This window comes from Mesorhizobium sp. M0676 (assembly GCF_040320535.1).
In the GTDB taxonomy this organism is placed as follows: Bacteria; Pseudomonadota; Alphaproteobacteria; order Rhizobiales; family Rhizobiaceae; genus Mesorhizobium.
The window spans coordinates 51,272-164,575 of sequence record NZ_JAMYPU010000010.1 but is presented as its reverse complement, the minus strand read 5'-3'; the positions used below and the strand labels follow the sequence as shown (position 1 = coordinate 164,575).

At 63.9% G+C, this 113,304-nt stretch carries 109 protein-coding genes and 2 pseudogenes (2 of these 111 only partly in view); 59 read left to right on the top strand and 52 right to left on the bottom strand.

Features of this window, described 5'->3' with window-relative positions; all coding sequences use genetic code 11:
- From NKI35_RS13785 to NKI35_RS13770, 4 genes are all read right to left on the bottom strand, one after another.
- On the bottom strand, positions 1-511 hold the start of the coding sequence (locus NKI35_RS13785; RefSeq protein WP_023672500.1) for a sugar ABC transporter permease. It extends 749 nt beyond the left edge of the window; only the first 511 of its 1,260 coding nucleotides appear in the window; the start codon lies at positions 509-511; its stop codon lies beyond the left edge, outside the window.
- Positions 508-1,332, bottom strand: coding sequence for an ATP-binding cassette domain-containing protein (locus tag NKI35_RS13780; protein WP_023688990.1), 825 nt, complete (start codon positions 1,330-1,332; stop codon positions 508-510). The genes NKI35_RS13785 and NKI35_RS13780 overlap by 4 nt, the downstream gene beginning before the upstream one ends.
- A 152-nt stretch (positions 1,333-1,484) precedes the next feature.
- Positions 1,485-2,549 carry an ABC transporter substrate-binding protein gene (locus tag NKI35_RS13775; protein ID WP_023672498.1) on the bottom strand — a complete coding sequence of 355 codons (1,065 nt, stop codon included), beginning with the start codon at positions 2,547-2,549 and terminating at the stop codon, positions 1,485-1,487.
- Between the two features lie 229 nt (positions 2,550-2,778).
- Positions 2,779-3,663 (bottom strand): AraC family transcriptional regulator, encoded by an 885-nt coding sequence (locus tag NKI35_RS13770; protein WP_023693836.1) that lies wholly within the window; start codon positions 3,661-3,663, stop codon positions 2,779-2,781.
- Between the two features lie 309 nt (positions 3,664-3,972).
- On the opposite strand from NKI35_RS13770, the gene NKI35_RS13765 reads away from it, so the two are divergent.
- From NKI35_RS13765 to NKI35_RS13745, 5 genes are all read left to right on the top strand, one after another.
- Positions 3,973-5,034, top strand: a complete 1,062-nt coding sequence (locus NKI35_RS13765) for a maleylacetate reductase (protein WP_352740398.1) — start codon at positions 3,973-3,975, stop codon at positions 5,032-5,034.
- A 300-nt stretch (positions 5,035-5,334) separates the two neighbouring features.
- Entirely contained in the window at positions 5,335-6,216 is an 882-nt protein-coding gene (locus NKI35_RS13760) for a metal ABC transporter solute-binding protein, Zn/Mn family (protein WP_023712495.1), read from the top strand.
- Positions 6,217-6,242: 26 nt separating this feature from the next.
- The gene (locus tag NKI35_RS13755) at positions 6,243-7,037 is read left to right on the top strand and encodes a metal ABC transporter ATP-binding protein (protein ID WP_023685455.1); all 795 of its coding nucleotides are present in this window, start codon (positions 6,243-6,245) and stop codon (positions 7,035-7,037) included.
- On the top strand, positions 7,021-7,848 hold the full coding sequence (locus tag NKI35_RS13750) for a metal ABC transporter permease (RefSeq protein WP_023685454.1): 828 nt from the start codon (positions 7,021-7,023) through the stop codon (positions 7,846-7,848). Before NKI35_RS13755 ends, NKI35_RS13750 begins: the two co-directional genes overlap by 17 nt.
- A gap of 452 nt (positions 7,849-8,300) precedes the next feature.
- Positions 8,301-8,726, top strand: coding sequence for a zinc-binding dehydrogenase (locus NKI35_RS13745; RefSeq protein ID WP_352740396.1), 426 nt, complete (start codon positions 8,301-8,303; stop codon positions 8,724-8,726).
- Positions 8,727-8,910: 184 nt separating this feature from the next.
- Here NKI35_RS13745 and NKI35_RS13740 read toward each other — a convergent pair whose 3' ends face one another.
- Genes NKI35_RS13740 through NKI35_RS13730 form a run of 3 tightly spaced genes read right to left on the bottom strand, consistent with a single transcriptional unit; the run spans position 8,911 to position 12,682 of the window.
- Positions 8,911-11,211: a xanthine dehydrogenase family protein molybdopterin-binding subunit gene (locus tag NKI35_RS13740; protein WP_352740394.1), complete on the bottom strand. Its 2,301-nt coding sequence runs from the start codon at positions 11,209-11,211 to the stop codon at positions 8,911-8,913.
- Positions 11,208-12,191 (bottom strand): FAD binding domain-containing protein, encoded by a 984-nt coding sequence (locus NKI35_RS13735; protein ID WP_023747836.1) that lies wholly within the window; start codon positions 12,189-12,191, stop codon positions 11,208-11,210. Before NKI35_RS13735 ends, NKI35_RS13740 begins: the two co-directional genes overlap by 4 nt.
- On the bottom strand, positions 12,188-12,682 hold the full coding sequence (locus tag NKI35_RS13730) for a (2Fe-2S)-binding protein (RefSeq protein ID WP_023672519.1): 495 nt from the start codon (positions 12,680-12,682) through the stop codon (positions 12,188-12,190). Before NKI35_RS13730 ends, NKI35_RS13735 begins: the two co-directional genes overlap by 4 nt.
- Before the next feature lie 460 nt (positions 12,683-13,142).
- Here NKI35_RS13730 and NKI35_RS13725 point away from each other — a divergent pair, with 460 nt between their 5' ends.
- Positions 13,143-13,760, top strand: coding sequence for a TetR/AcrR family transcriptional regulator (locus NKI35_RS13725; RefSeq protein ID WP_023709407.1), 618 nt, complete (start codon positions 13,143-13,145; stop codon positions 13,758-13,760).
- 9 nt (positions 13,761-13,769) lie between these two features.
- Here the strand turns inward: NKI35_RS13725 and NKI35_RS13720 are convergent, their stop codons facing one another.
- The 4 genes from NKI35_RS13720 to NKI35_RS13705 form a co-directional block, all read right to left on the bottom strand.
- Positions 13,770-15,866 (bottom strand): alpha/beta fold hydrolase, encoded by a 2,097-nt coding sequence (locus NKI35_RS13720; RefSeq protein ID WP_031195131.1) that lies wholly within the window; start codon positions 15,864-15,866, stop codon positions 13,770-13,772.
- 521 nt (positions 15,867-16,387) lie between these two features.
- Entirely contained in the window at positions 16,388-16,693 is a 306-nt protein-coding gene (locus tag NKI35_RS13715; protein ID WP_023705136.1) for a hypothetical protein, read from the bottom strand.
- A gap of 14 nt (positions 16,694-16,707) precedes the next feature.
- Complete coding sequence (locus tag NKI35_RS13710; RefSeq protein WP_023705135.1) at positions 16,708-19,257, bottom strand: caspase family protein; 2,550 nt, start codon at positions 19,255-19,257, stop codon at positions 16,708-16,710.
- A 242-nt stretch (positions 19,258-19,499) separates the two neighbouring features.
- On the bottom strand, positions 19,500-20,735 hold the full coding sequence (locus NKI35_RS13705; protein WP_023705134.1) for an ROK family protein: 1,236 nt from the start codon (positions 20,733-20,735) through the stop codon (positions 19,500-19,502).
- 142 nt (positions 20,736-20,877) lie between these two features.
- Between NKI35_RS13705 and NKI35_RS13700 the strand changes: the two genes are divergently transcribed.
- From NKI35_RS13700 to NKI35_RS13690, 3 genes are all read left to right on the top strand, one after another.
- Positions 20,878-21,558 (top strand): SGNH/GDSL hydrolase family protein, encoded by a 681-nt coding sequence (locus NKI35_RS13700; RefSeq protein ID WP_023708696.1) that lies wholly within the window; start codon positions 20,878-20,880, stop codon positions 21,556-21,558.
- A 158-nt stretch (positions 21,559-21,716) separates the two neighbouring features.
- Positions 21,717-22,862, top strand: a complete 1,146-nt coding sequence (locus tag NKI35_RS13695; RefSeq protein ID WP_032886623.1) for a sugar ABC transporter substrate-binding protein — start codon at positions 21,717-21,719, stop codon at positions 22,860-22,862.
- Positions 22,863-22,933: 71 nt separating this feature from the next.
- A complete protein-coding gene (locus tag NKI35_RS13690) occupies positions 22,934-24,796 on the top strand; it encodes an ATP-binding cassette domain-containing protein (RefSeq protein WP_352740391.1) in 1,863 nt (620 codons plus the stop codon).
- Between the two features lie 18 nt (positions 24,797-24,814).
- On the opposite strand, the gene NKI35_RS13685 is transcribed toward NKI35_RS13690, so the two are convergent.
- The 3 genes from NKI35_RS13685 to NKI35_RS13675 all read right to left on the bottom strand — a co-directional run bounded on the left by NKI35_RS13685 (position 24,815) and on the right by NKI35_RS13675 (position 26,979).
- Positions 24,815-25,819: a zinc-dependent alcohol dehydrogenase family protein gene (locus NKI35_RS13685; RefSeq protein ID WP_352625847.1), complete on the bottom strand. Its 1,005-nt coding sequence runs from the start codon at positions 25,817-25,819 to the stop codon at positions 24,815-24,817.
- A 48-nt stretch (positions 25,820-25,867) separates the two neighbouring features.
- A complete protein-coding gene (locus NKI35_RS13680; protein WP_023742415.1) occupies positions 25,868-26,140 on the bottom strand; it encodes a hypothetical protein in 273 nt (90 codons plus the stop codon).
- An 86-nt stretch (positions 26,141-26,226) separates the two neighbouring features.
- On the bottom strand, positions 26,227-26,979 hold the full coding sequence (locus tag NKI35_RS13675) for a DUF899 domain-containing protein (protein ID WP_023695474.1): 753 nt from the start codon (positions 26,977-26,979) through the stop codon (positions 26,227-26,229).
- Positions 26,980-27,368: 389 nt separating this feature from the next.
- Here NKI35_RS13675 and NKI35_RS13670 point away from each other — a divergent pair, with 389 nt between their 5' ends.
- Together NKI35_RS13670 and NKI35_RS13665 are read left to right on the top strand one after the other, a co-directional pair.
- Positions 27,369-28,589: a helix-turn-helix domain-containing protein gene (locus NKI35_RS13670; protein ID WP_352740388.1), complete on the top strand. Its 1,221-nt coding sequence runs from the start codon at positions 27,369-27,371 to the stop codon at positions 28,587-28,589.
- 29 nt (positions 28,590-28,618) lie between these two features.
- Complete coding sequence (locus NKI35_RS13665; protein ID WP_023730380.1) at positions 28,619-29,251, top strand: Vgb family protein; 633 nt, start codon at positions 28,619-28,621, stop codon at positions 29,249-29,251.
- Between the two features lie 52 nt (positions 29,252-29,303).
- Here the strand turns inward: NKI35_RS13665 and NKI35_RS13660 are convergent, their stop codons facing one another.
- On the bottom strand, positions 29,304-29,609 hold the full coding sequence (locus NKI35_RS13660) for a hypothetical protein (RefSeq protein ID WP_023689804.1): 306 nt from the start codon (positions 29,607-29,609) through the stop codon (positions 29,304-29,306).
- 284 nt (positions 29,610-29,893) lie between these two features.
- Between NKI35_RS13660 and NKI35_RS13655 the strand changes: the two genes are divergently transcribed.
- Complete coding sequence (locus tag NKI35_RS13655) at positions 29,894-30,238, top strand: PQ-loop domain-containing transporter (RefSeq protein WP_023827255.1); 345 nt, start codon at positions 29,894-29,896, stop codon at positions 30,236-30,238.
- Positions 30,239-30,275: 37 nt separating this feature from the next.
- Here NKI35_RS13655 and NKI35_RS13650 read toward each other — a convergent pair whose 3' ends face one another.
- Positions 30,276-31,007, bottom strand: a complete 732-nt coding sequence (locus NKI35_RS13650; RefSeq protein ID WP_023703102.1) for a DUF2270 domain-containing protein — start codon at positions 31,005-31,007, stop codon at positions 30,276-30,278.
- 239 nt (positions 31,008-31,246) lie between these two features.
- On the opposite strand from NKI35_RS13650, the gene NKI35_RS13645 reads away from it, so the two are divergent.
- Positions 31,247-33,541, top strand: a complete 2,295-nt coding sequence (locus NKI35_RS13645; protein ID WP_352740385.1) for a cation:proton antiporter domain-containing protein — start codon at positions 31,247-31,249, stop codon at positions 33,539-33,541.
- A 29-nt stretch (positions 33,542-33,570) separates the two neighbouring features.
- Here the strand turns inward: NKI35_RS13645 and NKI35_RS13640 are convergent, their stop codons facing one another.
- A complete protein-coding gene (locus NKI35_RS13640; RefSeq protein WP_352740383.1) occupies positions 33,571-34,779 on the bottom strand; it encodes an MFS transporter in 1,209 nt (402 codons plus the stop codon).
- 255 nt (positions 34,780-35,034) lie between these two features.
- Here NKI35_RS13640 and NKI35_RS13635 point away from each other — a divergent pair, with 255 nt between their 5' ends.
- Positions 35,035-35,454, top strand: a complete 420-nt coding sequence (locus NKI35_RS13635) for a VOC family protein (RefSeq protein WP_023819080.1) — start codon at positions 35,035-35,037, stop codon at positions 35,452-35,454.
- A 95-nt stretch (positions 35,455-35,549) separates the two neighbouring features.
- Here NKI35_RS13635 and NKI35_RS13630 read toward each other — a convergent pair whose 3' ends face one another.
- On the bottom strand, positions 35,550-36,137 hold the full coding sequence (locus NKI35_RS13630; protein WP_023740061.1) for a dihydrofolate reductase family protein: 588 nt from the start codon (positions 36,135-36,137) through the stop codon (positions 35,550-35,552).
- Between the two features lie 136 nt (positions 36,138-36,273).
- Between NKI35_RS13630 and NKI35_RS13625 the strand changes: the two genes are divergently transcribed.
- Positions 36,274-36,690 (top strand): winged helix-turn-helix transcriptional regulator, encoded by a 417-nt coding sequence (locus tag NKI35_RS13625; protein ID WP_023819079.1) that lies wholly within the window; start codon positions 36,274-36,276, stop codon positions 36,688-36,690.
- 37 nt (positions 36,691-36,727) lie between these two features.
- On the opposite strand, the gene NKI35_RS13620 is transcribed toward NKI35_RS13625, so the two are convergent.
- On the bottom strand, positions 36,728-36,976 hold the full coding sequence (locus NKI35_RS13620; protein WP_245274447.1) for an FAD-dependent oxidoreductase: 249 nt from the start codon (positions 36,974-36,976) through the stop codon (positions 36,728-36,730).
- 170 nt (positions 36,977-37,146) lie between these two features.
- Here NKI35_RS13620 and NKI35_RS13615 point away from each other — a divergent pair, with 170 nt between their 5' ends.
- On the top strand, positions 37,147-38,247 hold the full coding sequence (locus NKI35_RS13615; RefSeq protein ID WP_352740379.1) for a flavin-containing monooxygenase: 1,101 nt from the start codon (positions 37,147-37,149) through the stop codon (positions 38,245-38,247).
- A 20-nt stretch (positions 38,248-38,267) separates the two neighbouring features.
- On the opposite strand, the pseudogene gcvA reads toward NKI35_RS13615, so the two are convergent.
- Positions 38,268-39,165 (bottom strand): annotated as a pseudogene (gene gcvA, locus NKI35_RS13610) (transcriptional regulator GcvA).
- Between the two features lie 117 nt (positions 39,166-39,282).
- Between gcvA and NKI35_RS13605 the strand changes: the two are divergent.
- Positions 39,283-39,987, top strand: coding sequence for an SDR family oxidoreductase (locus NKI35_RS13605; RefSeq protein ID WP_023712526.1), 705 nt, complete (start codon positions 39,283-39,285; stop codon positions 39,985-39,987).
- 31 nt (positions 39,988-40,018) lie between these two features.
- Here the strand turns inward: NKI35_RS13605 and NKI35_RS13600 are convergent, their stop codons facing one another.
- From NKI35_RS13600 to NKI35_RS13570, 7 genes are all read right to left on the bottom strand, one after another.
- Positions 40,019-40,921 carry a carbohydrate ABC transporter permease gene (locus tag NKI35_RS13600; RefSeq protein ID WP_023673469.1) on the bottom strand — a complete coding sequence of 301 codons (903 nt, stop codon included), beginning with the start codon at positions 40,919-40,921 and terminating at the stop codon, positions 40,019-40,021.
- 1 nt (position 40,922) lies between these two features.
- Positions 40,923-41,822, bottom strand: a complete 900-nt coding sequence (locus tag NKI35_RS13595; RefSeq protein WP_373432851.1) for a carbohydrate ABC transporter permease — start codon at positions 41,820-41,822, stop codon at positions 40,923-40,925.
- Between the two features lie 159 nt (positions 41,823-41,981).
- Positions 41,982-43,307 (bottom strand): ABC transporter substrate-binding protein, encoded by a 1,326-nt coding sequence (locus tag NKI35_RS13590; RefSeq protein ID WP_023693796.1) that lies wholly within the window; start codon positions 43,305-43,307, stop codon positions 41,982-41,984.
- 39 nt (positions 43,308-43,346) lie between these two features.
- Positions 43,347-44,432, bottom strand: coding sequence for an ABC transporter ATP-binding protein (locus tag NKI35_RS13585; protein WP_352740377.1), 1,086 nt, complete (start codon positions 44,430-44,432; stop codon positions 43,347-43,349).
- 194 nt (positions 44,433-44,626) lie between these two features.
- Positions 44,627-45,217: a DUF922 domain-containing Zn-dependent protease gene (locus tag NKI35_RS13580; RefSeq protein ID WP_023673473.1), complete on the bottom strand. Its 591-nt coding sequence runs from the start codon at positions 45,215-45,217 to the stop codon at positions 44,627-44,629.
- Between the two features lie 52 nt (positions 45,218-45,269).
- A complete protein-coding gene (locus NKI35_RS13575) occupies positions 45,270-46,547 on the bottom strand; it encodes a D-tagatose-bisphosphate aldolase, class II, non-catalytic subunit (RefSeq protein ID WP_023831054.1) in 1,278 nt (425 codons plus the stop codon).
- Positions 46,544-47,530, bottom strand: coding sequence for a tagatose kinase (locus NKI35_RS13570; protein ID WP_023699147.1), 987 nt, complete (start codon positions 47,528-47,530; stop codon positions 46,544-46,546). Before NKI35_RS13570 ends, NKI35_RS13575 begins: the two co-directional genes overlap by 4 nt.
- 208 nt (positions 47,531-47,738) lie before the next feature.
- Here NKI35_RS13570 and NKI35_RS13565 point away from each other — a divergent pair.
- Positions 47,739-48,369 (top strand): annotated as a pseudogene (locus tag NKI35_RS13565) (glutathione S-transferase family protein).
- Between the two features lie 145 nt (positions 48,370-48,514).
- Positions 48,515-48,748 (top strand): hypothetical protein, encoded by a 234-nt coding sequence (locus NKI35_RS13560; protein WP_031193476.1) that lies wholly within the window; start codon positions 48,515-48,517, stop codon positions 48,746-48,748.
- Positions 48,749-48,814: 66 nt separating this feature from the next.
- On the opposite strand, the gene NKI35_RS13555 is transcribed toward NKI35_RS13560, so the two are convergent.
- From NKI35_RS13555 to NKI35_RS13535, 5 genes are all read right to left on the bottom strand, one after another.
- Entirely contained in the window at positions 48,815-49,312 is a 498-nt protein-coding gene (locus NKI35_RS13555; RefSeq protein WP_023831053.1) for a GNAT family N-acetyltransferase, read from the bottom strand.
- A 10-nt stretch (positions 49,313-49,322) separates the two neighbouring features.
- Positions 49,323-50,339, bottom strand: coding sequence for an ABC transporter permease (locus NKI35_RS13550; RefSeq protein WP_023673479.1), 1,017 nt, complete (start codon positions 50,337-50,339; stop codon positions 49,323-49,325).
- Positions 50,336-51,967, bottom strand: a complete 1,632-nt coding sequence (locus tag NKI35_RS13545) for a sugar ABC transporter ATP-binding protein (RefSeq protein WP_488494635.1) — start codon at positions 51,965-51,967, stop codon at positions 50,336-50,338. The genes NKI35_RS13550 and NKI35_RS13545 overlap by 4 nt, the downstream gene beginning before the upstream one ends.
- 171 nt (positions 51,968-52,138) lie before the next feature.
- Positions 52,139-53,086 (bottom strand): substrate-binding domain-containing protein, encoded by a 948-nt coding sequence (locus NKI35_RS13540; protein ID WP_023673481.1) that lies wholly within the window; start codon positions 53,084-53,086, stop codon positions 52,139-52,141.
- Positions 53,087-53,493: 407 nt separating this feature from the next.
- Complete coding sequence (locus NKI35_RS13535; protein ID WP_352740374.1) at positions 53,494-54,501, bottom strand: aldo/keto reductase; 1,008 nt, start codon at positions 54,499-54,501, stop codon at positions 53,494-53,496.
- 399 nt (positions 54,502-54,900) lie between these two features.
- Here NKI35_RS13535 and NKI35_RS13530 point away from each other — a divergent pair, with 399 nt between their 5' ends.
- The 20 genes from NKI35_RS13530 to NKI35_RS13435 all read left to right on the top strand — a co-directional run bounded on the left by NKI35_RS13530 (position 54,901) and on the right by NKI35_RS13435 (position 80,481).
- Positions 54,901-55,125, top strand: coding sequence for a hypothetical protein (locus NKI35_RS13530; protein ID WP_023699154.1), 225 nt, complete (start codon positions 54,901-54,903; stop codon positions 55,123-55,125).
- Positions 55,126-55,241: 116 nt separating this feature from the next.
- Positions 55,242-57,728 carry a DNA ligase D gene (gene ligD, locus NKI35_RS13525; protein ID WP_352740372.1) on the top strand — a complete coding sequence of 829 codons (2,487 nt, stop codon included), beginning with the start codon at positions 55,242-55,244 and terminating at the stop codon, positions 57,726-57,728.
- A 218-nt stretch (positions 57,729-57,946) separates the two neighbouring features.
- Positions 57,947-58,852: a non-homologous end joining protein Ku gene (gene ku, locus NKI35_RS13520; protein ID WP_023685883.1), complete on the top strand. Its 906-nt coding sequence runs from the start codon at positions 57,947-57,949 to the stop codon at positions 58,850-58,852.
- Entirely contained in the window at positions 58,849-59,970 is a 1,122-nt protein-coding gene (locus NKI35_RS13515; RefSeq protein ID WP_352740370.1) for a tetratricopeptide repeat protein, read from the top strand. The genes ku and NKI35_RS13515 overlap by 4 nt, the downstream gene beginning before the upstream one ends.
- 207 nt (positions 59,971-60,177) lie before the next feature.
- A complete protein-coding gene (locus NKI35_RS13510; protein ID WP_352740368.1) occupies positions 60,178-60,831 on the top strand; it encodes an alpha/beta hydrolase family protein in 654 nt (217 codons plus the stop codon).
- A 63-nt stretch (positions 60,832-60,894) separates the two neighbouring features.
- Complete coding sequence (locus NKI35_RS13505) at positions 60,895-61,665, top strand: exodeoxyribonuclease III (protein ID WP_352740366.1); 771 nt, start codon at positions 60,895-60,897, stop codon at positions 61,663-61,665.
- 106 nt (positions 61,666-61,771) lie between these two features.
- A complete protein-coding gene (locus tag NKI35_RS13500; RefSeq protein WP_352740364.1) occupies positions 61,772-63,382 on the top strand; it encodes a WD40 repeat domain-containing protein in 1,611 nt (536 codons plus the stop codon).
- Positions 63,383-63,395: 13 nt separating this feature from the next.
- The gene (locus tag NKI35_RS13495) at positions 63,396-64,844 is read left to right on the top strand and encodes an SEL1-like repeat protein (RefSeq protein ID WP_352740362.1); all 1,449 of its coding nucleotides are present in this window, start codon (positions 63,396-63,398) and stop codon (positions 64,842-64,844) included.
- Positions 64,845-65,076: 232 nt separating this feature from the next.
- Complete coding sequence (locus tag NKI35_RS13490; protein WP_352740360.1) at positions 65,077-67,083, top strand: amidase; 2,007 nt, start codon at positions 65,077-65,079, stop codon at positions 67,081-67,083.
- A gap of 79 nt (positions 67,084-67,162) precedes the next feature.
- A complete protein-coding gene (locus NKI35_RS13485; protein WP_352740358.1) occupies positions 67,163-67,699 on the top strand; it encodes an isochorismatase family protein in 537 nt (178 codons plus the stop codon).
- 31 nt (positions 67,700-67,730) lie between these two features.
- The gene (locus tag NKI35_RS13480) at positions 67,731-68,195 is read left to right on the top strand and encodes a GFA family protein (RefSeq protein ID WP_023715154.1); all 465 of its coding nucleotides are present in this window, start codon (positions 67,731-67,733) and stop codon (positions 68,193-68,195) included.
- A gap of 264 nt (positions 68,196-68,459) precedes the next feature.
- Positions 68,460-69,458, top strand: coding sequence for a LacI family DNA-binding transcriptional regulator (locus tag NKI35_RS13475; protein ID WP_023735418.1), 999 nt, complete (start codon positions 68,460-68,462; stop codon positions 69,456-69,458).
- On the top strand, positions 69,455-70,972 hold the full coding sequence (locus tag NKI35_RS13470; protein ID WP_352740355.1) for a sugar ABC transporter ATP-binding protein: 1,518 nt from the start codon (positions 69,455-69,457) through the stop codon (positions 70,970-70,972). The genes NKI35_RS13475 and NKI35_RS13470 overlap by 4 nt, the downstream gene beginning before the upstream one ends.
- A complete protein-coding gene (locus tag NKI35_RS13465; RefSeq protein WP_023705098.1) occupies positions 70,972-72,024 on the top strand; it encodes an ABC transporter permease in 1,053 nt (350 codons plus the stop codon). Before NKI35_RS13470 ends, NKI35_RS13465 begins: the two co-directional genes overlap by 1 nt.
- A gap of 120 nt (positions 72,025-72,144) precedes the next feature.
- Positions 72,145-73,128, top strand: a complete 984-nt coding sequence (locus tag NKI35_RS13460) for a substrate-binding domain-containing protein (protein WP_023689831.1) — start codon at positions 72,145-72,147, stop codon at positions 73,126-73,128.
- 302 nt (positions 73,129-73,430) lie between these two features.
- Positions 73,431-76,592 (top strand): AAA family ATPase, encoded by a 3,162-nt coding sequence (locus NKI35_RS13455; protein ID WP_352740353.1) that lies wholly within the window; start codon positions 73,431-73,433, stop codon positions 76,590-76,592.
- Between the two features lie 23 nt (positions 76,593-76,615).
- Positions 76,616-77,770: a YcaO-like family protein gene (locus NKI35_RS13450; protein ID WP_023689834.1), complete on the top strand. Its 1,155-nt coding sequence runs from the start codon at positions 76,616-76,618 to the stop codon at positions 77,768-77,770.
- Positions 77,771-77,775: 5 nt separating this feature from the next.
- Positions 77,776-78,498, top strand: a complete 723-nt coding sequence (locus NKI35_RS13445; RefSeq protein WP_031244619.1) for a TfuA-like protein — start codon at positions 77,776-77,778, stop codon at positions 78,496-78,498.
- Positions 78,499-78,577: 79 nt separating this feature from the next.
- On the top strand, positions 78,578-79,756 hold the full coding sequence (locus NKI35_RS13440; protein WP_023689836.1) for a gluzincin family metallopeptidase: 1,179 nt from the start codon (positions 78,578-78,580) through the stop codon (positions 79,754-79,756).
- 32 nt (positions 79,757-79,788) lie between these two features.
- Complete coding sequence (locus NKI35_RS13435; RefSeq protein WP_155923581.1) at positions 79,789-80,481, top strand: hypothetical protein; 693 nt, start codon at positions 79,789-79,791, stop codon at positions 80,479-80,481.
- 643 nt (positions 80,482-81,124) lie between these two features.
- Here the strand turns inward: NKI35_RS13435 and NKI35_RS13430 are convergent.
- Entirely contained in the window at positions 81,125-81,961 is an 837-nt protein-coding gene (locus tag NKI35_RS13430; RefSeq protein WP_352740351.1) for an SLC5/6 family protein, read from the bottom strand.
- A gap of 241 nt (positions 81,962-82,202) precedes the next feature.
- Positions 82,203-82,367, bottom strand: coding sequence for a hypothetical protein (locus tag NKI35_RS13425; protein WP_352740349.1), 165 nt, complete (start codon positions 82,365-82,367; stop codon positions 82,203-82,205).
- A gap of 230 nt (positions 82,368-82,597) precedes the next feature.
- On the opposite strand from NKI35_RS13425, the gene NKI35_RS13420 reads away from it, so the two are divergent.
- The 4 genes from NKI35_RS13420 to NKI35_RS13405 all read left to right on the top strand — a co-directional run bounded on the left by NKI35_RS13420 (position 82,598) and on the right by NKI35_RS13405 (position 84,416).
- Positions 82,598-82,753 carry a DUF1127 domain-containing protein gene (locus NKI35_RS13420; protein ID WP_023671409.1) on the top strand — a complete coding sequence of 52 codons (156 nt, stop codon included), beginning with the start codon at positions 82,598-82,600 and terminating at the stop codon, positions 82,751-82,753.
- A gap of 140 nt (positions 82,754-82,893) precedes the next feature.
- A complete protein-coding gene (locus tag NKI35_RS13415; protein ID WP_023689840.1) occupies positions 82,894-83,067 on the top strand; it encodes a hypothetical protein in 174 nt (57 codons plus the stop codon).
- Positions 83,068-83,238: 171 nt separating this feature from the next.
- Positions 83,239-83,943, top strand: coding sequence for a Crp/Fnr family transcriptional regulator (locus NKI35_RS13410; RefSeq protein ID WP_352740347.1), 705 nt, complete (start codon positions 83,239-83,241; stop codon positions 83,941-83,943).
- 284 nt (positions 83,944-84,227) lie between these two features.
- Complete coding sequence (locus NKI35_RS13405) at positions 84,228-84,416, top strand: hypothetical protein (RefSeq protein WP_023671412.1); 189 nt, start codon at positions 84,228-84,230, stop codon at positions 84,414-84,416.
- A 22-nt stretch (positions 84,417-84,438) separates the two neighbouring features.
- Here NKI35_RS13405 and NKI35_RS13400 read toward each other — a convergent pair whose 3' ends face one another.
- Positions 84,439-85,179, bottom strand: coding sequence for a sulfotransferase family protein (locus tag NKI35_RS13400; RefSeq protein ID WP_023734005.1), 741 nt, complete (start codon positions 85,177-85,179; stop codon positions 84,439-84,441).
- A 268-nt stretch (positions 85,180-85,447) separates the two neighbouring features.
- On the opposite strand from NKI35_RS13400, the gene NKI35_RS13395 reads away from it, so the two are divergent.
- Positions 85,448-86,647: an aminotransferase-like domain-containing protein gene (locus NKI35_RS13395; protein WP_352740456.1), complete on the top strand. Its 1,200-nt coding sequence runs from the start codon at positions 85,448-85,450 to the stop codon at positions 86,645-86,647.
- Between the two features lie 120 nt (positions 86,648-86,767).
- Here NKI35_RS13395 and yghU read toward each other — a convergent pair whose 3' ends face one another.
- The gene (gene yghU / locus NKI35_RS13390) at positions 86,768-87,637 is read right to left on the bottom strand and encodes a glutathione-dependent disulfide-bond oxidoreductase (RefSeq protein WP_352740345.1); all 870 of its coding nucleotides are present in this window, start codon (positions 87,635-87,637) and stop codon (positions 86,768-86,770) included.
- A gap of 420 nt (positions 87,638-88,057) precedes the next feature.
- Here yghU and NKI35_RS13385 point away from each other — a divergent pair, with 420 nt between their 5' ends.
- Positions 88,058-88,969: a S1C family serine protease gene (locus NKI35_RS13385; protein WP_023832787.1), complete on the top strand. Its 912-nt coding sequence runs from the start codon at positions 88,058-88,060 to the stop codon at positions 88,967-88,969.
- Between the two features lie 189 nt (positions 88,970-89,158).
- Here NKI35_RS13385 and NKI35_RS13380 read toward each other — a convergent pair whose 3' ends face one another.
- Positions 89,159-89,773 carry a hypothetical protein gene (locus tag NKI35_RS13380; protein WP_023715162.1) on the bottom strand — a complete coding sequence of 205 codons (615 nt, stop codon included), beginning with the start codon at positions 89,771-89,773 and terminating at the stop codon, positions 89,159-89,161.
- Between the two features lie 171 nt (positions 89,774-89,944).
- On the opposite strand from NKI35_RS13380, the gene NKI35_RS13375 reads away from it, so the two are divergent.
- The 7 genes from NKI35_RS13375 to NKI35_RS13345 all read left to right on the top strand — a co-directional run bounded on the left by NKI35_RS13375 (position 89,945) and on the right by NKI35_RS13345 (position 96,786).
- Positions 89,945-90,541, top strand: coding sequence for a YdeI/OmpD-associated family protein (locus NKI35_RS13375; protein WP_352740343.1), 597 nt, complete (start codon positions 89,945-89,947; stop codon positions 90,539-90,541).
- Between the two features lie 184 nt (positions 90,542-90,725).
- The gene (locus tag NKI35_RS13370; RefSeq protein WP_352740341.1) at positions 90,726-91,811 is read left to right on the top strand and encodes a GSU2403 family nucleotidyltransferase fold protein; all 1,086 of its coding nucleotides are present in this window, start codon (positions 90,726-90,728) and stop codon (positions 91,809-91,811) included.
- A 208-nt stretch (positions 91,812-92,019) separates the two neighbouring features.
- Entirely contained in the window at positions 92,020-93,228 is a 1,209-nt protein-coding gene (locus NKI35_RS13365; protein ID WP_023689847.1) for an ABC transporter substrate-binding protein, read from the top strand.
- Positions 93,229-93,242: 14 nt separating this feature from the next.
- Positions 93,243-94,034 (top strand): ABC transporter ATP-binding protein, encoded by a 792-nt coding sequence (locus NKI35_RS13360; RefSeq protein WP_352460554.1) that lies wholly within the window; start codon positions 93,243-93,245, stop codon positions 94,032-94,034.
- Positions 94,031-94,735, top strand: a complete 705-nt coding sequence (locus tag NKI35_RS13355; RefSeq protein WP_023671422.1) for an ABC transporter ATP-binding protein — start codon at positions 94,031-94,033, stop codon at positions 94,733-94,735. The genes NKI35_RS13360 and NKI35_RS13355 overlap by 4 nt, the downstream gene beginning before the upstream one ends.
- Positions 94,736-94,910: 175 nt before the next feature.
- Positions 94,911-95,798: a branched-chain amino acid ABC transporter permease gene (locus NKI35_RS13350; protein ID WP_023671423.1), complete on the top strand. Its 888-nt coding sequence runs from the start codon at positions 94,911-94,913 to the stop codon at positions 95,796-95,798.
- Position 95,799: 1 nt separating this feature from the next.
- On the top strand, positions 95,800-96,786 hold the full coding sequence (locus tag NKI35_RS13345) for a branched-chain amino acid ABC transporter permease (protein ID WP_352740339.1): 987 nt from the start codon (positions 95,800-95,802) through the stop codon (positions 96,784-96,786).
- On the opposite strand, the gene NKI35_RS13340 is transcribed toward NKI35_RS13345, so the two are convergent.
- The 4 genes from NKI35_RS13340 to NKI35_RS13325 are packed head-to-tail and all read right to left on the bottom strand — an operon-like array spanning position 96,780 to position 101,377.
- Positions 96,780-97,736, bottom strand: a complete 957-nt coding sequence (locus NKI35_RS13340; RefSeq protein ID WP_352740337.1) for a Csu type fimbrial protein — start codon at positions 97,734-97,736, stop codon at positions 96,780-96,782. The two genes, NKI35_RS13345 and NKI35_RS13340, sit on opposite strands and share 7 nt — an antisense overlap.
- Before the next feature lie 14 nt (positions 97,737-97,750).
- Positions 97,751-100,165 (bottom strand): fimbria/pilus outer membrane usher protein, encoded by a 2,415-nt coding sequence (locus NKI35_RS13335; protein WP_352740336.1) that lies wholly within the window; start codon positions 100,163-100,165, stop codon positions 97,751-97,753.
- The gene (locus NKI35_RS13330; RefSeq protein ID WP_352625861.1) at positions 100,137-100,859 is read right to left on the bottom strand and encodes a fimbrial biogenesis chaperone; all 723 of its coding nucleotides are present in this window, start codon (positions 100,857-100,859) and stop codon (positions 100,137-100,139) included. Before NKI35_RS13330 ends, NKI35_RS13335 begins: the two co-directional genes overlap by 29 nt.
- Before the next feature lie 26 nt (positions 100,860-100,885).
- The gene (locus NKI35_RS13325) at positions 100,886-101,377 is read right to left on the bottom strand and encodes a Csu type fimbrial protein (RefSeq protein WP_023819044.1); all 492 of its coding nucleotides are present in this window, start codon (positions 101,375-101,377) and stop codon (positions 100,886-100,888) included.
- Between the two features lie 819 nt (positions 101,378-102,196).
- Here NKI35_RS13325 and NKI35_RS13320 point away from each other — a divergent pair.
- The 3 genes from NKI35_RS13320 (at position 102,197) to NKI35_RS13310 (ending at position 105,535) form a co-directional block, all read left to right on the top strand.
- A complete protein-coding gene (locus NKI35_RS13320) occupies positions 102,197-102,586 on the top strand; it encodes a DUF427 domain-containing protein (RefSeq protein ID WP_023697761.1) in 390 nt (129 codons plus the stop codon).
- A 134-nt stretch (positions 102,587-102,720) separates the two neighbouring features.
- Positions 102,721-103,278, top strand: coding sequence for a sigma-70 family RNA polymerase sigma factor (locus NKI35_RS13315; RefSeq protein WP_352740333.1), 558 nt, complete (start codon positions 102,721-102,723; stop codon positions 103,276-103,278).
- A 142-nt stretch (positions 103,279-103,420) separates the two neighbouring features.
- Positions 103,421-105,535 (top strand): EAL domain-containing protein, encoded by a 2,115-nt coding sequence (locus NKI35_RS13310; RefSeq protein WP_352740331.1) that lies wholly within the window; start codon positions 103,421-103,423, stop codon positions 105,533-105,535.
- 38 nt (positions 105,536-105,573) lie between these two features.
- Here the strand turns inward: NKI35_RS13310 and NKI35_RS13305 are convergent, their stop codons facing one another.
- Together NKI35_RS13305 and NKI35_RS13300 are read right to left on the bottom strand one after the other, a co-directional pair.
- Positions 105,574-106,074 (bottom strand): hypothetical protein, encoded by a 501-nt coding sequence (locus tag NKI35_RS13305; protein WP_023689858.1) that lies wholly within the window; start codon positions 106,072-106,074, stop codon positions 105,574-105,576.
- Positions 106,075-106,180: 106 nt separating this feature from the next.
- Positions 106,181-106,411, bottom strand: coding sequence for a DUF6894 family protein (locus tag NKI35_RS13300; RefSeq protein ID WP_023671435.1), 231 nt, complete (start codon positions 106,409-106,411; stop codon positions 106,181-106,183).
- 284 nt (positions 106,412-106,695) lie between these two features.
- Here NKI35_RS13300 and NKI35_RS13295 point away from each other — a divergent pair, with 284 nt between their 5' ends.
- The gene (locus NKI35_RS13295) at positions 106,696-107,415 is read left to right on the top strand and encodes a Crp/Fnr family transcriptional regulator (protein WP_023671436.1); all 720 of its coding nucleotides are present in this window, start codon (positions 106,696-106,698) and stop codon (positions 107,413-107,415) included.
- Between the two features lie 45 nt (positions 107,416-107,460).
- Here NKI35_RS13295 and NKI35_RS13290 read toward each other — a convergent pair whose 3' ends face one another.
- Both NKI35_RS13290 and NKI35_RS13285 read right to left on the bottom strand, forming a co-directional pair.
- A complete protein-coding gene (locus NKI35_RS13290; protein ID WP_023671437.1) occupies positions 107,461-107,754 on the bottom strand; it encodes a DUF982 domain-containing protein in 294 nt (97 codons plus the stop codon).
- Positions 107,755-107,867: 113 nt separating this feature from the next.
- Positions 107,868-108,044, bottom strand: a complete 177-nt coding sequence (locus NKI35_RS13285) for a hypothetical protein (protein ID WP_023671438.1) — start codon at positions 108,042-108,044, stop codon at positions 107,868-107,870.
- 386 nt (positions 108,045-108,430) lie between these two features.
- On the opposite strand from NKI35_RS13285, the gene NKI35_RS13275 reads away from it, so the two are divergent.
- Positions 108,431-108,595 (top strand): hypothetical protein, encoded by a 165-nt coding sequence (locus NKI35_RS13275; protein ID WP_023685945.1) that lies wholly within the window; start codon positions 108,431-108,433, stop codon positions 108,593-108,595.
- Here NKI35_RS13275 and NKI35_RS13270 read toward each other — a convergent pair.
- A complete protein-coding gene (locus NKI35_RS13270; RefSeq protein WP_023753167.1) occupies positions 108,592-108,957 on the bottom strand; it encodes a VOC family protein in 366 nt (121 codons plus the stop codon). The genes NKI35_RS13275 and NKI35_RS13270 overlap by 4 nt on opposite strands.
- A 241-nt stretch (positions 108,958-109,198) precedes the next feature.
- Between NKI35_RS13270 and NKI35_RS13265 the strand changes: the two genes are divergently transcribed.
- On the top strand, positions 109,199-109,612 hold the full coding sequence (locus NKI35_RS13265) for a DoxX family protein (protein WP_023685949.1): 414 nt from the start codon (positions 109,199-109,201) through the stop codon (positions 109,610-109,612).
- 21 nt (positions 109,613-109,633) lie between these two features.
- Here NKI35_RS13265 and NKI35_RS13260 read toward each other — a convergent pair whose 3' ends face one another.
- From NKI35_RS13260 to NKI35_RS13235, 6 genes are all read right to left on the bottom strand, one after another.
- Positions 109,634-109,939, bottom strand: coding sequence for a hypothetical protein (locus NKI35_RS13260; RefSeq protein WP_023671444.1), 306 nt, complete (start codon positions 109,937-109,939; stop codon positions 109,634-109,636).
- A 94-nt stretch (positions 109,940-110,033) separates the two neighbouring features.
- On the bottom strand, positions 110,034-110,303 hold the full coding sequence (locus NKI35_RS13255; protein WP_023697755.1) for a hypothetical protein: 270 nt from the start codon (positions 110,301-110,303) through the stop codon (positions 110,034-110,036).
- Between the two features lie 114 nt (positions 110,304-110,417).
- Positions 110,418-110,612: a hypothetical protein gene (locus tag NKI35_RS13250; protein ID WP_023689866.1), complete on the bottom strand. Its 195-nt coding sequence runs from the start codon at positions 110,610-110,612 to the stop codon at positions 110,418-110,420.
- Between the two features lie 42 nt (positions 110,613-110,654).
- A complete protein-coding gene (locus NKI35_RS13245; RefSeq protein ID WP_023671447.1) occupies positions 110,655-111,098 on the bottom strand; it encodes a Ros/MucR family transcriptional regulator in 444 nt (147 codons plus the stop codon).
- Between the two features lie 247 nt (positions 111,099-111,345).
- On the bottom strand, positions 111,346-112,161 hold the full coding sequence (locus NKI35_RS13240; protein ID WP_352652113.1) for a class I SAM-dependent methyltransferase: 816 nt from the start codon (positions 112,159-112,161) through the stop codon (positions 111,346-111,348).
- Positions 112,162-112,428: 267 nt separating this feature from the next.
- Positions 112,429-113,196 (bottom strand): hypothetical protein, encoded by a 768-nt coding sequence (locus tag NKI35_RS13235; RefSeq protein WP_031244292.1) that lies wholly within the window; start codon positions 113,194-113,196, stop codon positions 112,429-112,431.
- Between the two features lie 63 nt (positions 113,197-113,259).
- On the opposite strand from NKI35_RS13235, the gene NKI35_RS13230 reads away from it, so the two are divergent.
- Positions 113,260-113,304: the 5' portion of a hypothetical protein gene (locus NKI35_RS13230; protein ID WP_023753164.1), read on the top strand. 327 nt of this gene lie beyond the right edge of the window; the window shows 45 of its 372 coding nt (coding positions 1-45); its start codon is at positions 113,260-113,262; its stop codon lies off the right edge, out of view.

The following is a 113,304-nucleotide window of genomic DNA, read 5'->3' as shown; positions in this document are numbered from 1 at the left end:
ACAGTTGCAGGCCGAGCACGGCGAGCAGGCCGGCGAGCGTCGAGACGAAGCTTGGCATGCCGAGCCGGTTGAACAGCAAGGCATAGAGCGCGCCGATGAAACCGCCGACGGCAATCGCGGCGAGGATGGCGAGCGCCACCGGCCAGCCCTGGTTGACCCACAGCGTGCCCACCATGGCCGAGGCAAAGCCGCTGATCGAGCCGACCGACAGGTCGATCTCGCCGACCATCAGCACGCAGACTATGCCGAGCGCGATGACGCCGACGGTCGAGCAGTCGAACAACAGATTAACGAGGTTGCTCGACGAGACGAACACCGGATTGAGGGCGGTGAACACGCTCCAGATGATGACCAGGCCGACGATGACCGGCAACGAGCCGAGGTCGCCGGAGCGGACGCGGTCGAAGAAGGCGCTGATGGCGCCACCGACGCCGGCCTGGTGCTTGACGCGGACGTCGCTGCGGTCGAGCGCCGTCGACGAAGAGGTGTCCTGCTTGGGCTCCGCGCTCATGGCCGCTGCTCCTGGTTGTGCGCTTGTTCGGCGGCCTTGCGCCGTTCGGCGCGGCGCGACACTGCATTGTTGGCGGCGCCGGTGATGGCGCTGACCAGTTCCTGGTTCGAGGCGTCGGGTTCGAAGACGCCGTTGTTGCGGCCGAGCCTGAGCACGACGATGCGGTCGGCGACGGCGCGCACGTCCTCCATATTGTGACTGATCATCAGCACGCCGAGCCCACGCTCGCGCACCCGGTCGATGAGGTTCAGCACTTCCGCCGTCTGGGCGACGCCAAGAGCGGCGGTCGGCTCGTCGAGCAGGATGACCTTGGGGTCGAGCAGCAGCGAGCGGGCGATCGCCACGGTCTGGCGCTGGCCGCCGGACAGCGAGGCGACCGCCTCGCGGACGCTTGGAATACGCGCCGACAATTCGTTGAGCAGCGTCCAGGCGCGAATTTCCATCGCCACCTCGTCCAGCCGCAGCGGGTTGATCTCCTTGCCTAGAAAGATGTTGGCGACGACGTCGAGGTTTTCGCACAGTGCGAGATCCTGGAAGACGGTGGCGATGCCGAGCGTCAGCGCGGCGCTCGGGTCGGGCATCGTCACTTGCCTGCCGCGGAAATTGATGGTGCCCGAGCTCGGCTGGTGGACGCCGGCCAGAATCTTGACCAGCGTCGACTTGCCGGCGCCATTGTCGCCGACCAGCGCCACCACCTCGCCGGCATGGACATCGAGATCGATATCGGTGAGCGCCGAAACGGCGCCGAAATTCTTCGAGATGCCGCGCAGGCTGAGCACCAGCTCTCCTGCCGAAACCGGTCCGTCAGAGATGTCAGACATGGTGGCAAACCTTTCCGGATGGGCGGTCAAGAGTGACTGCGAACTTCCGGCCACCGCAAGGGCGGCCGGAAAGCAGGATCAGGATTCTAGGTCATCCTTTTATGCATGTCGTTATCCCAAAACCGCTGCGCACTTTTGGGCGACCTGCATTGTCACTTTGTAATGCCGAGCTTCTTGCAACCTTCGGCGTAGCGGTCGACGCAAAGCTCTTCGGCGGTGTTGATCTTCTTGTCGATGATCTCGGCCTTTAGGTTTTCCTGCGTCACCACCGCCGGCGTGAACAGCTGCGAAGGAGTGTCGTAGAGGGTCATTTCGGCCTTCGGCGTCTCGCCCGACAGAAGCTGGACGGCGACGTTGGCGGCAGCCGCCGCAACGATCTCGCTCGGCTTGGAGATGGTGTTGTACTGGTCGCCGGCGATGATCAGCTGCAGGGCGGCGATGGTCGCGTCATTGCCGGTCACCGGCGGCACCGGATCGACTCCGGCGGCCTTGAAAGCGGCGATGGCGCCACCACCGGTGCCGTCATTGGCCGCAACGACGCCGACGATCTGCGTGGAGAAGCGGGTGATCTGGCCGCTTGCCCATTGCTGCGCCTTCGGCGGCGCCCATTCCGGCGTGTCGTATTCGGCAAGGATCTTGTAGCCGCTGTTGTCGAGGCTGGAATGGATGCCCTTCTTGATCAGCCCGGCGGCCGCGTCGGTCGGCGATCCGTTGATCTGCAGCAGGCCGCCGCTGGCGGGGTCGACCTTCAGGGCCTTGAGGTGTTCAACGAGCGAGTCGGCAATGGCCTTGCCGATGCCTTCATTGTTGAACGAGACGTAGAAGTCGGCAGGTGCAGTCGGGATCGGGCGATCATAGGCGATGACCTTGACGCCCTGGCTCTGCGCCAGCTTGACCAGCGAGGCGGCGGCGGTCGAGTCGACAGGGTCGAGCACGATCGCCTTGGCGCCTTGCGAGATCACCGAGTTGAACTGCTGTTGCTGGCGCGAGGCGTCGGCATCGGCGTTCTGGTAGATCACCTTGCAGCCGGGGCAGAGTTTTTTCATCTCGGCGACGAAGCCGGGATAGTCGTGCTGCTCGTAGCGCGTCGAGGCTTGGTCGGGCATCAAGAAGGCGACCGTGGCGTCGGTAACCGGGGCAGCAAAGGCAGCGGTGCCGCCAAGAAGAGAAAGAGTGAGCGCGATGGCTCCCGTCGATTTCCAGGCAAATCTGGTCATTTCGATAGCTCCGTTTCAAGTAATGGTTTCATGAAGCCCTGGACACCATATGGCGCCGGGCCTTGACTGCAGTCGGGCTGTTGCGAGGAACAACGGAGCACTTGATCCGTGCTGCGCATCCTCTAGATATCTCTGGATTTCGGGACAAGCGATCTCCAGCACGGAGCGCCTCCAACGCACCCCGCGTTCTTACCTCAGTAAATGTCTAGGCTCCTCCCGGTCCTCCCTGTTAGGCGGCAATCTCCGCGCTGATGTTTTCCGCCAGCAGGGCCCTGAAGCGCGAAGGCGACATGCCTTTCTGGGTCAGGAACTGGCGGTTGAAATTCGAGATGTTGTTGTAGCCGGCGGCATAGCAGATCTCGGTGATCGGCATGTCGGCCTCGCTCATCAGCAGCTGGCAGGCAAGGTTGATGCGCAGCCGGTTGACATACTGCACCAGGGCCATGCCGGTATGGCGGCGGAAGCTGCGCGAAAACGCGCTCGGGCTGCGGCCGGCAATCGCCGCCAGATCGCTTTCGCTGAACGGCTCGGTCAGGTTGGCGTTGATATAGGCAAGCGCCTTGTTGACGCCGGCCGACATGAAGCCTGAGGGATCCGGCAGATAGCTGGCGCTGGTGAGCGTCCGCACATCGGCGGCGCGGCTCAGAATATCGACCAGCTCCATGAACAAAGCGATGCGGCGAACGCCTTGCGCTTCGACCAGTTCGGCCAGCACAGGTGCGGCGAGCTTGGCGGTAGCGGTGGAGAATAGCGCGCCGCGGCGGCTGAGCTCGAGAATGTTTTCACAACCGGCAAGTTCCGGCAACGCGGCGGTGGCGTCGGCGATGAACTCTTGCGAGAACTGCACGACGCGGCCGCGCAGCGGCACGCTGGCGCCTGCCGGCACGTCGCTAACCCAATTGTGCGGCAGGTTCGGGCCAGTGAGCACGAGATTGCCGGGCTCGAACTCGCCGATGAAGTCACCGACGAAATAATGGCCCGTGGTGGCGACGACGTGATGGATTTCGTATTCGGGGTGGAAGTGCCAGCGCACCGTGTGGAAGGGGTAGCCGTGGGCCCAGGCCTTGAACGACTCGCCGCGTCTGATCTGGACGACTTCCAAGTCCGGATTCATGTCAGTTCCTCCCGGCGCCGGTCCGGTCATGCGACCAGTTGCAGTGCCATCTCCCGCAGGCCGCGTTTGCCGCTCTCTGCAGTGATCGAAGCTTAGGCGGCAATTCATGCAGCCGCCACCACGGTGTGTCCACCTCACTGATACTTTTTTGACGTTTTTGTGGTCAAGGCGATACGTTTGCGAGTACGCGGGAGAGATCAGGCCCCGCTTGCGAGACGGTGACGACGCAAACGATGTCGCCGGCGGCGAGAGCTGGTCGCTCGATTTCGGCTCCGTCACAGTGATAATATGCAAAGGGAGCGGATCGGCATGACAAGGACGTTCACCTATTCCGGCAGCCCTGCGCATATTGTCTTCGGCAATGGCGCGTCGTCCGAGGTGGGCACCTGGATCGAAAAACTCGGCTGCAATCGCGCGCTGGTGCTGTCGACGCCGCATCGGGCTGCCGACGGCGAGGCGCTTGCCAAATCCCTCGGCGCGCTGGCGGCCGGCACCTTTTCGGGCGCCGCCATGCACACGCCGGTCGAGGTAACCCAAACGGCAATGGCCAAGGCGACCGAGGTCAACGCTGACTGCGTTGTCGCGCTTGGCGGCGGCTCGACCACCGGTCTCGGCAAGGCGATCGCCTGGCGCACCGACCTGCCGCAGATCGTCATCCCGACCACCTATGCCGGCTCGGAGGTGACGCCGATCCTCGGTAAGACCGAGAACGGCGAAAAAACCACAATGCGTGACGCAAGGATCCTGCCGGAAGTGGTGATCTACGATCCAGAGCTGACCGTCGGCCTGCCGATAGCGATGAGCGTCGCGTCAGGACTCAACGCCATGGCGCACGCGGCCGAAGCGCTTTACGCGCAGGATCGCCATCCGATTTCCACCCTGATGGCGAAAGAAGGATTGCGCGCCATGACGGCGGCGCTGCCGGTGTTGACCAAGGAGCCTGGAAATATCGATGCACGCGGCGATGCGCTTTACGGCGCCTGGCTGTGCGGTACGGTGCTCGGCGCCGTCGGCATGGCGCTGCATCACAAGATCTGTCATACGCTCGGCGGCTCTTTCGACATGCCGCATGCCGAGACGCATGCGGTGATGTTGCCGCACACGATCGGCTTCAACGCCGTCGCTGTGCCCGACTTGTTGAAGCCGGTCGCCGACTTGTTTGGCGGCAGCGCCGGTAGCGGTCTCCACGATTTCGCCAAGGCGGTCGGCGCGCCCCTTACATTGAAAGAACTCGGCCTCATGCAGGCCGATCTCGACCGCGCCGCTGAGATCGCGACCAGGAACCCATACTGGAATCCGCGGCCTTTCGACCGCGCCGCAATCCGCGCCCTGTTGCAGGACGCGTGGGAGGGAAGGCGTCCGCAAAACTGACGGCAACAAGCAAGGAACTTACCCGCCGCGAATTCATCAGGATACCGCCACGACGGTGTGCTCGCGGCGGCCTCGCGGTGCCGGCGATCGCCTGCCCTTTCGCATATAGCCGACACGCATGAGTGGCTCCGCCTGATCGGCGCAGGCCGCTCACGGTTTGTGCGCGTGAAAAACTGCGCGGCTCGAAAAGCCCATTGACATCAGCCGTATTTTCGACGCAAACGTTATATTGTTACTGTTATACAGTTACACAGCCCGCCTCTCCGGCGACATACATTTCAGACTGCAAGGAGACCACGGATGCGTCGCATTCCCTTTCTCGCCGCGCTGCTCGTCGCGGTGCCGCTTTTGACCGGCACGGCTGCCCGCGCCGAAGACAAGCTGACCATCGTGGCGGCCGAGAATTTCTATGGCGACCTTGCCCGCCAGATCGGCGGCAGCAACGTCACCGTCACCAGCATCCTGGCCAATCCCGATGACGATCCGCATCTGTTCGAGACCAGCCCGTCGACGGCGCGCACCATCGCCGACGCCAAGATCGTCATCTATAACGGCGCCGACTACGATCCGTGGATGGACAAGCTGCTGTCGGCCTCGACAGCCAAGGATCGCACGACCATCGTCGCCGCCGACCTGATCGGCAAGAAGTCGGGCGACAACCCGCATCTGTGGTACGACCCGGCGACGCTGCCGGCCATCGCCAAGGCGCTGAGCGCCGACCTTGCCAAGCGCGATCCGGCCAATGCCGTGTATTATGAGACGAACCTGAAGGCATTCCAGACCTCGCTCGAGGCCATTGACAAGGAAATCACCGACGTCAAGAACACCTATGCCGGCACCGAGGTGACGGCTACCGAGCCGGTCTTCGGCTACATGGCGGAAGCGCTCGGTCTCAAGATGCTGAACTACGATTTCCAGGTGGCCTTGATGAACGATGCGGAGCCGAGCGCCACGCAGGTGGCGGCGTTCGAAAACAGCCTGAAGGACGGCTCGGCCAAGATCCTGTTCTACAATTCGCAGGTGACCGACGAGGCAACGACAAGGCTGCTCGACATCGCCAAGCAGAACAAGGTCACGGTCATCGGCGTCACCGAGACGGAACCGGCGGGCCAGACGATCCAGACCTGGTTCGGCGGCCAGATCGACGCGGTCCAGAAGGCGCTCGCCGCCCGCACACAATGAATGTGACTGCGAATGAATGTGACTAAATGAACGCAATCGAATTCGACAAGGTCACGCTGACCTATGGGGGACGCCGGGTTTTATCCGACGTCTCCTTTTCTCTACCGCAAGGCGCCTTTGTCGGCCTGCTCGGCGCCAATGGCGCCGGCAAGACGACGATGCTGCGCGCCATTCTCGGCCTGATCAAACCGGCCGGCGGCGCCATTTCGGTGCTTGGCAAATCGCCGACGCGCGGCAACGCCGACATCGGCTATATGCCGCAGGCGCGGCGCGCGCTTGGCGATGTCGGCGTCAGCGGCCTCGACTTCGTGCTGAGTGCCGCCGGCGGGCATCGCTGGGGCTGGCCCGTCGCATCGGCTGCCGAGAAGGAGGCGGCGTGGAAGGCTCTTGAAGAGGTGGGCGCCGGCGACCTTGCGCGGCGGCCGCTGGGCGAGCTTTCCGGAGGCGAGCGCCAGCGCATCCTGATCGCGCAATCCTTGATCGGCAATCCGCAACTGCTTTTGCTCGACGAGCCGCTGATCAGTCTTGACGCGGGCCATCAGCGCGCGATCATCGACCTGGTGCATCAGATCGGCGAACGGCTCGGCATTGCCGTGCTGTTCTGCTCGCACGAGATCAACCCGCTGCTGCGCGCCGTCGACCGCGTGCTCTATCTCGGCAACCGCAAGGCGGCGATCGGTTCCGTCGACGAGGTCATCAGCGGTCCGGTGCTGTCGAAACTCTATGGCACGCATATCAATGTGGTGCGGGTTGCCGGCCGCATCTTCGTCATGGCCGACGATGTCGAACTGGAGAGCGGGGCGCATGTCCACGATCTTTGACTATGAATTCATGCGCAACGCCTTCTATGCCTGCACCATCGTCGGCATCGTTTCGGGCGCGGTCGGCTATTTCCTCGTGCTCCGGGGCCAGACCTTCGCCGGTCATGCGCTCTCCCATGTCGGCTTTCCCGGCGCCACCGGCGCCGGCCTGATCGGGCTGTCGCCGTTTCTCGGCCTCACCGTGTTTACCGTCGCCGCCGGCATCGGCATCGGCCTGCTCGGCGAACGCGCGCATCGCGACGTCGCCATCGGCATCGTTTTGACGCTGTCGCTCGGCTTGGGCTTGCTGTTTCTGCATTTCTACACCGCCTTCGCCTCGCAGGCGACCAACGTGCTGTTCGGCAATGTGCTGGGCATCAGCCTGCGCACCGTTATCGTGCTTGCGGTGCTGGCGGTGGCGATCCTTGTCGCGCTTTTGCTGATCGCGCGGCCGCTGCTGTTCGCCAGCCTGCAGCCGGAACTCGCCGAAGCGCGCGGCGTGCCGCTCACTCTTGTCTCGACCCTGTTCATGGTGCTGGTCGCCGTCGCCACGTCCGAGGCGGTGCAGATCGTCGGCGTGCTGCTCGTCTTCGCGCTGATGGTGGCGCCTGCAGCCACCGCGCTCAGGCTTACTAGCGGCGTCGGAGCCGGCGTGCTGACGTCCATCGCGCTTGCCGTGATCATCGCCTGGATCAGCCTGACGCTCGCCTTCCTGACCGACTGGCCGACGAGCTTCTGGATCACGGCGCTGGGCGCGGCGGCCTATGTCGTCAGCGGCATGGTCCGGCGCCCGTCGGTCCGAGAGACTCAGAGCGCCGACGCCGGCCCCTGAGGCTTGCCCCCCGGCGGGTCGATCGGGCCGGCTGGAGTGCAAAACTGACGTGAGGGAAATACACCCAAAAAAAGTCAGGTTTACAAATCGGCTCCTGAAACGTTTCAGCCGCGAAAGACAAATTCATCCAATCGCCTAGATCGCGACCTCTGTCGCGCCAAAGGGCCGCTCCGGAGCGGCCGGAACACCCGGAAAACCGCCATTTCAAGCGCATTTTGTAGCGGCGAATGGCGTCCGCGCGGCCGGTTGGAAGCTGGCCGGGAGGTGCAAAGGCGACCCCCCGCGGCCATCGCGGGCGGCGTTGACAGACCGCGGTGCTGCATGCGTATAGCAAGCCATGGGTCACGCCATGGCCGTGGCGGTTGAGACGGGGCTGGGGGGTTTCGTAACAACAGCATTGACGGCCCGGCGCCGGACGGGCGGCATGCACTCTCGAAGTGCGCCGCTCGCTCTTGGCTGACGCGCCGGCGACCCGGCAGCAGTCCTGGCCTGCGTTCTCTCGACCAGGCTCCGCAGAACGCCTCGTCTCAGCTTTTCGATCCGCATCGGTTCGAAGCGAACGAGGTGACGCCCTCTTAACCGATATTCGCTTCGCTACGTCCCCCTCCCCCTGCTGGGCGCTGTTCACCATCGGTTTCGTCACCGGCGCCGAGGCCACGGTCGACCTGCTGCCGATCATCATCAAGGCGCTGAAGGTGGTCGGCAATAACACCGGGTCGGTATCTGACCTTCGCGCCGCCGTCCGCGCCATCGCCGCCGCCCGCATCGGCCCGGTCGTCGACAAGGTGTTCAGCCAGGAGCAGGCGGCCGAGGCCTACGCGCACATGTCGGCAGGCGGGCAGCATTTCGGCAAGCTTGCGTTCAAGCTCGACTGGTAGCCGAGGCGCGCGAGCTGCCAATCTCCCCCCTTGAGGGGGAGATGCCCGGCAGGGCAGAGGGGGTCGGTCCGACGGGGCTCGACCTACTGCGGCGGAAGGAGGTTGGCGCTCTACGAGAGGCGACCCCCTCTGTCGCCTTCGGCGACATCTCCCCCTCGAGAGGGGAGATTACGCATGCCGCTTCCTAGATCAACTTCTCAAGCGTGATCGGGAGGTCGCGTATCCTTTTTCCAGTTGCGTGGAACACCGCGTTGGCGATCGCCGGCGCTACGCCGACGATGGCGAGTTCGCCCACACCCTTGCCGCCGAGCACAGAGGAGTGCAGGTCGGGAATGCCGACCGAGATGACCTCGATATCGGGGATGTCGGCATTGGTCGGCACCAGATAGTCGCCGAGATTGTTGTTGACGATGCGGCCATGCCTGCGGTCGACAATGCCTTCTTCAAGCAGCGCCTGGCCGATGCCCATGATGATGCCGCCCTTCCACTGGCTTTCGGCCAGCTTGGGGTTGTAGAGCCGGCCCGAATCCAGCGCCGATACCACGCGCGACACGCGCACCGTGCCGAAATCCTCGTCGACGCGCACCTCGATGAAATGCGCGCACCAGGAGTGGCGCGAATAGTCGCCCTCGGTGTGCGGCAATGCCGCCGCGATGGTGGTGTAGTTCTTGTAGCGATCGGCGGCCGTCGAGTTCGCCGGCATGGTGTCGCCTGTGGCCTCGATGCGGTCGCGGCCGACGCTGGCCAGCAGGTCGGCGATCGAGACATCGGGACCATCGCCGCGCGGCGACCTGATGCGGCCGTTGGCGACGACCAGCGTGTTGGCCTGCAGCGCGTGGAAGGGCGAGCGCGGATCGCTGATCGCCAGCCCGACCAGCTGGTCGAGCGCCGATGTCGCTGCCTTGTAGACCGCCCCCGTCATCACGCCGGCCAGCCGCGACCCGCCGGCCACGCCGGCGCGGGGATACCGGGAATCACCGAGCTTCACCACGACATGGTCGGCCGCCACGCCTACCGTTTCGGCCGCCGTCTGCGCCAGGATCGTGTAGGTGCCCTGGCCCATGTCGGTCGAGGAGCTTTCGACCTCGACCGAGCCGTTGGCAAGGATACGCACGATGGCCTCGCCGTAAGCGCGCCGCACGGGATAGGTACCGGCGGCGACGCCCCAGCCGATCAGCTGGTTGCCGTCGCGCATCGAACGCGGTTTGGGCGTGCGCTGGGCCCAGCCGAAGCGTTCGGCGCCAGCCGCGAAAGCCTCGCGCAACTGCCGCGTCGACCAAGCCTTTTTTGCGTGCGGATCCTGCTCGGCGTAATTCCTCAGCCGGATCTCCAGCGGATCGATGCCGACCTCGTAGGCGAGCTCGTCAATGGCGCTTTCGATGCCGAAGGCGCTGGGGTTTTCGCCCGGCGCGCGCATGGCGCCGGGCACCACCGAATTCACCCGCACGACATTCTGCTTCGAGGAGAAGTTGGGCGTCGCATACATGATCGAGGTGACGACGCCCAACGGCTCGACCCACATTCCGTCTATGGATGTTTCGTTGACGCCGCGATGCACGATCGACTGGATCTTTCCGTCACGGTCGGCGCCGATCGTCACCGTCTGGCGGGTCGCGGCGCGGCCGCCATAGCCGGTAAAAGTCTGCGGCCGCGTCATCACCACCCTCGCGGGCCGTCCCAGCATCTTGGCCGCGGCAGCCGCCACCGCGCCATGGCCGAGCGCCAATGCCTTGGAGCCGAAGCCGCCACCGATATAAGGCGAGACCAGCCGTACATTTTCGAACGGCACGCCGAACCATTCGGCATAGGTGCGGGCCATGCCGTCAAGCCACTGGCTCGGTTCCCACACGGTCAGCCGGTCGCCCTCCCAGCGCGCGATGAGGCCATGCGGCTCCATCGGCGCCTGGTATTCGCGCGGCGTGTTATAGGCGCCGCAGACGCGCACCGGGGCAGCGGCGAAAGCGGCCTGCGCATCGCCCCATTCCTTGGTCATGGCGGCGATCGGAATGCCGTCGCCGGCCTTGGCGTCGCTGAGGTCGACGATGGCCGGCGTCTCGTCATAGCTGACCTTGACCATCGCCGCTGCCGCGACGGCCTGCTCGAAAGTCTCCGCGATGACCGCGGCGACATGCTGGCCCGAAAAGGTGATGTCGCGCGCCAGCGGGCAGTAGGGTTTGTCCGGCGGCGGCGTGCCGAACCAGTCGGATGCAGTCTTCAGCGGCATGATGGTGTCCGGCGTCAGCACCTTGAGCACACCAGGTGCCGCCTCCGCGGCTGACGTGTCGATCGAACGTACCTTGCCGGCGGCGACAGTGCTTTCCACCAGCACGCCATAGGCAAGCCCGTCGAGCTGCTGTTCGACGGCGTATTTTGCCGCGCCGGTGATCTTGGCCGGGCCGTCGACGCGCGACAGCCGCCCGCCGACCTGATCGGCAGTGCCGTCCGAAGCGTCGCCGTGCCGTGTTCTTGGGTCGTGAATGGTCATGCCATGGCTCCCGTCTTGAGGATGGCGCGGGCGACGACGCGCGGCGCCAGTTCGATCTTGTAGTGGTTGGCGCCATGGTCGACGGCGCCTTCCACGGCGAGCAAGCTGGCGGCCCGCACCCTGTCTTCGCTGAGCACCTTGCCCTTCAGCGCCGCTTCCACGGCATGCGCCCGCCACGGCTTCGTCGCGACGCCGCCCAGCGCGACGCGCAGGTCGCGAATGGTGCGGCCATCGGCTTCGAAGTCGATGCCGACCGCGGCGCTTGCAGCGGCGAACTCATAGGACTGCCGGTCGCGAACCTTGAGATAGGTCGACCGCCGGGCGGCGGCTGAAGCCGGGATGCTGATGGCCGTGATCATCTCGCCCGCTTCGATGGCGTGTTCCCTCTCAGGCGTGGCGCCGGGCAGGAGAAAGAAGTCGTCGACGGCAACCTGGCGTTCGCCAAGATGAACCACGGCGTCGAAGGCGACCAGCGCGGTGGCGAGATCGCCGGGATACATGGCGATGCAGGCGTCGCTGGTGCCGAGCACGGCATGGCCGCGGGTGACGCCACCGATTGCCGAGCAGCCGCTGCCGGGCGAGCGCTTGTTGCAGGCGGAAAAATTCGCGGGATCGCGGAAATAGGGGCAGCGCGTGCGCTGCATCAGATTGCCGCCGATGGTCGCCATGTTGCGCAGTTGCGCGGAAGCCGCCTGCCACAGCGCTTCGGAGACCGCGGGAAAGCGGCTCTTGATCTCGGCATGGTCGGCGACGTGGCTCATCTTGGCCAGCGCGCCGATCATGGCACTGTCGGGTTCGACCTTGATGGCGTCGAGCCCTTTGAGATGGGTGATGTCGACAAGGCTGTCGGGTTCGGCAACGCCGCATTTGGCGAGATCGACCAGCGTCGTGCCGCCGGCAAGCAGCATGGCCCCGGGCAGGGCGGCAGCTTGGCGTGCGGCATCGATGCTATCGGCGCGAACGTAGGAAAAATCCCTCATGACGCCACCTCCAGTGCCGCCTGGCGCACGGCGGCAACGATGTGCGGATAGGCGCCGCAGCGGCAGAGGTTGCCGGCCATGTATTCGCGGATTTCGTCATCCGAGCCGGCATGGCCCTCGCGGATGCAGGCCACCGCCGACATGATCTGTCCGGGCGTGCAGTAACCGCACTGGAAAGCATCCTGGTCGAGGAAAGCAGCCTGAACCGCGTTAAGCGTGCCGTCGTCGCCGGCCAATCCTTCGATGGTGGTGATCTCGCGGCCTTCGACCTGTGCTGCAAGCGTCAGGCAGGACAGCACGCGCTGTCCCTCGACATGCACCGTGCAGGCGCCGCACTGGCCCTGGTCGCAACCCTTCTTGGTGCCGGTCAGGTCGAGGCGATCACGCAATGCATCGAGCAGCGTGACGCGCGGCTCGACCTGCAGTTCGTGACTGTGTCCGTTGATGGTGAGACGGATTGGGATAGTGGTGGATTTGGTTTGGTCGGTCATGAGGCGTCTGGCTCCAGTTGCTTGACGCTAGGGGATTGAAATGGGCTCGAGTGGGAGAGGACACGGGAAGAGGCGACGGTGCGCCTAATCTCCCCCCTTGTGGGGGAGATGCCCGGCAGGGCAGAGGGGGGCGCGAAGGAATGCGACGTTCCCGATTTACATGCGTCGACACGAATCTTGTCCGAGGAGGCGCTAGTCAGGCCTTGATAGGCTGGCGGGACAGCGCCCCCCTCTGTCCTGCCGGACATCTCCCCCACGAGGGGGAAGATTGGCAGCTCTGCCGCCCCGACTCTCCAGCCGGCAGGGGATGCTTCAGTCTTCACAATCTCAACACGTGACATATCGGCTCCCCTGATTATATGATAAGACTGCTCCACTAAAACGGAGGCGCCTCCGTTTATCTAGTTGGGGGCTTACCCCTTTGGGTTCAAGCCCCCATATATCGACAGTGGAGAAAAAATTGACCGAGCAGTCGCAAGCAATTGCCGACGAGAAGCGCGAAGCCGCAGCGCCAAGGCCGCTGCGCGCCGATGCGCAGCGCAACCGCGACCGGCTGGTCGAGGTTGCGGCAGCGGCCTTTGCCGAGCACGGTGTCGATGCCTCGCTGGAGGAGATCGCGCGCCAGGCCGGCGTCGGCATCGGCACGCTCTACCGGCATTTCCCAACCCGCGAGCATCTGGTCGAAGTGGTCTACCGGCGTGAAGTCGAGGCGCTCTGTGCGGCGGCCGATGACCTCGCCAGCCACCATTCGGCCGACATGGCGCTGGAACAGTGGATGCAGCGCTTCGTCGACTACATCGCCACCAAGCGCGGCCTGGCGGCCAGCCTGCGCATCCTGTTCAACACGAATTCCGCCGTGTTCTCCGACATGTCGGGCCGGGTGTCGCTGGCCTTGCGGCAACTGGTCGAGGCGGCAGTGGCGGAAGGCTCGATCCGCAGCGACGTCGACGCCTCCGATGTGCTGCACGCACTCGGCGGCATCTACTCGGCCCCCGACACCAAGGACTGGCGCGACCGCTCGCGCCGGCTGGTCAAGCTGCTGATGGACGGGCTGCGGTTCGGGGCAGGGAAGAGGTGACCTAGCGGCTCAAGCCGAACCATCGACCGCATAGAACCGAAACGCGCCGGGCAGCCCGCTTGCCGCCATTTCGCCACGCTCCTCGAACCGCAGGCCGGAGCCGACCACGAGATCGCGCACCGTCCTTGATGCGATGATTTCGCCCGGCCGCGCATGGTCAAGCAGACGCGATGACAGTTCGATCGCCGCGCCTGAAAATTGATGGCCCCGCTGCTCGCACTCGCCGATATGCACCGCCGAGCGGACCTCGACACCGGATTGCCGCAAGCGATCGCGGATGGCGATCGCGCACTGGATCGACCGCGTTGGCCGCTGGAACACCGCGAGCACCTTGCCGTCCGATCGGCTGATCTCTCTGCCTTCGGCCGCGAGGAGTTCGCCACGGAGCGCTTCGGCGTGCCGCTCGGCCGGGTCGATGCCGAAAGGCGAGCCCGTCATATCGAGGGACAGCACCGACACAAGCAGCCGTTCGCCTGGGGCCGCCGGCAAGGCGCCGGTGACGAAAGCCTGGATCTCGTCGACGATCCGATCGGAATTCTCGCCCCAGATGACGTGGTCGCGGCCGGCGAACTCAATGTATCGGGCGCCCTCGATGTGCGTCGCCAGGTAACGTCCTTCTTCCCGCTTCACCCAGCCGTCGCCAGTCGTCTGCATGATCAGTGTCGGAACATGGACAGCAGGCAGAATGTCGCGAACATCGATTTCGGCTCCCCAGCGCCACAGGGCGATCGCGTCGGCGGGCGAGGCAGAATTCCTGAGATAGGCGGCGAACCATTCTGTCTCGAACGTGTCGCTCATCAGACTGGGCGCCGCGTTGCTCATATCCGCCGCCGCTCCCCATTCTTTCTCGACGATCGCCAGATCCTCTTCCACCTGCTCGCTTGTCTTCGCCCACGGATAGTCTTGTGACCACCTGCCGCGGGCGTAGGCCCCATTGAGCACGAGTGCCGCTGTGCGCTCGGGATAGGTCGCCGCGAACAGCATGCACATCGGGCCGCCCTCGGAGCTGCCGAAAAGCACCGTGCGCTTCGAGCCAACCGCATCCAGCACTGCCCGCACATCTTCCATCCGCTCTTCCAGGGTCGGCAGACCGACATTGCGGTCCGAGAGCCCGGTGCCGCGCTTGTCCATGCGGATTAGGCGCGAGAAAGTGCCGAGCCGCCGGTGCACATGCGAAAGCCGCGGCGAGCCCCAGGCGTGGTCGAGGTTGGAGACCCATCCCGGCACATGGATCAGGTCGACCGGACCGTCGCCGGTCACCTGATACGCGATGTTGATCCCGGCCGATTTGACATAGTGGGTCGGGGGGGCTGCGAGTTCGTGGCTGAAGCCGGTAGCGTCATCCGCATCAGTCGTGGGTGGCCGTGCCGGCGCCATTGTGCGGCGTGTGCGCAGCGTCTCGAACAATTGCCGCGTCTCCGGCTCCGGCTGCAGCTTGAGATCGCGTAGAAGCGCGGTGCGGCAGTGCTCATATTGCTTCAGCGCGAGATTGGTCCTGCCTTGCGCCGCATAGGCGCGCATCAGGGCACGGTGGACATCCTCCCTCAACGGGTCCATGGCCAGCAGGCGCGCCGCCGCGCGCACGCATGCGGCAGGATCGTTCGTCGCGGCATAATGCGCGACGAGCCTGTCGAGCGCCGCGACGGCCAGTGCCCGCAGCCGCTCGCGTTCGATCCTCAGCCAGTCCTCGAATGGCTCCTCCTTCAGGCCGAAGCCGTCGAGCAGGTCGCCGCGGTAGACATTGAGCGCCAGTTCGAGGTCTTCGGGTGCCGGGCTGGCGACCAGCGCCTCGAACCGCGCGACGTCGAAATCAAGGCCGTCGAGATGCAGAGCGACGCTGTTGCCATCGGTGAGGAAGCGGCCGCCGCCGCACGTCTGCATGGCCTTCCTGACAGACGATACCGCTTGCCGCAGGCTCATTCGCGCCTGCGCCTCGCTGTTGATGCCCCAGAGCAGGGTCGCCAGCTTCTCGCGCGACTGCGAATGCCCCGACTGCAGCGCGAGATAGGCGACCATCGCACGCGCCTTGCGGCTGATGGCTGGAACCGTGGCCCCGACGCCAGCAAAGTCGAAACCACCCAGCAGGTGAAGATAAGGTCCGGTCATCGGATCCGCCACGGTCACAGCGCGACGACGATCCGCTCAAGCTCGGTCCATTTCAACACTTATTCCGCCGCCGAGGCGCTTTTCACGATTCCATCACGCAGGTTCCCACGCGTTGCTCACGGCGCTTGAGGAGATTGTTCGCACTGGATCTCTTTTCGCAGGAGGATACCGTGCATCACCCTGGCCCGACCGAGTGGCCCATCTGGCATGACGACCCCAGGCGCGACCGGCAGGAGCTTGGCGCACCATCGCGTCACGATATTGCGCTGGCCCGCTATCTCGAAACACAACAGGCCCATCGGGCATTGGCGGCTCGCAGACTCGATCCGGCGGCGGTCGTGGCCTCTGCACTGGCAGCGTTCGTCCGCTGCCTTTTCCGTGCAGCGCTGCGCCGAATTGTCCGCTGGCCAACCGATGCCGCGACAGGGATGGACGATTTCGGCTTGACGTTGTCCAAGGCTCATGCGGAATTTAGCAAGACCCTTTGGGGCCGCTGGGTGCAGCGCCCTTGGTCGACGATCTCATCCCCAACCGCCGCCGCCGCCGCCAGCCCCACCGCCGCCTCCGCTGCCGCCGAGAGAAGGAATCACGGGCGGCTTTTGCGGGATCTCCTCGGCCGGCTTGACCACTTTGCCGGTGGCCGCCTTCTTGTATCTGACCACCTTTGGCTGAGGTGCTACGCGAACCACTTTGCGATGGTTCACCGGCGGCGCCGGCTCAAACATCGGCGACACCGAGGTGCAGCCCATGAGCCCGGCCAGAACGCCGGATAGAATTATCCCGATGAATGCCTGCCCGAATGTCTGCTTGAATGCCTTGCCCACCATGGCCTCCTTATTGTTCAGAACAAATCCCGACGCGGATTGGCTTCTTCCCAGACCCCCCGGGCCGCATTGACCAGTTGCGTGTCCAGCGAACCGGACGCGGGAATCTTCGACTTGAGCTCTCGACGCAGGGCGTCCAAAGCTGCCGTTTTCGGCTTGGTGCCGAACTGCGCCAGGCCCTTTTTGGCGTCCGGCAGCTCCTTGCGCAGATCGAGCGCGACGGCGAATGCCAGGAAGCGCACCGCGACAGCCTGATCGGCCTTGTCGCCTTTCGCCATTTCAAGCGCCGCGCGATCATAGGCGCTCGACGGATCGCCGCGCGTGGTCGCCAGTTCGAACAGCCTTTGCGCTTCCGCCGGGTCCTGGCGCACACCGGCGCCATCCCTGTACATGCGGGCGAGGCTGCCGGGCGCGTAGGGCTGGCCAAGATCGGTGGCCTGCTGGAACAGGGCCTGCGCCGTCTTCGGATCCTTGTCGATGCCCTGGCCGGCGAGGTAATTGCGGCCGAGCAGGTTCATCGAATACATGTCTTGGCGCTGCACCCCCGCTTGCAGGAAGGCGACGGCGCGGGCCGGATCGGCAGGCACGCCATTGCGGCCCTCGGTGAAGATGGCGGCAAGATCGTTCATGGCATAGGTGTGCCCCATGGCCGCCGCCTTGAGCAGCAGGTCGAGGCCCTTGGCCGTATCGCGGTTGACGCCATAGCCATTGAACAGCGCGCGTCCCCACGAGGTCATACCGTAAGGATCACCCTTGTCGGCGGCAGCCTTGTAGAGAGCGTTGGCCTGGGTGCGGTCTATGGTCGTTCCGGTTCCGGTTGCGTTGAGATAGCCGAGTTCGAAGACGGCGCGCACATGGCCTTTCTTGGCGGCGTCCTCGATGGCTGACCTGGCCTCGCCGACCCTGCCTGCCGCAAGCAGGGCGCGGCCGAGCTCGTAGTGGAAGCGGGCGACGTCTGGATAGGTTTTCACGGCCGCCTCGCAGGCTGCCACCGCACCGGCGCCGATCTCGTTCGGCAGCAGGCCGGGCACCACCCCTTGCAGGTCGAGAGGCTCGCCGGCGGCGGTATCGCAGGCATCGACCGTCGGCGACAGCTTCATTGTCGCGGGCTTAGCCGAGCTGCTGTCGGCCCGGATTTCGAAGCCGACCTCGACCGGCGCGCCGGCGCCGATCTGCGGCTCGTAACGGAGATGGTCGACTTCACCGGCCAGAAGGCTGGATTGCGGCGACAAGGTTCGATCAGGCAATGACAGCGTTCCCGTTGCCGGATACCCCGTGACCTTCAGGCTGACCGCCGGATCGTCGGTGGGGAAATCCAGATTGAGCGCGACCGGGCCGACGCCGACGGGAATATCAAGCTTGCGGTTCTCGATCGCTTCGGCAGCGCCGGTGATGTGGATGCCGCGATCCAGCACCTGCTGCTTCTGCTCGGCCTCGAGCGAAGCCATGATCTGCTGACCCGCCGCACCTTCGCCGCTCTTGACGCGGAACACGAGTATGCCCTGGCTCCCGCCGCCCCAATTGTCATGCGTGGCATAGGCCAGCATATCCACCTCGTCCTGCGTGGCGGCGCCTTTGGGGACATCCATTTGCAGGCGCGGCAGGTCCTTGCCGGCGATCGGTTCGCCCACCGCGACGTCTTTGCCGTCCAGCACCAGACGGCCCATTGCCGGCGGACGTTCGATGCTGACGCTGATAGCGCCGCCATCGACATCGACCGGCTCCGGCAGGCCGAGAGCGACAGGACCGACCCCCGAGAGCACTACCTTCTCCAGCACTGGCGGCAGCGAAGGCCGGTTGTTGCGGCGCACCAGCACCACGTCATCGATCAGCGAGGAATTTTCCCAGGGCACCTGCATGCCGTTGGTGGCCTGCACGACATCGCGGCGCACCGCCGACATGACCGTGCGGATCTCCTGGTTCGGCGCCAGCGCGCGCCGCGAAAAGGCCGATGAAAACGGGCTGAGGTCGCCGCTGCCGTCATAGGCGACCGCGCCTGGTTCGGTGGCGAAGGCAATCAGCGTGTTGAGCGAGCTTCGCACCTGCGCCAGCCCGGTATTGCCGGCGGTGACAAGCTGGTCGCGCAGCCAGTAATTGTTGCGCGGGAAGGGGTTGTTGCGGCAGGCATCGAGGATGATCACCTGGATCTTCGACTTCGAGCGCAGCTGCTCCAGCACGTCGTTGAGCTTGATGGCCTGGACCTCGATGTCGGCCGCCTTCTTCAACGAGGCGTCGACGGGTATCAGGAAATTCTCGCCGCCGATCTGAAAGCCGTGCCCGGAATAGTAGACGACGGCGAGATCGGCGCCGTCGGCGGCGGCCAGATAGTCCCGGAACTGGCCTTCGAACTGCTGCTTGGTGAGGTTCTCGGCGACGAAAACCTCGAAGCCGGCCAGCCGGAACGTGGCCGATACGTCCTGGGCATCCTTGGCCGGGTTCTTCAGCGCCGGGATGTCGCGATAATCGGAATTGCCGATGACGAGCGCGACCCTTCGATCGGCGCAGGCCTCGAAGCTTGTGAAGCCGGCAAGGATGAAGGCCGCGATGAATCCGCAAAGTCGGAGCATGACAAAACTCCTGGTCGCGGCCTGACGCCGACGAGAACACCGCTTGCGGCATCAAGGTCCGTTGAGAGTATGCAACCTGCCACAGCATAAAGTGAAAGGCCCGTCACCGCCAGACCATGGCAGGCGATTTCTTTCGGCGTCGACCGACCGCAGGGTGCAAGTAGCACGCGCTTCACGAGCAGGTATGTGACAAGTCTCACAGTTCGCTGTTTGGGGAATGCCTGGTGCCGGCGGCTGCGCGCCTATTCCTTGAAGAGCAGTTCCTTGTCGTTCGAATATTTCACCAGCAACGGAATGCTGGCGCCGCCGATAACGGGGCCGAGATGGCCAAACGTCCCCTCGATGACGGAGAACGGCTCGGGGCGATCGACAAGGATCCGTGCCAGCTTTCTGCGCATGGCCTTGGCGATCTCCTTGCGCACGCCATTCGGTATGGCGCCGTCGATCACCACATTGTCGATGTCGAGCAAGGCAACGGCACTGCGGGCGGCATAGGCAAGCCCGTCCGAAACCTCATCGATCCACGCGGTGAGCGGCTCTCCAAGGTCGCCCCAGTCGTCGGGCGACGACCAGATGCGGCCGGCGCCCTCGTCCCCATTGTCCTGGTCGTTGAGCTTGCCGGCCAGCGAATGCAGCGAAGCGACGCGCAGCAACGGGGTCATCCGGTCGCCCTTGCGCCCCGGCGCGGGCACCGGCATGTCGCCCAGCGCCCCGGCCAGCTTGTTGCGGCCGGGGAACAAGTGATGATCGAGCACCAGGCCGCCGCCGATGAAGTGCCCGACATAGGCATAGAGAAAGTCGGCGCGCGATCCGCCGGCGCCAAACATCAGTTCGGCCGCGGCCGACACCGTGGCGTCGTTGTAGAGGAACACCGGCCAGTCGAACGCCCGGTCCAGTTCGGCGCGAATGTCGATTTCCCTCCAGGCATCCAGCCTGCTCGCCGGCACCGCGCCCTCTTCGCTCAGGTTCCACTGATGGAATGGCGAGGCGATGCCAAGACCCGCGATGCGGTCTTGCTCTATCGATCTGTGCTTGCGGCACATGCGCGCGATGGCGCCCTTGGCGAATTTCATCACCTCGACGGGCGTCGGATAGTGGAACAGCGTGCGTTCGAACGCCATCACGTCGCCGACGAAATTGACCAGGGCGACATCGGCGCTGCGATGGTCGACCTTGAGGCCGAAGGCGTACGCGGCTTTCGGGTTCAACGCATAGGGAACCGAGGGTTGCCCCAGCCGTCCGCGCAAAGGCTCCAGGCGCAGCAGCAGCTTGTTGTCGGCGGCGCGGTTGACGATGGTGGTGATGGTTTGCGCGGCCAGCCCGGTCAGCCGCGTCAAATCGGTCTTGGCCAGCTGGCCGTGCCGGCGGATCAGCGAGACGATCAGGCGTTCGTTGTAGACGCGGCTCTCGGCCTGCGTGGTTCCGCCGCTGCGGCCCTCGGCGATCTTTTCGAGACTGAAGAAGCTGGTGCCGGTCACGCTTTCCCCTGCGCAAGGAGGTTGGCCGCAAGGCGAGCCGATCAAAGCGCTGACGTAGCAATGCGGGAACGGCAAGGCAACACTTAAATCCACCCGATGGAAAAATGTAGTTGACGCCGGCCGGCCTGCTGTCGTTCAAAGTATGCAAGCCTGGAGGAGCAATGCCGTGACGCAGACCCGGACAATCATGTGCTTTGGCGATTCCAATACCTATGGCGCCATTCCCACCCTGGCCCGCGTCGGACGGCGCCGCTTCACGCCCGACCGGCGCTGGCCGGGCATCATGCGCCGCCAGCTCGGCAGCGGATGGGATGTGATCGAAGAAGGGCAGGGCGGGCGCACCACCGTGCACGACGATCCGATCGAAGGTCTCCACAAGAACGGGCTCAAATCGCTCCCGGTGTGCCTGGAAACGCATATGCCGCTCGACCTCGTCATCCTTATGCTCGGCACCAACGATCTCAAGCATAGGTTCTCGGTAACGCCGAATGATGTCGCTGATTCTATTGAGATCTTGGCCAGAATTGTGCTGCGCAGCGAAGCTGGCCCCGCAGGCGTGGCGCCCGCGGTCCTGATTGTTGCGCCGCCGCCGATGCTGGAGGTCGACTGGTTCGGCCAGATGTTCCTGGGCGGCGCTTCAAAGTCGATGCACTTTGCCGGCTTGTTCCGTGATGCCGCCCGGCGCGCCGGCGCCGCGTTCTTCAACGCCGGCGATGTCGTCGAGTCGAGCGCGGTAGACGGCATTCACCTCGACAGCGACGCGCATCGCGTGCTCGGCACGGAATTGGCCAAAGTCGTCCAGTCGCTGATCGGCAAGGCGTGATCGCGTGGGCGAGTCACCCGACTATCTCTGATTAATTAATTCCACTGGAAAAAGTTTTGACTTGCGAGCGGGAAGGTGGGTATCTGGGGAGACTGGGAAGAGTAGCGACCGCGAGGCTTGCGATGCGCGGCAACAATCAACGACAGGGAGGAAGTGAAATGCGATCTGACAGGAACATGATGCTGGCGACGCTGCTCGGCGTTGCCGGTGTGCTCGCGGGCGGTACCATTCTGGCAGGCGCGCAGGACGGCCCGGCCGGGCTCACCAAGCCGGCGGTATTTGCGCCGTTCGATCCGAAGGCGCCGGCCTGCAGCCCACCGCCCGGCCTGAACAAGGTGCTGGCCTTCGCGCAGGATAACGAGCGTGAATTCATGCAGGGCGTCGACCGCGGCCTGGCCGCCGCCGCCAAGGATCGCGGGCTGGGATATCGCCGCGCGCTTGCCAACAATGACGCCGCCAAGGGGGTCGAGCAGGTGCAATTGTTTCTCGCCTCCAAGATCGGCGGTCTGGTGGCGGCGCCTGTGGACCCGGCCTCCATGAGCCGCAGCCTGCAGGAGCTTATCTGGTCGGGCGCCTATGTCGGCACCATCGTGCCGCCGCCAGCCACGTCGCTGCTCAATGCGCCGCAATACGAGACCGGCAAGGTGCTGGCCGAAGCGGCCGCAGCCTACATAAAGGACAAGCTCGGCGGCAAGGCCAATGTCGTCATCCTGTCCCATGACAGCATGGAATTCCTGGCGCCGCGCTTTGCCGCCATGCGCGACATCTTCAAGGCCATGCCTGATGTCACCATCGTCGCCGACATCTCACCCAATCCCGTCAACAAGGAAGGCGGCTTTGCCACGATGAGCACCATTCTCCAGGCCCATCCCGACGTCGATGTCGTGCTCGGCGCCGACACGGTCGTGCTCGGCGCGCTGGCTGCCCTGGAAGCGGCGGGCAAGGCGCGGCCGGACCAGTTCCTTGGCGGCATCGACGGCGAACCGGAGGCAGTCGCCGCGATCAAGAAAGGCGGCGGTCCCTACAAGGCAAGCATCAGCCTGGCGTCGCCGGTCTTCGCTTATGCCATGGGCCAGCACGCGGCCGACTGGCTGGAGGGCAAGAGCATCCCGCAGGCGATGGATATCCTGCCCGTGGCGCTGACCAGCGACTACATGGCCCAGTACGAGGCCGATGTCGCCGACCCGGCCGCGGTCTACAAGGACCCGAAGCGCCGCGATATCTATCTCAGGATGTACGGCAACATCTGCTACGATACGCGCGACCAGTATGTGAATTTCCCCTGGTCATCCGAGGCAAAGTAGCGCCTGTTTTTCCCGCGCGATACGGGCGGTTCAGCCTGACCTGAAACCGCCCGCTTCAGTGAGAGGCAAGCATGAGCACAGACAGCCTTCGAACGGGGACGACACCGCTGCAAACGGGCCGGTTTTCATCCTTGCTGCCGGGCGTCAAGGCGCCGGGCGAAGCGTCTGGCCGCATCGGGCTGGCGCTGGTCGCGCTGGGCTTGATCATCGCCTTCTCGCTGTTGAACAAATCGTTCTTCAGCCTCGACAATTTCGTCGTCATCGGCGTCAACTCGACCTCGATCCTGATCGCCGTGCTCGGCACCTCCGCGCTGCTGATCGCCGGCTATGTCGACCTCTCCATCGGCAGCATGGTCGCCTTGATCGGCATCATCACTGCCAAGGTTGCGGTGGCGACGCAGAGCGCGCCGCTGGCAATCTGCGTCGGCCTGGGTCTCGGCCTTTTGCTCGGTCTGCTCAACGGTCTGCTGGTGCGCAGGCTGAGCATCTCGCCGTTGATCGTCACGCTGGCGATGCTGGCGCTCTATGGCGGCCTTGCCTTCGTCGTCTCCAGCACCGCGGTCTATGGTTTTCCCGAGGCTCTGCTCGAATTGGGGCGGGGCAAGATCTTCGGCATCCAGTACACCGTGATCATCGCCGCATCTGTCTTTGTCATCGGAGCCTTTATCTTGACCAGCACGGTCACCGGCTTGAGGCTCTACGCCATAGGCGGCGACCCGCGCGCAGCCGAACTCTGCGGCATTCCGGTGGGGCGCACGGTGGTTGGCCTCTACGCCGCCAATGGCTTGCTGATCGGCCTGGTCTCGGTTCTGATCGCCGGTCGTCTCGGCAGCATCACGCCGACCATCGGCGTTCGCTTCGAGCTCGACGTGCTCACCGCCGCGATCCTTGGCGGCGTCGCTTTTTCCGGCGGCTCCGGCCGGCCGCTCGGCATCGCCATCGGCGTTGCCACCATCGGCATCCTCAATGCAGGACTGATCTTCGTCGGCCTGCAATCATGGTGGCAATCCATTTCGGTGGGAAGCATGCTGTTGCTGGCGTTGGTGGCCGACCAGGCTGCGATCGGTTTTCGCGGCCGGCGCGCTCGGGCCGCCGCGACCAACTTCACGGTGGCGGACAATGGTGCCGTCGCCTCGGCCGGCCCTGCCGTGACGGAGGGCAATGGAGAGGCCCCGCAAGGTCCGGCATTCTCGATTGCCGGCGCCCGCAAATCCTACGGCGCGCTGACGGCATTGGAAGAGGCGAGTTTCACGGTCGGCAAAGGCGAGATCGTCTGTCTGCTCGGCGACAATGGCGCCGGCAAGTCGACGCTGGTGAAGATTATTTCGGGCGCCATCCAGCCCGATGCCGGCGCGATGACCCTCGAGGGCCAGCCGATTTCCTTCAGGAGCCCGCAGGATGCACGCGGCGCCGGCCTGGAGACCGTCTATCAGGATTTGGCGCTCTGCCCGAACCTCAGCGTCGCCCACAATATGATCCTCGGGCGTGAGGAAACGCGGCGTTGGCTCGGTGTCTTCCCGGTTCGCGACGACCGAAAGGCCGCCGAGCAGTGTCGTGCCCGGCTTGCCGCGCTGGGCGTCACGCTTCGCGACGAAAACGTTCTGGTGCGCTCGCTGTCGGGCGGCCAGCGGCAGTCCATCGCCATTGCCCGCGCGCTTGCCGATCACGTCAAGCTGATCTGCCTCGACGAGCCTACCGCCGCGCTCGGCGTCAAGCAGACCGCGCAGGTCGTCAAGCTGATCCGTTCGATCGCCGCCAGCGGCACCGGCGTCATCCTGGTCACGCACGACCTGTCCACAGTGCGGGCGCTGGCCGACAGGATCGTGGTGCTCAGCCTCGGCCGGGTGGCCTACGACGGCTCGGCCAGACAGCTGACGGCCGATCAGCTGTGGGGCCTGATGGCAAGCGGGACGCTGGCGCCGGCCGCTGGGTAGGAATGCCGATCGCAGGGTCTAAAGCTCGAGGCAGATCTTGCCGAAATGCTTTTGCGCTTCGTAATGCCTGAAGGCGGCGGCGATGTCCTGCAGTGGAAAGCTGCTGTCGATGACGGGCTTCAGGCGGTTGACCTCTATGGCACGGATCATGTCCTGCTGGTCGGCTTTGCTGCCGATGGAAATTCCGGTGATGCGGATCTGGTTCGAAAACAGCGCCGGGATCGAAACTTCTGCTGCAAAGCCGGTCAGGACGCCGATGAGTGCGATATGCCCGCCTGTCCGGCAGGCCGTTATCGACTGCGCCAGCGTCGCCGGTCCGCCGACCTCGATCACATGATCGACGCCGCGTCCGTCCGTCAGTTCCCTGGCCCTGCCGCCCCACTCCGGCACCGCCTTGTAGTTGATGACGCTGTCGGCCCCCAGTCGTCTGAGCTTCTCCAGCTTCTCTTCATCGGACGACGTGGCGATGACCCTTGCGCCGGCGGCCTTGGCAAATTGCAGCGCAAACAATGACACGCTGCCGGTGCCAAGGATCAGCACCGTGTCGCCGGGCTTTACCTTGCCGCATGTCACCAGGCCGCGCCAGGCGGTGACGCCCGTGCAGGTCAGCGTTGCCGCCTCGAGATGCGTATAGCCCGCCGGCGCCTTGGTGAAGGCTTGCGCCGGCATGCACACATACTCGCTGGCGAAGCCGTCGAAACTGTCTCCGGGAATGTCGCGGCTTGTATCGGATCTCATGTCGCCGGCCAGCCACCAGGGGTAGAAAACACTGACGACGCTGTCGCCCGGCTTGAACGTGTCGACGCCGTCACCGATCGCGATCACCTCGCCGGCTCCATCCGACAGCGGCACGCGGCCGTCGGCGAGCGGCACCTTGCCTTGTACGGCGAAATCGTCGCGCATGTTCAGCGCAACGGCGCGAATCCTGACCAGCATTTCTCCCGGCCCAGGCCGGGGCTGATCCTCCTCGACCAGGTCGAGCTTGTCCAACCCGCCCGGCGCTCTCAGCCTGACCAGCTTCATAGTCTCTCTCCGACGTAAAGAGCGTTAGCATGGCGGCGACGGTCCAGCCTATCGCCGGACCGGCCGGCCGGAAATCACGCGCAGCCAAGGCGCCAGATGGACGGCGCTCATCAAGAGATACATCACCGGCATGCCGGTGAGCGGGGAGGCATCGGCCCCCAGGCACGACATGACGCCGTCGCCAGCGTGAATGCAGGTAAGCAGCGCCATCACGGCGAAAACAGGGGCCGCGGCGAGGCACAGCCAGTCGGCGGTGCGGAGAGAAACTGCATCGGAGCGTTGAGGGACCTCACTGCCGGTGCCTGTGCCGATATCGCTCATGGTCGTAATCCCTTGATGATCAATGCCCGGGTTTCCTGTCCCGTGAGGGACAGGAAACCAAGCTGGATGGGCGCCGCTCCAGGTCCTTACTTGCCGTCCTTGTTGCGGAACGCGGCTTCGCCGGCCGCCGACACTTCCTCCCACGTCTTGTCGGGTGCGGCGTCGTAATTGTCGTGCCAGTTCCACCAGCTGTAGAGCTCGGTCTGCGGATAGCCTTCGGGCGAATCCTCCCAGATTTCCTGACGGCCGAGCGGCGTTGCGTCGAGGTAGCTCCAGACCGTGCCCATCTGCTCGTCGCCGCGGTTGTTGATGAAGTAGGTGCGATACACTTTCTTGCCGTCCTGGATGAACACGTTGTGGCCGTGCCATTCGTCGACGCCGAAATCCTTGTCGAAACTGTCGGTGATTGTGTACCAGGGCATCTCCCAACCCATCCGCTGCTTCAAGCTGGCAATGTCGGCCTGCGGCGCGCGGGAGGCATAGGCAAGCGTGGTGTTGCGGGCGTTGAGATGGGCGAGATGGCCGACCTGGTCGGCGCCGAGCGAACAGCCGCGGCAGGCATGTTCGGGCCAGCCGTGGACGCCGGGTTCGTAGAAGGCGCGGTAGACGATCAACTGCCGCCGGCCCTCGAACAAATCGAGCAGGCTCGCTTTGCCGTTGGGACCTTCAAACACATAGGCCTTGTCTACTTCCATCCATGGCATGCGCCGGCGCTCGGCCGACAGCGCGTCCCTGGCGCGCATCGTTGCCTTTTCCTTCACCAGCATCTTTTCGCGCTCGGCTTCCCATTCCTGCCTTGAAACGACCGGTGGGGTCTTCATTGCCACGTGCTTGGTCATTGCTTGTTTCCTTTGCCAGTTGTTGAGCCGTTGTGGCTTGTCGTTGACTGTTGATCGTGAGGCAGGCTAGGGCCGCGAGGCGGCGAGGGCGGAGTTACAAATGTGACGGCATTTGCAGGCGGGCCACCGCAGCAGGGGTGGCGAGGCCGCACGGTGGGCTCGAAGTCCTCGGAAGCTGGCATGGTCGGTTTTTCCTTGTTGAGAAGCTTAACACGACTGTCTGAGATGCTCAGGCTAGCGAATGCGAATATTGCCGTCAACGCAGGCCCGGGCGTCTTCAACCAGTCCAGATGGCTAGGTCGCCGTCCGCGGCTTGCTGCTTGGCGGTGGTGACTTAAGTTAGGGCCGATAAGGGGAGCGGTGGGAGTTACAAATGTGACGGGATTTGCATGGACTCGCTGATCACCGCGGCAGGGCTGGCGCTGGCGGCGGGCAATCCGCTGGCGGCACTCGACCGCGTCGCCTTGCGCGAGGATGCCCCGGCGCTGGCGTTGCGCGGCATTGCCATGGCGCAGCTCGGCGATTTCGATCGCGCCAAAGTACTGTTGCGTAGGGCCGGCCGTGCCTTCGGTCCAAAGGAGGCGGTGGCGCGCGCCAGATGCGTTGTCGCCGAAGCCGAGATCGCGCTTGTTTCGCGTGATCTCGGCTGGCCATCCAAGGCGCTCGACGCGGCGCGGTCGACATTGGAAAAGGATGGCGACCGGCTGAACGCGGCGCATGCCGGGCATCTCAAAGTGCGCCGCCTGCTTCTGATCGGCCGCCTCGACGAGGCTGAAGACGTGCTGGCTGGGCTCGATCCGTCGCCGCTTCCGCCGGCCTCACGCGCCGCGCATGAACTCGCGGTTGCCGGCATCGCCATGCGGCGCCTGAAGACGAAGGCCGCGCGCGCAGCCCTTGAGTGGGCGCGCCATGCCGCCCGCCGGGCCGGCATTCCGGGTCTTATGGCGGAGGTCGACAGCGCCTTCCTGGCGCTGGAGACGCCGGCGGCGCGGCGGATCGCAGGCGGCGAGGAGCATCCGCTGTTGCTCGAAGAGGTCGAGGCGCTGCAGGCGTCGCGCGCGCTGGTCGTCGATACGTTCCGCTATATCGTGCACAAGCAGGAAACAACGATCTCGCTGGCAACGCGGCCGGTGCTGTTTGCGCTGGCGCGCGCGCTTGCCGAAGCCTGGCCGGCGGATGTGCCGAGGGCGACGCTGATTGCCCGCGCCTTTGGCGGCCGGCATGCCGATGAATCGCATCGCGCCAGGCTGCGGGTCGAGATCGGCCGGCTGCGCGCCGAATTGCGGCCGCTGGCGGGCATCGGCGCGACCAGCCAGGGCTTTGCGCTAAAGCCGCGCGAAGCAGGCTCCGTGGCGGTGCTGGCGCGGCCGATCGAGGAGCGGCACGCCGCGGTGCTGGCCTTCCTGGCCGATGGTGAATCCTGGGCCAGCTCGGCGTTGGCGCTGGCGCTGGGCGCCGGACAGCGCAGCGTACAGCGGGCGCTCGAGCAGTTGGCCGAGACCGGCAAAGTGCAGTCCTTCGGCCACGGCCGGGCGCGGCGCTGGATGACGCCACCGGTCGCTGGTTTCACGACCACCTTGTTACTCCCGTCGCCGCTGCCGAACGGCTAGGAAAGGTGACCATGATCGAGGACCAGGACATGAAACATTCAGCAGCGGAAATCCTGCGCGAATACGGGCCCTTTCCTGATGTCGACACCGTGCACGGCGTGAGCTTCGACGGACAGAATGTCTGGTTTGCGACGGGCGAGCGGCTGACCGCCTTCGATCCGGCAAGCGGTGAGACGCTGCGCTCGATCGATGTCGCCGCCCATGCCGGCACCGCCTATGACGGCCGACATCTGTTTCAGCTCGCCGGGGACCGCATCCAGAAGATCGACCCGGATACCGGCAAGGTGCTCTCCACCATCCCGGCGCCCGGCGGCGGCCGCGATTCCGGCATGACCTGGGCCGAGGGCACGCTCTGGGTGGGGCAAAACCGGGAGCGCAAGATCCACCAGATCGATCCCGAGACCGGGAAAATCCTGCGCACCATCGACTCAAACCGCTTCGTCACCGGAGTGACCTGGGTCGATGGCGAGCTCTGGCACGGCACCTGGGAAGGCGACCAGAGCGATGTCCGGCGCGTCGATCCGCAAACTGGCAAGGTGCTGGAACGGCTCGACATGCCGGCGGGGGTGGGCGTTTCCGGGCTCGAATCCGACGGCGGCGACCGCTTCTTTTGCGGCAGCGGCCCCGGCGGCATGGTGCGATCGGTGCGTCGGCCGAAGTAAGGCCGTCAAGTATTGGGCCGGCAGCGTATTTCCTACGGTCATCCCGCCGAGATCATATCCCGGAGCCGTCGAGCAGCGGGACGTCTTCGCCTTGCCACGGACTTGGCATTGAAGCCCGGCTCAGATTGGCCGTCGGCAGCGGCATCCAGCATTTCAACTCCGGTTCGGGGTATTCGATCACCCGTCCTGGCGACGAATCGGAAGAGCGCCAGCCCTCCGTGCCGAACTGGTCGGCGCGCGACCAGTAAGCGAGGTCGACCTCGGCCGGCCCCTGTTCCGATGGCCTGACCGTGACCAGGATGCGGCTGCCGTCCTTGGGGGCGCTCGCCATGTGCCGCCAGCGATCGGGTTCGTCCATTCTCATGTCCTCCTGCACGTTGCAGGGATAGTCGCCGCGCGCTTGGCAGCGGTCAACCCGAACTTTGCCCAAGCACGAGATCTGTTTAGTACTCCCGCGCCGTCGGCCGAAACAAGATCTGGTTCATGTCGACCTCGTCGGGCTGGCTCACGGCGAACGCCCCCATGGCGAAAGAGTCCGGATGCCGGGCCGCAACAGGAAAATCGAAACCGGCATGTGAACGGGCTCACATGCCGCCACTGCAAGGAACGCTATGGGACGTCCGGCCATGACAGGGGTTTCGGATGACACTTGCTGATCTGTCTTTTTATCTTTTCACTATTTTCAATGGCTTGCGGGTGGTGTCCTACCTGCCGCAGATCATGCGGGTGGCCCGGGACAGGCACGGGGCGTCGGCGATTTCCTACGCGACCTGGCTGTTGTGGACAGGCGCCAACGCCACGACGGGACTCTACGCCCACATCAATCTGAACGATCCCGCTCTGGCGGCGATCAACTGGCTGAACGCCGTATGCTGCGTGCTGGTCATCGCGCTCACCGCCTACAAGCGCCATCGCGCACGGCTTCCGGTTGAGGAAGCCGCAAGCCGGTCGGAAGCGACCGCTCTGATGGTCGACAATGTCTGCTGAAGATCACCGCGGCAGATTGCGCTTTTCGAGGCCGCTCTCAGACATGCACGGTGCCATGCGAAAGCTCGCCCTCATCGCGTGAGATGAGGAAAGCGGCTGCGAGTAGGCCGACATAGAACAGCCCGACCATGCACACGACATAGATGCCTGGAACCGGGCCGAGCTGCGCCACGCGCGCGGCGTCGAGAAATGACGCGCCCAAGCCTATCGGCGACCCTTCGCGCTGCAGACTGGGCGTCGTGATCTTCAGCACCCACGCCAGCATCAGGATCGTGTACATGAAAATGTAGTTGCGGCGCAGCCGGCGCACCAACGCCGCGCGTTGCGAGATCAGGAAGCGCGGCGAACGCAGGCCTTCGCCGACGATGGCCAGCCAGTTGGAGGCGTAGTCGGGCTGCGGCGAGAAGATCTGCGCGAAATAATAGCGCTCGAACTGGCGCACCCTGGCCCGGTAGACGTCGAAGAAACGATAGCGCCGCGCCTCGATCCATAGCAGCAGCGTGGTCAGCAGCATGGCAAAGAGCAGCACCCCGTGATGGGCGCTGGGCGTCGAGAGTGAGACTGAGAGCATGGCGGCGACCACAGTAATCGCCCAGTTGCTGGTACGGTCCAGCCGGTCGCGCCAGCCGGCCATGCGGGCTATTTCGGCGCGGTGGAAATGCGACATGGTGGCCACGAATTCCGATGAGGTGAGCTTCAGCGCGAACGCATCAGAGGCCCGCGGCGCTGCAGCCGCTTCGTCGGTTTTCACGGTCTTGACCTGGGACATCCCTTGCCACGCGCCTCCCAACGCCATGGCCGGCCGAAACGACGCCGGTCATCCCCATCCGCGCAACGCGCAATCGGTTGAAAATGTTCCGTCGCCGGCCCGGGTCTCGGCGGTTTATCCGCAATCAGATAGGCCCGTTATGCGATTCAGGTAAGGAGGAACCTGCGGCGCGCCAAGGGAGCGTGGCGTGCAACCGATCTCGCCCTCAAAACGTTATACCGGGCACAATGAGGGGGTGCATGTCCTTCGTGGTCAACCGGCGCCGGTCGGTCGCGCTTGCCGCGGCAGCTTTCGCATTCATGCCGGCCGCATCGTTGGCAGCCGAAAAGACCGGCATGTCCAGCGAGGGCATTTTCGTTCTCGAAATCCTCCTTCTGCTTCTCGTCGGCCGCGGCATCGGCGAGTTGCTGGAGCGTCTCGGCCAGCCGGCGGTGATGGGTCAGCTCATCGGCGGCATCCTGCTCGGGCCATCGCTGCTCGGCTGGCTATTGCCGGAAGCAGAACGCGTGATCTTTTCAGGCGACGCCACCCAAAAGAGCATGATCAGCGCCATCGCCCAGCTCGGCGTGTTGATGCTTCTGTTGCTCACCGGGATGGAGACGGATCTGCGGCTGGTGCGCAGGGTCGGCCGCGCGTGCTTTTCCATCTCCGCCGCGGGCGTCGCCGTGCCTTTCGCGCTCGGCTTCACCGCCGCGCAGTTGATGCCGGCCTCGCTGCTGGCCGACGGAACCGAGCGCATTGTCGCCGGTCTCTTCCTCGGCACGGCGCTGTCGATCTCCTCGGTCAAGATCGTCGCCATGGTGGTGCGCGAGATGAACTTCATGCGCCGCGATCTCGGTCAGATCATCGTCTCGTCGGCCATCATCGAGGACACGATCGGCTGGGTGATCATCGCCATCACCATCGGCATCGCCACCAAGGGGCGCATCGAGCTCGGCAGCCTTGCCTTCACCATTGTCGGCGTCGCCGCCTTCATGGGGTTTTCCTTCACGATTGGCCGCCGCATCGTGTTCGACGCCATCCGCTGGACCAACGATACGTTCCGCAGCGAATACGCCGTCGTCACCGTCATTCTCGCCATCATGGGCGCAATGGCGCTGATCACCGATCTGATCGGCGTCCACACCGTGCTCGGCGCCTTCGTCGCCGGCATACTGGTTGGGGAATCGCCGATCCTGTCGCGTCATATCGAAGGGCAATTGCGCGGCGTCATCATGGCGCTGTTCATGCCGGTTTTCTTCGGCGTCGCCGGCCTTTCGGCGGATCTCACCGTGCTTGTCGACCACGAGCTTGCGCTACTCACGGCCGCTTTGGTGCTGATCGCCAGCTTCGGCAAATTCGCCGGCGCCTTCATCGGCGCCGAGCTTGCCGGCATGAGCCGCAAGGAAGGCATCGCCGTCGGTTGCGGCATGAACGCGCGCGGCTCGACCGAAGTCATCGTCGCCTCTATTGGCCTGTCGATCGGCGTTCTGTCGCACAATCTTTTCACCATGATCGTGACCATGGCCGTCATCACCACGCTCGCCATGCCGCCGACCTTGCGTTGGGCACTCGGCCGCTTGGCGATGGGCGAGAACGAGAAGAAGCGTCTGGAGCGCGAGGAGATCGACCAACGCGGCTTCATCGCCAATCTGGAACGACTGCTGGTGGTGACCGATGAGGGCGTTGTCGGCCGCTTTGCCGCTTACCTCGCAGGAGTCGTGGGCGCCGGCAGGCCGACGACGGTGCTGCATGCCCGAGGCGAGGGGGAGGAGGCCGAGCCCGGCACGGATGCGAAGCTCGAGCCGATCGAAAAGGGTGCCGAGGACAGCCGCGAGGCCGCCAGGAGTTCGGACGAGGAGCTGGCCCGCGCGGCGCCTGTCACGCGGCGCCACGAGGCCGAGCTTTCGGCCGAAACGGTTGCCAAGGAGGCGCGCAAAGGCTATGGGCTGCTGCTGATCGGGCTCGGCCGCGCGGTCACGTCGAAAGGTGGGTTTGCCCGCCGCATCAACGAGATCGCCGGCGCCTTCGAGGGCCCGCTATGCCTGGTGCTGAAGGCGACCGGCGCCGGCCGCCAGATGCCAAGGCTAGGACCTGAAGGCGGGAAGATTCTGGTTCCGGTCAACGGCACCGCGATCGCCCGCCGGGGTGCCGAAATGGCGCTGGCGATTGCAGCGGTCACGGGTGCGCGGGTCAAGATACTTTATGTCGCGCGCGTCGGCCGCGACGAACCGCGCGACACTGTCTCGCATCGCCGCAGGGAGGCGGTGCTGAAGGATACCGTCGCACTAGCCGACCGCTATGGCGTCGAGATCGAGACGGCCATCCGCAGCCGGGCCGCCGCCGCCGATGCCATTGCCCGCCAGGCCGGCAGGGGGGCGGCGCTGATCGTCATGGGCGTGGCGCGGCGCCCTGGCGAGGAACTCTTCTTCGGCGAGACGACCACCGGCGTGCTGCAGCGCTGCCAATGCCCGGTGGTGCTGATCTCGGACGCCAGGCTCAGCCGCGACGACGAGGGCAGGGAAGAGCTGCGCTCGGGAACGGGGACAGGGTGATGAGTATTTCCCTCGAGGGGAAATTTCGCTCATGCCGCCTGCAGCCTCTCTCGGCCGGGCTGCGGCGGGAAGGCGATGGCGATGCCGGCAGCACCGAGGCCGATCAGCGCCGAGCCGATGAACAGCCAGGAATAGCTGGCATAGGCGTCGAAGATCATGCCGCCGGCGAGCGGGCCGAACGACATGCCGAGGCTGGACAACAGGGTCGCGGCGCCAAGTATCGTGCCGATGATGCGTGGCCCGAAATAGTCGCGCGCCAGAACCGCATAGAGCGGCATGACGCCGCCATATGTGGCGCCGAAGATGATCGCCAGGAGATAGAACTGCTCGAGATTGCCGACGGCGAGATAGGCGGCGATCACCACCGCCTGGATGGCGAGGCCCACGATCAGCACCGGCTTGGCGCCCAACCTGTCGCCGAGCACGCCGTAGAGCACGCGCCCGCCAAGGCCGGCAAGGCCCTCGACGCTGTAGATCGACACGGCTGCCATCGGCGCCACGCCGCACGACATGGCATAGCTCACCATGTGGAAGATCGGCCCCGAATGCGCCGCGCAACAGGCGAAGAAGGTCATGCCCAGCACCAGGAATTGCGGCGAGCGCAGCGCCTGGCCGACTGACATGCCGGGGGCCGCGGCAGGCGCGGGCGCGCTGCCATCCGCTGCCGCGACCGCCGCCGACGGCTGGCGCACCAGGAAGACGGCCGGCAGCAACAGCACCCAGGCCATGATCCCGATGTCGAACATGGCGGTACGCCAGTCATAGGCCGTGATCAGCCAGCGTGCGAAGGGCGAAATGGTCATCGGCGCCACGCCCATGCCGGCCGAGACCAGCGACACGGCCAGGCTGCGATGGGTCTCGAACCAGGCGGTGGTCAGCGCGATCATCGGCGCGAAGAAGGCGCTGGCCGCCATCCCGACGATGACGCCATAGCTCAGCTGGAAGACCAGCAGCGATTGGGCTCGGCTCGCCACCACCAGCGACAGGCCGAGCAGCACCGCGCCGGCAAAAACCACCGGGCGGGCGCCGACACGGTCATAGATGGCGCCCCAGGCGAAACCGCCTGCGCCCATCACCAAGAAATTCAGCGTCATGGCGCTGGAAATGCCGGTTCGCGACCAGTTGGTGTCGAGCGCCATCGGCTCGAGAAAGATCGCCAGCGAAAACATCGCGCCGAGCGCCACACAGGTCATCAGCGCGCCGCACGCGACGATCACCCAACGGTAGGAACTGTTCATGCTCTTCTCCCGAGATCGGTTTCGATGCGGCGCCACTCGCTCCAGCTCCGTTGCGCCGCTTGCGTCCGAAGGACGTTGGCGGGATTTCGAATCCGACAATCCGGTTGCATTTTTTATCCGGTCTGCGTGGAAGTCCATCCGGATATGACAAAAGCAGGGGTGTAAGGCTGCCAAGCGCGCCGACAAATAGACTGCCGAATTGACGAGCCGCTCCGCGGCGCTAGCTTTGTGGTCTCGCGACGGGAGAGATCGCTCATGGAACTGCATCGCGGCCGCCTCATCGACCACGTCCAGCTGGTGGTCAGGGACCTCGAGGCGAGCCGGCGCTTCTATGTAGCAGTCTTCAAGGCGCTCGGCATTCCGATCGGCGGCGAGGCCGAGGACTATTTCTGGGCCGACGAACTGTTCATCTCAAGCCTCGACAGCCGAGCGGCGAGGGGACAACTGACCGGGCGCCATCATCTGGCCTTCCAGGCCAGGGATAACGCCATGGTCGATGCCTTCTACAGGGCCGGCCTCGATGCCGGCGGGGCCGACAATGGCGCGCCGGGTGAGCGGCCCTACCACCCCGGCTACTACGCCGCCTTCCTGCTCGACCCCGACGGCAACAACATCGAGGCGGTGTTTCACGGGCCGGCAAAGCGAAGTGCCGCTTCGGTCGAGATCAATTTCTAGCGCAGGTTCACGAGGAGCGGGTTGCGGTGATCCGTCCGGAGTTCTCGCAAAAACAAAGAGTTGAAGCGGTCCACGGATTCAATCGCTGAACTGCTTCACATTGCCGGCGCGTAGCGGTTCACCACCATTCCGCAGGCATAGGCTTTAGAGCCGAGGAGGCGCAATTTCCGGAAGCCGCCACGGTCGAAAATCCGCTCGCCGTCGCCCAGCGCGGCCGGATTGATGAACAGCTGGAACTCATCGACCAACCCCGCTGCAATCAGCGCCGAGGCAAAGCCGGCGCCGCCGAATACCGCCATGTCGCCTTCACCTTCAGCTTTCAGCGCCTTGACCTCGCGCGGCAGGTCGCCGCTGGCAACCGTCGTGCGCTCCCACCGCGATGCCGCGAGCTTGTCGCTCAGCACCACCTTGCGCGCCTCGACGATGCGCTGCGCAAAAGCGTAGAAGGGATCGCGCGGATAGCTTTTTGCGGCATTGCCCCAATGGGTTAGATAGCCTTCTTCGGCCATCTTGCGGCTGAGCAGAATGGTATCGATGCCAGCGAACACCGTGTTGAAATCCTGCTTCAAGTCGTCGTCCCACGGGCAGTTGGCGCCCCATTCCCAGAGCTGCCAGTGCTCATCGCCGGCCGCGCCGACAAAACCGTCGACCGATATCTGCATCTGCAGGATCAGCTTTCTCATCGTCGTTCTCCTGATTGAGCTCTGGTGTCACCAGCGCCAGGTCAGGCGGCGTTAGTGATTGCTTTACTTTCGGAACCATTGACACGAGAGAAAAATGATGTCAATAGTAAAGTGATTTAAAAATGGAAGCATTCAAATGTCGACCAGGGAAAGATCCGGCTGCCCCATCAGCCTGTCGCTCGAATTGCTCGGTGACCGCTGGACGCTGCTGATCATCCGCGACATGATTTTCGCGGGAAAAAGGCACTTCCGGGAGTTTCTGCTATCAGGCGAAGGCATCTCGTCGCGCACGCTGGCCGAGCGGCTGCAGACCTTGCAGGATGAGGGCATTGTCACCAGAAGCGACGACCCCACGCACAAGCTCAAGGCGATCTACAAGCTGACGGAGGCGGGCATCGACCTGTTGCCGGTGCTGGCGACGCTCGGCGCCTGGGGCAGCAAAAACCGCAACGCCGATGACAAGCTGGCAAGGATCGCCGATGAACTGGCGACGGGCGGCGAGGCAGGCCTGGAGCAGATAAAGAAGAAGCTGCGCGCCGAGCATATCGGCTAAGGAGCAACGCCAGCCCTCCCTTCGGGCCGATGGCGGGCTACATCGACACGACGTCGCGCAGCCTCACCCTTCCCATCCTGCAAATCGCTGTGGCCAGAGCCATGTCTGCTTCGGATTGCCATCGCCCGAACACGGCCTCTTCCAGCCAGCGCGCGGTGGCGGGGGCGGCATGCATGCCGATTGGGCCCATGCCGCCATGCACGTAGAGCTCTTCGACCGCGGTGCGGCCGTCGACAGGCAGCCCGTCCGACAGCATGGGGCGATTGCCGGGATAGACATTCGTCACCCTGGGTGAGCCGAGACCGGACAGGATGCGCAGCGTGCGCGCCGCGATGCGAAGGCGTCTCGGCGCTAGCGCGCCGATCCACCTTCTCCAACAAGGGCAGAAGGTGAGGCGCGCCTTGTCCCGCCTGCGCTTCTACGCGTAGCCTAAGGAGCTAGCGGGAGGAGAATCGCTTGGACACCACTGTCGTTATCGGCGCCGGGCCTGCCGGCCTTGCGGTCGGTGCCTGCCTGAAGCGGGCAGGAGTGGATTTCATCCTGCTCGAAAAATCGCAGGAGATCGCGCCCGCCTGGCGGCGGCACTATCGGCGGCTGCATCTGCATACGGTCAAGTCGTTCTCGTCGCTGCCGTTCCTGCCCTTTCCCAAAAATTATCCGCGCTACGTGCCGCGCGAAATGGTGGTCCGCTATCTCGACGACTACGCGGAAAAATTCGATCTGCGCCCGCGCTTCGGCGTGACGGTGAAAGCCATTCGCCTCGGGGACGGCGGTTTTCTGGTCGAGACAGGATCGGACAACATCAAGGCGCGCCATGTCGTCATCGCCAGCGGTAACAATGCCGAGCCGATCGTCCCCCGGCTCCCTGCTATCGAGGCTTTCAAGGGCGAGGTGCTGCACAGCGCCGACTATACGCAAGCGGCGCCCTTTGCCGGCCGCTCGGTGCTGATCGTCGGCATGGGCAACACCGGCGCCGAGATCGCGCTCGACTTGGCGGAAAGTGGCGCGCGTCCGACCATTTCGGTGCGCAAGGGCGTCCACATCGTTCCGCGCCAGCTGTTCGGCGTGCCGATCCAGATGGTCGGCATCGCCAGCCGGCCGATGCCGCAGGCGCTGAACGACTGGATGTTCCCGATCATCCTCGATTTCGCGCTGGGCAAGCTCGAGAAATACGGCATCGTCAGGCCGAAGCAGGGCATCCTGCAGCAGATCGACGAAGTCGGCCGCATCCCGGTCATCGACGTCGGCACGGTCGACGCCATCACCAAAGGCGCCATCAAGATCGCACCCGACATAGCGGGCTTCACCGAGCGCGGCGCTGCGTTCACCGACGGCAGGCAGGAAAATTTCGACGCCGTCATCCTCGCCACCGGCTATCGCCCGGGCTACGAAAAGTTTCTGCCCGTGGAATTGCAGCCGGAGCGCAGTGGCGTCAACGCCCGCGCCTCTCAACTCGGCCTCTACCTCGTCGGCTTCTACAATCCGGTCACCGGTCTGCTACGAGAAATCGGCAGGGAGGCGAAGGCGGTGGCGGCCGACATTGCGCGGCGGCGGTAAAAGGGGAGATCGGCTATCCATCACAGCCGCGCCGCATCGCCCTCATCCAGCAGCCATCGCCGCACGGCTTGCGTCGGTTCTGGGTGCCGTTGCTTGCGCGGCATCACGACATAGAAATCGTGCGTCCCACGCATCTCCGCGTTGATCGGCTGCACCAGCCGGCCGGCGGCAATGTCGGCGGATACGAGAAACCGGCTGGCCAGCGCGATGCCCTGGCCGGCAATGGCGGCGTCGATCGCGAGGCCTGTCTGGTTGAAGCGCATGCGTTTGGCCTCGGCGGCCATCCTCAGGCCGAGCGCCTTTTCCATGAATTCCGGCCATAGATTGTGCGCGTCGTGCAGCAGGACGTGGTGCTGGATGTCGGTCGGCGCGATCTCGTTCGCGCCGGTCGGCAGCAGGGCAGGGCTGCAGATGGCGACGATCTGCTGTGGGAACAACAGGTCGACCATCAGGCCGGCGCCGAAGGGCGGGCGGCCTTGCCTGACCGCAATGTCGACGCCGTCGGCCTGAAAACTCGACAGGCTTTGGCTGGCCAGGATGCGCAAATCGACGAGCGGGTTGTGGGCGACGAACTCCGGCAGTTTGGGGATCAGCCATTTGGTGGCAAAGCTCGGCGTGACGCTGATCGTCAGCCGCGCCGGCTCGGGCCGCAAGCAGCGTTGCCTCGGAGATCAGCTCGAAGGCGCGGCGAATGTTCGGCGCATAGGCACGTCCCTCATCGGTCAGCGCTAGGCCGCGCGGCAGCCGGTCGAAGAGTTTTGTGCCGAGATCCGCCTCCAGCCCGCGTATATGCTGCGCCACCGCCCCTTGCGTCACGTTCAGCTCCTGCGTGGCGATGCGGAAGTTGAGATGACGCGCGGCGGCTTCGAAGGCACGCAGCGCATTCAACGGCGGCAGGCTCAGGAAGGCTTCGGGCATGCAGGAGTTTTTCTACAGCTTGATTTCAGGCTTTCTGGTTCGAACCAGATGGCAAGACCGGCTATATCATCCTTTGAAGTCGCGAGACACACGCCGCAAAACCCCAAGGAGAGAAAAATGAGTGTAGAAAAAGTGGCAGTGGTCGTCGCCGGTGGCAGCGGTATGGGCGCGGCGGCGGCCAAGCGGCTGGCGGCGGACGGGTTCAAGGTCGCGATCCTGTCGTCCTCAGGTAAGGGCGAGGCCTTGGCGAAAGAGCTTGGTGGCCTCGGCGTCACCGGCTCCAACCAGTCGAATGACGATCTGCAGCGGCTCGCCGACCTGACGCTCGAGCGCTACGGCCGCATCGACGTGCTGGTCAATAGCGGCGGCCACGGGCCACGCGCGCCGATCCTCGAGATCTCGGACGAGCAGTGGCACACCGGTCTCGACGTCTATCTGATGAACGTCATCCGGCCGGTGCGCATCGTGGCGCCGCAGATGGTCAAGCAGAAGGCCGGCGCCATCATCAACATCTCGACCGCCTGGGTGGTCGAGCCGAGCCCGATGTTCCCGACATCCGCCGTGTTCCGCGCCGGGCTTGCCGCCTACACCAAGATCTTCGCCAACACCTACGCCGCCGACAATGTGCGCATGAACAATGTGCTGCCCGGCTGGATCGACAGCCTGCCGGCCACCGAGGAGCGCCGCGACAGCGTGCCGATGCAGCGCTACGGCACCTCGGAGGAAATTGCCGCGACCATCGCCTTCCTCGCTTCCGAAGGTGCGGGCTACATTACCGGCCAGAACATCCGCGTCGACGGCGGCATCATCGGCGCGATCTGACCGCGCCGGTCGCCTCGCGTGAGCCGGCGCGTCACTCCTTCACCGCGCCGGTCATCGACGAGACATAGTGCTCGACGAAGAACGAATAGAGCACCACCACCGGCAGCGAGCCGATCAGCGCTCCCGCCATCAGCGCCCCCCATTCGTAGACGTCGGAGCGCACCAACTCGGTCAGCACACCCACCGGCACGGTCTTGTTTTCCGAGGACTGGATGAATGTCAGCGCATAGATGAACTCGTTCCATGACAGGGTGAAGGCGAATATGCCGGCGGAGATCAGGCCGGGCACCGACAGCGGCAGCACGATCTTGGTGAGGATCTGCCACCGGCTCGCTCCGTCTATCAGCGCGCATTCTTCCAGTTCGAACGGGATGGAGCGGAAGTAACCCATCAACAGCCACGTGCAGAACGGCACCAGGAAGGTCGGATAGGTAAGGATGAGCGCGAAGGGCGTGTCGTAGAGCCCGAGGTTGAACACCATTACCGACAGCGGAATGAACAGGATCGAGGGCGGCACCAGATAGGCGAGGAAGATGCCGAGGCCGACCTGCCGCGCCCCGGAAAACCGCAGCCGCTCGATCGCATAGGCGGCGAACACCGACGCCAGCAGCGACAGGAAAGTAGCGGCGGTCGAGATGATGATCGTGTTGAGCAGCCAGCCCGGATAGGAGGTCTCGAACAGGAGATAGCGGATATGCTCCAATGTCGGATGCACCACCCAGAACGGATTGAACTGCGCATAGTCGGTCATCTCGAGATTGGGCTTAACCGCCGTGATCGTCATCCAGTAAAACGGAAACAACAGCACGAAGACGAACACCAGCAGCGGCAGATAGACCGTCACCACGCGGCGCGGCAGGCTCTGCAGGTAGCCCATGCCGCCTTCGTCGATATCCCCACGTTTCGCCTTCCTTGTCGCGGCCGTCTTGACCATGTCAGTCTCCGCCGCCTTGTTGCCATTTGCGGCGTTGCAGGCCGAAATAGCTGAACAGGATCGCCGCCAGCAGGAACGGGATCATGGCCACCGCGATGGCCGCGCCCTCGCCAAGCTGGCCACCGGAAATGCCGCGCTGGAAAGACAATGTCGCCATCAGATGCGTGGCATTCACCGGTCCGCCCCGGGTCAGCACGTAGATCAGCTGGAAATCGGTGAAAGTGAACAGCACCGAGAAGGTCATGGTGATGGCGATGATCGGCGTCAGCAGCGGCAGAGTCACATAACGAAACAACTGCCAGCGACTGGCGCCGTCGAGCGTGGCCGCCTCGTAGAGCGACTGCGGAATGGTCTGCAGGCCGGCGAGCAGCGTGATGGCGACGAAAGGAATGCCGCGCCAGACGTTGGCGGCGATAACCGAAGCGCGCGCATTCTCCGGATCGCCGAGGAAATTGATGCGGTGGTCGATCAGGCCCATTTGCTGCAGCGCCCAGGACAGGATGGAGAACTGCGAATCGTAGATCCACCAGAAGGCGATGGCTGACAGTACAGTGGGCACCACCCAGGGCAGCAGGACTATCGCGCGGAAGAACGATTTGAACGGCAGGTTTTCATTGAGGATGAGCGCCAGCCACAGGCCGAGCACGAACTTCAGGATCGAGGCGCTGACCGTGTAGAGCAGCGTGTTGAAGACGGAGAGCCAGAAGACGTTGTCATTCCAAAGGTACTGATAATTCTCGACGCCGATGAAGATGCCGGGGCGGCCGATCCGGGCATCGGTGAAACCGAGCCAGACGCCCAGCCCGAGCGGATAGGTCAGGAAGACCAGCAGCAGCGCCGCCGCCGGCAGCATGAAGCCGAAGCCCAGCGCGTTGCGGCTTTCGGAGATCCGCGAAAGCATCGACGGACGCGGCTGGGCGGCAACGGACGGCACGGCCATGGACAGCTTCCTCAGGAGGTCTCCTTGGTCGGTGCGGGCGACCGCCAAGCTATTTCGGGCAAGCGATTTCAGGAACCGGGCCGGGCAGTGCAATGGAGGCTGCCCGGCTCAGCTGTGCTCTTAAACGCGGTAGTAACGGTTGGCGCGCTTCTCCGCCTCTTCCATCGCCTCCTGCGGCGTCGCCTGGCCGGTCACCGCCTTGGCGAACATGTCGACCAGGACATAGTCGGCCATGGTCGCCGCCGAGGCATAGCCGAGCGGCCCGGCATAGCCGTTGGGACGCAGCGTCGCCGAGGCCTTGGCGTAGGCGGCGTTGTTCGGGTCGGCCGTCCACACCGGATTGTTGTCGAAGGCCTTCAGCGTCTGGCAGCAATAGCCCGCCGAGGAAGTGATCCAGTCGGTCATCTGCGGATCCTCGAACATGAACTGCAGATAGGCCTTGGCCGCATTGGGGTAGGGCGTGTAGTTGAAGATGACGGCCGTTGTCACCTGGAACAGTTCGACCGATTTCCCGACGGGACCGATCGGCAGGTTGGTGGTGCGGATGTCCTTGGCGATCTCAGCCAGTTTCGGATCGTTGTCCTTGTTGATCTTGGCCGTGTTGTAGGCCGAAATTCCGTTGGCGATGACACCGAGTTCGCCGGCCAGGAAGGCGCGGTTGTTATTGACGTCGAGCCAGCTTTCGGTCCCGGGAATGAAGGTCTTGTAGAGTTCCTGCGCGTAACCGATCGCCTTTAGCGTCTCGGGGCTGTTGATCGCCACCTTGCCGCTCTCGTCGACCATCTGGCCGCCATGGCTCCACAGCAGCCAGTGCGCGTAGTTGTTGCCGTCGCCGACGCCATGGCCGTGCGTGAAGCCGGCCGGATGTCCCTTTGCCTGCAACGCCTTGCAGAGCTCGAGGAAGCCTGCCGTGTCCTTCGGAAATTCGGAGAAGCCGGCCTCCTTCACCCAGCTTTCGCGATAGACGATGGCATTGCCGATCGTGGCCAGCGGCAGGCCGACGAACTTGCCGTCCCGCGTCGCATATTGCTTTGGTCCGTCGTGCCAGCCGCCATATTTCGAGCCCAGATACTCGCCGAGCTCGGTCACGTCATGCAGCTTGTCGGGATATTGATGCGGGTCGTCGAACCAGACGAACATGAGGTCCGGGCCCGAACCGACATTGGCGGCGACCGCTGCCTTGGGGCGAATGTCCTCCCAGCTTTCCTTGTCGACACGAACCTCGACACCTGTCGCCTCGGTGAAGCGCTTGGTGTTGGCCAGCCATTGATCCTCATCGCCCTTGACGAAGGGCGACCAGCGCAGCAGCCGCAGCTTTGCGCCTTCCTCGGGCTTGTATTTCAAGCCCTCCTGGGCAAAAGCCGGCGAGCCGACGAAGCGGCTTCCCAGAGCTCCCGCCGCAGCACCTGCGGTCGTGCGGATTACATCGCGTCTCGTGAATTTCATGGTCGTCTCCTCCGGTTTATCTTCCTCGCTATGCGGTCCTTACCATCCGTTACGCGCTTCAAATCGTGTTCCGGTCTTGCCGTCAAAGAGATGAATCAGGCCAGGCGCGGCAGAGAGCCGTATGGATTCGCCCGGTGTTAAGGCATGGCGTTCGCGGAAATTGGCGACGATCTCGTCGCCGCCGGCGGTGCGGCCGATGATCTGCACTTCCGACCCGGTCGGCTCGACCACCGCGACGGTGACTGGAATGGCTTGGTCTGACGATAGCCGCAAATGCTCGGGCCGTATTCCCAGCACCACCGGATGACCGTTGCCAACGGCCGGCGCGCCGGCCAGCGGCACGGAAATTCCCCCGGCGCCGCGAAAGGACGGAGACCCGTCGGTGACGATCTCGCCCTTTATCAGGTTCATGGCGGGCGAGCCGATGAAACTGGCGACGAAGAGATTGTTTGGCCTGTCGTAGAGCTCCAGCGGCGGTCCGATCTGTTCGACGATGCCGTCATGCATGACGACGATCTTGTCGGCCATGGTCATGGCCTCGATCTGGTCGTGGGTGACATAGACTGTGGTCGTCTTGAGCCGCTGGTGCAGTTCCTTGATCTCGGCGCGCATCTGCACCCTGAGCTTGGCGTCGAGATTGGAGAGCGGTTCGTCGAACAGGAAAACCTGTGGATCGCGCACGATCGCCCGGCCCATGGCGACGCGCTGGCGCTGGCCGCCGGAAAGCTGGCGCGGATATCGCGTCAGCAATGGCACCAGCCCGAGGATTTCGGCGGCGCGCTGAATGCTGGTAGCGCAATCGGCCTTCGAAACACCTTTGAGCATGAGCGAGAACGCCATGTTCTCGGCGACCGTCATGTGCGGGTAGAGCGCGTAGTTCTGGAACACCATGGCAACGTCGCGCTCTTTCGGCGCAACGTTGTTGACGACCCGATCCCCGATCGCGATCTCGCCCCGAGAAATCTTTTCCAGGCCGGCGATCATCCTGAGAAGGGTCGATTTTCCGCAACCCGACGGGCCGACCAGCGTGACGAATTCGCCGTCGTCGATATCCACACTGACGCCATGCAGGACCTCGACGGTCCCGAACGATTTGTAAACATCGCCGATCGCGACAGACGCCATCGATCTCCTCCCGAATGCTTCTTGCGACGCCCCGAAGGAAACCGCTCCTCTCCCGCCTCGCGACCGTCTCCCATTCCCCCAACAGGTCGCGTGACGATCAGACGGTAGCGCTACCAAGCCTGCCTGTAAAGCGGCCATGCGGCCGGTGCTCTTGTCATTCGGAACACCGGGGCAATGACCGGTTCGCCGGCAAACTACCCCCCATTCACAAAAGCCAGCACCAGCTTCTGCAGGTTTCCGCCGGGGCCGAATTCGACCCGGTCGAAGTCGCGGCTCGCCTGCCGCTGAGCCAGCGAGATCTGGGCGAGTTGCCTCGTCAGCTCGGTTCTGATCTTGCTGCAGGCGGGGTCATCAGTAACGGTCAGGCCGACGCTCACCGCCTCGATCTTGCGCACCATCTCGGCGATGGCTGCGCCATGCACTCTCTCGTGGGCGGCGAGCCCGGCGATGAACACCGTCCAGTTCTTCTGGACGGAAGCCGGCAACGGTTCGGCCGGCTTCGGCAAGGTGTAGGTGATGATCAGTTTCGGGCGCGCCGATTTGAGCACGCAGGCGTCGCCTTGCGGCCTGTAGTCCCTGGTCCAGGTCAGCTTGAAATTGGTGTGCGCAATGACCCGACCCTTGCCGAGCAAGGGGCCGGCTTCGCCGATCGCGGCATAGAGTTCCGGGCCGGTCCGCCCTGCGATGGCGTAGGTCTCGACCTTTTCGACCGGCTTCCAGTCGGCGCGTGCCGGCGACGCCAGCAGGGAGGCCGCGAACAGGAGAAAGAACATGGCTGGTTTCATGGAAACGTCAGAGACACTGGGCTGAGGCAAAGATCAACCCGGCGCAATGCACTCAGGTCCCACGGCAGGCCGCGTCATAGTCGGCCAGCACCTGATCGACAGCTTCGAGAAGGATAGCCTCGGGATTGCCCGCCGGCCCGAGTTCGGCCGGCAGCGCCGGCAGGAATTGCCGCATCAGCGTTTCGGGAATGGCAACGTCGTCCAGCGCCTTGCGCAGGCGCTCGACGGCCGCGACAGCGGTGGGGTTGCTCCAATAATAGCGGATGCGGTCGCTGTAGCTGTAATGCCGCTGCACATATAGCTCTGCTTCATTGCCATGATAGTGGCTGTGCCAATGGCCGGGGGCTGCCAGCATCGCGCTTTCCATGGTCCGGGCGAGCGACCGGTCGCCATAGTCCCTGGCCATTTCGGAGGCGATCAGGTCGAGCCCGTAAAGCGCCTCGCGCAAGACGAAGGTCAGGCCGGGGCCGACCTTGAGGATAGGAAAGCCGTTTGCGACCAGCGCGGTCAAAGCCGCACGGGTCTGGTAGTCGGTCGAATGCGCCTCGTAGACGAGCGACGGCTGCTCATCGAGCAAGCCGGTCAGGCCCTTGGATTTTTCGGGCGCGTAGGCGACGACATTCTGGCTGCCGAATTCCACGCCCGGCTGCACCACCACGGCCATGACGCGGCCGAACGCCTCGGTCAGGCCTTCGCGGGCAAAGATCTCCCGGTGAACCTCGATCGTGCGCCGCGCCGCCGCCGCCTCGGTCGGCTTCAACTCGCTGATCGCATGGTCGACGCCGCCGGGGGCGGGAACTTCGGTGCCGATGATGTAGACCGGCAAGGTGCTGCCTGCGGCGTGCGCGCCCGTTTCGGCCGCCTTTGCCAGCCGCGCCGCCCGGGTGGCGATGGTCTCGTCGTCAAGCGCCGCCGGCTCGCCGGCGCAGCCCATCGATGCGTCGAGATGGATCTTGGTGAAGCCGGCCGCGATATAGGCGCCGACCATGGCCTCGGCCTTGTCCATCGCCTGCGCCGCCGGCTCTGCGCGCCACGGGTTCGGTCCCAGATGGTCGCCGCCGAAGATGATACGCGAGGCTTCCAGCCCCTCGCGGCAGGCTATCTCCAGCACGAAGGCGACGAACAGCGCCGGGGTCATTCCGGTATAGCCGCCGAACTGGTTGACCTGATTGCAGGTTGCCTCAATCAGCAGGTTTTTCTCCCTGTCGGCAACGGCGCGCCTGATCGCCGTCTGGATCACCAGCGGATGCGCGGAGCAGATCGAGGTGATGCCGTAGGGCGAGCCGTTTTTGCGCGCGCTGGCGAGGCCTGCAAGCGGGTTGGCGCTCATGTCCGTCTCGCTGTTCCCTTGATGAATTGATCGAGTCCGTCGAAGCTGGTGACGCCCTCCATCGGGCCGCGCCGGGTGACGTTGCGGGCGCCGGCGGCATTGGCATAAAGCAGCGCCTTGCCGGGCTCCATCCCCTGGCGGCGGCAGGTCAGGTAGGTGGCGCCGAAACAATCGCCGGCGCCCGTGGGGTCGACTTCCTCGACCTGAAAACCGGCGCAGTCGATCCTGGCGCCGTCGGCGCCGAACCAGGAAGAGCCGTCAGCACCGCGCTTCAGCACGATCTCGCCGACGCCCCTGGCAAACAGCGCCGCCACCGCCCGGTGCTCGTCATCGACGCCCGCCGTAGCGAGCAATTCGTCGCCGGACGGCAGCAGCAGGTCGGCATCGTCGATGAGTGCGGAAAACAGTGCGCCGTCGGAGCCGTCGATCAGCTCCTTGCGCACATTCGGGTCGAATGAGGTCGAGCCGCCGCGGGCACGAACCGCCTGCACTGCGTAGCTGACGATCTCCTTCAGCCCTGCCACCGACAGCGTCGATCCCATGATATGCAGATGGCCGGCCCTGTCCGCCAGCAGGCGCGCAGCAGTGGTCAGGTGGATCTGCCCGGCGGCGGATTCGGCGATGTTGTAGACGAAGTCCCTGATACCATCGGGCCGGTAGCGCACGAAGGCGCATCCCGTCGGGAAGCGGTCGCTGATATCGACGGCTGAGACGTCGACGCCGTCGCGCTCCAGCCTGTCCAGGTTGAGCGTGCCGAAATCGTCGCGGCCGACGCAGCCGATAATGCCGGCGCCGCCTCCCAGCCGGGCGACCTGATCGATGAAGATCGCCGGCGCACCGCTGGGGAATGGCCCGACAAGCGATTGCGGCTCGAGGAAGCCGAAACCCCGTTCCGTCGCCATGATCTCGACCAGGATTTCGCCGGCGACAATCGTTGGCCCCACGGCCTCGGCGGCGATCTCGCTTCGGCGCGAAAGGCTCATGCTTGCGATTCCTCTCACACGCAAACTGATTGCTTGCCCGCGCAGTTATCCGACGCAAGTGTTTATCGGGTAAATCGCACATACAGCGGTCAATAAAACTCTACATGCGTATAGTTTATCTGTTTCCGCGCGTACACATTGCAGGATTCAGGTGGCTGGTATCGTGGCACCGTGCAAATCAGGCGTCGACCGCAGCGAAAGGACAGCCATGCTCACGCTTCATGATTATTTGCCGTCGCAAAACGGTTGGAAGGCGAGGGTCGTGCTCGGCCTGCTCAACATTCCCTATGAAAGCCGCCTGGTGTCGATTTTCGAGGGCGAGAGCCACACCGACGCCTTCCTGAAGCTCAACCCGGCCGGCGCCGTTCCTGTGCTCGAACTCGAGGATGGCCGTGCGATCGCCGAATCGAATGCGATCCTCATTTATCTCGCCGAAGGCACGCCCTTGCTGCCGGCGGATCGCTATGTCAGCGCGAAAGTTATGCAATGGCTGTTCTTCGAACAGTACCATGTCGAGCCGGTCATCGGCTCCCTGCGCTTCTGGACGCTGGCCGGAAGGCTGGAGCGCAACCAGGCGACGCTTCCGGCCAAGCGCGAAGCCGGCGCCCGCACGCTGGCAGCGCTGGAGCGCAGCCTGAACGACACGCCGTTCCTTTGTCGGCGACATGCTCACCATCGCCGACATTGCTGTCTATGCCTACGGCCACCGTGCCGAAGATTGCGGCTTTGCGCTGGCGGCTTATCCGGCGGTTCGTGCCTGGACGGGCCGGGTACGCGACGCCATCGGTCCCGGCTATCCCGTGCATCTCTACAGCATCGATCGGCATTCGGCTGCTTGAAGGCAAAAGGCGCGTTCACCTTGCTTAGTCGAAAAGAAGACCCAGATTCTGCTTTGTCGGCGGCTTTCGCTCGCAATCCGTTGACTGGATGGCCGGATCCCGGCGTCAACTCGACGACCTGCCGGCACTTAGCATGGAGGTGACCATGACACGCGACGACATCATTTCGGTGTTGGGGCCGGTAGACGAGGCGGTCATAGCCGACATCGCGCTGACCGGCGCCACCCTTCAAGAACTGCGCGAGGCGTTCGCCTGGCTCGGTGCCGACGAGGCGCTGGTCAACGAGGGCCGCCCCTTGCCGGGAACGAAGGTGGCGCGGCTGATCGAAATTCTCGATATGCCGGACGACGAGGACGGCCGGCAAGCGGCGGCGCAGTAGGCTGTAGGCGTAGGGTATCGGTCTGCGCCACCTTATTCCCTATTCCCTACGGCCTATTCCCTCCCCTTACGCCCTCGACAGCAGCCGGCGCATGATCAGCGAGGCGTGGCCGCCAACGCCGTGCGCGGCCGGGCGGCGCTCGACCACTTCGAAACCGTGCTTGCGATAGAAGGCGATCGCCCGGTCGTTGCCCTCGATCACTTCCAGCGCAATGCTGGGGATGCCGGCATGCGCGACAAGCACCGCGTGCAGCAGGTCGGTGGCGAGCCCGCTGCCGAACTCTGTCTTGTCGATGTGCAGCCGGTCGAGCAGGACATCGCCACGATCGTCCATCGCCGCCATCGCGTAGCCGGCGATCGAACCGTCCGGCCGTTCGGCCACGAACGACATCTTGTTGTCGTCCCCAAGTTCCTCTGCCAGCCGCTCGGGCGCATGCTTGTCGTCCGAGAGCCGCGCGGTATTTTCAGGTCCCAGGATCGACGAATAGGTGCGCCGCCAAGACTCTCCCAGCAGCCGCGATACCGACGCTACATCGTTCTCTGCCATCGCCCTGATCTGAACCATGGCCGATCCCTTACCGCCTTACCCGCGACTTCAGCCAACGATCGAAGGCCACGGCCAGGATCAGGATCAGGCCGATGACGATGCTTTGTGTGTAGGACGAGACATTGTTGAACTGCAGCCCGTTTTGCAGCACGCCGATCAGCGCTGCGCCCACCACCGTGCCGCCGACCGAGCCGATGCCGCCGAATAGCGAGGTACCGCCGATGACCACGGCGGAAATCACCGTAAGTTCGTAGCCGATGCCGGCTACGGCTTCGGAGGAGTTGAGCCGTGCTGACAAAACGAAGGCCGCCAGCCCGGCGAAGAAGCCGACGATGACATAGACCGAGATCAGAATGCGGTCGACGCGCAGGCCCGAAAGGCGCGCGGCCTCGGCATTGCCGCCGACGGCATAGACGGCGCGGCCGTAGCGCGTATAGCGCAGCACGATGTGGCACAGGATGGCCGCCACCGCGAAGATGATCGCCGGCACCGGCACCGGTCCGATGAGCCCGGTGCCGAACCAGCGCATCGAGGCGTCGAAACCGGAGATCGGTCCACCATTGGAGATGGTCAGCGTCAGGCCGCGAAACACTGTGAGACCACCCAGCGTGACGACGAAGGGCGGCACTTTCAGCCTGGTGATGGCAAAGCCCTGGACGCCGCCGGCCAGCGCCCCGACGATGACGGCGGCAAGCAAGGCGGCGAACCAGCCATATCCTTGCGTGCCCGTGGTCGACAGCGACAGCGTGTTGGCGGTGCCGCCCTTGGCCACCACCGCCGCCACCATGCCGCAGAAGGCGAGCAGTGAGCCGACCGACAGGTCGATGCCGGCAGTGAGGATGACGAAAGTCATGCCGAGCGCGATCAGCCCGGTGATCGAGATCTGCCTCAAAATGTTGAACAGGTTGATTGGATCGATGAAGCTCGGCTTCAGCACGGTGAAGATGACGATCAACACCGCCAGGAACATCAGCGGCCCAAAACTCATCAGAAGCCGCGCGATGTTGATGCCGCTGCGCTGGGTCTGTTCGGTGGTGCTGGTCATTGCGTTGCGTCCTGCTTGCGGTCGAGCGCCATCAGTTCCATCAGTTTTTCCTCGGTCGCTTCGATGCCCGGCATTTCGCCGGTGATACGGCCGCGCCGCATCGTAACGATGCGATCCGACACTGCCAGCACCTCCGGCAGCTCCGACGAGATCATCATGATGGCGATGCCGCGCGCAGCCAACTGGACCAGGATCTGGTGCACTTCGGCCTTGGCGCCGACATCGACGCCGCGCGTCGGCTCGTCGACGATCAGTACTTTCGGGTCGCGCGCCAGCCAGCGGGCCAGGATCACCTTTTGCTGGTTGCCGCCGGACAGCCCCTCGATCGCCTGCTCGGGCGAAGCCATGCGGATCGACAGTGCCTTGCGATAGCCGGCCAGCGCCTCGCGCTCGCGCCGTTCGGCCATGAAGCCGGCGCCATTGCTGTAGCGGCCGAGCGAGGCGATGGAGAAATTGTTGAGAATGCCAAGTGCTGCAAAAATCGCCTGGTGCTTGCGGTCTTCCGGCACCAGCCCGATGCCGAGTTTGATGGCGTCGGCGGGGGAGGCCGGGGCGATCGGCTTGCCGTCCAGCGTGATGTTACCCGCCGCGATGCGGTCGGCGCCGAAAATGGCGCGGGCAAGCTCGGTGCGGCCGGAACCGACGAGACCGGCAACGCCGAGGATTTCGCCGGCCTTCACATCGAGGTCGACGCCTTCGAGCACGATGGCGTGCGGCGCCAGCGGATCGCGCACCGTTCGCAAGCCTCGCACCGAGAGCCGGACCTCGCCGGCGACGTCGCGCTGCGTCGGCCGCGCGTAGAGTTCGGAGGCGGCGCGGCCGACCATCTTCTCGATGATCTTCGGAATCTGGATGGGCCGGCCGTCGCGGTCGAGATGACCGGCCAGCCTGCCGTCCCGCAGCACGGTCATGCGGTCGCAAATGGCGGACGCTTCTTCCAGCCGGTGGGTGACGAACATGATGGCGACACCGTCCTTGCGCAGCCTGTCCATGATCGACATCAGTTTCTGCACCTCGGTCTCGGTCAGCGCCGAGGTCGGCTCGTCCATGATGATCAGGCGGCTTTCCAGCGACAGAGCGCGGGCGATTTCGACCAGCTGCTGTTCGGCTACCGACAGCGAGGACACCGGCGTCGCCGGATCGATGTCGAGACCGACGCGGGCGATGATCGCGCGCGAGGCGTCCTCCATCCTGCGCCAGCTGACCAGCCCGAGCGGCCCGAGCGGCGCGCGGCCGATGAAAATGTTTTCCGCAACCGTCAGCGTCGGGATCAGGCTCAGTTCCTGATAGATGGTGACGATGCCATGCCGCTTCGCATCCTGCGGACTGGACGGCGCGTAGTCGGCGCCGTCGAAGACGATGCGGCCGCTTGACGGCGGCATCACGCCGGACAGGATTTTCAACAGCGTCGACTTGCCGGCGCCGTTCTCGCCGAGCAGGCCAAGGATCTCACTGGGCCGCACCTCGAGCGAAACGTCGATGAGCGCGGTGACGCCGGAAAAATGCTTGGTCACGCCTTCGACGGAAAGGAGCGGGGGCGATGATGCGGTGGGTTCAACGGCGGACAAGCATTGCTCCCGGATTGCGATAGGCAGCGGGACAGCGCCCCCCTCTGTCCTGCCGGACATCTCCCCCACACGGGGGGAGATCAGCAGTTTTGCCGGCAGCACTATTTCTATAACGTTGGCGATTGGCGAAAGCAGACGTGACGGCCAATCTCCCCCCAAGTGAGGGCGATGTCCGGCAGGACAGAGGGGGGCGCGACAGAGCGCGACCTCCACCCGTCATGGGCCCTACTTTCACTTCGTCTCGTTCAACCTCTCCGCCTTGTCGAGATTGTCCTTGCCGATGACGATCGGCGTCAACAGCACCAGCTTCTCCTTCGGCTCGGTCTTGTCCCTGGCGAAGGCGACCGCGATCTGCACCGCCTTGCGCGACTGTTCGCCGGGGAACTGCTCGACCGTGCCGGCGAGCTTGCCGTCGCGCACGGCGACCAGCGCTTCCGGCAGCGCGTCGAAGCCGTAGATCTTGACGTCGGTGAAGTTGCGCGCGGCACAGGCTTCGAGCGCGCCGAGCGCCATGTCGTCATTGGCGCAGATGATGGCGTCCGGCTTGCCGTTGGCGGCAAGCCCGGCCTCGGTCACCGACAGCGCTTCGGCGCGGGCGAAATTAGCGGTCTGCTCGAAGATGATCTGGTACTTGTCCTTGAGCGGATCGAGCACATTGTGGACGCCTTTGTTGCGGTCGATCGCGGGCCCGGCACCCGGCTGGCCCTGCAAATGGAACAGCTTGGCGCCGTTCGGGAACGCCGCCACCATGGCCTGCGCCTCGGCTTCGCCACCCTTGACGTTGTCGGCGCCGACATGGGCGAGAATGCCCTCGACGCCGTCGACGCGGCGGTCGATCGTCACCACCGGAACGCCGGCCTTGACCGCTTCCTCGATCGCCGGCGCCAGCGCGTTGACGTCAAGCGGCGAAATCACGATGGCGTTGACCTTCTGCACAAGTGCGGCCTCGATGTCGGCGGTCTGCTTCGGCGCCGAGTTCTGGCCGTCGCTCTCGGTCAGATTGACGCCTTGCGCCTGCGCCTCCGCCTTGATCTCGTTCAGCATGTGCACAAAGAACGGAAAGCCGAGATTGGGCACCGAGCCCAATATGGTCAATTTGTCGGCGGCAAAGGCCATGGGCGCGGCCAGCGCCATGGCGCCGGTCGCCACGGTCGACAACAGGAATTCGCGTCTGTTCATCAGATATCCTCCACATGAACGCAGGAGCCCGAAACCGGGAGCGGCTCGGGACGGTCCTTGCGTCAATTCAAAAATGGAGTGTCCTGTGACCGCCCCGAGGGGACGCGAGGCGCTCCAGCCGGTCCGCCGCAACGTTCTCCTCCGCACGGCGCCGACCCGAGGATGCTAGCCAAGGAAAATCGATTACGCAAGGTGAGGCGAGGGGCTGAAACTGCTAATCTCCCCCCTTGTGGGGGAGATGTCCGGCAGGACAGAGGGGGGCGCTGTCCCGCCGACATTGGCCAATTTCACTTACATCTTTGAGCTAACCTCTACGCAGAATACTTGATGCGGGCGATCCTTCGCGCCCCCCTCTGCCTTGCCAGGCATCTCCCCCACGAGGGGGGAGATTGGCAGCTTAGACGCCTCTACCTGTCGATCGTTGTCATCACCCGCTCATTGTAGCGCGGCCCTGAGACCTTGCCCGGCGCAAGGGCTGCGTCGAGCGCAGCTATCTCGGCCGCGTCGAGCGTGATCGCGGCCGCAGCAACATTTTCTTCGAGATACTTGCGCCGCTTTGTCCCCGGGATCGGCACGATGTCAATGCGGAAACCGTCGCCCTTGCCGAGCACCCAGGCCAGCGCGATCTGTGCGGGCTTTGCCCCTTTGGCCGCGGCCACCTCCTGCACCGCAGCCGCAGCCGCGACATTGGCGTCATAGTTGGCGCCCTGATAGCGGGGGTCGCCGCGGCGGAAATCGCCTTCCGGATAATCCTCGGCGCGCTTGACGTCGCCGGCGAGGAAACCGCGGCCGAGCGGCGCGAACGGCACCAGGCCGATGCCGAGCTTTTTGAGCAGCGGGATGATCTCCGGCTCCAGATTGCGCTCCCAAAGCGAATACTCGCTCTGCAGCGCCGAGACAGGGTGCACGGCATGCGCACGGCCGATATTCGCCGCGCCCGCTTCCGACAGGCCGAAGAAGCGCACCTTGCCATCGGCAACCAGCCGGCCGACCGTGCCGGCGACGTCTTCCATCGGCACCGCCGGATCGACGCGATGCTGGTAGTAAAGGTCGATATGGTCGGTGCCGAGCCGCTTCAGCGAGCCCTCCAGCGCCTCGCGGATATGGTCGGGCCGGCTGTCACGCTCCGTGCCGACCTGTCTGCCGTTTTCGATGCGGAAGCCGAATTTGGTGGCAAGGGTCACCTCATCGCGCCGGCCCTTCAGCGCCCGCCCGAGCAGTTCTTCATTGGCATAAGCGCCGTAGACTTCCGCCGTGTCGAGGAAGGTACAGCCGAGTTCGATGGCTCGGTGCAGGGTGGCGATCGATTCCGCCTCGTCGGCAGGGCCGTAGGACTGGCTCATGCCCATGCAGCCGAGGCCGATCACCGAGACCTGCAGCCCCTGGCTGCCGAGTTTGCGGGTGCTGAGGGTCATTGCCGTTCTCCTTGGGGCTGAGGAAAACTATAGCGGCCGCTCCTCCAGTTTCCATAGCTGTTCGGCGGAAGAACAGCGCTTCCCTTGACAAAACCCAGCCGCAAGCGCCTTTGCTGGCGGCCATTGGGGGCCATGGGGATACCAATGAAGAAGATCTACGAGAAGCCGACGCGGAACCGGCGTCAGCAGCTCTCGCGCGTCACCGCGCTCATAATTCCTTCGGACCACTAACCGAATATTGTCGTCGCCATTGCAAAGCCCACTGCCGAGGCGCAGCGGTTTTTTGCTGCCGCCGGATCGTAGCGCTGCCAGAAGCAGGCGGTCAAAATTGACAGAGCAGCCGATCTCCAGCATCCTTATGCCGCCGCCATGTCTTGCGGTCTTGTGTATGAGTGAGCCATGGCCAGTTCCGTCACCAGCCAGAATTCCAAGCGCGCCGCGGTGCGCAAGGCGCTCGACCGCCACAAGGTCTACGTCACCGCGCAAAGCTTTTCCGGCGGCGTCTACTCGGCCCGCGTGCTGGTCGACGGCGAGGCCTACTGGGTCGACGAGTTCCGGCTGAGCCAGCTCCAGCAAGGGCTGTCCCCGGCCGAGCTAGACCTGACGCCGGCCACCGACGATTGAGTGTGAACGCCGTTCCTTCGCACCGCGCTGGGAAATTTGAAATGTTGGCGGGACAGCACTGTGCAGGAACGCTGCGCAGGGAAGGTTCGTCCGCCGCCGCCGCTCCCGCCTGACCCATGCCAACCCCGCCAACACTCAAGGCCTATCGCGCCAAGCGCGAATTTACGAAGACGCCGGAACCGGCGGGCGGGCTCATTTCAGGCGACGGCAACCGCTTCGTCGTCCACAAGCATCACGCCACCGCCGACCATTACGATTTGCGCCTGCAGGTCGGCGGCGTGCTGAAAAGCTGGGCGGTGCCGCGCGGGCCCTCGCTCAACCCGGCCGACAAGCGGCTCGCAGTTGAGACCGAGGACCATCCGCTCGAATATATCGACTTCGAGGGCGTCATTCCTGAAGGCGAATATGGCGGCGGGCCGATGATCGTCTGGGACACCGGCACGTGGGCGCCGATGGACGATGTCGACAAGAGCCTGCGCACCGGCGCCTTCAAGTTCCGGCTGGCCGGCGACAAGTTGAATGGCGGCTGGATGCTGACCCGTCTGAAGCCCAAGCCCGGCGAAGACAGCGAGAAGAAAAACTGGCTGCTGTTCAAGGAGCGCGATCTCGCCGCCGATACCGGCCTCGACATCCTGGAAGCGCGGCCGGAAAGCGTGAAGTCCGGCAAGCGCATCGAGGAGCTGGTGGCGCCGCCGAAAAAGCCGGCCCGCCTGCCCCCCAAACCCGGCGCGCTGAAACCCGGTGCGTTGCCCGGTGCGGTCAGGGGCGATCCGCCGTCGCGCATCGAGCCGCAGCTCGCCACGCAGGTGCCGAAGCCACCGGGTGGGCCAGTGGAAGACACAGGTGAACTCTGGCTCCATGAAATAAAATTCGACGGCTATCGTACCATGGCGCATGTCGGAGATGGCGAGGTCAGGTTGATCACCCGCGGCGGCATCGACTGGACGAAGCGTTACGGCGACCTGCCGCAAGCCTTTTCCCGGCTACCGCTCAGCCAGGCGATCATCGACGGCGAGATCATGGTGCTGGACGAGAAGGGCTTCTCGCGTTTCGCGCTGCTGCAGGATGCGCTGTCGGCGGGTGCGGGCAGCAAGCTCCATTTCTATGCCTTCGACCTGCTGCATCTCGACGGCTGGGACCTCCGCAAGGCGCCGCTCGCAAACCGCAAGGCCCTGCTCGCCGAACTGCTAGCCGGGCAGGGCGCTACCTCCGCCATCCAGCTGAGCGACCATGTCGAAGGCGACGGACAGGGGCTGTACGATCAGGCCTCGATCCTTGGGCTGGAAGGCGTCGTCTCCAAGCGCGCCAACGCCATCTACCAGAGCGGCCGCACCAAGAGCTGGACCAAGGTCAAGGCGCTGGAGACCGGCGATTTCATCATCGCCGGCTACACCGTCTCCGACGCGGCCGAAGGACTGGCGGCACTCGGCATGGCTGAATTCGCGGATGGCGAACTGCACTATCGCGGCAAGGTTGGCACCGGCTTCGATGCCGCTACGGCGGGCGACTTGCTGGCCCGGCTGCAGCCGCTGCGCGACGGCGCGACAGCACCCGAGGGTGTGCCGCGCGAGATCATGCGCGAGATGAAATGGGTGCGGCCGATGCTGTCGGCCCGCATCCACTACGCCAACCGCACGGCGGACAATTCGCTGCGCCACGGTGTATTTCGCGGCCTCAGGGATGTCGGCCTGTCGACGCCGGTGTCGCCGAAGCGCAAGCGGCTGATCGCCGAAGCCGATCTCGCCACCATCTGGGTGACCAATCCGGAGCGGCGGCTGTTCGGCAAGACCGGCCCGACCAAACTCGACATCGCCGTCTATTACGCGCTGGTCGGCGATTTCATGCTGCCGCATATCATGGGCCGCCCGGTGTCGCTGGTGCGCTGCCCGACGGGCCTGCCGAAGGACTGCTTCTTCCAGCGCCACGCCTTCACCGGCATGCCGCCGTCGGTGGTCACTTTTGATGCCACCAACTCCGAAGGTGAAACCAAATCCTATCTGTCGGTCGAGGGAGCAAAAGGTTATCTGGCACTGGCGCAGTTCGGCGTCGTCGAGTTCCACACCTGGGGCACGCATCGCTTGAGCCTCGACAAGCCCGACCAGATCGTTTTCGATCTCGATCCGGGTGAGGGCATCGCCTGGCGCGAAGTGGTCGAGGCCGCCGTCCACATAAAGGGCGAACTGGAACGGCTCGGCCTGGTGCCGTTCGCCAAGACATCCGGCGGCAGCGGCATCCACATAACCGTGCCGGTGACGCAAAAGCAGAACTGGAAGAAGCTGCACCAGGCGACCAGCGCCATCTCCACGCTTCTGGCGGCCACCGCGCCCGACACTTTCACCACCACAATGGGCAAGGAAAACCGCAAGCGCCGCATCTTCATCGACTACCACCGCAACGCCCGCGGCCACACCTCCGCGGCGCCTTATTCGCTGCGCGCTCGCACCAACCTGCCGGCCTCGACGCCGGTGAGTTGGGCAGACCTTGAGACGATCGATGCGCCGCAGGATCTGAACTATTCGTCCTTGCCGGGGCTGTTGGCGACGTCGGGCGATCCCTGGGCGGACATGGAGGATTTCGCGAGAGATTTGCCGGTGTTTAAATAAGGTTCCTCGCCCCATTTCATGGGGGCGAGGAACCCAAGTCCATCGACGCTTCGGACAATTTGAATTATTCTCGACCTTGGACCTCCAAGGCGACTGGAAGATTTCGCTAGGGATTTGCCTGTATCGTGCGGGGTCGGTGTAGGATTTCCTCGGCGCCAATCGTCCTACGGACGAAAGCGCTGCAGTGTTGTCAGTGCGTGGCCGCGTAGGAGAGTATCATGGCGCCCAGGGCAAGTTGGAAAGGTTACCTCAAGCTCAGCCTCGTCAGCTGTCCGGTCCGGCTCTATCCGGCAACGACGACCAGCGAGCGCATATCGTTCAACCAATTGCACAAGAAGACCCACAACCGCATCAACATGAAGCCGGTCGACCCTGAACTCGGCCTCGTCGAGCGCGCGGACCTGGTCAAGGGTTACGAATACGAGGACAAGCAGTACATCATCATCGATGAGGCCGACCTCGAAGCAGTGCGTATCGAATCCAACCACACGATGAACATCGAGGCCTTCGTCGACGAAGACGAGGTCGACGTCATCTATCAGGATGCGCCGTATTACATGGCCCCGGATGGCGCCATGGCGGAGGAAACTTTTGCCGTGCTGCGCGAAGCCATGCGCAAATCCGGCAAGCTGGCCATTGCCCGCCTTGTCCTGTCCAGCCGCGAGCGCGTGGTGACGATCGGCGCGCGCGAGAACGGCATGTTCGTCTGCACCTTGAGGAACCCGAACGAAGTGCGCGGCACGGCTGAATATTTCGGCAACATCCCGGCCGGCAAGCCGGATCCCGAAATGCTGCAATTGGCCGAAGCGCTGATCAAGCAGAAGGAAACCACCTTCGATCCGAAGAATTATGAGGACCGCTACGAGATCGCGCTGATGACGATGATCCGCGAGAAACTGAAGGGCCATAAGCCGATCATTGCGGCGGCGCCCGAGCGTGGCAATGTCATCAACCTCATGGACGCGTTGAAGGCGAGCCTGTCGCAATCAGCCAAGCCGCCGGCCAAGTCGAAGAGCAAGGCCGACGACGCTGAAAAACCTGCCGCCAAGGGCAAGGCGGGTGCGGCCAAGGAAAACCCGTTGAAGGCCAATCTGCTCAAGGCCGTCGGCAAGAGCAAGGGGTGACGGCGCCGACCGGTATAATCCCGGGCGCCGTCTTCGGCGCCATCGGCGCGCTGGCGGCATTTCCGCTGCGGCTTGCCGCGCGCGAGGTCGAGCGCCGGCACGGCCAATTGCGGCGCGGCGTTACCCGACGCACGACGCATGTCGTGTTCGGGCGCACGCTGCTTGCCAAGGCCGGCTTGGCGAAAGCCGGTGATGCCGAGATCGAACGCCGCGTCGCGGCCGAGCGCGCCGCGGGCCGCACGCTCCTTAGCGAAAATGGCTTCCTGCGCCTGCTCGGTCTGATGAAGGCGCCGGAGGCGTCTTCGCTATCCCGGCAGTCGCTCGTCGACCAGTCAAAACTGTCGGGCGCCGATCTCGACCTGCTCAGCCTCTTCGACGCCTTCGAGCATGATGGCGAACCCTACTCGTTCCGCGATCTGATCCTTGCCCGCAAATATGCCGGGCTGGTCGCCGGCGGCGCATCCTGGGGCGCGATCGCGCGCTCCGTGCATCGCTCCGGTCCGGTCGCCTCGCTCACCGCCAAATCGCTCAATGTCGGCTCGCAGCATGGGAGGCCCGATGCGATCTATCTCGAAGGCGGCCAGAGCGAACTCGACGGCCAGCTGCTGTTCGATCTCGGCAGTGCAGCCGGCGACGACACGCTGGAAGAATTGTTCGCCGAGGCTGAAAGCGCGGAAGAGGAGGGCCGGCAAGACGATGCCGCGGCGCTCTACCAACGCTGCCTCAGCATCGATCCGAGCGACGCCATCGCCGCGTTCAACCGCGCCAATTGCTTGCGTGGCGCCGGTCGCGTGGCCGACGCGGCGCATGATTATGCAAGAGCGATCAAGCTCGATCCGGCGTTCGTCGAGGCCTGGTTCAACCTCGCCGGGCTGATGAGCGACGAAGGCAAGATCGCCTCGGCGCGCCGGCATCTGGTCAAGGCCATCGCGCTCGACAAGAGCTACGCCGATCCGGTGTTCAACCTTGCCCGGCTGGAGTTCGACGCCGGCAATCTGACCGAAGCCCGCCGCCACTGGGTGCGCTATCTCGAACTCGATGCTGACAGCGAATGGGCGCGCACTGCGCAAAAGGGGATACAGTTCGTCGATCTGCAGCTGGCGCGGACGGCGGGGTGAGATGTTGGCGCGCGAGCACCCCCCTCTGGCCTGCCGGCCATCTCCCCCTCAAGGGGGGAGATTGGGTGTCGCCATCGCTTTCGCCAATCACTATCGTCGCGAGGTCCATGAGGCGCTGAAACTGCCAATCTCCCCCCTTGAGGGGGAGATGTCCGGCAGGACAGAGGGGGGAGCGAAGGAACTCGGCCTTTACCGGCAGCGCACCCCATGACCACCTTCCTCTTCGACGGCTTTGACACAGCCCCCCTCACCATCCTGCTGGCCCACGGCGCCGGCGCGTCGATGGATTCGCCTTCGATGACCGCCACGGCCAAGGCGCTGGCCGCGGCCGGCTTCCAGGTCGCGCGCTTTGAATTCCACTATATGGCGGCCCGCCGCTATGGTCAGCGCAAGCCGCCGCCGCGCGCCGAGACGGTCAACCCGGAATACATAAAGGCCATCGCCGATCTGAGAGCCGTGGGCGTCACCGGGCCGCTCATCATCGGCGGCAAGTCGATGGGCGGGCGCGTCGCCTCGATGGTTGCCGACGAGATGTTCGCCAAGGGCGAGATTTCGGGCCTCGTCTGCCTCGGCTATCCCTTTCATCCGCCGGCCAAGCCCGAGCAACTCAGGACAAAACATCTCGCCGACCTCAAGACGCCGACGCTGATCTTCCAGGGCACCCGCGACGAGTTCGGCACGAAAGAAGAGGTCGCGACCTACGGCCTTTCCAAAGCCATCGAGGTGATCTGGCTGGAGGATGGCGACCACGACCTGAAACCGCGCAAGAGCGTGTCGGGGTTTTCGGCGGCGGATCATCTGAAGACGCTGGCAGAGACGGCGAAGGCATGGGCGGCAGGCCTATCGGCTTCGTCATCCTAGGGCGGAGTAAGGAGCGAAGCGACGCGCGCAGACCCTAGCGAGGGGCGCCCTCGGCGTCAGAAAATGAAAATCGCCACCTTCAATATCAACAACGTCAACAGCCGGCTGCAAAACCTGCTGGCGTGGCTGGCGGCAGCCAAGCCCGATGTCGTCTGCCTGCAGGAGCTGAAGGCGCGCGACACGCAGTTTCCGCGCACGGCGCTTGCGGCGGCCGGCTATGGCGCGGTGTGGAAGGGCGAACCGACCTGGAACGGCGTCGCCATACTGGCGCGAGGATCCGAGCCGGTGCTGACCCGTGACGTCCTGCCCGGCGATACCGCCGACAAGCAGAGCCGCTACATCGAGGCGGCCGTGAACGGCATCGTCATCGCTTGTCTCTACGCGCCCAATGGTAACCCGCAGCCGGGGCCGAAATTCCAGTACAAGCTGGCCTGGCATGAAAGGCTGGAGGCGCATGCCGCAGAACTCTTCGACACCGGCCTGCCGGTGGCGCTGGTCGGCGACTACAACATCGTGCCCGAGCCGCGCGACATCTACGCCACCCGCTCCTATGACGACAACGCGCTGGTACAGCCGGAAAGCCGGGCGTCGTTCCAGCGTCTGCTCGAGCAGGGCTGGACCGATGCGCTGCGCAAGAAGCATCCGAAGGAAACGCTCTACACATTCTGGGATTATCGCCGCAACCGCTGGCCGCGCGATGCCGGGCTGCGGCTCGACCACATCTTGCTGTCGAAGAAACTGGCGCGCCGCCTCACCGCTGCCGGCATCGACCGCGATGTCAGAGGTGAGGACGGCGCCAGCGACCACGCGCCGGTATGGGTGGAATTGAAGTGAATTTGGCTGCGTGATCGCGCCCACTTTCGTGGGCGCAGTTTTGCGCTATTTGTTTCGCTGCGGCGGCCGCATGATGAGCAAGGTGCGGCACCGGAGGGGGAGTCCGATGGACAGGTTGGCCGAAAGGCTGTTTGCGCTTCCGCTGCTGGCGGCCGCTGTGGCTTGTCTGGTGCGGGCGTATCTCCTGCTCGGCGACAGAGATTTCAGCTGGAGCGGGATCGATCACATGCTGCACGGCCCGGCCACGCTGCGACCGGTGGTGTTCCTGACCGTCGGCGGGCTTTGCCTGCTTGGCGCCCTGTTGTTCTGGGCCGGACTGCTGCCGGGTCGGCGAAGCCAGCCTGCTGGAACGCCGCTTTTTGGCCGCGACGCCGAGATGGAATCCAAGGGTCGCCCGGGCTGGCGGCGCGCCTTCCTCATGTTGCCGGTGCTCGCCGTGTTGGCGCTGCTGGCCGACCACTTCCCTTGGGCGCGTGACGCCGGCCCGGGCGCTGAGGTCGTCGCCCCGAGGGAGCCCAAAGCCGAGCCGAAGGGCCAGGATATCGCCGGCGTCCCACCGGACCTGGCGACGCCGGCGGTTCCACCGAGTTCGCCGCCGCTCGCCACGCCTCCCGAGCCAACCCCGCCTGAGCAGGCTGCCAAACCGCCGGAGCCGGCGCAGCCTACGCCTCCGGCTGCTCCCCCTCGGCCGCCACAAGTCGCAGTCGCTCCGGCGACACCGCCACCGGAGACTGCTCCACCGCCGGCTCCGGCGACACCGCCACCGCAAACCGTCGCGCCGTTGCCGCCGCCTCCGCCGGCGCTGCCGACCGAGCCCGACGGCCATCGCGACGCCGTCGTCTGGCTCGCCGTCTCGGCCGATGGCCGCGACATCATGAGCGCCAGCACCGACCATATGATCAAGCTCTGGGACATCGCCGGCAAGCGGCTGATCCGCAACCTTGGTGAACACAAGGACATGGCGCGCACGGCGCTGTTCATGCCCGACGGCGCAACCGCGCTGACCGCCGGCGACGATGGCGAGATCGTGCTGCGAAAGCTTGCCGACAGCGCGGTGCTGCATGTCTTCTCGTCGGGCGCGAATGGCGGCGTGCGCAAGCTGGCGATCAGCCCGGACGGCAAGCGCGCCGTCAGTGGCCACGACACCGGCAACGTCATCGTCTGGGATCTCGTCAACAAATCGGTGCTGCATGTGATGACCGGACATGACTGGCCGATCAGCACGGTCGCAATCTCGCCCGACGGCACGCGCGCGCTCAGCGGCTCCATCGACGGCACGCTGAAATTCTGGGACGTCGAAAGCGGCAAGCAATTGCGAAGCTGGCACGGCCACGAGCAGGGCACTTACGGCGCTGTCTTCACCGCCGACGGCCATCATGTCGTCGCCGGCAGCGGCGACTACACGATCAAGCTCTGGGACCTCGACACGTTTAGGGAATTGCGCCGCTTCGAGGGCCACGAAGGCACAGTCTATACGCTGGCGCTGTCGGCCGACGGCAAGCGCCTGGCCTCCGGCTCGCTCGACGGCACGGCGCGGCTGTGGGATCTCGGCACTGGAGACCAGATCGCCATGTTCGACAGCCGCACCGGCCCGATCTACGCCGTTGCCTTCGCCACCGACGGCACACTGGTCACCGGCGGCGACGATCGCACCATCAGGAATTGGCCGGCGGCTGGCGGCGATGGCGAAATCCTGTTCGCCGGCGCACCGCAGTAGCGACATCAAATGCTTGGGTATTCCAGAACAGCCTGGCTTGCGCTATGGATTACTGGTGGCTGCAAATGGATTGGGGCCGGTGAGCAACAACGACTGGGCGCCCAAAGTGGATACACCTGTCTACAGCCCGCCCAAGTCGCGTCGCCGAGGGGTCCTTACCGTCGTTCTGGTGTTGCTGGCGGCTTTTGTGCTGCTCGGTCCTGGCCGAAATTACTATGTGCAGTGGTCAGCCATTAAGAAGATTCAAGCGGCTGTCCTGGCAAAGGATTATCGCGAGCAATTCCATCAGATCTCCGTGCTGGCCGACATGGGAAATGCTGACGCACAGTACAATCTGGGATTATTGTACTGGCGTGGCCAGGGTATTGCCCAAAATGACAGGCAGGCGACCTACTGGTGGGGCAAAGCAGCCGAGCAAGGAAATTCAGATGCGGCATCCTTGCTCGCCCAGGCCTATTCCCATGGCCGAGGTGTCGAAAGAAACGACCAACTGGCGTTAAAATTTGCCACACAGTCGGCCGACAAGAGCAACGCGAATGGTTACTATGCCATCGGCACCCTGTACGCGCAGGGCCAAGGTGTTCCGCAAAGCTATGAGCAAGCTCTCTCCTGGTGGCGCAAGGCAGCCGATGGCGGCAGTACCGAAGCTGCCTACTGCATCGGTCGATCCTATTATCTCGGTGAAGGCGTCGAGAAGGACGATCAGCTCGCCGTGATGTGGGTGCGAAAGGCGGTCGACATGGGTGAGCCGAATGCCCAGTCTTTGTTGGGCACGCTGTATTCGCTTGGTCACGGCGTCGGTCAGGATGACCGCCTGGCCTTCGAATGGTGGATGAAAGCCGCGATCGCCGGTGTGCCGGAAGCGCAATACTCATTAGCAAATGCGTATGAATTGGGAAAAGGCATCGGCAAGGACGACGCCCAGTCGTTCGCTTGGTTGGTCAAGGCGGCGGAACAGGACAATGTCCGGGCGCAGTCTGCGCTGGCCTTTGCCTATGCTACGGGCAAGGGCATTGCCAAAAGTGATGCCGAAGCATCGTCCTGGTGGCTGAAGGCGGCGAGCCAGGGAGACGCCTATGCGCAGGCGAACCTCGGCCTTGCATATTGGACGGGCGCCGGACTGACTCAGAGCGACGCTGATGCCGTTTCGTGGTGGCTCAAGGCCGCAAAGCAGGGGGACGTTTCGTCTGAACTGTACCTGGCTGTTGCCTATGCCCGCGGCAGAGGGATAGCCAAGGATGAAAAATCCGCCGAATTCTGGTTGCTGGAGGCAGCCAAGGCGGGAAATGTCGAAGCAGAACTCAACCTTGGCAAGCTTTATTACACCGGGATCGGCGGCAAGCCGAACTATCCGGAATCTGCCAAGTGGTTTTCCACATCGGCAAGCCACGGAAATGCCGAGGCCAGGACCTTCCTCGAAATGATGAAGGAAAAAGGCCAGTTCGACAGCAAGACGCTGTGAGCTCAGGGTCAGGCAACGCCGATGACGTCGGTGAGGTCGTGTCATATAATGGACATCGGCAGCGGATACCAAAACTGTCTTTCATCAGTCAATTTCGGAGGCCACTTATGCCTGCCGGCCATCTCCCCACTTGGGGGAGATCAGCAGCGTCGCCGTCACGCCTTCCGTTTGAGGCGTGACACTCGTATCGCACGATGCGAAGACTCATTTGCCGCTGCATCTCGAGAATCCCATGCCCCTCCACATCGTCGAAGCCTCGATTGCCGATCTGCGCCATGCCCTCGAAGACGGCACCGTCACCAGCGTCGAGCTGGTGGGCGCTTATCTCAGGCGCATCGCGCATTACGACCGCCATGGCATCGCGCTGAACGCCGTGCCTGTGCTCAATCCCAGAATGTTCGAAGAAGCGGCCGCGTCCGATCTGCGGCGGCGCAATGGTGCTGCGCTCGGGCCGCTCGACGGCATCCCCTACACCGCCAAGGACAGCTATAAGGTGAAGGGCCTGACGGTGGCCGCCGGCTCGCCCGCCTTCGAGCATCTCGTCGCCAACGAGGACGCTTTCACCATTGCCAGGCTGAGGGCCGGTGGTGCTGTGCTGATCGGGCTGACCAACATGCCGCCTATGGCCAATGGCGGCATGCAGCGTGGCGTCTATGGCCGCGCCGAGAGCCCCTACAATGCCGACTATTTGACCGCCGCCTTCGCTTCCGGCTCGTCCAACGGCTCGGGCACGGCCACCGCCGCCAGCTTTGCCGCTTTCGGGCTGGGCGAGGAGACATGGTCTTCCGGCCGCGCGCCGGCGTCCAACAATGCACTTGTCGCCTACACGCCGTCGCGCGGCGTCATTTCGGTCAGGGGCAACTGGCCGCTGGTGCCGACCATGGATGTGGTGGTGCCGCACACGCGCGGCATTGCCGACATGCTGGAGCTGCTCGACGTGATCGTCGCCGACGATACCGAGACGCGCGGCGATTTCTGGCGCGCGCAGCCCTGGGTCTCGATCGCGAAAAGCGCTGCTCTCGGGCCGCCAAGCTACACTACACTCGCCTTGGAGGGCTCGTTGAAAGGCAAACGCCTCGGCGTGCCGAAAATGTATATCGGCCGCGACGGCGGCGCGCCCAAACCCATCGAGACCCGCGCCCCGGTGCTCGACCTCTGGCGGCAGGCGGCGCGTGACCTGGAAAAGCTCGGCGCGGAGGTGGTCGAGGTCGATTTCCCCGTCGTCTCGAACTATGAGCGCGACCGTCCGGGCACAAAAACCATGGTCGAACGCGGGCTGGTGCCGGAAGCCTTTGCAGAGCGCGAAATCTGGGATCTCTGCATCTGGGGCTGGGACGATTTCCTGCGCGCAAATGCCGATCCGGTGGTCCCCGATCTGGCTGCGGTCGACGGCCCAAAGATTTTCCCGCAGCCGCCGGGCGCGCTGCCGGACCGCTATGGCGATGACGGTTTCGATCTGGCGGACTATGTCACACGCGCCAAACAGGGCGTGACGCCATTGCTGGATATTCCAACGCTGGCGGAAGGTCTGAAGGGATTGGAGGCGACGCGGCGCATCGACTTCGAGGACTGGCTGGACGCGAACCGGCTCGACGCCGTCGTGCTGCCGGCGGTCGCCGATGTCGGCCCGGCCGATGCCGACGTCAACGAGACCTCTGCAGCAATCGCCTGGCGCAACGGCACCTGGGTTGCCAACGGCAATCTGGTGTGGCGTCATCTCGGCATTCCGACCGTCACCGTGCCTATGGGAACGATGGCCGATATCGGCATGCCGGTCGGGCTGACCTTTGCGGGCAAGGCCTATGATGATGCGGAGTTGCTGCGGCTCGCCGGCGATTACGAGCGCGCCACCCAACGCCGCACCAGCCCGCCGCGCACGCCGGAATTGCCGGACGATGTGTTTGCGGGGCGGCCTGGTGGATTGCGGGCCAGCGATGCGCCGGCGCCGAGGCTTACGCTTGTTGCCGAGACGACGCGGCGAGGAGACCAGGCCGAGATCGCCGTGACGGTTGAACTCGATGCGGAGACCGCTGGCGTCAAGGTTCACGTCAATGGCGAACCGGTCGCTCTGCGGCGCAGCGGCACAAGCTTTCACGGTCGCATCCTGGTGCCCGCCGGCGAGCACGAAAGAATGCACAGTGTGTGGCGAGGCGCTTACGGCTCGATCGTTACGGCCGTCATACGGCTGGAGGATGGACGCACGGCTGGTGCTTACGTGGTCGCGGGTGGAATCGGGTGAGGTACATGTAATCTCCCCAAGGGGGAGATCAGCAGCTTCGCCGTCTTGACCCTCCCATCGCCCGCGTTATCTTCTCGCCATGCCAAACCTCGCTCCCCTCATCGTCATCGATCTCCAGACCAACATGTTCGACGGGCGCGTCGAGCCGCAGATCCATGATGCGCCGGGCATAGCCGAGCGTACCCGCTCATTGATCGACTGGGCACGGCGCAGCGGGCGAAAAATCGCGTTCGTGCGGCATGACGGGCCGGCCGGCGATCCGCTGGCGCCGGGCGAGCCGGGTTGGCCGGTATGGCCGGAACTCGGCCAGGCCAAGGACGAGCCGACATTCTCCAAGACCGTCCGCAACGCATTCTCGAATGCCGAGCTTGGCGCCTGGGTGGCCGGGCAGGGGGCCGGCGAAGTCGTGCTCGCCGGAGCGCAAACCGATTTCTGCATCGCCGGCACCGTCAAGGGCGCCCTGGCCGAGGGCCTCGGCGTCACTGTCGTTTCCGATGCGCACTCGACGCTGGACACTGAAGGCGAAACCGCGACCGAGATCATCGCCCGGTACAATGCTGATTTCACCGATGCCGGCGTCACGCTGGTGACGACGAAGGCGCTGACCGGCGACTGAAGCACCGCGCTTCGAAGAGTGGGAGACTGCCGTGCCAACCCTGAAATTGCCGGCCGAAGGCGGATGCCGCTGCGGACGCGTGCGGCTCAAGATTTCCGCAAAGCCGCTTTTGACCATGGCTTGTCATTGCACCGGCTGCCAGACCATGTCGGCCAGCGCCTATTCGCTAAGCGCCGCCATTCGCTCCGACGGCTTCGAGATCACGCTAGGCGAGCCGGTGATCGGCGGGCTGCACGGCGCCTCGAAACATTTCTTCTGCCCACATTGCATGAGCTGGATGTTCACGCGCCCCGAAGGGCTCGACTGGTTCGTCAATCTGCGTCCGACCATGCTCGACGAGCCCGGCTGGTTCACGCCGTTCATCGAGACATGGACCAGCGAGAAGCTGCCCTGGGCGACGACGCCTGCGGTGCACAGTTATGAGGCGCTGCCGGCCTTTGAGGAATATGAGGGGCTGGTGGCGGAGTTTGCTGAAACCGCGAGTCTCCCCACTTGAGGGGGAGATGGCGGCAGGCCAGAGGGGGTCGGTGCGACTGGGCTCGACGTCCTTGCTGCAGATGGAGAGTTGGCGCTTCACGCGCGGCGACCCCCTCTGTCGCCTTCGGCGACATCTCCCCCTCGAGGGGGGAGATAAGCCCCGCTAAAAATTTGCATCGAATCGATTGCGCAAACGTTTCGATGGCCCTAAACTCCCTCAAAATCCGCCATCAGAGCGGACGGGAAACGCATAGGGAGGAGCGCTTGCAGGCGCTTATTTGTCTTGCCGACAATGGCTGAAGTGGCGCGGCGCGCCGGTGTGTCGGTGTCGACCGTCTCGCATGTCGTCAACAACACGCGCTTCGTTTCGCTGGAAAAGGCGAGGCTGATCAACGACGCCATTGCCGCCATGGGCTACCAGCCCAACGAGCTGGCGCGCTCACTGAAGGCCTCGACCACCAACAGCGTCGGCCTGGCGATCTCGGCGATCTCCAACCCTTATTTCACCGACATCATCTGCGCGGTCGAGGCCGAATGCGCGCGGCTCGGGCTGATGGTCTTCCTGTCGGACACCCAGGAAGATCCCGACCGCGAGCTGCAGGTGGTGCGCGCTTTCCATCAGCGCCGCGTCGACGGCGTCATCCTGGCCCCGTCGGGCTCGCCGCAGCGCGCCATCGATTACCTCGCCGACAAGAAGATGCCATGCGTTCTGATCGACCGTTTCGCCGACGAGCGCTTCGATCAGATCGGCGTCGAGAACGAAACGTCGATGCGCGCGCTGATCGACCATGTCGCCTCCTTCGGCCACAAGCGCATCGGCTATATCGCCGGACAGCCCGGCCTGACGACGACGCGCGAGCGCATCGAGGCGTTCCAGGCTTCGCTCGCCGCCAATGGACTTGAAAGCGTGCCGCACTATCTCTCGGCCGAGAATGTCGACACGGCGGCGGCGACCGCATCCACCCACGCCATCCTGTCGCTGCCGTCGCCACCAACCGCACTGGTCACCGGCAACAACATGACGACGATCGGAGCCGTCCGCGCCATCCGCGAAAAAGGCCTCACCATTCCGGGCGATCTGTCGCTGGCCGGCTTCGACGATTTCGAATGGGCCGATTGTTTCGAACCGCGCCTGACGCTGGTCGCGCAGCCCTGCACCGAGATAGGCAGGCAGGCGGCAGCCCTGCTCAGCGCCCGCATCGCGGCGACCGGTTCAGAGCCACGTTCGGTGCGGCTGCAGGCGACGCTGCGGGCGCGCGCCTCCTGCGGGAGGCCGAAATGAAGGCGCCGCTTCTGGTGATGACGGGCGCCGTCAAACGCTTCGGCGGCGTGCAGGCGCTGCGCGGCGTCGACTTCGACCTCAAGGCGGGCGAGATCCATGCGCTGCTCGGCGAAAACGGCGCCGGCAAGTCGACGCTGATGAACCTTCTGTCGGGCGTCTACACGCCGGACGAAGGCATGATCGAGATCGACGGCAGACCCGTGCGCTTCAACAACCCGCGCGAGGCGCAAGCGGCGGGCATCGCCACCATCTTCCAGGAGCTCGACCTGGTGCCGTCGCTGGATGTCGCGGCCAATCTTTTCCTCGGCCGCGAACTGATGCTTCCGGGCGGCTTCCTCGACGTGCCGGCAATGCGCCGTGAGGCGAAGAAGCGGCTGGAGGCGATCGAGATCGCCATCGATCCGTCCGCCATGGTGGCGGACCTGTCGATCGGCCAGCGCCAGGTGGTGGCGATTGTCAAGGCGCTGTCCTACGCCTCGCGCGTGCTGATCATGGACGAGCCGACGGCCGCACTTACCGTCGGCGAAGTCGAGCGGCTGTTCGACATCATGAGAAAACTCGCAGCCACCGGCGTCGGCATCGTCTATATCTCGCATCGGCTGGAGGAAGTGCCAGGGATTGCCGACCGGGTGACGGTGATGCGCGACGGCCGCGTCGCCGGCATCACCGAGCCGCACGCGCCGCAGGCCGAGCTGGTGCGCCTGCTGGTCGGACGTCCCCTGGACGAGCTCTATCCGCAGCGCGCCAAAGCGGCGGGCAAGCCGCTGCTCAGCCTGAGGAACGCCAGCTTCAGGCTCGCCCGCGATAGCGCCGGCTGGCAGGCGCCGCAAGGTGTTTCGCTCGATGTCCATGAAGGCGAGATCGTCGGCCTGGCCGGCATTATGGGGGCAGGGCGCACCGAACTGCTCTCCGCGCTATACGGCACCGGCCTGTCCGGCCGCTGGGAGGGCGAGGTCGCCATATCGGGCAAGCCGGTGAAACTGGATTCGATCAGTGCTGCCCGCCGCGCCGGCATCGCCTTCGTCACCGACGATCGCCGGGGCTCGGGCCTGATGCTGCGCATGGCGGTCGGCCTCAATCTGGTGATGTCGGTCATATCCAGAATCTCGCCGAACTGGCTGGTCTCGCCGCGCCGCCAGACCGAGGCGGTGAAGGAATCCTTCGGTCAGTTCGACATCCGGCCGAAGAACCCTGATATCGCCGTCGGCGCACTGTCCGGCGGCAACCAGCAGAAGGTGGTGCTGGCAAAAGAAATCCTCGGCAACCCCCGCCTGTTGCTGCTCGACGAGCCGACGCGCGGCGTCGATGTCGGTGCCAAGGGCGAGATCTACCAGCGGCTCAGGGCACTCGCCGCGCAAGGGCTCGGCATTCTGGTGGCGTCCAGCGAGATGCCGGAACTGATCGGTCTGTGCGACCGCATCGTGGTGCTGCGCCAGGGGCGCAATGTGGCGGAATTTTTGGGCGGCGTCGACGAGCACACGGTGCTGGCCGCGGCTAACGGCAGGGAGGCCTGATGTCTCAGGACAACAACCCAGTGGCAGCGAGCCCGGTGATGGCGGCGCCTCAAAAGCATCGCGACCCGCTGGCGCTCATCGTGCGCTTCCAGAGCCTGATCGGCCTGGTGCTGGTGGCGATCGGCGGCATCATCTTCTCGCCGCGCCGCCACGGCGAAATCCTGTTCCTCAACCCCGACAACATCGCCAACATCGTGCGCGCCGTGTCGGAGACCGGCATCATCGCCATCGGCATGACCTTCGTCATCATCACCGCCGGCATCGACCTCTCCGTCGGCGCGGTGCTTGGCCTGTCCAGCGTCGTCACCGCATCGATGATGATCTCCGGCGGCTTCGGCCTGATCCCCACCATCCTCGCCGTGCTCGCTTTGGGCATCGTCTTCGGCGCCATCCAGGGCACCATCTCGACGCGCTTCCGGCTGGAGCCGTTCATCGTCACGCTGGCTGGCCTGCAGGCCGCGCGCGGGCTGGCGCTGGTCGTCTCCGGCAACCAGTACATCAACATTTCCTACGGCGAAGGGCCGGGCTTGGCGCCGCCGGTGTTCGCCGTGCTGGGCGAGCGGCTGTTCAACAACACCGTGCCGGTGGCAACGCTTGTGTTCGTCGTCTTTGCCGCGATCGCCACCATCGTGCTCAACACCACGCGCTTCGGCCGCTATGTTTTTGCCGTCGGCGGCAATGAGCGCGCCGCGCGCATATCCGGCGTGCCGGTCTCGATGGTGAAGATATCGGTCTATGCCATCACCGGCTTTGCCGCTGCACTCGCAGGCATCGTCCATGCCGGCCAGTTCAATTTCGGCAGCGCCAATGACGGCATGGGCTATGAGCTGACGGCCATCGCCGCCGTGGTCATCGGCGGTACCAGCCTGTTCGGCGGCGCCGGCTCGATGGTCGGCACCGTCGCCGGAACCATCATGCTTGGCGCGCTCGCCAACATCCTGCAGCTCAACAACATCACGCCCGCCATGCAGCTGCTCGCGACCGCCGCGATCATCGTTTTGGCGGCAGTGCTTCAATCCCTCGTTCGCCGCCGCGAGGGGTTGGGTCGTTAGTGCATGTCGCGCAAAAGGTTTTGCGATGACGACATGCACCAACAAAAAAGGAGGAGACGGCAACACGTGAACGTCAAACCAAGGTCTGGCCCCCCGGCCAGACGAGGAGGAGAGTGAGTTATGAAAACGACACTAAGAGGATCGACCCTCAAGGCCGTCCTGCTGGCAGGCGCTGGCCTGTGCATTGCAGGCTCCGCTTACGCCGCCGAGCCGCTGGTGAAAGCCTGCGCCAAGGACGGCCAGTTCGTCATCGGCTTTTCGCAGGCCAACAATGCCGAGCCCTACCGCCAGCACGTCAATGACGAGCTTGAGGCGGCGGCCAAGGAAGTGCCCGGCTTCACGCTGCAGATCGCCGACGGCGCCGGCAACGTCAACACGCAGACCTCGCAGGTCGACAATTTCATCACCCAGAAGGTCGATATCCTTTTGATCTCGCCCTTCGAGGCCGCACCGCTGACGCCGGCGGTGAAGCGCGCCATGGATGCCGGCATCCCGGTCATCGAGCTTGACCGCAAGACGGTCGGCGACCCCGGCAAGGACTACACCGCCTTCATCGGCGGCGACAATTTCAAGATCGCCGAGGAAGCCGGAAAGTACACCGCCAAGACGCTGCTGCCCGATGGCGGCGAGGCGGCGGTGCTGCAAGGCCTGCCGAGCTCGACGCCGGCGGTGGAGCGCCTCAACGGCTTCAAGGAAGGCGTGAAAGGCAACCCGAAGGTCCAGATCGTCGCCGAGCAGGCCGCCGACTGGGTGCCGGACAAGGCGCAAGTCGCCTTCGCCGCCATGCTGCAGGCGCACCCCGACATCAAGGTGCTCTACGCCTCCAACGACATGATGGCCGCCGGCGCGCTGCTCGCCGCCAAGGGGGCGGGCAAGGACGTCAAGATCATCGGCACAGACGGCCTGCCGGGCCCGGCTGGCGGCATCGAGGCGGTGGCCAAGGGCGACTGGGTCGCAACCTTCACCTACCCGACGGGCGCCAAGGAAGCGATCGAGATGTCGAAAAAGATCCTGCTCGATTGCGCGACCGAGGTGGACAAGACGGTGACGGTGGAGACCACCGCGATCACGGCCGAGAATGCCAAGCAGCTGATGGGGAAGTGAGGGGCGGGCAGAGCGCGTCTATTGAGGTGATGCGCAAGGCCCCGAGGGGCCTTGTTGCATTGCGGCAACGTATGGGAACGGCCGCTTCGCGCCTCATCTCGGTCATCGAAGTCATCCCGGCCGCCCGCCAAAAGCGGTCACAGTTGGTGTCAACGCCATGGGGAGTTTGCGCCGTGAGCATTTCTCTCCATAATGATCCCAGCATCGGCTTTTTCCTGCCCTGCCCACCGATCAAGTGTTTTGTGAACAGCATCGCACTTTGCTAATATTGCCGTCACTGTGCTCGGCGAGGAAATCCCAGCATGTCGGAGAAGAGTCCGGTCGCGTTGCCGGCGGCGTCGGTGGCAACAGGTTTTCTGGGCGGCAACGGCAACAATGCGTCGGAAGCCCGGCATGAGCGCCGGATCCTGACCGCGCTCTGCTACGACCTGGTCGGATCGACCGACCTTCTTGGCATCCTGGACATCGAAGAGTTCGAGGAACTGATATCAGCCTTCCAGCGGGTGGCGAGACAGGCGGTCGCGTCGTGCTCGGGTGCCGTAGAGGTCGAGGTCGGCGATGGCGGCGTTGCTTTGTTTCCTGCCGAAATAGACGCCAAGGATGCGGCATCGCTGGCGATCCGGGCCGGGCTCGAAATCATCGACGCCTGCAGGCGCGTCGGTTCGAACCAAGGCCGCGCCGATTTGCATGTCCGGGTCGGAATCGCGACATCGATGACCCTGATCCAGAAGGGTGACGCCGAGACGGGTCGTGACAATGTCACCGGCCCTGCCTTCGCGATGGCCACGCGGCTCCAGGCCATCGCGCAGCCGGATACGGTGTTAGTCTCGGAGGCGACACGCAACCTGGCGCGACGGTCGCATGTGTTCAGCTTTAGGGGCAGCCATACGATCAAGGGTTTTGCCGAGCCGGAGCTGGTCTGGCGCGCGCTGAGTCACAAGCGCGAGGTCGACCGCTTCTTCGCCTTCGGGCGGCTGAGCAGTCCGCTCGTCGATCGCGAGGCCGAACTTGCCACGATCGCCGAAGCATGGGACAGCGCCGTTGCAGGAAACGGCGGCGTGGTGGTGATCGAGGGCGAGGCCGGGATCGGCAAGTCGCGCATTCTTCACGAAGTGCGCCGGCGCACGCGTCACCAGCGCGCGAAACTGCTGCTCTTCCAGTGCACGCCCGGCGGCTTGCGCTCGGCGCTGCATCCGCTGCTACAGAACGTACGCGGCGATTTCGCCGGCAACGAAGGACAGCTGAGCGCTGCCGCTGTGGCAGAAGTATTCCGCGATCATGACGTCCGCGATCCTGAAATCATAGACGTCTTCTCGTTCCTGCTCGGCGCTGCGGGAGCCGATCCGATGCTTAAGGAAATCGACGCCGAGGCGATGCGCGCGAAAGCCAATTGGGCGGTTCGCCACTCGCTCGAAGCCCTGTGCGCCAGCGGACCGATCGTCCTGGTGGTCGAGGACATCCATTGGATCGACCTGACGTCTAGACAATTGTTGGCTGAGCTTGCACAGTCGGCCCGTCACTTCCGGGCGCTTGTCATCGCGACCACGCGCCCTGAATCCGGGAGCTGGCTGGCAGCATCGAATCCAAGGCATATCTCGCTAAAGCCGCTCAACCGCGAGCAAACGCGGCTGGCGATCGCGGCCATGTGGCCGCAAGGCAAGCCTTCAACTTCCCCGGAATTGCTCGACGTGGTGGAACGCGTGACCGGAGGCGTCCCGCTGTTCATCGAAGAAATCTGCCAGTGGATGGCCGAGAACGCGGCCTCGGCAACGGATCGGCTGGCGCAGACCGCGACGCGCAGTCATGCCTCGGTGTTTGAAAGCGTGATCGAGGCCAGGCTCGAAACGCTAGGGCCGGCACGCGAAGTCGCGCGCGCCGCGGCCGTCGCGGGCAATCGTTTCAATCAGGAATTGTTGCGCGCGTTGTTGCCGGAGCTCGACGACGAAATCATCGCAAACGCGCTGGATTCACTGAGCGAGGCCGGGTTCCTGATCCGCGTGCGGCCTTTTGGCGTTCCGGTCTATGGCGTGCGCCATGCGCTTATCCAGGAGACGATCTACAACGCAACGCTGCGCAAGAAACGGCAGGCCTTGCATCGCCACCTGTTTGCCGCGGTGAGCCGCAACCGAAACCTGGCCGGGTGGCTGAGCACCGCCGAGGTCGCCGAGCACGCCGAGCGCGCAGGCCTTATGGAGGACGCGATCGCTCAGTTCGTGATCGCAGGCACGGAAAGCTCGTCGCGCTCGGCAATGGCGGAAGCGAGGCAGATACTCGAGCATGCATTGGCGCTCTGCGAGCACGTTGCGGCAGCCGACAGGCGAGACGCGCTGCGGCTATCGGCCATGATCGTGCTCGGTCCCATCCTGACCGCTGTCGAAGGTCCGAACTCGGGGCCCGCCCGCAAATTGTACGAGGACGGCGTGGTGATAGCCCGGCGGCGGCCGGTGGCCGAGCGGGCCAAGTGGTTCCCGATCTACTGGGGCTGGTGGTTCACGGATACCGTCATGGACGGCGAGCGCGCGGAAGTGGTGCTCAGCGATCTCAGGGATGTCGAGGATGCCGAAGTGCAACTCCAGGCCAGGCATTGCGTGTGGGCAATCGACTTCAATCTTGGCCGCCACGACCGCTGCATCGCGGCAGTCGACGCAGGACTTTCGCTCTATGAGCACGGCCAGGGCAAAGCCAATGCTGCGTTGTTCGGCGGGCATGACGCGAGGGTCTGCGGGCTCGCCCACCGCGCCTTGTCGCTTTGGTTTGTCGGAAAGCCGGCAAGCGCGATCCATTCGATGTCGGAAGCTAGGAGCTGGGCGCAGCAAACCGGACATGCCGGCAGCATCGCACATGCCTATCTCAACGAGGCGATGCTGCATTGCTATCGCCGAGATTTTTCGAGGTTACGAAGCGTGATAGCGGATCTGCGCCACTTGACGGAGCGCCATTATATGCCCGCTCTCGCCGCCGCAGCGCAAATCTTCGAAGGCTGGTGCGACGGCAACGCCGGCCAGGTCGAGAGCGGCAGGGAGAAAATGCGGCAAGGCCTTGGCCTCCATGGCGAGTTCCAGACGCCTGAGGACGAACCGGTCTATTGCGGCATGCTGGCAGAGCTTTTGACACGAACTGCCGAGGTCGATGAGGCGCTCGCGTTGCTGGGCTCGGCTGTGGCGCAGGCCGAGGCCGGCGGCAGCCGCTTCTGGCTGGCAGAGCTCTACAGGCGAAGGGCGGAGCTACTTCTTCTCCAGGGCGATGCGGAGGCGGACGTAATCGCTGCCCTCGAAAAGAGCATCGCCATAGCCGCGGAGCAAAGTGCCGTGCCTTTCCTCGTCAGTACATACGAGACCCTTCAATCATCAGGCCTGTCGCCTGAACTGTCGTCGCGCTATCGCGATCGGGTCGAACGTGCGAAATCCGCTCTCGAGCCGGGCGCCGCGCTGATCGTCAATCCCGAATCGGCCGTTCGGCACTAGCGGGCCCTGCAAGAGCATCCGCGATGCTGGAGCGATATCAACGCCTTGGTCCGCCGCCCGACGAGGCGCTGGCGAGGCTGATGAAGATGCGCGAAGGCCTGGGCATCACGCGGATCGCCGACATCACCGGGCTCGACCAGCTCGGCATCCCGGTCGTGCAGGTGACAAGACCTTTCTCGCTCTCCAACGCGGTCGCGCAAGGCAAGGGCGCCACCCTGGTGCAAGCCGGGATATCGGCCATGCTGGAATCGGCCGAGAGCTTCTTTGCAGAGCAGGTGGCGAATTTCGAACCAGTCGTCGGCTGCGCCGATCAATTGGGCATCCCGCCAGATCGTTTCGAAAGGTATCTCCAAGGGGGCACCGCGCCGGGATGGCGCGGCAGGGAGACCGCGTGGGTAGCCGCAGACAATCTTCTTACCGGCAGCCGCGACCTGGTCCCGTTCGAGCTCGTGCACACCGCCTATGTGTTGCCGTCGCTGCCCCATGACGGCATTTTCGCGGCATCGACGAGCGGTTTGGCAGCAGGCTTCGCGGAGCCGGATGCCATCGTTCATGGCATGCTTGAATGCATCGAACGCGACGCGATCGCCACGGCATACCGGACCCACGGGTTTTTCCACCGTCAACGCATCGATCCCGAGACGATCGATGATCCGTCGCTCCGCGATCTCCTGGAAACTTTGGCGGCCAAGAACGTGCTGGTTGGCCTTTGGCAAGCTTTGTCGCCGTTGGGCATACCGGTGGTGTGGTGCCATCTGCTGGAAGACGAACCGACAGAAACGGTCCTTTTGGATCATCCGGCTGATGGCTCGGCTGCCGGTTTCAGTCCCGCCGGCGCGGCGGTGCACGCCATCTACGAAGCGGCCCAGGCCCGTCTGGCGGCGATCTCGGGCGCGCGCGATGACCTGACGCGCGCGTCCTATCCGAAATACCCCGATCGGCAGGTGATTGCAGCGCATCGCCGGCTCCTCCGCGACGGCCCGCGCAGCGTGGATTTCGGCGCGTTCGCCGAGCAGAAGTTCAACACGGCGTCGGACGGGCTGTCGGTCCTCTTGGCAATTCTCGAAGAGAGAGGGTTCGATGCGGTTCACCTAATCCGGGTGGGAACGAAACCGTTCGACGCCCTGTCGGTTGTCAGGATTGTCATCCCTGCCTTGCAGCCGCTCTTGCAGGGGTAGGGATTATGCGCCCGAAACTCGTCTTCACTGGCCCTACCGTGTCCCATTCCGACGCGTTGAAGGTCGTCGATGCGGTATGCCTTCCCCCGGCCGTGCAAGGCTCGATCGTTTCGGCCGTGCAGCATTTCGACCCGAGTGCGATCCTTCTCATAGATGGCGGTTTTCAGACCGAGCCGGCGGTTCGGCACAAGGAAATCCTGTGGGCCCTCAGCCGCGGCATTCATGTCGTCGGCGCGGCCAGCATGGGTGCCCTTCGAGCAGCCGAGCTGTTCCCCCATATGCAAGGCGTCGGGCTTATCTACCGATGGTATCGCCGCTGCGCCTTTGCACCCGACGACGCAGTAGCGGTATTGCATGGACCGGCCGAGGTGAATTTCGCTCAATTGACGCATGCGCTGATTGACCTGCGCCGGACCCTTCGTGCTGCTTGCCGGCGCGGCGTGATTTCACCCGAACAGCAGGCGAGGCTCGAGGGTGCGGCACAGGCCGTCAATTTTCGCGATCGCACCCTGGCACGGATGGTCCGGGATGCGCACGACGGCAAGGACGACGTCGAGAAATTGTGCAGGGAGCTCGGCGCCGCTTTCGTCCAGCAAAAAAAGCAAGATGCCCTGCGGGCACTCGAACTTTTGCGAGAGCAAGCATTTGAAAAAGCATACCCCGTGCCGGAATTACAGCTAACCACGGCCTTCTCCAAGGATATGGATGATGCGGGGCTGGCGCTATAGGCCCTGACCTCTTGGCGGCCGACGATTTACGTAACGTAAGCACCGTGATAGCGTGGCATCGTCAGAGGGGGCCAAGCAATTGGACGCGGTCGATCGTGCCGTTGCGCAAGGTGTGCTGGGTACGCGGTTCCTGGTCTACCCGCAGGTCCCTCACCTTTCGGGTTACGGAACACCCGAAACAGTATGGATTTCTACTCCACCCGATCTGATCCGCTCCGGCCCGGAAGATCACCGCATCTACGTTCGCGATCCGCTCCTCGACAAGGAGCCTTACGACTACCCTTATCTGCCACCGTTTGTCGGCGAAACCTTTCCACCTGCACAGGCTGGCTTTGACGGCCATTTCGATCAGCTTTCCTTGACCTCGCGGCAGTTCCTTTCTGCGCACGCTTTCGCCTCGGTCAGCCGCGTGCTGGACATCTGGGAAAGCTACCTCGGCAAACCGATTGTCTGGTATTTCGCCGAGACGTTCGAGCGGCTCGAAATCATCCCCTTCGTCGACTGGGAGAATGCGCAATCGGGCTATGGCTATCTGGAACTCGGCCGAGAGCGCGGCATCGACGGAGGCAACTATCCCTATGCGCTCAACTTCGATGTGATCGCACATGAGGTCGGCCACGCAATCTTGTTTTCGCTGTTCGGGACACCAACTGGCGGCCTGACTCAAGGCGATTTCGGACCGTTCCACGAAGCCAGCTCGGATCTGGTCTCGCTCTTGTCCTTCCTGAATTTCGACAGCGGCATGGACCGGCTGCTGCGGCACTGCAATGGCAACCTGCTTGTTCTCAATGAGTTGAACCGGATTGCCGAGCTGACTGGCGATCGGCAGATCCGCCTCGCCAGCAACGCACGCCGCATGTCGGAGGTGACGGCGGAAATCCATGACAGGTCACGGCCATTCACGGGGGCTGTGTTCGACACGATCGTCCACGTCTACCACGCGGCACTGGTGCACGAGGGGTTGGCCGACGAGCGGCTGCTGGGGATCGATATCAAGGATGTCGACCAATCCGACATGCAGCGCATTTCGGATTTCACGTCCCGCGCCTTCCGCGCTCGGCCCTTCATGTTCAAGAGCATGCTGATCAGAGCAAGGGACGAGGTGGCTCTCGCACTTGCTCAGGCATGGCCACGCCTCGATGCGGACGACCTGTCGTTCGAAAAGGCCGCGGCGTTGGTGGTGGACTCCAGCGATCGCGTCGCGCCGATGCTCGCGGAAAAATTCGATGAGAATTTCAGCTGGCGGGAGATCTTGTGAACTGAAGGATGCAGCAAAAAGGAGCGAGGAAAATGAGCGACGACTATCACCGACCGACACTAACCTTTCCGTCAGGCGCTTACAACGCAACACAGGTTAGGCTCTATGGCTTGGGGGCGGAAATTGGACTCAGCGTGCCCGGTGCGCCAGCACCCTTTGGTGACACCGGCATGTATGTCGAAACCGCGCCTGGGGAACCTATCACCGACGAGCAACATGTCAACGCACTTGAAGTATTGAAGAAGTATGACAGCAACAAAGGCCGCCAAGATATAATAAATGGAAATATCCCATTTCCAAAAATACCAATCAGAGTCTCCTACCATTTCAAGATCGACCTGAAGAATTTTGGCGCTGCGGTCCTTTCAACGGTAGGCAGTACCTTCATGCTCGGATCATCTCCAGAACAGAAAACATCGTGCGGGATAATTGTCGGTTATGCCTATGAGGGACATACCTACGATTTGCCAAAGCCCAAGATAATGATCATCCCGGCGTTTCCGGAACCCAAGATCCCGGCGGACGATTCGGAATTTGACGCAAAGGAACCTGAAGGCTACGCGGTTTGGCTCGTCGATAAGCTCAACGAATGCGTGGAGTTGGAGATGAACCAGGGCTTTGTCGAACAGATCGTCCTCGAGGCGAACCTTCCAGGCAAGCGTTCACCGACGATGTACGCATCCAAGATGACGATGGGACACCGTGGCGGAAAGCTGAACGACTAGTCTCTCATGTTCCCTGTCAAAGGTTGAAGGCAAGAAGGCTCGCCTGCTTGGCAGGTTTGCCATGCAGTCGGATCGGCTGAAGCTGCACAGGGCTGGGGGTGGAGCTCAGAGACGACGGTTGATCAGACTCTCATTCCGCGGGTTGGGTACGGCCTTCCGTGTCTTGGTCTCGGGGCTGTCCTCGGTCTAGAGGGCGGGCGTGGCGCATCGGCTCGGCGACATAACTGGCGACGGGAGTTCCGCACGATGGCCATGTTGTGCGCCCTGGTTGTCACCGCCGGCCGAGATCCATTGAATCCTGTCGACACGAACGCGAAAGGCTTCATCACATCGATATCCGAGAGGCCCTCGGCATCCTCGCCGTGTCCGGCAAACGGGATTTAGCTGTCGCGCCAGTCAACGAGTGTGTCCGCTTTCCGAATGCTACCACCCGAAACCGGACAGGCAGGAAGCGGCCCAAATGCGACATTCAATTTTCGTCGTGCCCCTGCCAGGGATTTGGCGTGCCCCAGCCGCTTACGTTGCGTCTAGTCCCGCCATGTAAGCCTTCGCGCCACGAGGGACCGCACGCCACTGACGGACAACTATGATGTGGACCACCAGTTTGGCGCACCCAATCGGCCACGCCAGCCCGCAGCCTCATTCACGGCGCAGCCGTAAACCCGCACTGCTTCTGTTCCATCTCGATCTGCTTCGTGATGCGGATGGCGTTCTGGGCGTAGGCTTCCGTTACCGAGCCGCTGTTGACGGTCTTGTCCTTGAGCGGGCTGACGGCTGCGCAGAGGTGGAAGACATGCTCGGTGTCGGACTTGGCGGCGCCGTTTTCCGGCGCGATCCAGTAGACGACATCCTGGCCATTGGGGTGTGCCGCGTCCTTCGTCGCCGCGGCCACCGTGGTGGAGTCGGTGGCGATCGCTTGCGCCTGGGCGGCGACTTCGGGCGAGCAGGCCGTGGTCGGCTGCCCCGCCTTGATCTGTTCGGCGCAGGTGTTCATGTCCTGCGTGTACTGCTCGACCGACGGCGGCTGGTAGCTGACCCCGATCAGCGTCGCCAGCACGGCGAGCACGGCGCCGATGCCGCCGGCGACCTTCTTGCTCTTCGGGTCCATGTTCTTGTCGTTGAGGATCAAGAGAACCAGCGGCAGGAAGGCAATCAGCGTGATGATCGCGCCGAGCTGGTTCTGGACGAAGAACCGGAACGTGTCGGATTCGCGGGCCGGGTCCTTCCTGTTGGCCGCCTTCCAGAGCAGGCTGCCGGCGATGGCGAATATCGCGATCCCGACCAGGATGCCGACCAGCAGCGGCAGGTTTCCCTGGTCGAATTTGTGCTTGTAGAGCAGTACGATCCCGGCGATCTCGCCGCCAATGGCGATGACCCACGACAGCACGGCGAACAGGCGCAGCCGCGTGGCCCCGGACTTCTGGCCCTGCGTTGCCTGCCAGTCCTTGGTAACGTCTACGGTCGGCTTGTTGTCGGTCATGACCAGATCCCCCGGTATCGACACTTTTGCGGGGCGTCAAAGGCGCCCGGCGCAGCGTCATTGATCGAACGTCGCCTGCCTCGGCGCGAAAGCGCCACGGCAGACCCCATCCTTATTGCGCATGATGGGATTCGTCCATAGCCGAGCGGGCGGACGAGGATGCGGGCAATGGTGCGGAGGAGGGCAGGGCAATCGCATATGGAGCTGGCGCAATCCCATGCGATTGCCCGGGAAGAGGGACTCACCCTTTGGCCTTCACCAGCCGCTCCAGCGCATCCACGATCAGATCACAGAGCTTCGCATGGTCGAGCTTCATCGCCACGCTATGGCGGAAGTCGGTCTGCTCGCTCGCCGTACCGCCGAAATGGTGCATCGCGCCCATTTTGTCGAAATTGCAGACCGTCATGCCCTTGGTCCAGCGTCCCGCAAGCCGACGCGGATGTCGGCCCTTTGGACGCGGGCAGTCTGGCGCGGCCTCCTTAGCGACTCTCCCGTTCCCTGAATTGATTTGTATACAAATGTTTCTGGCCGGCATCGGTTTGTGAAGCGCTTCACCGTTGCCGCGCAATCGATCGGTTACAGAGGCCGTGCAAGAGCGGGCCGAGGCAGCGCTCTGCTGCTGCATGGAGGTAACCGATGTTTGAAAGTCTCAGCAGAATTCGTGCTGCCCTGGCGCGCGCCAGCAAGCACAGGAAGACCGTGCGCGCACTGAATGCGCTGCCGACGGAGATCCAGAAGGACATTGGCTGGACGGAGTCGAGGTCGATCGATGAGATAAGGCTGCCGTTCTAGGGCCGCATCCAGGGTCGCTAATATATCGCTCGCCATCGATTGTTCGGAAGCGTACAGTATAGCATCGTCAGCCACATCAATGGGCGCTGACGCTTGGGAGCGACCATCGCACTCCTGCCCCGACAGGAGGCATTGGAGCCATGGCGGAGCAACCGAGACAGTCCGGTCTGAGCGCCGAGGCGCTCGCGGCCTTGGCGCGGGAAACCGGGGCCTCCGAGCAGCAGATACAAGAGATCGCATCGCTGATCGGCAACGATCGCTCGTCCATCGTGCGCGAAGCGCGCATGGTTGCGGCTGACCGCCCGAAGCGCTGATCCAGGAAAAAGCTGCTGGATTGATCCATGGGGCGTCGCCCCTGATTTGTCGGTTTTGTACGAAGTACAATGGCTGAATCCGAGTCAGCTATCGTCCAATGACCGTTTGCATTTGGGCAGGGCGCCGACGGCTGGGAGATTACATGTGCTCTTGCCATTGGGGAGAGAGCGATGGACCAGTCGGTCAGCAAGGAGAAAAGCGGCCTTTTGCGCCGCATGAACCCGGCCGACTTCGCACTGCTTGCGCCGCATTTGCACCATCGTGTGCTCGATCTCAAAGCCCCGCTCGAAATGGCGGGCGAGCCGGTCGCCTCGGTCTGCTTCCTGGAGAGCGGCCTGGCCTCGGTGGTGGCGAGGAACCGGCCGGGGCTCGACACCGAGGTCGGCATCATCGGCCACGAAGGCATGTCGGGTTCCGCTTTGGTGATGGGCGCCGACTGGGCGCCCCATGACTGCTACATGCAGATGCCGGGCGAGGCGGTGTGCATCGATTCCGAGCCGTTCAAGGCAGCGTTGCAGAAAAGCCCGACGCTTAGCGCCTTCCTGCTCCGCTATGCCCATTATCTCCACGGCCAGACCAAATCCACGGCGCTGAGCAATGCCCGCGCCAAGCTCGAGGATCGGCTGGCCAGATGGCTCCTGATGTGTGACGACAGGGTGGTCGGCCACCAGATCCAGATCACGCATGAGTTCCTGTCCGTCATGCTCGGCGTCAGGCGTCCGGGCGTCACCATCGGCCTGCAGATCCTGGAAGGGCGCGGCCTGATCCGGTCGCGGCGCGGCGAGATCGTCATTCGCGACCGGGATGGCCTGATCGCCGTCGCCGATGGTTTCTACGGCCAGGCCGAGGCCGAATACGAACGGCTGCTGGGCTGAGCCTGGCACGGGCTGGAAATGGCCGACGCGAATGCCGGTGAAAGCATGTTGCCAGAGCCGCGCCGGCCATTTGCGGCCATCTGGGGAGAGGCCGCCCGGCAAATCTAGCATCGGCGCAAAAGCGGGCAACGAACCGCAATCGCTTGGTAAAAACCGTACAATCGAATTGTGTTGAACCTTGGTTCGGCAAGAGTATGAATCCGCTGTCGTCGACCATTGTATGGGGCGCTGGCGCCTGAGACTTCGACAGGCTCGCGCGCCCGATGTGAACGGGGAAAACCGAAATGGCAGAACTGCTTTTCGATGTATCCGCCTTCGATTGCGCCATCCTGCGCGCCGCCTTCATCAAATCGGTGATGGAAGACAATGTCCCGGAAAAGCGGTGGCGCGCGCTCGCCGCTTCCCTGGTTCGCGACCTGACCGACCACGAAGACGTCGAGCCGGATCTGCTCGGCTGGATCACGCGCAAGTAGCAATATTCTGACGGTCCGGCGGCTACCCCAGCCACCACCACAGCGCCGCGATCGCAGCAAGCACCGCCGCCACCGACAGCCCCAGCATGATGTAGCTGCCCTTGATGATGTCTCGGATGATCTTCTTCACGCTTTCGCGGTCGTTGAGGTTGGGGAAGGGCTCGTTGGGCAGCGCCACGCCGAGGAAGCCGCAGAGCGGCGCCCAGCCATCGCTGACCTTGAACACCAGAAGCTTCTCCGGCGGCACGGCCGCTATCACCTCCTCGGTGTAGGCGTTGTAGCGCGCCACCGCCTTGGCGCGGTCGTCCATCACGCCGGCAAGCGTGCGGCCCCAGATCAGCCTGTGCGACATGTCGCCGAATTTGCGGCCGAACGGCGTCAGCCATTCCAGCACCTTGAACTGCCACAATGTCTCGGTGAAGTGGATGGTGTCGATGGTGCTGTCGTACCAGGCCTCGGCGCCGCGCGGATGCAGCGTCAAAAGCACCTTGGCGTCGGGATAGGCGGCCATCAATTCGCGCCACACGCAGCATCCCGGATTGTCGACCGTCGCCTTGTAGTTGGCAAAGACTTTGGTCCAGTCGTGCTGGGTGCCGGGCGGGCTGTTGGCCACCTTGCGCCAGAAGTCGAGATGGCCCTTGTTGGCCTTGTTGAGGATGACTTCCTGCATGTGATAGCTGGGAAGGCCCAGCCTGTTCAGCGCGGCAAAGGTCGACCATGTGCCGGTGCGGCCGAATCCGGCACCGATGAGCTCAAGCGTCATTTTAACCCCCTTGTTGAGACCGCTTTTCTTTTTATGCCGGTCCGCTCGGAATGAGGTTGCATCCGCGCCCCTCGGCGCGCAACAATTTTCCCTGTGCAGCGGCCAAAATGTGTTTGCTTTTTCGTCTGGGCCACGCGGAATGAGGGTCTGGCTATTCCAGCGGGTGAGGGAGCCTGATAATAGGTCAGTCAGATTGACCTAAATCGCATGGCCGGAACGGTCATGCTGGACCAGATGCCGTATCCCGGGAGGTGGGCTCGTGAGTTTGATGGACCTGTTGGCGTCGCGCGCCTCACGCATGAAGGCGTCGGAAATCCGCGAGCTGCTCAAACTGCTCGACCAGCCCGACATCATCTCCTTTGCCGGCGGCATCCCCGATCCGGCTTTGTTTCCGGCGCAGGCGATCGCCGATGCTTACGCCTCGGTGCTGGGCGGCGCGGAGGCGAGCGCAGCACTTCAGTATCAGGTCTCCGAAGGCTATCTGCCGCTCAGAAAATGGCTGGCCGGCCAGATGGGCAAGCTTGGCATCGCCTGCGACGAGCACAACATCTTCATCACCTCCGGCTCGCAGCAGGCGCTGGATTATCTCGGCAAGCTGTTCCTGTCGCCGGGCGACACAGCGCTCGTGACGTGGCCGACCTATCTCGGCGCGCTCCAGGCCTTCAACGCCTATGAGCCGCGCTACGACCGGCTGACGCCGGATGGCGGCAACATGACGCCCGCCGCCTACCAGGCCGCGGCTGCCGCTGCAGGCGGCAAGGTGAAATTCGCCTATCTGGTGCCCGATTTCGCCAACCCGACCGGCGAGACGCTGAACCGCCAGCAACGCGAGGCGGTGCTTGACCTCGCCGGCGAGCTCGACATTGCCGTCATCGAGGACGCCGCGTATCGCGCGCTGCGCTATGACGGCGAGGGCCAGCCACCGATCCTGGCGCTCGACTGCGAACGCTCAGGCGGCATCGAAAATGCCCGCACGCTCTATTGCGGCTCGTTCTCAAAGATTCTGTCGCCGGGCATGCGCGTCGGCTGGGTCTGCGCGCCGCGCCGCGTCGTCGAGCGACTGGTGCTGATGAAGCAGGCGTCGGACCTGCACAGCCCGTCGATCAACCAGATGGTCATGCACCGCGTCTCCGAGGCCGTGTACGACAACCAGGTGGAAGAGCTGATCGGCGCCTATCGCCAGCGCCGCGACGGCTTGCTTGCAGCACTTGAGGCCGAAATGCCGGATGGCGTCAGCTGGAGCCTACCGGAAGGCGGCATGTTCGTCTGGCTGACGTTGCCCGAAGGTGCGGACGCCACGGCACTGCTCGCCCGCTCGGTCAAGGAAGCCCGCGTCGCCTTCGTGCCGGGCAACGCATTTTATGCCGACGGTTCGGGACGCAACACGATGCGGATGAGCTTTACGCTGGCAGATGAACGCGCCGTGGGTGAAGGCGTGCCGAGGCTGGCGAAATTGATGAAGAGCTAGGCGCCCTACCTCCCCCTTGTGGGGAGGTCGACCGAAGGTCGGGTGGGGGTGCTTGGCGCCGACCCCCACCCCGATCCGCTTTGCGGATCGACCCTCCCCACAAGGGGGAGGGTAAAAAAGTCACTCCGCCACCACCAATTTATCCTGCGTCTTCGTCTCGAAATCGCTGGCGTCGTGGCGCTCGTGCAGTTGCATGGCCGGGTCGCCGAAGGCGCGGTTGACCATGCGGCCGCGTTGCACGGTCGGGCGGGCGTCGATCGCCTTGGCCCAGCGTTGTACGTGCTCGTAGTCCTGCACCGACAGGAACTCGGCGGAATCATTGTACATGCGGCCGAGCGCCAGGCCGCCATACCAGGGCCATACCGCCATGTCGGCGATCGAATAGAAGGCGCCGCCGAGATATTCGGTCTCGGCCAGCCGCCGGTCGAGCACGTCGAGCTGGCGCTTGGTCTCCATGGCGAAGCGGTCGATGGCGTATTCGAACTTTTCCGGCGCATAGGCGTAGAAATGGCCGAAGCCGCCGCCGAGATAGGGCGCCGAACCCATCTGCCAGAACAGCCAGGACAAGATTTCCGCGCGCGCCGGCTGTTCGGTCGGCAGGAACTCGCCGAACTTTTCCGCGAGATAAAGCAGGATCGAGCCGGACTCGAAGACGCGGACAGGCGTCTTGCCGCTGCGGTCGAGCAGCGCCGGGATCTTGGAGTTGGGGTTGACCTCGACAAAGCCCGAGCCGAACTGGTCGCCATCGTTGATGCGGATCAGCCAGGCGTCGTATTCGGCGCCCTTGTGGCCGAGCGCCAGAAGCTCCTCCAGCATGACAGTCACTTTGACCCCATTCGGCGTCGCCAGCGAATAGAGCTGCAGCGGATGCTTGCCGACCGGCAGCACCTTGTCATGCGTCGGACCGGCAATAGGCCGGTTGATGCTGGCGAACGTACCGCCATTGGCTTTCTTCCAACTCCAGACTTTCGGCGGGATGTATTCGGTCATGCGGGGAATTCCTTGGGTTTGGCGGACCTTGCGCTGTTGGCGCGAGACTGATGCGGAAAGTCGACTCGAAGCTAGATAGCGATAGAGATAGGTGCAATTCAGAAAGGTTCAACTTGTGTTGAACTATTATCGATGTCGGCGCCGCCCCTCATCGCCGTGCCGGGCACTTCTCCCCGTATAGTGACGGGGAGAAGGACGCTGTCGCCTACTGATTTCGCCAATTGCCAGCGTTGCCAAGAGCGCCGATGTTGCGGCCATCTCCCTTCTCCCCGTCACTATACGGGGAGAAGGTGCCGGCAGGCGGATGAGGGGCAGCGCCAGCCTCTGAAATGATTGCCTTGTTGCCTAAGCCCTTGCGCCCTGTGCAGCGCGGCATACCTATAGAGGATACTGCCCACGCATATCGGCCAGGATGAAAGCATGCCCATCGATCCCGTTTCCCCGCTCTTGCGCTCCGTCGTTGGCGTGCGCGCCATGGTTCCCGACGATGCCTTCACGGCCAATGCCTTGGGCACGCGCCGGGAAGGCAGCGGCGTCATCATCCGCGGCGACGGGCTGGTGCTCACCATCGGCTATCTCATCACCGAGGCCGAGGAGGTCTGGCTGACCGACCAGGACGGCCGCGTCGTGCCGGCACATGCGCTGGCCTATGACCAGGAGACAGGCTTCGGCCTGGTGCAGGCGCTGGCGCCGCTCGGCCTGCCGGCGGTGGCGCTGGGCGACGCCTCGAAGGCCAAGATCGGCGACCCCGTGGTGTTTGCCGACGGAACCGGCCGCTCGGTCAAGGCACACATCGTCACCAAGCAGGAATTCGCCGGCTATTGGGAATATCTGCTTGACGAGGCGATCTTCATTGCCCCGGCGCACCCGTCCTGGGGCGGCGCGGCACTCATCGGCCAGGATGGCAGCCTGCTCGGCATCGGTTCGCTGCTTTTGCAGATGAGCCGCAACGGCGAGGTCGCCGACATCAACATGGTCGTGCCGATCAACCTTCTGACCCCGATCCTCGACGATCTGCTGACGCGCGGCCAGGTGGCGAAGCCGCCACGCCCATGGCTCGGCGCCTTCTCGGCCGAGTCGAACGGCGCGGTCGTGGTGATGAGCGTCGCCGAAGGCGGCCCCGCCGCCAAGGCCGGCCTGCGTCAGGGCGACATCATCTCCGACGTGCGCGATGGCGAGGTCGACGGTCTCGCCGATTTCTACCGCAAGCTATGGCAGAATCCGGCGGGTTCGGAGATTCCTCTCAGGGTCGTGCGTGACGGTCGTGAGACTTGGCTGCGAGTGAAATCCGCCGACCGAAACAGCTTTTTGAAGAAACCGCATCTGCAGTGAAGCCAATCTCCCCCCAAGTGGGGGAGATGCCCGGCAGGGCAGAGGGGGGGGCGCGAAGGATCGCGACCTCTCGATCTATTTTCTGACAAGAATCGCGGGATAAACGTGGCTGACACTGGCCGGTGCGTTGGCGGGACAGCGGCCCCCTGCCGGCCATCTCCCCCACGAGGGGGGAGATTGGCTGCCCCCTCAATCCCCGCATACCCTAAAAGGCGTCCCCGTGTCCCACTCCGCGAAGGGCACGACCTGGCCTTCGACAGACACGATACTGTTCACCTTGCTGTCATCATCCTGCGTCTGCATACTTTTGCCCTTGCCGGTCAGCACGTCGTAGTCGCAGCTGCTGTAGACGACAACGGACTGGTATTTGTAATGGTCATAGGCAACGCCGGCGACGACGAAGGCCTCGTTGCGCCAGGCGATGGTCAGCGTCATGTCGGTCCGCTCGCCGGGGCCGATCAGCCCCGGCAGATAGATCTTGATCGAGCCGTTGGGCAGCAAGGTCAACTCCGGTTCGATGCCGGAGCCCTCATAATGCGGCTGGTCGTAGTCGTTCCATTCGCCGTAGACCTGCTCATGCACGACGCCGGCGGGTTTCAGAAAATTGTACTTTTTGTCCCTCAGGAAGAAATGCATGTCCATGGTATCGTCTTCGGGCTCGGTCTCGACGATCATCGCCAGATCGGCGGCGCCGTCCCCATTGAAGTCGCCGGTCAGCGCGGTGATGATCTTCTGGGTTTCGATGGGTTCGGCGAGCGCCGAGGCCGGCAGCAGAAGGATGAGGCCGAGTAACATCGATCGCATGGCATTTCCCCCGAATTGCAGTCTGCCTTGCCCGGCTCGACCAGCCGGGAAACTGCCATGAGCGCCGGCTTGGGCGCAAGCCGGCTCGCAATAGGCTAGGGGGTATCGACGCCGCTGACGGAAACTGGCATCGACAGCCGATACAGCCGGCCCGGCAACAACGAGGTGATGATGGCGCCGTTCAAGGTCGATCCCGACAAGGTTCATGAATTCCCCGATCCCGACAGTTTTTACGCCTGGCTGCGCGAAAATCATGCCAGCGAGAGCGAGGTCTGGATCAAGGTCCACAAGGTCGGCTCGGGCCTCGCCTCGATCACGCCGAAGCAGGCCATCGACGTGGCGCTGTGCTTCGGCTGGATCGACGCCATACGCAAGCCGCTCGACGACAAGAGCTTTCTGCAGCGCTACACGCCGCGCGGCAAGAAGAGCATCTGGAGCAAGATCAACATCGACAATGTCGCCCGCCTGGTCGAGGAGGGCCGCATGACCGAACACGGGCTGAAACAGGTCGAGGCGGCCAAGGCCGACGGCCGCTGGGACCGCGCCTATGCCTCAGGCAAGGACATGAAGATCCCTGACGATCTGCAGGCCGCCATCGACGCCGAGCCGAAGGCGAAGGAGATGCTGGCAAAGCTTTCCGCCCAGAACCGGTTCGCGCTGGCGTTTCGAACGCACAACATGAAGACGGAGGCGGGGCGCAGGAAGAAGATCGAGGCTTTTGTCGAGATGCTGAAGCGCGGCGAGACGATCTATCCGCAGAAGCGGTGAGGCGACGGCAAGCGGCTGCCATGGTGCGCGCAGCTAAAAACCCGCTTGTGAGGTTCTGGCCTCCCTTGCTCGGACATAACCTATTGTTTTTAATGTATTTTCCACTCGTCGTTCGGGTGATAGCTGCGATAGTGGAAAAAACATAACACCATATTGTTAATTAAGAGTTTTCCACTATGTTGACTTGATCCTGACTTACGAGTGGAAACCGATGCTGAGAGAGTTGACCGGCGACCAGCGGCGCCAACTCATAGATACGCAACAGGTCTACGAGGCCTGGCAGCATGCTGATCACCAGCGCCAAAGGCGCTTTGCAGGCAGCATGCGCTGGGTTGAGCGCAACGGTGCTGAATACCTGCTGCGGAAGGTCCGGCAGGTCGAGAATTCACTCGGGCCAAAAAGCAGCCAGACGGAGAAGGCGTTCGCTGCGTTTTCCGAGGGCAGGGTGCAGAACAAGGATCTGCTGGCAGGTCTGGCCGATCGCCTGAACGGCCTGGCGAAAGTCAATGTGGCAATGGGGTTGGGCAGGGTACCGGCCATCGCCGCACGGATATTGCGGCGGTGCGCCGAAACAGACCTGCTGGGCAAGCAGTTGCTGGTCGTCGGCACGAATGCGCTGTTCGCTTACGAGGCTCTGGCGGGCGTCCAGATCACCAGCGGTCTCACGGCAACCGGCGACATCGACCTGCTCTTCGATTCCCGACGCCGCATCAGCTTCGTGACCGGCGAGAGGGTAAGCCAGTCCGGCCTGATAGGCGTATTGCGTAAAGTGGACAGGTCCTTCAAGCCGCTCCAGCCCCGGGCCTTCAGGGCAGCGAACCGTGATGGCTATCTGGTCGACCTGATCCGTCCGCAGGCAAGACATGTCCTCAAGGACAACGCCACTACCTCGATTACACAGCTTGCCGACGATCTCGACAGCGCACCCATGGAGGGGCTGCAATGGCTCATCAACGCTCCAAAGGTCGAGGCTGTGGCGATCGATGAGCGTGGCTATCCCGTAAGCATGCCGACGGTCGACCCTCGAATGTTCGCTCTGCACAAGGCTTGGCTGGCCACGCGGCCTGATCGGTCTGCGGTCAAGGCAATGAGAGATCGTGAACAGGCGGAAGCGGCTGCACGCATTGCCACGGGCTATCTTGCGCTTCCGCTGGACAGCGAGCATCTCAAAGGGCTTCCGGGGGCACTGCTGGACGCTGCGGCCGCAACGCTCTCTCTGTCTGGCCCGAGCGGCTTTTCCGAAGACTCTCCAATTGAGCCCGACTGGTAGCGGCCGCGCTAGCACGCCATGCTACGAAAATAGCATTCTCCCCTTGCGAAATGTGATGCTACGGTTCCCGGCGCACCCAGGGCGGAGGGGTTGCCAAGAGGAGAAGTGGCGGGCGCTGGCCCGGATTTCAGCGAGAACCGGACGGAGCTGTTGAACCATTGCAAGGCCGCCGCGTTTTCCAGCGTCGGCCACAAGGGAGGAACCACCTGTGAAAGCATCCTATCTCGTCTCAGCCGCGCTGCTTGCGGCGACTGCGATGCCGGCGGCGGCCGGCGAAATTTCCGACGGCAAGGTCAAGATCGGCATCCTCAACGACCAGTCGGGCGTCTATGCCGATTTCGGCGGCAAATGGTCGGTCGAGGCCGCCAGGATGGCGGTCGAGGATTTTGGCGGCAAGGTGCAGGGCGCGCCAATCGAGATCGTCAACGCCGATCACCAGAACAAGCCCGACATTGCCTCCAACATTGCGCGCCAGTGGTACGACACCGAGCAGGTCGACGCGATCATGGAACTGACGACATCCTCGGTGGCGCTCGCCGTCCAGGGGTTGTCCAAGGAAAAGAAGAAGATCGACATCGTTACCGGAGCGGCATCGGCCGACCTGACCGGCAAGCAATGCTCGCCCTACGGTTTCCACTGGGCTTACGATACCCACTCGCAGGCGGTCGGCACCGGCGGCGCGCTTGTGCAGCAGGGCGGCGACAGCTGGTATTTCATCACCGTCGACTATGCCTTCGGCTATTCGCTGAAGGAGCAGACCTCAAAGGTTGTTGAGGCAAGCGGCGGCAAAGTGCTGGGCGAGGTGCGTTACCCCTTGGGATCGACGGATTATTCCTCCTTCCTGCTGCAGGCGCAGTCCTCCGGCGCCAAGGTTATCGGCCTTGCCAATGCCGGCCTCGACACCTCCAATACCATCAAGCAGGCGGCCGAGTTCGGCATCGTCGCCGGCGGCCAGCGGCTGGCAGCACTTCTGTTCACGCTTGCCGAGGTGCACGGCCTCGGACTGCAGGCGGCGCAGGGCGTGGTGCTCACCGAAGGGTTTTACTGGGACCGCGACGACAAGAGCCGCGACTTCGCCGGGCGCTTCTTCAAGCGCACCAACCGCATGCCCAACATGATCCAGGCCGGCACCTATTCGGCGGTGCTGCAATATCTCAAGGCCATCGACAAGGCCGGCACCGACGAGACCGAGGCGGTCGCCAAGCAACTCCATGAAATGCCCGTCGACGACATCATCAACGCCAACGGCAAGGTACAGGCCGACGGCTCGATGGTGCACGACATGTATCTCTATCAGGTCAAAAAGCCCGAGGAGTCGAAGAAGGACTGGGACTACTACACCTACCTTGCGACCATTCCGGGCGACAAGGCCTTCATCAAGGCTGAAGACAGCGGCTGCCCGCTCGTCACCAAGTGACGCTGGCGCAAGCCGTGGCCGTCCAGCCGGACGGTGCCGAAATCAAGCCGCGGGTGGTGCTCTCCGCCCGCGGCCTGCGGCGCGATTTTGCCGGTTTCGTCGCCGTCAACAATGTCGACCTCGACGTCCATCACGGCCAGATCCATGCACTGATCGGGCCGAACGGCGCCGGCAAGACGACGATCTTCAACCTCTTGACCAAGTTCCTGCAGCCGAGCAGCGGCAGGATCGAACTGTTGGGCAACGACATCACCCGCACCGCGCCGGCCAGGGTGGCGCGCATGGGTCTCGTCCGCTCGTTCCAGATATCGGCGATCTTTCCGCATCTGAGCGTGCTCGACAATGTCCGCGTCGCCTTGCAGCGGCCGAGCGGGCTCGGCTTCCAGTTCTGGCGCTCGCTGGCCGCGCTTGACCAACTGACTCCACGGGCGCGCGAACTGCTTGCCGTCGTCGGTCTCGACGATGTCGCGCATCGTCCGGCCGGCGATCTCTCCTATGGCCGAAAGCGCGTGCTCGAGATCGCCACCACGCTGGCGCTCGACCCGAAAGTGCTGCTGCTCGACGAGCCGATGGCCGGCATGGGGCACGAGGATGTCGGCGTCATTTCCGGCATCATCCGCTCGCTGGCAACGGACCGCGCCGTGCTGATGGTCGAGCACAATCTCACCGTCGTCGCCGACCTCTGCGACTGGATCACCGTCATGCAGCGCGGCCAGGTGCTCGCCGCCGGCGACTACGCGACGGTGAGCAACGATGAGCGCGTCAGGGTCGCCTACATGGGGACCGAGCAGGGGGACCGAGCATGAGTGAGCCGCTGCTTGCCGTGCGCGATCTCCATGCCTGGTATGGCGAGGGCCATGCGCTGCATGGCGTCAACCTCGACGTTTTTCGCGGTGAGACCGTGACGCTGCTCGGCCGCAACGGCGTCGGCAAGACCACAACGCTGCGCGCCATCATGGGGCTGGTCCGCAAGCGCAGCGGCAGCGTCGCCTTCGATGGCAGCGACCTGATGCGCCTGCCGCTGCATCGTGTTGCCCATCGCGGCATCGGCTTCGTGCCGGAGGAACGCGGCATCTTCGCCACGCTCACCGTCGACGAGAACCTGATCCTGCCGCCGGTGGTGGCCAAGGGCGGCATGAGCGTCGACGAGATCTTCGATCTCTTTCCCAACCTCAAGGAGCGCCGCAACAGCCCCGGCACCAAACTCTCCGGCGGCGAACAGCAGATGCTGGCCATCGCCCGCATCCTGCGGACGGGCGTGCAGATGCTGCTGCTCGACGAGCCGACCGAGGGCCTGGCGCCGGTCATCGTCCAGCGCATCGGCGAACTGCTGGCGACCTTGAAAAAGCGCGGCATGACCATCCTGCTCGTCGAGCAGAATTTCCGCTTCGCCGCCCGCATCGCCGACCGCTTCTACCTGATGGAGCACGGCAAGGTGGTGGAGGGTTTTGCCGTAAGCGAGCTTGCCGCTCACACGCAACAGCTGCACGAGGTGTTGGGGGTATGATGACGACAGCCCACGGCAGTACCCCCACCCCGCTGCTGCGCAGCGACCCTCCCCATAAGGGGGAGGGTGGAGGGCCACCGCCCTACCTCCCCCTTGTGGGGAGGTCGGACCGAAGGTCCGGGTGGGGGTACGTGCCGCACAGACGCATCCCCCTTGCAACACCATCGGTGACGCCATGACCATGATCTTCGGCATCCCCGTCCAGGCCTTGCTCGGCCAGATGCTGGTCGGGCTGATCAACGGCTCCTTCTACGCCATGCTGAGCCTCGGCCTGGCCGTCATCTTCGGCCTGCTGCGGATCATCAATTTCGCCCATGGCGCACTCTATATGCTCGGCGCCTTCATCGGTTACCTGCTGCTCGTCCATCTCGGCATCGGCTACTGGCCGGCGCTGCTCCTGGTGCCGCTCATCGTCGGCGTCTTCGGCATGGCGGTCGAGCGCGTGGCGCTGTCGCGGCTCTACCGCCTGGATCCGCTCTACGGGCTGCTGTTCACCTTCGGACTGGCGCTGGTCATCGAAGGCGTGTTCCGTTTCTACTACGGTGTGTCAGGCAACCCATATGCCGTTCCGGCGCAGCTTGCCGGCGGCACCAATCTCGGCTTCATGTTCCTGCCCAACTATCGCGGCTGGGTGGTGGTGGCCTCGCTCATTATCTGCATCGGCACCTGGCTCCTGATCGAAAAGACCAGGCTCGGCTCCTATCTGCGCGCCGCGACCGAGAATCCGGAGCTGGTGCAGGCCTTCGGCGTCAACGTGCCGCTGCTGCTGACGCTCACCTATGGGCTCGGCGCGGCGCTCGCCGGCCTTGCCGGTATTCTCGCCGCGCCCGTCTACCAGGTCAGTCCGCTGATGGGCTCCGATATCATCATCGTCGTCTTTGCCGTCGTCGTGGTCGGCGGCATGGGTTCGATCCTCGGGGCCATCGTCACCGGCTATATGCTCGGCCTCGCCGAGGGCCTGACCAAGGTGTTCTATCCCGAGGCGTCGAACCTCGTCGTCTTCGTCATCATGGCGGTCGTGCTGCTCCTGCGCCCCGCCGGCCTGTTCGGAAGGGACGCCTGAGATGAGCGAGGCAACCCTTCACCAACAGCGCACCGCCGCCTCCGTGCGGCTGGAGCGGGTATTGCTGGCATTGGCCATACTGGCGCTGATAGCCGCGCCCTTCTTCGTCTATCCGATCTTCCTGATGAAGATGCTGTGCTTCGCGCTGTTTGCCTGCGCCTTCAACCTGCTGCTCGGCTACACCGGGCTGTTGTCGTTCGGCCACGCCACCTTCTACGGCGCCGCCGCCTATTTCTGCGCCTACGCCGTCAAGGCATGGGGCTGGCCGCCCGAGGCCGGCATCCTGCTCGGCACCGCCGGAGCGGCCGTGCTCGGCCTGGTCATGGGCTTCCTCGCCATCCGCCGGCAAGGCATCTATTTCTCGATGATCACGCTGGCGCTGGCGCAGATGTTTTATTTCTTCTGCGTCCAGGCGCCGTTCACCGAAGGCGAGGACGGCATACAGGGCGTGCCGCGCGGGCATCTGTTCGGCATCGTCGACCTCAACGTCACGCTCAACATGTATTTCGTCGTGCTTGCCGTCTTCCTCATCGGCGTCTTCGCCGGCTGGCGCATCGTCAACTCGCCGTTCGGCATGATCCTGCGTTCGATCCGCGAGAACGAGAACCGCGCCATCTCGCTGGGCTATTCGGTCGGCCGCTACAAGCTCGCCGCCTTCGTCATGTCGGCAGCCCTTGCCGGGCTTGCCGGCGCCACCAAGGCGATCGTCTTCCAGTTCGCGACGCTGACCGACGTCACCTGGCAGATGTCAGGCGAGGTGATCCTGATGACGCTGCTCGGCGGCATCGGCACCATGGTCGGTCCTGTCGTCGGCGCCGGCCTCGTCGTCGGCCTGGAAAACACCCTCGCCACCTCAGGCTTCCCCGTGACCATCGCCACCGGCCTGATCTTCATGATCTGCGTGCTGGTCTTTCGCCGCGGCATCGTCGGCGAGATTTACGCGCGCTGGCTGGCGCCGGCCAACGGCGAGGCGGGCCGCGATCAATAGGTGATGGTCACCACCACCGTGTCGGTGTAGACGCCGGCCGAGGGCGTCGTCTGCGGCGGCACGCGGCCGTAGACGATGAGCGGTTGCGCCAAGCCGGTTCCGGTGCCGGCCACCGTGCTTCCCGGCGTTCCGGCGTCACCCCAGGGCTGCGAGCGCGCGGCGTCCTTGTAGAGGCCGTAGGTGACCCGCTCGCCGCCCTTCGACATTTTGCGATTGGTCGGCGTGCCGCCTGTCGTGCCGCCATTCAGGGAAACCGTATAGGCGGTCGACGGCGTGCAGGTGACCGAGACCTGGCCGGTGGCATCGGCATTGGCGTCGAGCACGCCCTTGGAGCCGAAATCGATGTTCTGGGTGGCGACCAGGCAGTTTGCCGCGACCGTGGCGTTGATGGTGAAGGTCGGACTGGTGCCCAAGTTGCCCGCGCCGGTGTTGCAGCTGCTGCTCAACAGGGTTGTCCGGGAGCGGAACTCGAGTTGCCCGCCCGAAAATGTCGACAGATAAGTGCCCGGCGGAACGGTCGCCTGGCCGCCGGGAACCCGGCCATAGAGCGTCAGGGTGTCGATTGAGTTGCCGAAGAGATTGGGGCTCAGCAGCAGCGGTGGCGGGCGCGAGGCATAGGCCCAGTTATAGGTGCCCCAGACAACGCTCATTGCGGGGTCCGAATAGAGTTGATAGTTGAGGCTGTTGACGCCGCTCGCCATCTGCCGGGCCGCCGCCGAGGTTGCACCGCCGGTGCCGGCGGCAATATGCGGACACACCAGGACGGGCAGCAGCAATGGCAAACTGCCGCTGCAAGTCGCGGTGAAGGTGGCTGTCGATGTCGCCGCGGTGCCCGACAGCGTGTCGATGATGCCGAAATTCAAACTGGTGACGGTGTAACTGCAGCTCTGCGCCCGGGCGAGCGACGGGAGCAGCACCAGCAGCAGGGCGATGATTACGGCGCGCAGCATTTTTCCTCCAGCTCTCATTGGCACACCACGTTCCCGATCACCACTTGCCGGCCGCGCGCCGCCTCGAAGGGAAACTCTGCCCGGCATGAACCGCCGTCAGCGCGCTCGACCTGCACGGAATTCTGCTTGCCGAGGCCCTTGATGTAGGCCTGCCCATCATAGCCGACGACAAAGTCTTCAGTGCCGCCATCGACGCGTCCCGACAGTCCGGCCTCGAGCGGCGTTCCGCTCGAGTCGACCAGCGTCACCAGCGCGGCCTGTGCCGCCTCGGACACGCCGAACTTCAGCACGACGCCGTTGCGGTCGGCTGGGACGACGGTCTCCTTGGTGGCCGGGACATCCGCGTCCACCGGCAGGTTTTTCGGGTCGATCGACACCGTGTTCAGCTCATAGGAGTTGAGCCCGGTGACCAGGATGCGGCCTTTGCTGTCGGTCCTGCCTACCGGCCGGTTCTGATGCAACACCTCGACATCAGGCGTGCCGACATCGACGACGGCAAAGGCATCGTCGATGCGGTTGGTGGCAAACACCCCGCCGCCTGCGACCGCAATGGCGCCGTCCATCTGGCCGGTCACGCGAAAGTCCTTGTCGAATTGCTGGGCGCCGGCCTCGAAACGCGCAAACGGCGCGCGGTAGCTGACCGCTGCCGAACGATTGGGGACCTCGCCCTCCGAGGTGCGCAGCCGCCAGCCGATGCTGCCGTCCTCGGCCCGCTCCGATTTGGCGAGGTCGGCCACGATATTGAGGCCGTCAGGCCCATGCTCGACACCCGTCGACGCCATGACGTCGTTATTGAACGGGATCGAAATCCCCGCAAAGATGCCATAACTGTCGCCGTCGTCGAGATCGGCGAAGGCCGTGGCATAGAGCGTGCTGCGCTTGAAGATCGCCTGACTATAGGAGAGGCCGACGATCTGGCTGGTCTCGCCTTCGGCATCCTTGAGGTGGGTATAGGAGAAGTTGAGGCTGGAGAAATCGATCGGCATCGGCACGCTGAGCGTCACCTGGTCGACCGCCCGCGGCACACCGGCGCTGAAACGGGTGAAATCATCGGGATCGAGTATGACCGGCTGTGCCGTCACCGAAGCGATGTCATCATAGCCGCCGAACGCCCGCTGCATGCGGGCATTGACCGCCCAGCCATCATAACCGAATTCGACACTGGCATCGACCAGCGAGCCGGTGCGCCCCTCATGATGGCTGCCGGCCACCGCCACCGACGCCGCGCCATAAGGCCCGAGCGGGAAGGCAGCACCTATGCCGCCATTGATCAGCTCGGCGCCGCCCTCGGCATGGGCTTCCAATGTCAGCCGGTCGGTCACGCCGTAGCGCGCGCTGGCGACGCCCATGACGCGGCCATCATAGTCGTCGGAAGAGATGCCGAAATTGCGCCGCGCCATGCCCGCCTCGACGGAAAAATCGAGCAGCCCCTGACGCAGCATCATGCTGGAGGCATAGAACGGCAAGGTGGCGGTGGTCTCGCGCCCCAGGCTGTCGCGCAGCACCACCTGGGCCTGTCCGGCGCCGGTGAACACCGGCAAATTGGTGACCTGGAATGGCCCGGGCTGGATGTCGCCGGAATAGGTACGCACGTTTTGCGTATAGACCTCGAGCGTCGACGGCACCGCCGCCGTGCCGCCGAAGGACGGCAGCGGCAGCGTCACCAGGTCCGATCGCAGGTGGAAGTTGCGTTGCGCCTGGACGCCGCCGAGATAGACCGGCCGCGTCCACGACAAGCCGCCGGAGACGAAGTCGCCGGCGCGGTAGGTCATCAGCCGGTCGGGGTCGGAATAGCTCCAGGTCGTGTTGAGCCGCGTAAAGCCGCCCAGCTTGCCATCGGAATAGCCGGCGATGAACGACTGGCTGAGCGTGCCATAGGGGCTGAACACGCGCGCATCGAAGCCGCCGGAAACGCCTTGGAACAGCTCGACGTCCTTGTCGAACAATGTGTTGGAGCTGGCAAACAGCGAATAGTTGAGAACCGCGCCCAAGCCCGATTGCGGCGCCGGCCGGTCCTGCAAGCGCAAGCCGAGATCGACCATACGCGCCTCGCGGCTGTCATTGGCGGCGGTGACGTAGAGGCGCTGCGCCGCTTCGTCGATCTGAAACGACACATCCGCCAGCTGGTCGAGCCTGACCAGGCCGTCGGTGTCGACAGCGCCCTGCGGCGGCTTCAGCCCGAGCTCCTTCAGCTCTTGCGGCGTCGATGCCAGGCCGCCATCCGGCATCTGGGTGAAGCTGCCGATCAGTTTGGTCGAGACGTCGTTGATGAACACCTCTAGATAAAGGCTGCGGCCGGCTTGCTGGCCAGGGTCTTCAGGGTTCGTCACGGCCGGCAATTCTTGCGCGTTCACCGCCGAGAAAGGTGTGAAAATCGCGAGCGCGACGACTAGCGCGATCCTACTTGCCCTTGACGGCAACGTTGGCATCGAAGGGTCCAAGATCGCTCTGTGCCTTCAAAAGCACGGAGCCCGCTGACAGTGATTTGCCGCTGCCGATCGGCCACTGCATGGTCGCGCCGCCCAGGACATAACCGACGAGCCCGTTTCGGTTGCCGAGCTTTTTGCCGTTCTGGGTCAGGGATAGGTTGGACAAGCGGAGACGACTTTCACCGGTATTGCTGGCTGTCAGCACAAGACTGCCGCCCTTGCGCGAAACACTCCAGGCGACTGCCGGCGCGGCCGCATCGGCGTCGCGGAAAAACACCGGCACCGAATAGCGCAGCGCGAGCGCGACCGTACCGGCCTTCTTGCGCGACGGGTCGGGTAACTCGTCGACGATGACGCGGTAGCTTTCCTCGGCCCGCACCGGCGCCTTGCTGACGCGCACGACGCGAACCACGTATTGGGCATTGGGTCCGAGTTTGGTCGATGGCGGGCTGGCGACGACGTCCGTAGTCGGCGTCAGCGTCTCGATCCCGCCAGACTGGCTCCAGGCGAAGACGCGTATCTGCACATTGATCGGCCGCTTGGGGTCATCGTTGCTGAGGTTGAGAACCGCCGAGGCGTCGGGCGAGATCAGCTCGAGACCTGTCGGCGCCACCCTGAGCGAAGCGGCTTGTGAGAGACCGGCGCACAGCAACAGAACAGCCGTGGCTCCGATGCATGAAAGCATGGATCGCATGATCGTCCTCGTGTTGGTATCGATTGTCAGTACGTTATGGTGATCGCAACGGTGTCGGTGTAGAGGCCCGCCGCCGGTGTCGTCTGCGGTGGAACACGCCCGTAGACCGTCAGCGGCTGAATGGCGCCGTTGCCGGTTCCGCCGACCGTGTCGGTGGGGATCGTGGTGCCCCAAAGCTGCGTCCGGGTGCTTTCCCTGTAGATGGTGTAGTCGATCGTCGCCGACGCCGGCCCGGTCATCTTGCGAACAGCAACCGTTGCGCCCGCGCCCGCTCCGGCGCTCAGACCAACATTGTAGGACTTGCCGGTCGTGCATTGCACGTTGATGGTGCTGGTCTGGTCGACATTCGCATCAATGACACCGTGCGGGCCGAAATCGAGATCGCTCGCCGTCTGCACCTTGCATTCGTCGGTAATCGTGATGCGGACATTCATGCTGCCCGTCGCGGTCGCGGCGATCGCGGGCAGGATGGGAAGCAGCGACGCTCCCGCCAGCAGCGCATATTTCAGCAATCTCATGCGTGTTTCCTCCGTCGGGCAGACCGTTCCTCGCAACACAGTCTTGACCCGGATTTCACTCCTACAGCTCCTCCGTTGCATGCTTCGCAAGACATCAACGATACAGTAATGTCAGAAGCGAACTGTGCAATGATTATTACAACTTAGATTCGGATTACGACAGCGAATAACTTCGGTAGGTATCGGATAATTTTGGTTAATATTTGGTTAACAGAGACGAAATGGACATTTTTCCGAAGTGAAAGTTCGTCTGTCGAAAATTTATTTTGCTTCTCGTGCCGAAAAGGCGAAAATATCTGGCAAATCATCTTGATTTTGTAGAGTCTCACCTGTCGTCCTTTATTATCGATATTTCGCGGCGTGCACCGGCGCCAAGCAGCCATCGCCATAGCCGCGCCGGTAGCTGTTCGCGCCTGTCCAAGCCTTGCGGTCGTGCTGACAGGGCCGCATTCGCCAAAACCGTGTTCCGCCCGGCCCAAGCATGGCCGTCCCGGCTGAGATAAATCCACCGCCGTCGGATCGCGGCGAAACACATGCGAATCGTTCTTGCCACGCTGGCCCGGATTTCCTTCGGCGGCGCATCGGCCGGACGGGAGATGCGCCTGTTGTCCCTTGGAGCCATGATCCACGGCCGGCAGCCGCGCGGACCGGCTGCCAGACGTCAGAAAAGGAAGAACGATGAAGAAGACCTATGAAAAGCCACAGCTCGAAAAGCGCCAGAAGCTGTCGCGTGTGACCGCTGTCGCCGGCCCATCAGTGACCAGTGAGAGCTGACGCCGTCGACCGGCATCGAACCACCAGCGGACAAGGAGAGCAGTCATGGATCAGCATGCGAACCCGTCCCCCGGCTTCAGGCGCAATCCGGGCAAGGTGATCACCGTCGAGCCCTTCAACGGGCGTGTCGTCGTGTTTGCAAACGGCACCATCATCGCTTCCTCGGCAAAAGCCAAAATGGTGACCGAGCCGCCCCATCCCTTCTCCTTCTACATCCCGTTCGAGGACATCGACTTCCGGAAGCTCAGGAAGACGGAGCGGTCGACGCTGTGCCCCTACAAGGGCGACTCCAGCTACTGGAACGTGCTGCCGGCGGGCGAAACCGGTAACGACGCGATGTGGGCCTATGAGCAGCCCTTCGACGAGATGGCCGAGATTCGCGCCCACGGCGCCTTCTATCCCGACCGGGTCGCCATCGACGCCACGCCGCGCTAGCCCAAAAGTGCCCAGCGTTTTTGGAGCCGACGACAGGCATGAACAGAGGAATTTTTCAGATCAGCCAAAGCTGTCCTCACCCGGGGGCGCAGCGGTTTTGCGGCAACGGCATGCCGAAACGAAGACAAAAGGTCATGGACGAAAAGCAGAGAGCCATTCTCGACGAAATCCCGCGCCTGCGCCGCTATGCGCGCTCGCTGCTGCGCGACCGCGATTCCGCCGACGATCTCGTCCAGGACTGCCTGGAGCGGGCGCTGCTGCGGCTGGACAACTGGCAGACGGGAGAGAGCCCGCGAAAATGGCTGTTCACGATCATGCATCATCTGTTCATTGACCAGATGCGCAAGGTGAACCGGCGAGGCGAGGCCTCGATACTGCCGCTGGAGGCCGGCGAGGTGCAGGCCTCGCCCGCCGACCAGCTGGAGAACGTCGCCGCGCGCGAGATCATCGACGCGCTGCAGGCGATCAGCCCGGACCGCCGTGCTGCGCTGACCTTGGTCGCCATCGAGGGCTTCTCCTATGCCGAGGCCGCCGAGATGCTCGGCGTGCCGGCCGGCACGCTGATGTCGCGCATCGCGCGCGGCCGCGAGGAACTGCGCGGCCTGCTTGAGGACAATGCGCGCCGCCGCGCGATAAGGATCGTCGAACCCGGGCCGGGCCGGGCGGCTCCAATCAGGGCGCCCATGGCATGAGGAACCCCGATCGCTTGATGGCGCAACACGGCAGGATACGATCTGATTGCAGGCTTTGCGCCCCGTACGGGCACGCATCCGGTAACGGTTTCTTGTCTGCTTTCGTGCATAATGGCGGAGATGGGGTGGACGAAACCAGGGCATGGCTGAAGAGAAAAAACGCAACGGTGAGTTCTGGGCGCTGGCGCTCGAATGCGCTCATCTCGGCGTATGGGACTGGGATATTTTGAGCGGCGACTGCTTCTATTCGCCGACCTGGTCGCACATGCTCGGCTATGAGGATGGCGAGCTTGCCGACACCAGCGATCTCTGGCTGAAGCTGACGCATCCCGACGACCGCGAGCGGGCGCTGGCCAGCGGCGAGCGCCACATTGCCGGCCAGACCGCATCGATCGAGACCGAGCTGCGCCTCAAGCACAAGGACGGTCACTGGATATGGGTGCTGGACCGCGGCGGCACAGTCGAGCGCGACGAGACAGGCAAGCCGGTCAGGCTGATGGGCGTCCAGACCGACATCAGCCGGCAGAAAGAGGCCGAAGCTGAACTGGAGCGTGTCAATGTGCGCTTTCGCCTGGCTTTGGCGGCCAGCGGCACCGGCATCTGGCATCACGATATCGACGCCAACAAGAGCTATTGGGACGCGCGCACCAGGGAGATCTTCGGCCTCGTCGCCGACACCGACGAGGTGGCGGCCGACCTCTGGCACTCCTATCTGCACCCCGACGACAAGGACACCACCGAGCGCGCCCATCTGTCGCCGCTTGCGACCGATGAAGTCGTTGCCTCGCAATACCGCCTCATCCGGCGAGATGGCGAAATCCGTCATGTCGAATCGCTGGTGCGCTTCATCGCTGCCCCTGACTCTGCCGGCCAGATTCTCGGCACCGTGCGCGACATCAGCGAGGACAAGAAGCGCGAACGCGAACTCGCCTACGCCGCGCACCACGATGCGCTGACGGGCCTCTTGAACCGTGCCGCCTTCGACCGGCTGCTGGCCGTGCACATCGCCACCGAGCGGGCTTTGCCGCTGGCGGTGTTTTACGTCGATCTCGACTACTTCAAGGCGCTCAACGACTTTGCCGGCCACGCCGCCGGCGACCTGGCGCTGAAGGGCGTCGCCGCCGGCATATTGGGTTGCCTGCCGTCAAGGGCGCGCGCCGCGCGCCTCGGCGGCGACGAGTTCGCGCTGCTGGTGCCGAATTGCAAGCCTGCCGAGGCCGAGGCGCTGGCTGGCGCCATCCTTGCGGCGGTCCGTGACGCCGACCTCGGACTGCCGGCGACCTCGCGAAAACTCGCGGCCAGCATCGGCATCGCCTTCGTCGAGGACACCACCACCACGGTTGCCGATGCGTTGGCCTGCGCCGACGACGCCTGCTATGCGGCCAAGGCGGCCGGGCGCAATCGCTTCGCGGTGTTTTCGGCCGATGCGGCGTCGGGCTCCGGCGGCCTCAACGCGGCGCGTGTCGCCGCCGACACGGTCGACGCCATGGATGACGGGCGGCTGAAACTGTTCGGCCAGGAAATCCATCTGCTCGGCCAGCCCTGGCAGGAGAGCCGCCATGTCGAGGTGCTGGCGCGGCTTGCCGGGCGCAATGGCAAGCTGATCCCGCCCAACGAATTCATTCCGGTCGCCGAGCGCTTCGGCATTGCCTCGCGGCTGGACCGCTGGATCATCAGGACAGCGCTTTCGCAGCATGGCGCGGCGATGCGCTCAGGCGCCATCTTGCTCGGCTTCAACCTGTCGGCGCAGACGCTGAGCGATCCGCTGCTATGGGATTTCGTCGACGCCGTCATCGCCGAGACCGGGGCGCCGCATTCCGGCATCGGCTTCGAGATCACCGAGACCGCGGCCGTAACCAATTTCGACGCCGCCGAGCAGTTCGTGCGCAAGGCGCGCGAGCGGCAATGCCGCGTCAGCCTGGACGATTTCGGCGCCGGCATGAGCTCGTTCGAATATTTGCGGCGCTTTCCGGTCGATCAGATCAAGATCGACGGCTCGTTCATCGAGAATATCGCGGAAAGCCGTTTCGACCGCGAGATCGTCTCGGCCATAGCGGGCATCGCCAAAAGTCTCGGCTGCGCGGTGGTGGCCGAAAAGATCGAACAGCAGGAAGCGCTCGACATTTTGCGCGGCATGGGCGTGGCCTATGGCCAGGGTTTTCTGCTGCACCGGCCGGAGCCGCTCGAGGCGATCGTCGCGCGGGCCGGCGAACAGTCACCATCCAGCGGACAGTCGCCGGAAAAGCGCTTCGGCTGACGGCTTCTCATCGCCTCGGGCTCGCGCGACTTGTCCGGCTAACCGGCGTCGGCCTTTTCCTGCTTTCGCTGCGCCGCCTCCTTCTTGCGGCGCAACACCTCATCTGTACCGACAAGGTCCTTCGAGGCGCCGGAAATGGCGGTCGAGACGACGGCGGGCGGATCGCTGGCCGGAAAACTATCTTCGAGCCCTGATTGCAACTGCTCCTCGAGCGTCTGCGGGTTCTCGGAGCGGCCTTCGGCGCGGCGCTCGCCAACGGCTTCGACATCGCTCTTGGTGTCGGGGTGAGCGCGGGCTTCCGATATCGTCGACACCACCAGCTCGATTGCGAACTCTTTCATCGCCTCGGCTTGCGGCCCATCGACATCGGAGTCTTCGATCAGCCGGATGAGCGACTTTTCCAGGGCGCCCAGCTCCTTGACGCCCTGACACCGCGCCAGACGCTTGGTGAGCGAACCGAGCAGCGCCGGGGCAAAGGTCGAATAGGCAAGCCTGCGTGTGTCGTCGACCTGCTCGGGATGAAGCTTTTGCAAGGACATAGATGCCTCCAGTCAATCAGCCGGGCAGCTTCTGCCGCTGGCCCCTCCTTAGGAAACAGAGGGGAGGGCAAGAGGTTCCATACAGTCCTCGACAGGGTCGACGAGTTCAACTCCACAGCGACGCCATGGTCAGCGACGCTTCGAATATCTGCTCCCTGTTCTCGTTCAGCATCTTGACGGTGATCCGCCGGTGGTCGCCCTCCGGTATCTCGTCGCGCGCCACATCGTGCAATATGCGCAGCGCTTCGGCTCCCGCGCGCTCCCGGCTGGGAAAAAGCTGCCCCTCTTCGTCAATCTGGGTCTCGGCGTTGTACAAGTCGAAGTAGAACCGTTCCATGTGTGCAAGGATCCCTGCGTGAGAACGCTAAGGCGCATCGCGGTTGAAAGGACGCAGGCGACGCGCTTCAGGTCTGTGTTTTTATGCATGTCGTTGTCTCAAAATCGGGGCCATTTTTGAGCGACATGGATTAAATCCCAACCCGCACCCATGGTTCCATGCGACTGTGTCCTGAGCAGATTTCCTGCCAGGAGCCGTCGCCGTGCCGGCCGATTGCAACCGCACCCGATCTCCGGCGTTTGGCTAGGCCACGAATGTCCACGAAATCTCGAACTGGATCCTCGATGCTAGAACCGCTTTATCTCAACCTTGGCCAGCATGACGCTTTGTCCGAGCAGGAAAAGGGGCTGCTGGCCGCCGCCATGACCATCGAGATGGATTTTGCCACCGGTCAGGACATCGTTTCCGAGGGATCGAGGCCAGGCTACAGCACGCTCATCATCGAGGGTCTGGCGGCGCGCTACAAGGTGCTGGAGGATGGCGGCCGCCAGTTCACCTCGTTGCAGGTGCCCGGCGATTTTGTCGATCTGCACGCCTTTCTGCTCAAGACCATGGACCATGGCATCATCGCATTGTCGCCATGCCGGGTGATCGCCGCCGACCACAGTCGGCTAAGGACGATCACCGAACAGGCGCCTCATCTGAGCCGCTTGCTGTGGCTGGACACGCTCGTCGATGGCGCCATCCATCGGGAATGGATCGTGGCCATGGGCCGGCGGTCCAAGACGTCGCATCTGGCGCATCTTGTGTGCGAGCTGTTCGTCCGGCTCCAGGTGGTCAAGCAGACCAACGGCATGAGTTTCCGGCTTCCTCTGTCGCAGGCGGAACTGGCCGATGTGCTTGGGCTTTCGGTCGTCCACATGAACCGGGTCATCGGTGCGCTGCGCAAGATCGGTGTGATCGGCTGGGCGAATTACATGGTGACCATTCTGGACTGGCAGCAACTGGTGGAAATCGCCGAGTTCGACCCGACTTATCTCAGCATGAACCGCGAGCCGAGATAGGCTATCCGGCGTTCGCATGACACCCCGCAACCCGTCAGCCGGTCTTCAACGATGCCCATCCAGCGACGCCAATTCGTCGAGCATGGCAAGGGCGGCACTTGGCTTCGTCGGCTTCAGCAAGCCCTGTTGGGCGGCGGCATTCTGGAAAGCGGCAAAGGCGATGTCCGGGCGGCAAATGCCGTTCAACGCGTCATCCACCAGCCTGTCGGCCGCCTTGTAAGCCGCCGCCTGCTTGTTCTTCCATGTTCCGCCGAGCGCCCTCCTGGCGTCGGCGACCGACGACACCGTCATCGCGCTTCCGTCCACGAATCTGATCGTAAGGGGCAGAAAACGGCTCATGCGCTCACCATCCAAACCATTCGCGTCTCGCCCGGATTGATCGCATCACTTGCCTCCTTGAAAACAGGATCGCCATAAACGAGGAAATCACAAACTGGTTGCAGCCCGGCGAGCTACATGTTGCTTGCCGGCCAGATCGGCCGATGCGGACGATAAGGCGGGCGCGGCGCCGGCTTCAACGGGATGTCGGCGAGCGAGTTGCGGATCGGCCTGAACAGTATCGGCGAAGACGCGGCGCGGCGATGCAGTACCGCGGCCGACAGTTTGGCAATCAGATTTCGAACGTCCATGGGACACCTCGATCGCGTTGAGAGTCCCCCCATCGCGATCACCTACCACCTCACGCCCAGCATCCGCATTTAACTTTGATATAGGCCGGACGAATACGCGCGGCGCGCAATGTCTGCCGCCAACCCTTCTGCTGGTCTCAAGTCCGACAAGCAGGCGGCGGATGTGTCGCAGTTCGGCGCCAAGACCCCGGTGAAGCGCCCGGCCCAGCGGAGGAGATCGCGCCGGCCTATGTGTTCCTGGCCGCAATGTTCAAGCTACATCACCGGCGAGAGTCTGCCGATCCTCGGCGGCTATTGAGCGGCGTCGCCAGGCTGGCGGTCACGCATCCGAGCAGCGACGTCGCGGACGCTGCTGCAACCGGATGAATTTTCGTGCATTCTTGTGCATGGCCACAATGCTTCGAACCGACACGCCGGCAAAATGCTGCTCCTATTGCGGTTCGCGAGAGCATGACTACGAGGATTGTCCGAAGCGCAAAGCAGAGGCGGAGCGGCAGTGGGAAGGCCAGGCAAAGCCCGGCGCCGAATCCGAGGCGACGGCCGAAGTCTAGCTTGGCTCGAACAGCTCGATCACGTTGCCGGACGGGTCTTCACAAAGAATCTGTCGCCCGCCCGGACCTTCGACGATCTGGTTGCGGAACCCCACGCCGGCCTCGCCCATCTTAGTCACGATTGACGGCAATTGCTCGACCTCGAGCACGAAGCGGTTCCATCCGCCCGGCTCGGGTGTCCGGCCGTCCGGCATCGGCCTGGCTGCCGACGCCAAGGGACCGGCGAGCCAGAGCGAGAGGTCGCCGCGCGTCAGGATGGCCATCGCCGGACCGAATTGCTGCTTCAGCGCGAAGCCCAGATGGCTTGTATAAAACGCGATAGACAGATCGACATCGCGGACCAGATATCGGACGGACACCATTCGCAGGCTCCCTCACAAAGGCCCCTCCCGAGAGATAGCTGGCGGGACAAGTCGGGGCAAGCCCGCGCGCACGCTTCGGGCGCCTACGGTGCGATTGCGTGGTCGGCCTGTCTCTCTCTCACGGCTGCGGCCTTTTCAGAAGTTCTGCTTCGCCGGGAAAGAATTTTGCGGGACGATGTCGGATCGGCGGCGTCGCGCCCGTCCTTGGGATGAAACCCGTTGCAAACCTTTGGAGCACATCATGGAAGCCGTTCAATCGCCGTGGCAGACCGCGGCCATTCTCATCGCCCGCCTGACCCTGGCCGCCATGTTCGCGATGGGAGCAGCGTTCAAGTTCATGGATATGAACATGACCGCCGGCTACATCGCCGCCGCCGGCTTCCCGTTCCCGCTGTTTCTGGCCTGGTGCGCCGCGATCCTCGAAACGCTGCTGGTGATCGCCCTCCTGACCGGAGCATTCTTCACACCGGCCGCCCTGGTCGCCGCCGTCTACGTGGTCTTCCTCGGCTTTGCCTTCCACGGTCCGTCGCACTGGACCGGCAACCAGGCCGAGTTCGGCGCCTTCATGTCCCATTTCCCGTTCGCCGCCGGCTTGTTGTTCGCCGCCGTGCATGGACCGGGCAGCGTGCTGGCCTCGAAACTCGGCCGAGGGTGAGGCCCGCGTCGGCAGACCGCCTCACATCTGGTCGTTGTAGGGTTCCTTCATCTGGCCGACCATGCGGGCCAGTTTCGAGAAGGACGGCATGTCCGCCTCCGGCTGGCATTGATTGGCCAGTTCCAGCAGTCGGATCGGAAAGTTGACGGCGTCGCGGTTGGACTCCGACATGCCGTCGGACCGCTCCTCGCCGGTTTCGATGGCCTCGGCCTTGCGCAGCGCGATGTCGATATCCTCGACCGTGAGCAGGCCCTTGCGCACCAGCACCTGATTGATCGAGGCGACGGCCATCAGCAGGCCTTCGAGTTGCAGATTGGCGACGTTCATGGCTGTTGCTCCCATTTGGCTCACGCTCAACGCATGAGCCGCTGTTACGATCCGGACGGGGATGCAAGCGATAGGCGTCGGCCGATGGCCTGCGCTACTCTTCCATCCAGCGGCGGCCATATTCGGCCCACAGCGCCTTGACCTCCCGGCTGCCGAGGCGCGGGGCCGAGCCGTCGCCATAGGCGATCGAAACGCCGCTGATGTCGTAATGGGGATGGGCGTCGATGACGAAGCGGATCGCCTCGCCGAGCGGCCTTCTGCCGATGACCGGATCGGCCTGGCCTTGGCCGACGCTGCGAACGCCGGAAACAGTGGCTGGCGCTTGCCGCATCCTGAACACGGATGCCATGGCTGGTTTGTCCATCCCGCTCTCCCCCGAGTTGGAGTGGAATGATTCCATAAGAGCCAGCTAATGACCAGTCGCTAGACGGCCTGTCGAAGGCTGCGTCTTGTATCCTGCAGCCGGTTGAAGGACTGTTCAGGCCAGCGGATCCGCCGCCGGCGGCCTGGCGGGAAGGCCGAGCCTTGTCCGCTCGCCGTCGGCAAACTCCTCGGCCGCTTCCTGGGCCATGAACAGATGCTGGGTCACCGTGCCATTCTCGGCAACCAGCACCGCCCATTGGCGGCGGTCGACACGTTCCACGCGAACGTCATTGGGCTCTCCGGCCACCACGATCGTCCTCCAGCAGGCGTACGGCACGGAGGGGGCGTGCCTTTACGCCTTGGTCTTGCTCTTGGCCGGCGCCTTGGCGGCCGGCGCCTCGGGTGTCCTGATGCCGAGCCCGAACTCCTTTGCCAGCTCCGAGCGCTTGGCGGCGTAGCTGGGCGCCGTCATCGGATAGTCACCGGGCAGGTCCCATTTGGCGCGATAGGCTTCCGGCGTCATGCCATGGGCGGAGCCGAGATGACGCCGCAGCGACCTGAACTTCTTGCCATCCTCGAGGCAGTAAATGAAATTCGGCGTTACCGAGCGCTTGCGGTTGACCGCGGGCTCAGGCGCAGGTTGCGGCGGAGCAACGGGATTGTCCACGGCCGCGAGCGCTGCATTGACGCTCTCGATCAACGCCGGCAGGCTATCCGGAGGCACTGAATTGTTGCGCACGAATGCCGCGACGATGTCGGCGGTCAGATTTATATTTCGGATTTTGTCCTCAGACATGGCTTCTTTTGCCCCCTTGATGCCAAAGGGCAAATTATCAGACAACATCCGCCGACGGCATGGCACTTTAGAACATATGCATATGACTTGACGCCGGATGTGGTAGCGCTAACATCGCCGAGTCTCCGGTCGATGTCGATGTAGGAATTGTTTCCTGACATATCTTGACCGGTGAGGGCAGCTATGCTATGATTTGTTCATGGTGCTGATTTGCGCCACCAACCCGCCGCCCAGGCGGGTTTTTGTTTCATGCCGGCTTGGAAACAATAACGGCCAGTGACGCGAGTTTTCCCTCGCTCAGGCTGCTTATGTAGTTTTTTCGCCGACGCACGAACTCGGCGCCGAGCACGATCTCATTGGCCTGCTGCTGGGCGGGCGAGGGCACGATGCCGGAATTTGCCCGTTTCAACGCCAGCTCGACGTGATCGCCGGTTTCGTCGATGACATCGTCGACCCGGAATCCGGCTGAAGCAAACAAGACCTTCAGGGTCTCGCCGTCGACAAGATGGCTGGCCGCCGGCGACACCGCCCAAGGCAAGGGATAGGTAGGCTCGCCCCCCGCCAGCACCGCCTCGGTCCAGACAAGCCTAGCTTTCGGCTTCAGCACGCGCCACGCTTGCCCGATGACCGCGGCCTTGTCGGCGATATTCATGCCGACATAGAAGCAGATCGCCGCGTCGAATGTGTCGTCCGCAAAAGGCAGCCTTGTCGCATCGGCCTCATGAAAACGGACTTTGTCACCGAGGCCGCAGAGTTCGGTCAATCGGCGGGATGCCTCGACAAACGCCGATGTCAGGTCGACGCCGTCGACGCTGCATCCATAGGTCTCGGCCAGAAACCGGGCCGGGCCGCCAATGCCGCTGCCGATGTCCAGAACCCGATCAGAAGCGGAGGGCGCAAGACGCGCGGCATGGTCCTGCGTGGCGATCAGCTCGCGGCCATGAAGCTGGTCGAACGGATAGAGTTGTTTGGCCGCGAGGCTGTCGGCCCTGGCATCCGGCACAGCCGACAGGATGCGCTCGACGATGCCGCCGCTGCCATAGTGACTGGTCACATTGCTCATTGTGCGCTCTCCGACGAGACCCAGCATCCCTTCGATGCTGCCCTTGCGCAATGCGCGGCCGCGCCAAGACGCGGCTTTGACCGGAGTAGGAATTATTTCCTAATTATATACTTGACGTACCAGGAACGAAAATGTCTACTGAGTCGCGACAGGCCGGTACTATTGAAGCGTATGACGGGCGCGGTGTTTGGGTGCCCGAAGGACTGACGGCGCGCGACATCATGGAAGGTGCGAAGGTACTAGAACGCGACTTTGATGTCGCGCCGTTCACTTCCCGTGAGATGGTATGCCGAGTGCTTTCCGCGTTGCAGCTGGCGGCCAATCCTTCGGCCATAGACGCCCGTTGAACATGTGGAGTTCTACAAGCATATCGCCAAGGCGTTCGGTTAGGATGAGAAGTTCGTAACTTGAATACCCGTAGGCTGGCATTCCCTTGTCATCCTGCTTTCTTGCGACTTGCACGGGTGGAATGATTAGGAACCAGAGACTGGACGGGCTCGCTAGAGGCAAGCGGGCTCGCCAAAAAGTAAACCTACTGACTTCCATGACTATTCCGTGCGCGAACTCATTGCGGCGGTCAGAGAAGCCGGTGACCGCCGTCATAAGACGATTGAATTCCCCCTCGAATTCTTGGTGCGAGTTCTGGACAAACCATCTTTCGGCAGCGCGCTTCAAGATGTCCGCTCTTTCGCGGAAAATTCGACCTTCGCCATACCCTTTTATGGACCCTAGGGTCGTGTCACCGACGAAGAAGCTGTAGAGTGTTGACAACGAAAATTCGATCCGCTCCCACTCATTGATTGCGCGCCCCAGCCATTCAAAGACGCGGGAATCGTCGGTGTCGGCGGTTAGCGGCAACGGGAGTTCCCAGGGATTGGGCATGACGATGGAAGATCCAAAAGACAAAGACCAGGAGAAGGGCGACGAGGTTTTGCGCCGCCTGTTGAAGACGCCTCCAACGCCCCACGAAAAGTCTGAGAAGAAACAGTCTTCAGCAACAAAGGCGGCGAAGACAGCCTCGTCCAAGTCACCCAAGCAGAACTGATTCGCAACTGCCGCGCCATCGTGCTTCTATGTTACACATACATAGGGGGTGACATGCGCATTTGGTTGGCGGGTGTATTGGTGTGCGGGATTGTTTGC

Coding starts and splice junctions, on each gene's coding strand:
- NKI35_RS13355 (WP_023671422.1), top strand. CDS start 94,031: ATGAGTGAGCCGCTGCTTGCCGTGCGCGATCTCCATGCCTGGTATGGC.
- NKI35_RS13490 (WP_352740360.1), top strand. CDS start 65,077: ATGCCCCTCCACATCGTCGAAGCCTCGATTGCCGATCTGCGCCATGCC.
- NKI35_RS13675 (WP_023695474.1), bottom strand. CDS start 26,979: ATGACCAAGCACGTGGCAATGAAGACCCCACCGGTCGTTTCAAGGCAG.
- NKI35_RS13595 (WP_373432851.1), bottom strand. CDS start 41,822: ATGCTTTCGCGGATCTCCGAAAGCCGCAACGCGCTGGGCTTCGGCTTC.
- NKI35_RS13420 (WP_023671409.1), top strand. CDS start 82,598: ATGTTTGAAAGTCTCAGCAGAATTCGTGCTGCCCTGGCGCGCGCCAGC.
- NKI35_RS13770 (WP_023693836.1), bottom strand. CDS start 3,663: ATGAATCCGGACTTGGAAGTCGTCCAGATCAGACGCGGCGAGTCGTTC.
- NKI35_RS13560 (WP_031193476.1), top strand. CDS start 48,515: ATGACACGCGACGACATCATTTCGGTGTTGGGGCCGGTAGACGAGGCG.
- NKI35_RS13375 (WP_352740343.1), top strand. CDS start 89,945: ATGGCGCCGTTCAAGGTCGATCCCGACAAGGTTCATGAATTCCCCGAT.
- NKI35_RS13245 (WP_023671447.1), bottom strand. CDS start 111,098: ATGTCTGAGGACAAAATCCGAAATATAAATCTGACCGCCGACATCGTC.
- NKI35_RS13340 (WP_352740337.1), bottom strand. CDS start 97,736: ATGCTGCGCGCCGTAATCATCGCCCTGCTGCTGGTGCTGCTCCCGTCG.
- NKI35_RS13265 (WP_023685949.1), top strand. CDS start 109,199: ATGGAAGCCGTTCAATCGCCGTGGCAGACCGCGGCCATTCTCATCGCC.
- NKI35_RS13625 (WP_023819079.1), top strand. CDS start 36,274: ATGTCGACCAGGGAAAGATCCGGCTGCCCCATCAGCCTGTCGCTCGAA.
- NKI35_RS13485 (WP_352740358.1), top strand. CDS start 67,163: ATGCCAAACCTCGCTCCCCTCATCGTCATCGATCTCCAGACCAACATG.
- NKI35_RS13470 (WP_352740355.1), top strand. CDS start 69,455: ATGAAGGCGCCGCTTCTGGTGATGACGGGCGCCGTCAAACGCTTCGGC.
- NKI35_RS13720 (WP_031195131.1), bottom strand. CDS start 15,866: ATGACCGGACCTTATCTTCACCTGCTGGGTGGTTTCGACTTTGCTGGC.
- NKI35_RS13555 (WP_023831053.1), bottom strand. CDS start 49,312: ATGGTTCAGATCAGGGCGATGGCAGAGAACGATGTAGCGTCGGTATCG.
- NKI35_RS13540 (WP_023673481.1), bottom strand. CDS start 53,086: ATGAACAGACGCGAATTCCTGTTGTCGACCGTGGCGACCGGCGCCATG.
- NKI35_RS13730 (WP_023672519.1), bottom strand. CDS start 12,682: ATGACCGACCAAACCAAATCCACCACTATCCCAATCCGTCTCACCATC.
- NKI35_RS13450 (WP_023689834.1), top strand. CDS start 76,616: ATGCTGGAGCGATATCAACGCCTTGGTCCGCCGCCCGACGAGGCGCTG.
- NKI35_RS13415 (WP_023689840.1), top strand. CDS start 82,894: ATGGCGGAGCAACCGAGACAGTCCGGTCTGAGCGCCGAGGCGCTCGCG.
- NKI35_RS13580 (WP_023673473.1), bottom strand. CDS start 45,217: ATGAAACCAGCCATGTTCTTTCTCCTGTTCGCGGCCTCCCTGCTGGCG.
- NKI35_RS13585 (WP_352740377.1), bottom strand. CDS start 44,432: ATGGCGTCTGTCGCGATCGGCGATGTTTACAAATCGTTCGGGACCGTC.
- NKI35_RS13590 (WP_023693796.1), bottom strand. CDS start 43,307: ATGAAATTCACGAGACGCGATGTAATCCGCACGACCGCAGGTGCTGCG.
- NKI35_RS13505 (WP_352740366.1), top strand. CDS start 60,895: ATGAAAATCGCCACCTTCAATATCAACAACGTCAACAGCCGGCTGCAA.
- NKI35_RS13330 (WP_352625861.1), bottom strand. CDS start 100,859: ATGCGATCCATGCTTTCATGCATCGGAGCCACGGCTGTTCTGTTGCTG.
- ku (WP_023685883.1), top strand. CDS start 57,947: ATGGCGCCCAGGGCAAGTTGGAAAGGTTACCTCAAGCTCAGCCTCGTC.
- NKI35_RS13645 (WP_352740385.1), top strand. CDS start 31,247: ATGTCCTTCGTGGTCAACCGGCGCCGGTCGGTCGCGCTTGCCGCGGCA.
- NKI35_RS13335 (WP_352740336.1), bottom strand. CDS start 100,165: ATGCCAACGTTGCCGTCAAGGGCAAGTAGGATCGCGCTAGTCGTCGCG.
- NKI35_RS13350 (WP_023671423.1), top strand. CDS start 94,911: ATGACCATGATCTTCGGCATCCCCGTCCAGGCCTTGCTCGGCCAGATG.
- NKI35_RS13270 (WP_023753167.1), bottom strand. CDS start 108,957: ATGGTGTCCGTCCGATATCTGGTCCGCGATGTCGATCTGTCTATCGCG.
- NKI35_RS13700 (WP_023708696.1), top strand. CDS start 20,878: ATGCAAGCCTGGAGGAGCAATGCCGTGACGCAGACCCGGACAATCATG.
- NKI35_RS13400 (WP_023734005.1), bottom strand. CDS start 85,179: ATGACGCTTGAGCTCATCGGTGCCGGATTCGGCCGCACCGGCACATGG.
- NKI35_RS13535 (WP_352740374.1), bottom strand. CDS start 54,501: ATGACCCTCAGCACCCGCAAACTCGGCAGCCAGGGGCTGCAGGTCTCG.
- NKI35_RS13430 (WP_352740351.1), bottom strand. CDS start 81,961: ATGACCGACAACAAGCCGACCGTAGACGTTACCAAGGACTGGCAGGCA.
- NKI35_RS13260 (WP_023671444.1), bottom strand. CDS start 109,939: ATGAACGTCGCCAATCTGCAACTCGAAGGCCTGCTGATGGCCGTCGCC.
- NKI35_RS13655 (WP_023827255.1), top strand. CDS start 29,894: ATGACACTTGCTGATCTGTCTTTTTATCTTTTCACTATTTTCAATGGC.
- NKI35_RS13410 (WP_352740347.1), top strand. CDS start 83,239: ATGGACCAGTCGGTCAGCAAGGAGAAAAGCGGCCTTTTGCGCCGCATG.
- NKI35_RS13290 (WP_023671437.1), bottom strand. CDS start 107,754: ATGAGCCGTTTTCTGCCCCTTACGATCAGATTCGTGGACGGAAGCGCG.
- NKI35_RS13605 (WP_023712526.1), top strand. CDS start 39,283: ATGAGTGTAGAAAAAGTGGCAGTGGTCGTCGCCGGTGGCAGCGGTATG.
- NKI35_RS13670 (WP_352740388.1), top strand. CDS start 27,369: ATGGACTCGCTGATCACCGCGGCAGGGCTGGCGCTGGCGGCGGGCAAT.
- NKI35_RS13685 (WP_352625847.1), bottom strand. CDS start 25,819: ATGAAGCTGGTCAGGCTGAGAGCGCCGGGCGGGTTGGACAAGCTCGAC.
- NKI35_RS13570 (WP_023699147.1), bottom strand. CDS start 47,530: ATGAGCCTTTCGCGCCGAAGCGAGATCGCCGCCGAGGCCGTGGGGCCA.
- NKI35_RS13435 (WP_155923581.1), top strand. CDS start 79,789: ATGAGCGACGACTATCACCGACCGACACTAACCTTTCCGTCAGGCGCT.
- NKI35_RS13630 (WP_023740061.1), bottom strand. CDS start 36,137: ATGAGAAAGCTGATCCTGCAGATGCAGATATCGGTCGACGGTTTTGTC.
- NKI35_RS13710 (WP_023705135.1), bottom strand. CDS start 19,257: ATGCTCCGACTTTGCGGATTCATCGCGGCCTTCATCCTTGCCGGCTTC.
- NKI35_RS13755 (WP_023685455.1), top strand. CDS start 6,243: ATGAACGCAATCGAATTCGACAAGGTCACGCTGACCTATGGGGGACGC.
- NKI35_RS13750 (WP_023685454.1), top strand. CDS start 7,021: ATGTCCACGATCTTTGACTATGAATTCATGCGCAACGCCTTCTATGCC.
- NKI35_RS13760 (WP_023712495.1), top strand. CDS start 5,335: ATGCGTCGCATTCCCTTTCTCGCCGCGCTGCTCGTCGCGGTGCCGCTT.
- NKI35_RS13765 (WP_352740398.1), top strand. CDS start 3,973: ATGACAAGGACGTTCACCTATTCCGGCAGCCCTGCGCATATTGTCTTC.
- NKI35_RS13660 (WP_023689804.1), bottom strand. CDS start 29,609: ATGGACGAACCCGATCGCTGGCGGCACATGGCGAGCGCCCCCAAGGAC.
- NKI35_RS13465 (WP_023705098.1), top strand. CDS start 70,972: ATGTCTCAGGACAACAACCCAGTGGCAGCGAGCCCGGTGATGGCGGCG.
- NKI35_RS13635 (WP_023819080.1), top strand. CDS start 35,035: ATGGAACTGCATCGCGGCCGCCTCATCGACCACGTCCAGCTGGTGGTC.
- NKI35_RS13460 (WP_023689831.1), top strand. CDS start 72,145: ATGAAAACGACACTAAGAGGATCGACCCTCAAGGCCGTCCTGCTGGCA.
- NKI35_RS13380 (WP_023715162.1), bottom strand. CDS start 89,773: ATGCGATCGATGTTACTCGGCCTCATCCTTCTGCTGCCGGCCTCGGCG.
- NKI35_RS13545 (WP_488494635.1), bottom strand. CDS start 51,967: ATGTCCGGCAGGACAGAGGGGGGCGCTGTCCCGCTGCCTATCGCAATC.
- NKI35_RS13665 (WP_023730380.1), top strand. CDS start 28,619: ATGAAACATTCAGCAGCGGAAATCCTGCGCGAATACGGGCCCTTTCCT.
- NKI35_RS13600 (WP_023673469.1), bottom strand. CDS start 40,921: ATGGTCAAGACGGCCGCGACAAGGAAGGCGAAACGTGGGGATATCGAC.
- NKI35_RS13315 (WP_352740333.1), top strand. CDS start 102,721: ATGGACGAAAAGCAGAGAGCCATTCTCGACGAAATCCCGCGCCTGCGC.
- NKI35_RS13780 (WP_023688990.1), bottom strand. CDS start 1,332: ATGTCTGACATCTCTGACGGACCGGTTTCGGCAGGAGAGCTGGTGCTC.
- NKI35_RS13575 (WP_023831054.1), bottom strand. CDS start 46,547: ATGAGCGCCAACCCGCTTGCAGGCCTCGCCAGCGCGCGCAAAAACGGC.
- yghU (WP_352740345.1), bottom strand. CDS start 87,637: ATGACCGAATACATCCCGCCGAAAGTCTGGAGTTGGAAGAAAGCCAAT.
- NKI35_RS13275 (WP_023685945.1), top strand. CDS start 108,431: ATGGCCACAATGCTTCGAACCGACACGCCGGCAAAATGCTGCTCCTAT.
- NKI35_RS13285 (WP_023671438.1), bottom strand. CDS start 108,044: ATGGACGTTCGAAATCTGATTGCCAAACTGTCGGCCGCGGTACTGCAT.
- NKI35_RS13735 (WP_023747836.1), bottom strand. CDS start 12,191: ATGAGGGATTTTTCCTACGTTCGCGCCGATAGCATCGATGCCGCACGC.
- NKI35_RS13300 (WP_023671435.1), bottom strand. CDS start 106,411: ATGGAACGGTTCTACTTCGACTTGTACAACGCCGAGACCCAGATTGAC.
- NKI35_RS13500 (WP_352740364.1), top strand. CDS start 61,772: ATGGACAGGTTGGCCGAAAGGCTGTTTGCGCTTCCGCTGCTGGCGGCC.
- NKI35_RS13385 (WP_023832787.1), top strand. CDS start 88,058: ATGCCCATCGATCCCGTTTCCCCGCTCTTGCGCTCCGTCGTTGGCGTG.
- NKI35_RS13455 (WP_352740353.1), top strand. CDS start 73,431: ATGTCGGAGAAGAGTCCGGTCGCGTTGCCGGCGGCGTCGGTGGCAACA.
- NKI35_RS13405 (WP_023671412.1), top strand. CDS start 84,228: ATGGCAGAACTGCTTTTCGATGTATCCGCCTTCGATTGCGCCATCCTG.
- NKI35_RS13425 (WP_352740349.1), bottom strand. CDS start 82,367: ATGACGGTCTGCAATTTCGACAAAATGGGCGCGATGCACCATTTCGGC.
- NKI35_RS13255 (WP_023697755.1), bottom strand. CDS start 110,303: ATGGACAAACCAGCCATGGCATCCGTGTTCAGGATGCGGCAAGCGCCA.
- NKI35_RS13310 (WP_352740331.1), top strand. CDS start 103,421: ATGGCTGAAGAGAAAAAACGCAACGGTGAGTTCTGGGCGCTGGCGCTC.
- NKI35_RS13510 (WP_352740368.1), top strand. CDS start 60,178: ATGACCACCTTCCTCTTCGACGGCTTTGACACAGCCCCCCTCACCATC.
- NKI35_RS13295 (WP_023671436.1), top strand. CDS start 106,696: ATGCTAGAACCGCTTTATCTCAACCTTGGCCAGCATGACGCTTTGTCC.
- NKI35_RS13550 (WP_023673479.1), bottom strand. CDS start 50,339: ATGACCAGCACCACCGAACAGACCCAGCGCAGCGGCATCAACATCGCG.
- NKI35_RS13680 (WP_023742415.1), bottom strand. CDS start 26,140: ATGAGCGATATCGGCACAGGCACCGGCAGTGAGGTCCCTCAACGCTCC.
- NKI35_RS13320 (WP_023697761.1), top strand. CDS start 102,197: ATGGATCAGCATGCGAACCCGTCCCCCGGCTTCAGGCGCAATCCGGGC.
- NKI35_RS13445 (WP_031244619.1), top strand. CDS start 77,776: ATGCGCCCGAAACTCGTCTTCACTGGCCCTACCGTGTCCCATTCCGAC.
- NKI35_RS13740 (WP_352740394.1), bottom strand. CDS start 11,211: ATGACCATTCACGACCCAAGAACACGGCACGGCGACGCTTCGGACGGC.
- NKI35_RS13345 (WP_352740339.1), top strand. CDS start 95,800: ATGAGCGAGGCAACCCTTCACCAACAGCGCACCGCCGCCTCCGTGCGG.
- NKI35_RS13715 (WP_023705136.1), bottom strand. CDS start 16,693: ATGGTGGGCAAGGCATTCAAGCAGACATTCGGGCAGGCATTCATCGGG.
- NKI35_RS13240 (WP_352652113.1), bottom strand. CDS start 112,161: ATGAGCAATGTGACCAGTCACTATGGCAGCGGCGGCATCGTCGAGCGC.
- NKI35_RS13775 (WP_023672498.1), bottom strand. CDS start 2,549: ATGACCAGATTTGCCTGGAAATCGACGGGAGCCATCGCGCTCACTCTT.
- NKI35_RS13530 (WP_023699154.1), top strand. CDS start 54,901: ATGGCCAGTTCCGTCACCAGCCAGAATTCCAAGCGCGCCGCGGTGCGC.
- NKI35_RS13305 (WP_023689858.1), bottom strand. CDS start 106,074: ATGTCCTTGCAAAAGCTTCATCCCGAGCAGGTCGACGACACACGCAGG.
- ligD (WP_352740372.1), top strand. CDS start 55,242: ATGCCAACCCCGCCAACACTCAAGGCCTATCGCGCCAAGCGCGAATTT.
- NKI35_RS13690 (WP_352740391.1), top strand. CDS start 22,934: ATGAGCACAGACAGCCTTCGAACGGGGACGACACCGCTGCAAACGGGC.
- NKI35_RS13650 (WP_023703102.1), bottom strand. CDS start 31,007: ATGTCCCAGGTCAAGACCGTGAAAACCGACGAAGCGGCTGCAGCGCCG.
- NKI35_RS13640 (WP_352740383.1), bottom strand. CDS start 34,779: ATGAACAGTTCCTACCGTTGGGTGATCGTCGCGTGCGGCGCGCTGATG.
- NKI35_RS13695 (WP_032886623.1), top strand. CDS start 21,717: ATGCGATCTGACAGGAACATGATGCTGGCGACGCTGCTCGGCGTTGCC.
- NKI35_RS13325 (WP_023819044.1), bottom strand. CDS start 101,377: ATGAGATTGCTGAAATATGCGCTGCTGGCGGGAGCGTCGCTGCTTCCC.
- NKI35_RS13395 (WP_352740456.1), top strand. CDS start 85,448: ATGGACCTGTTGGCGTCGCGCGCCTCACGCATGAAGGCGTCGGAAATC.